This is a genomic window from Rhizobium changzhiense (assembly GCF_013087625.1).
In the GTDB taxonomy this organism is placed as follows: Bacteria; Pseudomonadota; Alphaproteobacteria; order Rhizobiales; family Rhizobiaceae; genus Rhizobium; species Rhizobium sophorae.
The window spans coordinates 57,305-172,647 of sequence record NZ_JABFCQ010000008.1 but is presented as its reverse complement, the minus strand read 5'-3'; the positions used below and the strand labels follow the sequence as shown (position 1 = coordinate 172,647).

Sequence of the window (115,343 nt, the reverse complement as noted above, 5' to 3'; positions counted from 1 at the left end):
CCCTTGAAATTCAACTTCTTCGCTCAAGTTTTGCTGGAAGCGACCGCCGCCGCTTTCTTGAGCAACTGCCCGTATTTTTATCGGCAATTTTCGTGATTTTCGTCTTGAGCCCGGCGGTGGAAGTTGTAATGTTTACCAATCGGTCAAATTATCCGCCAGATGCAAAACAAAGGCAACTGGCGATTTTCCGGCGCTCGACAAAACCAATAAGGGGGCGCAGGAAAGGACTACGGGAACAGGCGAGCATGCCTCTTTGCATGACTGCCGCAAACAGGTGAGGGCATACAAAATGGTGGCAGCACCAGGCGAGAACATGCGCGTCAATGGCGACCGTCTTTGGGACAGTCTCATGGAGATGGCGAAGATCGGCCCCGGCATAGCAGGCGGCAACAACCGCCAGACGCTGACGGACGCCGATGCGCAGGGCCGCAGCCTTTTCAAAAAATGGTGCGACGATGCCGGTTTGACCATGGGCGTCGATCGCATGGGCACGATGTTCGCCGCCCGCCCCGGCACCGATCCCGATGCTCTGCCCGTCTATGTCGGCTCGCATCTCGACACTCAGCCGACCGGCGGCAAATATGACGGCGTGCTCGGCGTGCTTGCGGCTCTCGAAGTCGTGCGCACGATGAACGATCTCGGCATCAAGACCAAACATCCGATCGTCGTCACCAACTGGACGAATGAGGAAGGCGCCCGTTTTGCGCCCGCCATGCTGGCGTCAGGCGTCTTCGCCGGCGTGCACAGCCTGGACTTCGCCTATAATCGCAGGGACCCTGAGGGCAATCTGTTCGGCGACGAACTGAAACGCATCGGCTGGGTCGGCGACGAAGAGGTCGGCGCCCGCAAGATGCACGCCTATTTCGAATATCACATCGAGCAGGGACCGATTCTCGAAGCCGAGGAAAAGCAGATCGGCATCGTCACCCATTGCCAAGGCCTCTGGTGGCTGGAATTCACGCTGACCGGTAAGGAAGCCCATACCGGTTCGACGCCGATGAACCTGCGCGTCAATGCCGGTCTCGCCATGGCCCGCATCCTGGAAATGGTCCAGGACGTGGCGATGGGCGAGCAGCCAGGCGCCGTCGGCGGTGTCGGCCAGGTGTTCTTCTCGCCGAATTCGCGCAACGTCCTGCCGGGCAAGGTCGTCTTCACCGTCGACATCCGCTCGCCCAACAAAGAGAAGCTCGACCGCATGCGGGCAAAGATCGAGGCGAAAGCGCCTGAGATCACCGATGCACTCGGCGTCGGCTGTTCCATCGAGGCGATCGGCCACTTCGAGCCGATCACCTTCGATCCGAAACTGGTCACGTCGGTGCGCGACGCTGCCGAGCGGCTCGGCTACAGCCACATGAACATCATCTCCGGCGCCGGCCACGACGCCTGCTGGGCCGCCAAGGTCGCACCTGCAACGATGGTCATGTGCCCCTGCGTCGGCGGCCTCTCGCACAATGAGGCGGAAGAGATCTCCAAGGAATGGGCGATGGCGGGAGCCGATGTGCTGTTCCATGCGGTGGTCGAGACGGCGGAGATTGTGGTGTGATGGCGCCAGACTTGCCAACGACTTATCTCGATTATGCTGATATCTTTAAGTTCGAAACTCAACGAACTGGCGACGACCTCGCGTGGGCCACCGCCAATGTGACGCCAGTGAGTGAAGGACCGTGGGGCGACGTCCCTGGTGTGCAGATATTCTACATTGGCATCAATACGGCAGACGAGCGGATCAGGCTTCCGCAAATATCGAGCTTTTGGCGATATAAACCTTCTGGTGTTCAGCTGGCCAAGTCAGATGACCGCGACCCAGATGCGCTCCACCAAACCCACTATATCTATGGGCCTGGGCCCGGTGTCGTTCGGATCGAACTCGGCCCTTCCATGTCCGGAATCTTGATCGAACGTCCCAAAGGCTGCCAACCCATACAAGCAACCGGACTGATCGATGGGAAGGATTTCTACTTTCGCGAAAGCGATGGTTTTTGGTCCTTGTCAGTCGGCGGCACCCATGTCGTCGAGCGGCCCGACTGGCATTATGAAGACGAGCATGACACGCCCGATGAGTTGAGTGAGGCGGACGTCTACAGCCTTATCGCCAAGGGTGCGGCGCTCTTTAGAAACGGCACGCCCACGGTGGCAGTAGAGCCGTGAGAGTAATAGGATCGCAGGGAAAGGGAACAGCAGCCATGACCACAGTCATCAAGAACGGCACCATCGTCACGGCCGACCTCACCTATAAGGCTGACGTCAAGATCGACGGCGGCAAGATCGTCGAGATTGGTCCGAACCTCTCGGGCGACGAGACGCTCGATGCCTCCGGCTGCTACATCATGCCGGGTGGTATCGACCCGCACACCCATCTCGAAATGCCCTTCATGGGCACCTATTCTTCCGACGATTTCGAGAGCGGCACGCGCGCCGCCCTTTCCGGCGGCACGACGATGGTCGTCGATTTCGCCCTTCCCGCCCCCGGCCAGTCGTTGCTCGAAGCACTGACCATGTGGGACAACAAATCGACCCGCGCCAATTGCGACTATTCCTTCCACATGGCGGTCACTTGGTGGAGCGAGCAGGTCTTCAAGGAAATGGAGACGATCGTCCGCGACAAGGGCATCAACACCTTCAAGCACTTCATGGCCTATAAGGGCGCGCTGATGGTGGACGATGACGAGATGTTCGCCTCCTTCCAGCGCTGCGCCGAACTCGGCGCTCTGCCGCTGGTACATGCCGAAAACGGCGACGTCGTCGCCTCGATGTCGGCAAAGCTGCTCGCCGAGGGCAATAACGGCCCCGAGGCGCATGCCTATTCCCGGCCCGCCGAAGTGGAAGGTGAAGCCACCAACCGCGCCATCATGATCGCCGACATGGCCGGCTGCCCGGTCTATATCGTTCACACCTCCTGCGAACAGGCACACGAGGCGATCCGCCGTGCTCGCGCCAAAGGCATGCGGGTCTATGGCGAACCGCTGATCCAGCACCTGACGCTCGACGAGAGCGAATATTCCAATCCCGACTGGGATCATGCGGCGCGCCGGGTGATGTCGCCGCCCTTCCGCAACAAGCAACATCAGGATTCACTCTGGGCAGGGCTTGCCTCCGGTTCGCTGCAGGTGGTCGCCACCGACCATTGCGCCTTCACCACGGCGCAGAAGCGTTTTGGCGTCGGCGACTTCACCAAGATCCCGAACGGCACCGGCGGCCTCGAAGACCGCATGCCGATGCTCTGGACCCATGGCGTCAACACTGGCCGACTGACGATGAACGAATTCGTCGCCGTCACCTCGACCAACATCGCCAAGATCCTCAACATCTATCCGAAGAAGGGCGCGATCCTTGTCGGCGCCGATGCCGATATCGTCGTCTGGGACCCGCAACGTTCCAAGACCATCTCGTCCAAGGCCCAGCAGTCGGCGATCGACTACAACGTCTTCGAAGGCAAGGAAGTGACCGGCCTGCCGCGCTATACGCTGACGCGCGGCGTTGTCGCGATCGAGGAAAACACCATCAAGACCCGCGAGGGCCACGGCGAGTTCGTCAGGCGCGAACCGGTCACGGCCGTCAGCAAGGCGCTTTCCCAGTGGAAGGACATCACCGCGCCCCGCAAGGTGACGCGCAGCGGCATTCCGGCAAGCGGCGTCTGACGATGGTGCCTGACGATACGGCCATCAACCGGGGACCGACGACTTCATGCCAATGACCTCACGCCGGTACCAAAGCGTCCAACTCCGGCAGAAGCACGACGCTTTCCTGCTCGTTCGGATCCGTGCGGGCGATGATCGCCGTACACGGCGTGCTGCTGAGGTTTGCCGGCAGGTGCGGCACGCCGGCCGGGATATAGAAAAGTTCGCCGGCATGGACGATGACGTGATGCTCGAGCCGGTCTCCGTACCAGGTATGGGCTTCGCCGGAGAGCATGTAGATCGCCGTCTCGTGCGCCTCGTGCAGATGCGCCTTGGCGCGGACGCCCGGCGGGATTGTCAGGAGGTGCATGCAGATGCCCTTGGCGCCGACCGTCTCGGCCGCGACCCCTTGGAAATAGCTGAGCCCCTGCTTGCCGTCATAGGCATGATTGGGGCGAACGATGTGGCAGGTGGGCTTTGATGTCACGTCCATCCTCATCCTCCATGGAGTGTGTCGTCGATAAAACCGGCGGTAATGATAGCACGCAAACCGCGTTCCCGCGGCGAAAACAAGACTGGTCGCATTGATGCAAACACCCTCCGTCGTATCCGCCAAGGATCTCTGTCTCACCTACCAGGCCAATGACGGCCCGGTGCGTGCACTGAGCAATGTCAATCTCGATGTCCGCAAGGGCGATTTCGTCTCTTTCATCGGCCCGTCGGGCTGCGGCAAGACCACTTTCCTGCGTGTCATCGCCGATCTCGAAAAGAGCACCTCGGGCGAGATCTCGATCAACGGCATGACACCGGAAGAGGCTCGCAAGGCCCGCGCCTACGGCTATGTCTTCCAGGCGCCGGCGCTCTATCCCTGGCGCACCATCGAAAACAATATCGCCCTGCCGCTGGAGATCATGGGCTATTCCGGCGCCGACCGGACGCGGCGCATCGCCGAAGCGCTCGATCTCGTCAGTCTTTCGGGCTTCGAGAAGAAATTCCCCTGGCAGCTTTCCGGCGGCATGCAGCAGCGCGCCTCGATCGCCCGCGCTCTCGCCTTCGACGCCGACCTGCTGCTGATGGACGAGCCCTTCGGCGCCTTGGACGAGATCGTCCGCGACCATCTGAACGAAGAGCTGCTGAAACTCTGGACCCGCACCAACAAGACGATCTGCTTCGTCACCCATTCCATCCCCGAGGCGGTCTACCTCTCGACCAAGATCGTGGTGATGTCTCCGCGCCCGGGCCGCGTAACCGATGTGATCGACTCGACCCTGCCGGCCGAACGCCCGCTCGACATTCGTGAAACCCCCGAGTTCCTGGCAATCGCCCATCGCGTCCGCGAAGGGCTGAGGACGGGGCATAGCCATGAGGTTTAGGCGGTTGAGTTCTAGGGTTACCCGTAGCGGCACGCTCAACGCCAATATCTGGGGGCGGTCGCTGTGAAACCCGACACCTTCAGGGACAAGATCGTCCCCGTCACCACAATCCTGCTTGCCCTCGTCGTCATCTGGTATGTCGCCGCCATCCTGATGAACGCGCCGTTCCAGCGCGACATGGACGGCCGCGCCGGCGCCACCCCTACGACCCTCGAATTCATCGGCAAGACGCTCGCCCAGCCGAAGCCGATCCTGCCGGCGCCGCATCAGGTGGCGCAGAACGTCTACGAGAATACCTTTCTGCGCAGCCTTTCGAGCAATCGCAGCCTCGTCTATCACAGCTGGGTAACCCTCTCCTCCACCCTGCTCGGCTTCGGCTTCGGCATGCTGCTCGGCATCCTTCTCGCAGTGCTGATCGTCCATAACCGCGCCATGGATCGCTCGCTGATGCCCTGGCTGGTGGCGAGCCAGACCATACCGATCCTCGCCATCGCGCCGATGATCGTCATCATCTCCTACAATGTACTGACCGGCGACAATGCAATTGCGCATCTGCTGAACCTCGATTCCGACGCTTCCCGCCTCGTTTCCAAGGCGCTGATCTCCACCTACCTCTCTTTCTTTCCGGTCGCCGTCGGCATGGTGAAGGGGCTGCGTTCGCCTGAAATCATGCATCTCGATCTGATGCGCACCTATTATGCCAGCCCGATGCAGACCTTCTGGAAGCTGCGCGTTCCAGCCTCGATCCCCTTCCTCTTCACGTCGATGAAGGTGGCGATCGCCGCCAGCCTGGTCGGCGCCATCGTCGGCGAGCTGCCGACGGGTGCCGTCGCCGGCATCGGTTCGAAGCTGCTCGCCGGGTCCTATTACAGCCAGACCATCGATATCTGGGCCGCCCTCGTCGCCGGATCGCTGCTGGCGGGCATCCTGGTTGCGGTTGTCGGCGTTGCGGCGAAGATCGTCGACCGCGCCATGGGCGGGAGGCCGGCATGAGACATCTGACCTTCTCCTGGCAAGGCGTGGTCGCCCTCCTCCTCTGTGTCGGGGCGCTGACGGCTCTGCCGCTCCTGGCCGAGGGCGCGGCGCGCGCCCTCACCGACGGCACGGCAAGCCTCATTTTCACCATCGTCATCGCGGCTGCCCTGCTGTCAATCGCACCGCAGCCGCCGGCATATCGAGCCACCGTGCTGTTTATCGGCGCGCATGGCGCCGCCTGGATGCTGCTTTCGGCTCTCTCCGGCAACGAGGGCACGGCGATGCGGGCTTTCTTCCTGCTGCTCTTCGCCTGCTGGCTGCTTGCCTGGCGATGCGTCACCGAACTGTCGAAACTGCAGCCCGTCACCACTTTCGGCAAGTCGGCGCTCCAGCTCCTGATCCCGGCGATCTTCGGCGCCTGGATCCTCATTCTCTGGGAGGCGGTCACGCGTGGCGCCGGCGTTCCCTTCATCCTGCTGCCGCCGCCGAGCGCCATCGGCGCGCGGTTCATGGCGTCGCTGCCCATCCTCGGCGCGGACGTCAGGCAGACGATCTTCAAGGCGGTGCTGATCGGCTATATCGCCGGCTGCCTCAGTGGCTTCGTCGTCGCGGTCCTCGCCGACCGCATCGCCTTCCTGCGCCGCGGCCTTCTGCCGATCGGCAACATGGTCTCGGCCCTGCCGATCATCGGCGTCGCCCCTGTCATGGTCATGTGGTTCGGTTTCGACTGGCCGTCGAAGGCCGCCGTCGTTATCATCATGACCTTCTTTCCGATGCTGGTGAATACCGTCGCCGGCCTTGCCGCCTCCGGCAGCATGGAGCGCGACCTGATGCGCACCTATGCCTCCGGCTATTGGCAGACGCTGCTGAAACTCAGGCTTCCGGCGGCAATGCCCTTCATTTTCAATGCACTGAAGATCAACTCGACGCTGGCGCTGATTGGTGCCATCGTTGCGGAATTCTTCGGGACGCCGATCGTCGGCATGGGCTTCCGTATCTCCACCGAGATCGGCCGCATGAATGTCGACATGGTCTGGGCGGAAATCGCCGTCGCGGCGCTGGCCGGCTCGATCTTCTATGGCATCATCGCCCTGACCGAACGGGCGGTGACGTTCTGGCATCCGTCTATCCGTGGTGGCTAGGCGCGCGCGGGCTCCTGAAACGGGTCCGGGCATAACTTCAGAGGGTAAGGATAAGAAAATGAGAAAGTTGTTGGTTGCAATGATGGCGAGCGCGATGTCGCTTGCAGCGGCCCATGCGATGGCCGCCGACAAGGTGGTGCTGCAGCTGAAATGGGTCACGCAGAGCCAGTTCGGCGGCTATTACGTCGCCAAGGACAAGGGTTTTTACAAGGAAGAAGGCCTCGACGTCGAGATCAAGCCGGGCGGCCCCGATATTGCCCCCGAGCAGGTGATCGCCGGCGGCGGCGCCGATGTCATCGTCGACTGGATGGGCGGCGCCCTGGTTGCCCGCGAAAAGGGCGTTCCGCTCGTCAACATCGCCCAGCCCTACCAGAAGTCCGGCCTGGAAATGATCTGCCGCAAGGACGGCCCGGTCAAGACCGAAGCCGACTTCAAGGGCCACACGCTCGGCGTCTGGTTCTTCGGCAATGAGTATCCCTTCTTCGCCTGGATGAACAAGCTCGGCCTGTCGACCGAAGGCGGCCCGAACGGCGTCACAGTGCTGAAGCAGAGCTTCGACGTGCAGCCGCTCGTCCAGAAGCAGGCCGACTGCATCTCCGTCATGACCTATAACGAATACTGGCAGGCGATCGATGCCGGCTTCAAGCCGGAAGAACTGACGGTCTTCAACTACACCGAGATGGGCAACGACCTTCTCGAAGACGGCCTCTATGCGATGGAGGACAAGCTGAAGGACCCGGCCTTCAAGGAAAAAATGGTCAAGTTCGTCCGCGCCTCGATGAAGGGCTGGAAATATGCGACCGAAAACCCCGACGAAGCCGCCGAGATCGTCCTGGACAATGGCGGCCAGGACGAGAACCATCAGAAGCGCATGATGGGCGAAGTCGCCAAGCTGGTCGGCGACAGCTCCGGCAAGCTGGACGAGGCGCTTTATGCTCGCACGGCAAAGGCGCTGCTCGACCAGAAGATCATCAGCAAGGAGCCCTCGGGCGCCTGGACGCACGACATCACCGACGCCGCTTCGAAGTAGGCGCCGGAGACATTCTGAAAGCGAAACGCGCGGGGTTTTCCCGCGCGTTTTGTTTTTTCCGCCTAAACGCAAAAAAACGCCTTGCAACTGTCGCAAATATCAGGCGTCAAACGTCATACACTTTGAAGCGTGATCAATCTTCGTAATGTTGACATAACCTTGCGGTGATTGATTGACGTCGGAATGCTAATTATTATCGCCTAATGGGGAATTGTTTTCTGCCGGACTTGTAGATCGAGCAAATCGATACCACCTACAAGCCGAATTTGCCGGCGAGGGATGAAGACGGCAAAGGATCGGCGGATACCTCTGAGAATGCAGGAAGGGCAGTGGCCTGATCGCGCGCTGAGTGGCAGACGCTCGAGTTCGGCCAACCTTATCATAAGATTGGACGAAGACGCATGGCACGCAAGCCGATTGGAATTCTAGGCGCCTCCACCCTTTTTGCGGCGGCTCTCGCCGCATCCGCCGCATTTTCGCAGGAGACGCCGGTTGCAAAACCGCAGCAGAACCTGCCGGCGATCGTCGTCACCCAGGCGACGAACCGAACCCTCGTCGACCGCGTTATCGGCACGGGTACGGTCAAACCCGTCGAAGAAGTCTATATTCAACCGCAGGTCGAAGGCCTCTCGATCCGCACGCTGAAAGCCGATGTCGGCGACAAAGTGCAGGCGGAAAGCACGCTTGCCACGCTGAACGATGACGCGCTGATCCTGGAAAAGAGCCAGATGCTGGCGACGAAAGCCAAGGGCGAGGCAAGCCTCGCCCAGTTGCGCGCCCAGCTCGTCGAGGCCCAGGCTAATGCCGAACAGGCAAGGCAGCAGCAGGCCCGCGCCCAGGAAATGGTCAAGAAGGGCACGGTTTCCACCGCCCAGGTCGAGCAGGCCGATGCGACGGCCGCCGCCGCCAATGCCCGCGTATCTTCCGCCGAGCAGGCGATCGAAGTTTCCGAAGCCGATCTCAAGGTCTTCGACAGCCAGATCGCCGATGCCGATCTGAAACTGGCGCGCACCGCTGTGAAGACGCCGGTCGCCGGCACGGTCTCGGCCAAGAACGCCAAGGTCGGCGCCATCGCCGCCGGCAACGGCGACCCGCTCTTCACCATCATCCGTAACGGCGATATCGAGCTCGTCGCCGAAGTCGCCGAAAGTGATATCGTGAGAGTCATGGCCGGTCAGAAGGCTGCGATTTCGCTCTCCGGCAGCCGCGAGAAACTGTCCGGCGCCGTGCGCCTGGTCTCGCCGACCGTCGATCCCGTCACCCGCCTCGGTCTCGTCCATATCTCCATCGACGACGACAGCAAGGCGCGCTCGGGCATGTATGGCAGCGCCGAGATCATCGTGCGCGAGACTGAGGGCGTATCGCTTCCCCTCGCCGCCGTGCTCACCGGCAGCGAAGGCTCCTCAGCCCGCAGGGTCGAGGATGGCGTGGTGAAATACGCCAAGGTCGAGACCGGCATCCAGGACGGTGCCTATGTCGAGATCGTCAATGGATTGAAGACCGGCGACGAGGTCGTGGCCAAGGCAGGCGCTTACGTCCGTGACGGCGACCACATCACCCCGGTGCGTGAACAGCCCCCGGCTTCCAACTAAAGAGACCATCCGATGAATTTTTCAGCCTGGTCCATTCGAAACCCCATCGCACCACTCCTGGCCTTCTGCCTGCTGGTGTTCATCGGCATACAGTCCTTCAACTCGCTGCCGATCACCCGTTTTCCCAACATCGACGTGCCGCTGGTTTCGATCAGCGTGACGCAGAGCGGCGCTTCGCCGGCCGAACTCGAAATGCAGGTGACGAAGGAGATCGAAGACGCGGTCGCCTCAATCACTGGCATCGACGAGATCCAGTCGACGGTGACCGACGGCAGCTCGCAGACCAACGTCATGTTCCGCATGGAAGTGCCGACCGAACAGGCCGTGCAGGACACCAAGGACGCGATCGACCGCATCCGCAGCGATCTGCCGGCAAACGTCGAAGAACCGATCGTCTCCAAGGTCGATGTCGAAGGCCAGGCGATCCAGACCTTCGCCGTTTCCTCGCCCGCCATGTCGCTGGAGGAACTTTCCTGGTTCGTTGACGACACGATCAAGCGTTCGCTGCAGGGCCAGGCCGGTATCGGCCGCGTCGACCGCTACGGCGGCGCCGAGCGCGAGGTGCGCATCGAACTCACCCCCGACAAACTCAACGCCTACGGCATCACCGCCGCCAGCGTGAACGAGCAGCTGCGCGGCACCAACATCGATCTCGGCTCCGGCCGCGGCCAGGTGGCCGGCAGCGAACAGGCGATCCGCGTCCTGGGCGACGCCCGCAACGTCGCCGAACTCGCCGACACGACGATTGCGCTGCCGAACGGCCGCTTCGTCAAGCTGTCCGATCTCGGCGTCATCAAGGACACCTATGAGGAGCCGAAATCCTTCTCGCGCTTCAACGCTACGCCGGTCGTCACGTTCGGCGTTTTCCGTTCCAAGGGCGCCAGCGAGGTCAGCGTCGCCGAAACCGTGGGTCAAAGCCTCGACAAGGTGCGGGCCGAAAACCCGAACGTGAAGATCGAACTGATCGACGATTCGGTTTATTTCACCTATGGCAACTACGAAGCCGCCATCCATACGCTGCTCGAAGGCGCGCTGCTCGCCGTCATCGTCGTCTTCCTGTTCCTCCGGAACTGGCGCGCAACGCTGATTTCGGCAATCGCCCTTCCCCTGTCCGCGATCCCGACCTTCTGGATCATGGACATGATGGGCTTCTCGCTGAACCTCGTCAGCTTCCTCGCCTTGACACTTGCGACCGGTATTCTCGTCGACGATGCGATCGTCGAAATCGAAAACATCGCCCGCCACATCAAGATGGGCAAGACGCCCTACCGAGCGGCGATCGAGGCGGCCGATGAAATCGGCCTCGCCGTCATCGCCACCACCTTCACGATCATCGCCGTCTTCGTGCCGGTTTCCTTCATGCCGGGCATTCCGGGCCAGTACTTTATCCAGTTCGGCCTGACCGTCGCCTTCTCCGTCTTCTTCTCGCTGATGGTGGCGCGCCTCATCACCCCGATGATGGCCGCCTATCTGATGCGCGCCGAAGACGCGATGGAAGACCATCACGACAATGACAGCCTGCTGATGAAGGGCTATACGCGCCTCGTCACCGGCACCACCCGCAAGTGGTATTGGCGTTATACGACGCTGATTGCGGCGCTCGTCTTCCTCGTCGGTTCCGTCGGCCTGCTGATGCAGGTTCCGGGCAGCTTCCTGCCGCCGGAAGATGCCTCGCGTATCGTTCTCTCCGTCGAGCTGCCGCCGAATGCACGGCTTGACGACACCGAGAAGACGACGGATGCGATCTACGACAGGGTCAAGGACATCAACGGCGTCGATAGCGTCTTCGTTCTCGGCGGCGCATCGCCGAAGGGTGATCTCGAACTGCGCCGCGCGACCGTCACGCTGGCACTCGACAAGCTCGACCAATCGCTGGTCAAGAAGATGGTCAACGACGTGCTCGGCCATATCCCGGTCATCGGCCCGATGCTGCCGAAGGTGGAAGTCCACGGCCGCGAACGTCCGCAATGGAATATCGAAAAGGAAGTCTTCGCCAAGCTGCGCGACATTCCCGACGTCCATATCCTCAAGCTCAACGACCGCGGCGAACGCGACCTCTCCTTCAACTTCCTCTCCAAGAACGACAAGGACCTGAACGACGCCGTCGGCATTCTGGAATCCAAGCTCCGCGCCGATCCGCTGCTGGCCAATGTCAGCGCCGACGGCGCCCTGCCCCGTCCGGAACTGCAGGTTCATCCGCGCAAGGATGAGGCAGCCCGCCTCGGCATCACGCCGCAGCAGATCTCCGAGACGATCCGCGTCGCCACCATCGGCGATGTCGATGCAGCCCTTGCCAAGATCTCGCTCGACGATCGCCAGATCCCGATCCGTGTCCAGACTTCGCTCGACATGCGCCGCGATCTCTCGGCCATCCGGGCGCTCAAGATCCAGACCGCCAGCGGCGGCACCGTTCCGCTCGCAAGCGTCGCCAATATCGACTATTCGGAAGGCGTAAGCTCGATCAAACGCAACAACCGTTACCGCGTCGTCTCGATCGGGTCCGACCTGCCGCAGGGGGTGGCGCTCGACACGGCTTCGGCCCGCTTCCGCGAGATCGTCAATGGGGCCAACATCCCGGCCACGGTGCACCTTGCCGAAAGCGGCGACACCAAGGTGCAGACCGAGATGCAGCAGAGCTTCGTCAACGCCATGCTGATGGGCCTCCTGTTGGTACTGACAGTGCTGATCCTGCTTTTCAAGGACGTGATCCAGCCCTTCACCATCCTGTTCTCGCTGCCGCTCGCCATTGGCGGCGTCGCAGTCGCACTGATCATCACCAGCAACCCGCTGTCTATGCCCGTCATGATCGGCATCCTGATGCTGATGGGTGTCGTCACCAAGAACGCGATCCTGCTCGTCGATTTCGCGATCGAGATGCGCCACCGAGGCATGGCTCGCGTCGAGGCCATGGTCGAAGCCGGCCGCAAGCGTGCCCGACCGATCATCATGACCTCGATCGCCATGTCGGCGGGCATGCTGCCTTCGGCACTCGGTGTCGGCGAAGGCGGCTCGTTCCGCGCGCCAATGGCGACCGCGGTGATCGGCGGCATCATCGTCTCGACCGTGCTCTCGCTCGTCGTCGTGCCTTCCTTCTTCCTGATCATGGACGACCTCTCTCGCCTGCTCGGCTGGGCTTTCGGTCGCCTGGTCGGCAAGAAGGACGACGAAGAGCTGCCGCTATCGCGCGAGGATCTCACCCGCGTCACCCGCGAGAACCGCGACGACATCGACTCGCTGGAGGAACGCCTGACCGCGATCGAAAAGCCGGAAAGCAAACGCAAGACCGCCAACGGCAACGACACCAACGTACTCCGCCTGCCGCCCTTCGCGGCGGAATAAGCAAAAACCAGGAAATGAACGGGCCGGGAGCGTTCTCCCGGCCCGTTTCGTTTTTGTAGTTCATTTCTTGGCGTTGACCAAAATCAATTCCGCCTTCGGCTCCTTCCCGTATTTTGCCCGGCAGCCTTAAGGAATTGAAAGACCGGCCATATCAGGAGACCGGGAGATGAACAGAAAGCTGACATTCAACGGCCATGAGGCCGCTGTACTTGCCAAGGTCGCCTTCATGACCGGGCTCGACCACAAGGAGGCTGAAGCCCTACGCACCTGCGCAACAGTTCGCCTCTGCGACCCGCACGACGTTCTCTTCGAGGAGGGCGACAAGGCGGCCTATTTCTATTGCGTGCTCAGCGGTTACGTCAGGCTCTATCGCCACAACGGCGACGGCAGGCAGGCCGATATTCGCATCTGCGAGCCCGGCGACGGCTTCGCCGAATGCCTGATCCACGCCGACGAAACCTATCGCTACTGCGCGCAGGCGATGGATAATGCCGTACTGGCGCGCTTCCACATCACTAATGTCCGGGTGTTGCTCGAGGAACGGCCGCGGATCGGCAAGGCGATCATGCGCAGCCTGTCGCTGCATCTGATCTCGACGATGGAATGCCTGGCAAGCGACCGCATGCAGACCGCGCCGCAGCGCGTGGCACATTATCTGCTGACCCATTGCGTCGAGAACGGTGCGACCGCTTCGCTGCGGCTGCCGTTTCCGAAAAACCTGCTTGCCCGCAAACTCGGCCTCGCACCGGAGGCCCTCTCGCGCGCCTTCTCGACGCTGAAGACGAAAGGGGTAACGGTGCGTGGCCGAACGATCGCCATTACCGACGTCAACCTGCTGCGGCAGGTCTGACCGCCAAATTATCCCGTCTTAGAGCCCGCCCTGCTCCCTGAGGAAGTTGACGATCGAGCTGACGCCGTCGCCACGCTTCATGTCGGAGAAGACGAAGGGGCGGTTCGCACGCATGCGCGTCGCATCCCGGTCCATCACCTCGAGATCGGCGCCGACATAGGGCGCCAGATCCTTCTTGTTGATGACGAGCAGGTCCGACCGGGTGATGCCGGGCCCGCCCTTGCGCGGGATTTCCTCGCCCTGGCAGACAGAGATGACATAGATGGTGATATCGGCAAGATCAGGCGAAAAGGTCGCCGCCAGATTGTCGCCACCGGATTCGATGAAGACGACGTCGAGATCGGGGATCCGCTGGTTGAGGCCGGCGATCGCCTGCAAATTGATCGTCGCATCCTCGCGAATGGCGGTATGCGGGCAGCCGCCCGTCTCGACGCCGACGATGCGGTCCGAAGTCAATGCCTGCATCCGCACCAGCGCCTCGGCATCCTCCGTCGTGTAGATATCGTTGGTGACGACGGCGACGGAATAATCGTCGCGCATCGCCTTGCAGAGCTTTTCGGTCAGCGCCGTCTTGCCCGAGCCGACCGGCCCGCCAATGCCAACACGCAAAGGTCCGTTTCTTGATTTCATGTGTCTTACTCCAATCGAACCCCGATGATAACGAAGCCGCCCGCCCGCGCCACCGTCAAATGACGCAGCCGCCGCGATAATTTCGGACAATCACGAACGGAACAGCCGCGTCGCCTGCGTCTCGTGCCGCAGGCTGGCAATATCGGCCTGCACCGTCGCCGAACCCAGATCGTCGAGCGTCGAGGCAGACGCCCTCCGGGCAACCTCCGCGATACGATCTTCGAGACCGGCAAGTACGGCAACGCCATCCCTCTGCCCGGCGACGCCGAGGCGGATGCCGGATGAAACCGCTTGTGAGGCATAGGCGTGCAGGAAGGCGGCGAGCGCCTTCTCGGGCCTTATGTCATGGGCGCCCGTTACCGCCCCGACCGCAATGGGATAAGCGACCTTGTCGGGCAGCCGCTCGAACACATCGTCCGGCCAGGCCCGCGCCGCTGCGAGGAAAGCCTCGCCGAGCAGCATCGTTTCCTGATGGCGCTCGCGTGATCCGGCAAGCGCCTCGGCGAGCGCGGCGATCTCGGCAAGACGCGCGGCTTCCGCTTGGTGCCTGTGGCTTTCAGCCAGAAGCACCGCATCGTTCCAGACCGAACCATTGCCGATCAGCGTGCCGATCCAGGTCGCAAGCGAGCTCGAATCCGTAACCAGCCCGTCGGCCACTGCCCGCTCCAGCCCACCCGAATAGGCAAAGCTGCCGATCGGAAAGGCCGGCGAGAGCCATGCCGTCAGGCGCAGCAATGCCTGCAGCTCGCGATCACTAGTCATTAAGGCTCAGTCGTGCTTATGGTCGTGATGTCCGTGGTCATGACCATGGTCATGATCATGGCCGCGATCGTGGCGGTGCTCATGCTCATGCTCGTAGCCATGTTCGTGATCGTGGTCATGGCCGTGACTATGAGTAAGATCGTGATCATGCCCATGAGAATGCCCGCCTTGGGAATGATAGGCGCCGCGCGCCGGCTGGAACGGCTCATTGATATCGAGGACGACGGCGCCGAGGCCCTGCAGCATGGTGCGGATGACATGATCGCGCAGGATGACGATGCGGTCTTCCTCGATCTGGGCGGCAAGATGCCGATTGCCGAGATGCCAGGCGAGCTCGACCAGATGCGTGCGGTCGCGTCCGCGAACCTCGAAGAGCTTCTCGTCAGCGGCGAGGATCTCGATCAGTTCGCCGTCGTCTCGGACCAAAAGGTCGCCATTGGCGAAAAGCACCGGATCCTTGAGATCGAGCATGACCATCTCACCATTTTCCAGATGCAGCAACTTGCGGCGCAGATGGCGCAGATCATGCGGCAGCTTGACCTGAGCGATCGGATGGGAGGAAGGGGTTCCGGCGGGAAGATAGGAGGTGACGCGCTGCATGACATGTCCGTTTTTCTGAGAGGACGAGCATGCAAAATAGCTCTTCCCGATGCAAGCACCAATGGCCTTTCGTCCGGCTTCGCCTTTTATATTCCGTAAGCCTGCATCACATTGTCGCTCTCCGGTCCTCTATTCTTGCCATCGACGCCATTATCGACGAGCCCGTGCCAGGCGTGATGCAGACCTTCCCGTTCGTGTACGACGCGATTGCGCCCGAGCGCCTTGGCGAGATAGAGCGCCCGGTCGGCGGAGGCATAGACCGCCTGCTTGTTGCGCCCGGCGACGAGATCGGCAACGCCGCCGGAAACGGTGATGCGGATATCATGCCCCTCGGCCCTGATGGCGCCGCCGGCGATCCGGGCTCGGACGCTTTCGATGCGTTCCATCCGCGCCTCCAGCGGCTCGCCGGAGACGATGACGCCGAACTCCTCCCCACCAAGCCTTGCGACGACGGACATCTCATCGAAGGCGGATGTGAGCATGGACGAAACGGCGATGATGACGGCATCGCCGCAGCCATGCCCGAAGCGGTCATTGATCGCCTTGAAACGGTCGACGTCAAAAATGACCAGCGACGCATTGCCATCGGTATTCTCAAGCGCCTCGGTAAAGGCGCGCCGGTTGAGCAGCCCGGAAAGCGTATCCGTGCGGCTGAGCTTTTCAAACTCCGCCCGCGAGAGCGCGAGGTCGCGCATGGCAAAGCCGGCAAACAGCGACAGCATGCCGGAAACGGTACCGCCGATCAGCCAGGAAAAGATGACGCTGAAGCCGATTGCATGGGCGAGCGTCACCGGCAGAAGCCCGAGAAGATCGAGCGACGGCATCGTCAATGCGATAATGACTCCTGAGAGAATGACGGCAAGAAAAGCCATCTTCAAGGCGAAGACATAGACGTTCCTGCGGTATTGAAGATCGCCGAAATCGGCCTGCAGCGACATCCAGTTCCTCATGAGAATCAACCTTCCTGCTCGGCGTTTCCAGGCATTGATAAGAGCCCAATTGCTGTGGGTGTCTTAATTGACTCGTTAAAATTTGACAGGTTCTGGATGATTCGGTGGGCAGATTTTTTCTAGCAGGGGCTGCAAGCGTCCAATCCCTGAATCGTACAGGACATGCGAGCACCTATATCATTGACATAAAATGCCTTTTTCGGGATTTATGGTTGAACTGTTCCAGAATGGTTTACCTGGAGAAAACACAGGGTTTCACAGGGATTTTTACAACCGTACGGAGAGTCCTGTTCACAATTTCGTTTACGAACAGACCGCTCGGCGAATGCTTCAATTGTAGACAGAGAGAGATAACCGCAATGCTTGTGGAAGGGGGTTCCATATGCCGGTTCGAAGCCCAGCCGAGCGCAGGGCAGCGGCAGTCCAGGTGTTGCAGCCTAAGAGGGCGTTGAAGTATCCCCTGGCCTCGAAGAACCGGTCGATCTCGCCGTAACCCGCACCCGCAATCGGCACCACCGCGCCCGCGTCGCGCACGAAGCTCTCGGAGATAAAGTCGCGCAGCTGCGCCAATTGATCCTCACTGACATTGAATGCCGTAACGCTGGGCTGCGGCTCGGTGATATGACCGGCAAGGTCCACATGCAGCACAGAACGGTCGATCGTCAGCGCGCGCAACACTGGCAGCGGCTTCAGCTCCGCCCATGTAGGAGTTTCCAAATAGAAGGCCCGACCGCCCCAGCCGATAATGAGCCACTCCGCGCTCGGATGACCGAGCGGAAAATCGGTTTCGTCGAGGAAGGAAAAGGCAGCCCGCGTTTCCGCGTCGAGCGGAATGGCAATATCGGTATGGATCGGGCCTGACAGCAGGAGAATCCGATGCGTCACCGCCGCAGACGACGCCTTGACCGGCGCAATCAGCGGCCGGGGAATGAAGGTCCCGCAGGCCGCCAAAAGCACTATCACGAATACGATCCGCGACAACCAGCGGATACCTGTGCTCATCGCGGCCGTCCGCTGCACATGGGACGTGGGCCTAGAACAAGAAATAGCGCTGCGCCATCGGCAGCACCGTCGCCGGCTCGCATGTCAGCAGCTCACCGTTTGCCCTGACCTCGTAGGTCTCTGGATCGACCTCGATCTCGGGTGTCAGGTCGTTGTGGATCATCGATGCCTTGGAGATGCCGCCGCGCGTATTCTTCACCGCGACCAGTTCCTTGGCGACGCCGAGCCGGCCCTTCAGGCCGGCATCGAGCGACGCCTGGCTGACGAAGGTGACGGAGGAATTGGTGAGGCTCTTGCCGTAGGAGGCAAACATCGGCCGGTAGTGAACCGGCTGCGGCGTCGGGATCGAAGCGTTCGGATCGCCCATCGGCGCGGCTGCGATCGAGCCCCCGAGCAGCACCATATCGGGCTTCACCCCGAAGAAGGCCGGATTCCACAATACGAGGTCGGCACGTTTGCCGACTTCGACCGAGCCTATCTCACGGCTGAGGCCATGGGCGATCGCCGGGTTGATCGTGTATTTGGCGATATAGCGGCGGACGCGGAAATTGTCGTTGTCGCCCTTTTCCTCCTTCAGCCGGCCGCGCTGACGCTTCATCTTGTCGGCCGTCTGCCAGGTGCGGATCGCCACCTCGCCGACACGGCCCATGGCCTGGCTATCGGAAGAGATGATCGAGAAAGCGCCGATATCGTGCAGGATGTCTTCCGCCGCGATCGTCTCCTTGCGGATGCGGCTTTCGGCAAAGGCGATATCTTCGGGGATCGACGGCGACAGATGGTGGCAGACCATCAGCATGTCGAGATGCTCGGCGATGGTATTGACCGTATAGGGACGCGTCGGATTGGTCGACGAGGGGATGACGTTCGGCTGGCCGCAGATCTTGATGATGTCGGGCGCATGCCCGCCGCCCGCCCCTTCCGTGTGGAAAGCATGGATGGTGCGGCCCTTGATGGCGCCGATCGTATCCTCGACGAAGCCGCTTTCGTTCAGCGTATCGGTGTGGATCATCACCTGCACGTCGTATTCGTCGGCCACCGACAGGCAGCAGTCGATGGCGCCGGGCGTCGTGCCCCAATCCTCGTGCAGCTTCAGCGAGGTGGCGCCGGCCAGCACCATTTCGGTCAGCGCCCCCGGCAGCGAAGCATTGCCCTTGCCGGCAAAGGCGAGGTTCATCGGAAAGGCGTCGGCCGCTTCGATCATGCGCGCGAGATGCCAGGGACCGGGCGTGCAGGTGGTGGCGAGCGTGCCGTGTGCAGGACCAGTGCCACCGCCGAGCATACAGGTAATGCCTGACATCAGCGCCTCCTCGATCTGCTGCGGCGCAATGAAATGGATATGGCTGTCCATGCCGCCAGCTGTGACGATCTTGCCTTCGGCAGCGATCGCCTCCGTGCCCGGGCCGACGATGATGTTGACACCCGGCTGCATGTCGGGATTACCGGCCTTGCCGATCGCGACGATGCGCCCATCCTTGAGCCCGATATCGGCCTTGTAGATGCCCGAATGATCGACGATCACCGCATTGGTGATGACCGTATCCACTGCGCCATCCGCCCGTGTCACCTGGCTCTGGCCCATGCCGTCGCGGATCACCTTGCCGCCGCCGAACTTCACCTCCTCGCCATAGGTGGTGAAATCCTTCTCGATCTCGATGAAGAGCTCCGTATCGGCAAGGCGCACCTTGTCCCCAGTGGTCGGTCCGAACATGCCGGCATAGGCGGCGCGCGAGATCTTGTAGGGCATCTATCAGGCTCCTTGGGAGGAAGAGACAAGTGTTTTTCCGCCGAGCCGCTTGAGGCGGCCAGCGGCAATATAGCTATCGACCAGTTGTCGTTCGGCCGAAAACGGGTGCCATTCCCAGCCGGCGTGGCCGAAGCCGGCAAGCGTCACCTCGGCCTCGGCATATGTGTTCAGCACCTCGGCAATGACGATCATACCGCTGCTCGGCACGACATAGGGCGAAGGAGCAAAGGCTGAAAGCGAGGCATCGACGGCCTCGTGAACCGCCTTGCCGATGACGACGTGCCTCTTGCCGGTGTTTGCGCAGAAGGCAGTGAACTCATTCGTATAGTCGTCGCAGAAATCGTCGAGTTCCGGATGCGAGACGGCAAGCGGCGCCCGCATCGCGGCAAATTTTTCCGGGTCGCGCACGCTCCAGATTTCGCCAGCCGACACCACGCCCGGATGGGCGTGCCACTCACGCGAACCAAGCATCGCCTTTGCCGGTCTGCCAGTGTTGCAGACCGCAACGGCATCCGTGCGGCTGCCGCCGGCTCCATAGGAGCGGCAATCGTTGAAGCGGACGACGAAATCGGCGGCATCGATGATGCCTACCTCTGCGTCTGCGACCTCACCATTGCCGACGATCATAATCTTCCTGATCACCTCAGTTGCTCATCGTGTCTTCGAGCTCTTTCAGCTCTTTCGTGCGTTTGTCCGTGATATTGGCGAGACATCCGGCGACCAGCATCGGCTCCATCGTGCCGCCGCGGGCCTGAAAGCCGAAGGCGTCGCATTCGGCGTCGCGATAATCGATCCAGGCGCGCTGGGCCTTGACCAGCGCCTGCTCTGCGCCCTTCATGTCGCCGTCTAGGTCCTGGTCCTTGTCGATCGCCGCCAAGACGGCGCGAGTCTTCTTGTATTGCGCATTCAGCGCCTTGTCGGCGGCTTCATGGCGCGCCGCCTCGCAGGCAGTCATGTCCGATTGCGTCTTGGGACTGTTGCAATCGATATCCTCGGCGGAGGCGCTACCAACCGCCAGCAGCATCGCAGCCCCGACGAGGCAGACATTCAAACGCATTCATTCCTCCCGTCTATTGTTTTTAAAGCTTGCCCATCACCAGTTGGCGGAAGCCGTAAACCTCGCGCTTGCCGGAAAGCGGGATCAGCGTTACCGAGCGAGTCTGCCCCGGTTCGAAGCGCACCGCCGTCCCCGCCGGGATATCGAGCCGCTTGCCATGCGCCGCCGCGCGATCGAAGGAAAGCCCCGCATTGGTCTCGGCGAAATGATAGTGGCTGCCGACCTGCACCGGCCGATCGCCCGTATTGGAAACCTCCAGCGTCACCGTCTGCGCCCCGGCATTCAGTTCGATGTCGCCGCTTGCGGCAATGATTTCACCTGGAATCATCTCGTCCTCCTTAAGCCGCCTTGGGCGCACAGCCCTCAGCCTTCAGCACACGCTTCATCGACGCCGGATTTTTGGCAAGCATGGCCGCCGGCCGAATAGGCCTCGCGACGAGATTGCCGCCGCAGTTCGGGCAGACACCCTTTAGCACGCCGCCCACGCAATCGGCGCAGAAGGTGCATTCATAGGTGCAGATCCGTGCCTCGGGGCTATCCGGCGGCAGATCCTTGTCGCAGCATTCGCAATTGGGCCTGAGCTCCAGCACGCTATCTCCTCACCGGATCGGTTCGTGCACGGTGACGAGCTTGGTCCCATCGGGGAACGTCGCCTCCACCTGCACGTCGTGGATCATCTCGGCAACGCCCTCCATCACCTGGTCGCGGCCGATCACATGGGCGCCGGCCTCCATCAGTTCGGCGACCGGGCGGCCGTCGCGAGCACCTTCCACAACGAAATCGCTGATCAGTGCGATCGCTTCGGGATAGTTCAGCTTGACGCCGCGCTCCAGCCGCCGCCGCGCCACCATCGCCGCCATTGATATCAACAGCTTGTCTTTTTCTCTCGGAGTGAGGTTCATCGCTTGTCCATCTGCTGCATGCCTAGGTTCATAGATTCCAGACTTTCGGCACAGGCGCACCGTTGCGCAAGGTGGAAATGACCGGGATCAGGATTTTTCTGAGCAAGAAGCCGTCGGCTGCGGCAAGGCGGACGACGAGTTTGCCATTCCAAGCGCTCGCACCGCCCATCGATCCTTCGACCAACGGCCGGACCTTGCCGAGATAGGCTTCCGAAAGCGACCCGGCATAAAGCAACGTCGCAAAGGCCACCTGCCCGCCGAGCACGGCCTGGCGCGCGGCAAGGGCTGCTACACCTTCGGAAAGTCTGAGTTCCTCGGCGTGGATCAGTTGGTTCGAACGGCGGATGCGCCAGCGGTCGCGGAAGAGCCCGGTCTCCACCGTCTCACCCATCGCCTTGCGGCCGAGCAGCACGGCCTCGACGGCCAGAAATTCGGCACTCTCGTCAAGATCGACGTCCAGCCGGCGGAAAAGTGCGGCCCGGTCGAAGAGGATCGTTTCCTGCGGCAGCCAGTCGACACGGGCTTGGGCTCCAACCTTGATGCTGGTCGCCACCTCGGCGACGCCGGCCGATGCCTTGTAGATCTTCTCGCAAGCTTGAGTGGTGACGTCGATGCGCGTACCGGCGCCGGCATCCACGCTCCAATCCATCCGATCGCCGCCCGTCAGCCCGCCGGCGGTATTGATGATGACGGCTTCCATCGAGGCATCGAAGGTATCGGGCAGGCGGATCTTCGCTGCCCCCTCCTGATAGAGTTCACGGATGCGCGTGCGGCCATCGAACAGCTTTGCCGCCAGATGCCCGCGCCCTTCCGCTCTTTGCGGTCTCGTGCCTGCCGCCGCAGTCGTCATATCGTCCCTTTCGGTCGCGCCTTTTTTCATTCAAGCGCGCGGATGGCGGAAAGCAAGCAATTCCTATGCCGTCCCGCGCAGACCTTTGGCGGCGGCGGAAGGTTCTCCGGCGCCGCGCCCTCTGCTGCAAAATGCGGCATCTGCCAGCTAGACAGTCAGGTGGCGGCGGGCCTCCGGTGTATCCAGCGTCTCGGCAAGCCCTTCATGCACGATTTCGCCGCGATCCATGATGTAGACGTAGTCGGCCAGCTCCCGGCAGAAGTCGAGATATTGCTCGACGAGCAGGATCGCCATGCCTGTAGAGTCGCGCAGGTAGCGGATCGCCCGACCGATATCCTTGATGATCGATGGCTGAATGCCCTCGGTCGGCTCGTCGAGCACGAGAATCCTCGGCCGCGTCACCATGGCGCGCCCGATCGCCAGCTGCTGTTGCTGCCCGCCGGAAAGATCGCCGCCGCGACGCGACAACATCGACTTCAGCACCGGGAAGAGACTGAAGATGTCATCGGGGATGTTGCGGTCGCGGCGGCCAAGCGGAGCAAAGCCGGTTTCGAGATTTTCCTTGACGGTGAGCAGTGGGAAGATTTCGCGGCCCTGCGGCACATAGCCGATGCCCTGCTTGGCGCGGGCAAAGGGCGGCAAGCCGTTCAGCTTGGTATCGTTGAAGGTGACGGTGCCGGCCGACAGCGGATGCTGGCCGGTAACGGCGCGCAGAAGAGAACTCTTCCCCACGCCGTTACGCCCCAGCACGCAGGTGATCTTGCCCATCTCCGCTTTGATCGAGATGCCGCGCAGCGCCTGAGCGGCGCCATAATGCAGGTTTGCGTTTTCGACTGTCAGCATCGGTTTCCCTTTACATTCAAACTGCTATCGGAGCAGGCCGCTGCCCCTCATCCGGCTGCCGCCACCTTCTCCCCGCTTGCGGGGAGAAGGGAATATGCCGCGACCTGTCCGTCCCTCGTCCACCTCTCGCATGGCACGTCCCCTCGCCCCGTTTACGGGGAAGAGGGTTAAGGTGAGGGGCATCCGGCAAACACGACGCTCACCGCCCCAAATAGTTCTCGATGACCTTCGGATCCGAACTCACAAAATCGATCGACCCTTCGGCCAGCACCGATCCCTCCGCAAGGCAGGTCACCTTGACGCCGAGGTCGCGGATGAAGCCCATGTCGTGTTCGACGACGACGACCGACCGGGTTTTGGCGATATCCTTGAGCAGGTTCGCGGTTTCCGCCGTCTCCGCATCGGTCATGCCGGCCACCGGCTCGTCAACCAGCAGGAGCTTCGGTTCCTGCGCCAGCAGCATGCCGATCTCCAGCCATTGCTTCTGCCCGTGCGAGAGATTGGCGGCGAATTCGTCGCGGCGGTGCGTCAGCCGCACCGTTTCGAGGATTTCCTCGATGCGCGCCTTGTCCTCGCCCGAAAGCCGGTAGAACAGTGTCGAGAACACGCCGCGACGGCGGTTCAGCGCCAGCTCCAGATTGTCCCACACCGTATGGCTTTCGAAGACCGTCGGCTTCTGGAACTTGCGGCCGATGCCGAGCTGGGCGATATCGGCCTCGTCCCTCTTGGTGAGGTCGATCGTGCCGTTGAAGAACACCTCGCCCTCGTCGGGCCTGGTCTTGCCGGTGATGATATCCATCATCGTCGTCTTGCCGGCGCCGTTCGGGCCGATGATGGCGCGAAGCTCGCCGGGTTCGATGACGATCGACAGCGAATTCAGCGCCTTGAAGCCATCGAAGGAAACCGAAACGCCGTTGAGATAAAGCACGCTGTTGGGTTTGACGTCAGGGATCATGGCGCTCACTCCGCTGCCTGGATTTTCGGCTCGATACCGTCTTCCTCAGCCGCCGGTGGTGCCGCCTTGGAGACGACCTTCCGCTTGCCGAGATATTGCGCAATCGTGCCGACGACGCCCTTCGGCAGGAACAGCGTGACGGCGACGAAGAGACCGCCGAGTGCAAACAGCCAGAACTCCGGGAAGAGGCCGGTGAAGATCGTCTTGCCGCCGTTGACGAGGATCGCGCCGATGATCGGGCCGATCAGCGTCGCCCGCCCGCCCACCGCCGTCCAGATGACGACTTCGATCGAATTGGCAGGGGCGAATTCGCCGGGATTGATAATGCCGACCTGCGGCACGTAGAGCGCACCGGCAATACCCGCCATCATCGCCGAGACGACGAAGGTGAAGAGCTTGAAGTGCTCGACGCGGTAACCGAGGAAGCGCGTGCGGCTTTCCGCATCACGCACGCCGACCAGTACCTTGCCGAACTTCGAGCGCACGATCGCCGAGGCGAGCAGCAGCGACAGCGCCAGGAAGATCGCAGTTGCCGCAAAGAGGACTGCACGCGTGCCGCCAGCCTGAACGTTGAAACCGATAATGTCCTTGAAATCGGTAAGGCCGTTATTGCCGCCGAAGCCCATGTCGTTGCGGAAGAAGGCCAGCAGCAGCGCGTAGGTCATCGCCTGGGTGATGATCGAGAGATAGACGCCGTTGACGCGTGAGCGGAAGGCAAACCAGCCGAAGACGAAGGCGAGCAGGCCGGGCACGACGAGCACCATCAGCGCCGCAAACCAGAAATGGTTGAAGCCGTACCAGAACCAGGGCAGATCCTTCCAGTTCAGGAACACCATGAAGTCGGGCAGAACAGGGTCTCCATAGCTACCGCGCGTACCGATCTGGCGCATCAGATACATGCCCATCGCATAGCCGCCGAGCGCAAAGAAGGCACCGTGGCCGAGGGAGAGGATGCCGCAGAAGCCCCAGACGAGATCAAGCGCCAGCGCCAGCAGCGCATAGGTCAGATACTTGCCGAACAGCGACATGATATAAGTCGGCACGTGCAGCGGATTGGTCGGCCCCGTCATCAGGTTCAGGACCGGCACAAGGACGGCGACCAGAAGCAGGAGGGCAATGGCAATGACGATCTTGCGATCGAGTGATCGGAGAAGGAAGGCCGTTATCATGCTTCCACCGCCCTTCCTTTAAGTGCGAAGAGCCCGCGGGGACGCTTCTGGATGAAGAGAATGATGAGGACGAGCACCAGGATCTTGCCGAGCACGGCGCCGGCGAAGGGCTCGAGGAATTTGTTGACGACGCCGAGCGAGAGTGCACCGACCAGCGTACCCCAGAGATTGCCGACACCGCCGAAGACGACGACCATGAAGCTGTCGATGATGTAGGATTGACCGAGGTTCGGCGAGACATTGTCGATCTGGCTGAGCGCTACGCCGGCGATGCCGGCAATGCCCGAGCCGAGCGCGAAGGTGAAGGCATCGACCCAACCGGTGCGGATGCCCATCGACGACGCCATGCGCCGGTTCTGCGTAACGGCACGCATCTGCAGGCCGAAGGCGGACCGCTTGAGCAGCAGGAGCAGCGTCACAAAGACCACCATCGAAAAGACGATGATCCAGAGTCGGTTCCAGGTGATGGAGAGCCCGCCGAGATCGAAGACGCCGGACATCCAGGTCGGATTGCGGACCTCGCGATTGGTCGGGCCGAAGATGCTGCGCACTGCCTGTTGCAGGATGAGCGACACGCCCCAGGTGGCGAGCAACGTTTCGAGCGGCCGGCCGTAGAGATAGCGGATGACGGCGCGCTCGATCACCAGACCGACGAAGCCGGTAAAGACGAAGGCCGCAGGCACGGCAAAGGCCAGCGAATAATCGGCAAGTTCAGGAAAGGCGGAGGTAATGTATTCCTGCACCACATAGGTGGTGTAGGCGCCGATCATCACCATTTCGCCATGCGCCATGTTGATGACGCCCATGACGCCGAAGGTGATGGCAAGGCCGATCGCGGCAAGCAGCAGTACCGAGCCGAGAGACAATCCGTACCAGATGTTCTGGACGATATCCCACAGCGCCAGGCTGCGATTGATGGAGCTGATATCCGCCTGAATCGCCGGCTTCAGGTCGTCAGGCGCGGTTTCGAGTGTGGTCGTGAGGATGGTCAGCGCATCGCGATTGCCGCGCGCCGCGATCGTATCGATCGCAGCCTTCTTGTCTTCGACGCTCGCATCCGTCTTGAGCAGCAGAACTGCGCGCGCCGCTTCCATCGTATTCTTGATCTCAGCGTCCTTTTCGGCCGCAAGCGCCGAATTCAGCAGGTCGAGATTGGCGGGATCGGCATCTTTCAGCAAGCCCTGCGCCGCGGCAAGCCGCGCGGAACGGTCCGGGCTCATCAGCGTCAGCTGACTGGTGGCGGCGCTGATGACGCCGCGAAGCGCGTTGTTGATCTTGACCTTCGTCATCAGATCCGGATCGACATCGGCAGCGGCTTCGCCGGTGATCGGATCGGAATAGGTCGGCTCGTCATCGGTCCCGCCCTGGAGGAGAACCGGGCCGCCATCGGAATTGACGTAGAGAAGGCCGTCGCTCAACTGCTGTAGGATCTGGCTGACATGCGGATGCTTGGAAGCGACCAGCGCCTTGATTGCCACTTCGCGTTCCGGGAAATCGCCGACGCCGAGCGCGTCGATAAGCACGTGGATATCGTCCTGGGCCTGGACTTCGCTCGAGATCATCACGCCCGAAAATGTCAGGCCCGAAAATGCCAGGCAAACCGTGATGAGGAAAATCTTTATGGCGCGATACATCGGCTTTCTCGCCCTTGATAGTGTTGGCCTCGCGGCGCAATCGCTGGGACGGAGCTTCCGCCCGGGATCAAACCCGGACGGAAGCCTTCAGGCAATCATCGGTTCGAGGTCGTACTCAGGAGCCCTTGCCACCGCACTTGCCCGTAGCAACGTTGAAGTTGCCGCAGGACATCGGCTTGCGCCAATCGGAGATCAGGTCCTTGGAATCAGGCAGGAAGTCTGACCATTCGTCGCCGACGACGGCAGGTGTCTGCTGGACGATTTCGAACTGGCCGTCGGCCTGGATTTCACCGATCAGCACTGGCTTGGTGATATGGTGGTTCGGCATGACGGTCGCATAACCGCCGGAGAGGTTCGGAACGCTGACGCCGATGATGGTGTCGAGAACCTTGTCGGTATCGGTCGTGCCGGCAGCCTGGACGGCCTTAACCCATGCGTTGAAGCCGATGTAAGCAGCTTCCATCGGGTCGTTCGTCACGCGCTTGTCGTTTTTGGTAAACGCATGCCAGTCCTTGATGAACTTCTTGTTGGCCGAGCTTTCGACCGATTCGAAGTAGTTCCAGGCAGCGAGATGGCCGACAAGCGGCTTGGTGTCGAGGCCGGCAAGCTCTTCTTCGCCGACCGAGAAGGCGACGACGGGGATGTCGGTTGCCTTGATGCCCTTGTTGCCCAGTTCCTTGTAGAACGGAACGTTGGCATCGCCGTTGATCGTAGAGACGACGGCGGTCTTCTTGCCGGCCGAACCGAATTCCTTGATCTTGGAAACTTCGGTCTGCCAGTCGGAGAAGCCGAACGGCGTGTAGTTGGTCATGATGTCTTCTTTCGGAATACCCTTCGAAATCAGGTATGCCTCGAGAATCTTGTTGGTCGTGCGCGGATAGACGTAGTCCGTACCTTCGAGAACGAAGCGCTTGACGCCTTCTTTTTCCATCAGGTAGTCGACAGCAGGAATGGCCTGCTGGTTCGGAGCAGCACCGGTGTAGAAGATGTTGCGCGAGGACTCTTCGCCTTCATACTGGACCGGGTAGAAGAGGATCGAGTTGGTCTCTTCGAAAACCGGCAGAACGGACTTGCGCGACGAGGACGTCCAGCAACCGAAGACGGCGGCAACCTTGTCCTTCTGGATCAGCTCACGTGCCTTTTCGGCAAACAGCGGCCAGTCGGAAGCCGGGTCGACGACGACGGCCTCGAGCTTCTTGCCGAGAAGGCCGCCCTTCTTGTTCTGCTCGTCGATGAGCATCAGCATGGCGTCCTTGAGCGTGGTCTCGGAGATGGCCATGGTGCCGGAGAGCGAGTGCAGAATGCCGACCTTGATCGTGTCATCGGCGGCAACTGCACCGCTAAAGGCGGCCGACGCCGCCATGATCGCGCCGAGCGCTGCGCCCGTAATAGTGGATTTGAGATTCATCTGGTTGAACTCCCCTCTTCTTGTTCCGCAACAGACCGGAAACGGAGATTAACTGTTGCTTAAAGAACTATCGGGTGCTGCAGCGCGAAAACACATACGTCGATTGACGTAGGCGCGGGGGTCAAACAGGCAGGCCAGAGAAGGAAGGGCATCCCTGCAGCAGGATGCCCCGTCTCGATGGCGGAAATTATCCGTCGATCGTCAAAGTGACTGATGTCGGGCCGTAGGAGAGGCTTGCCTTGTGGCCGGAGACCGTGACCTTGCCGAAGGTGCCGGTCACGGCACTCGCCTTCAGGATTTCGATCTTGGTTCCGGGCGTCGGGACGTAACCATCGACCAGCGTCACCTCGAGGTCGCCGGCCAGCGCCGCCTTGCCCTCGATGACCAGCGTGCCCGCGCCGTTTTCGCCCAGCGCCGGCTTCGTCGTGGCATTGGCGAACTGTTGATAATCACCACTCACGGTCAACGGCTTGTCGGCCGCCAGAACGAGCGAACCGCCATTGACCTTCAGCCCGCCGGTACCGAAGGCCGACGGCGAGCCGGCCACCAGCGCGCCCTCTTCCAGCACGGTGCCACCGGTATAGCTGTTGGCGCCTGACAGCCCGAGGATGCCGTTGCCGCGCTTCACCAGCCTACCCTTGCCGGTGATGTCGTTCCGCCAGGTATCGATCGCATTGAAACCGCCCTTTACCGCGTCCATCGTCACAGTCACGTCCTGTTCGAACGCACCGTAACCGTCGGCGGCGGCAAAGAGATTGAGACGGCCGTAACCTTCCGCATCGTCAAGGAGCGGGTAGCCGGAGGCGATCTCCGTCGTCTTCAACACGGCGCGGCGCTGTTCGCCATCGAGATAGGGCAGACGCGTTTCGAGGAGCGCTTCGGCGCCCTGCGGCACGCGCGCCGGCTGGTCGGTCGCATGGATCGTCGGCAGGCCGTAGCTCAGCCGCTGCAGCACGTAAGCGCGATTGGCGTCATGATCAGCGAAGCGATCTGTAGCCAGCGGTGCCGCATGGGCGGCAACCTCGAGCGCACCCGCATCCGCAACGCCTGATTTGGCGATGAGCCATGCCTGCGCTTGGGCGTAGGCATCGCTCTTCAATGCTGAATTGTCGGCCTTGTTCAGATTGTAGACGACCGTGGCGATGCCGAGCATCCGGCCGCCCATCACGTCGAGAGGAGAATGCATGCCGGCGAGGATGCGGTCTTCGCCCAGTTCGCTGGCGCGCGTGATCATTTCCTGAAAGCGCTGCGGTACGAGATAGGCCATGGCGAGCGCATCCCGCCAGGCTTCCGCCGTATGCCCGCTCGGGAAACCGCCGTCTTCGACCGGCTTGCCGCTTTTGGCAGGTTCCAGCGTCGGGACGACCGACACATCCTGGCTCCAGCGATAGGGACGGCCATATTTGAAATAGCGCTTGGCAGGCTCCGTCGAGCCGTCGCCGCTTGCGGCGTTGATGAAGTCGATTGCAAGGCCCATGTCGGGATTGGCATCGGTCTTGTTTTCCGTGTCCGGCTTGCTGCCGGCGCCGCGATTGTTGCCCTTGTCGTCATATTTGACCGTCACCGCGTCGGCCGCCACCTCGGTGATCGTGGTGGTCTGCTTCGAGCCGGCCTTCCAGGCATCCGTCAGCGGACCAAGGCCATCGACGATACTGGCATTCTTGCCGCGCCGATCGTCGAGATAGGCGGCCACCGCCTGATCGGCCGTCCGCGCCCGCGTCGCATTGACGACATAGGCAATATTGGCGTCGTGGACCGCCTGGTTGACGATGTGGCCGTCGGTCTTGCTGGCGGGAATACCATCCCAATCCGTCTTGGCGACTGCCGGGCAATTGTCCTTGGCCGGGGCTTCGACACCCGCATCGACGAAAGGCGTGCGCGGGGTCCAGATTTCGAGGAAGCCGGAGAGGAGGTGAACGGCGGCGTTGGTGTCCACCGTCGAGAAGCAGGCGTCACCACGCTTGTTGGTGTTTCCGGCCTGCGCATAAGGCGCTTTCGCCGCCGTGGCCTGCTCGGCGCTGGCAAGCGATGGCACGATCGAAAGAAGGCAGACGAGGGCTGTGCTCAGACGGCAAAGGCTTAAAACAGACATGGTGATACCCGAAATGGTTGAACGAACGCCGGGAGAGTTAGAGCTCTCATGTGACAGATCAATTGCAAAAATATTGCCATTCTGTGAACCAGTCGGTGCCTGCCTCTTGCCTTTCCCAACCATCCCGCCAAAACTGCCGGAGAGACGATGAGCCCAACCGGAATGTCGGAAAGGAAGACATGGCAGCGCGCCAACGCATCATTCCGGTGAGACGCGAATATAATCGCTGGGTCGCCAACCAGACGCTGGAAGATTACGCGCTGCGCTTCACTGCCAAGAGCGCCCGCCATTTCTCCTCGCAGCGCATCTCGCAGACCGCGATCGGCGCGATCTCCTTCCTGGCGCTGGAGGCGATCGGCGGCGCGATCACCCTCTCCTACGGCACCACCAACGCCTTTTACGCCATTGTCGTCGCCTCGATCGCCATGCTGGCGATCGGCCTGCCGATCAGCCGCTACGCCATCCGCCACGGCGTCGACATCGATCTTCTGACGCGTGGCGCGGGCTTCGGCTATATCGGCTCGACCATCACTTCGCTGATCTATGCGAGCTTCACCTTCATGCTGTTTGCGATCGAGGCATCGATCATGTCCGGGGCGCTGGAGCTCACCCTCGGCATCCCGCTCTGGATCGGCTACATCATCAGCGCCGTCATGGTCATCCCCCTGGTGACGCACGGCGTGCGGCTGATCAGCAAGTTCCAGCTAATGACCCAGCCCTTCTGGATCGTGCTGAATATCCTTCCCTTCATCTTCATCGCCTTGCTGGATTGGGAAAAATTCGATCTTTGGCGTGCCTTTGCCGGCATCCGCCATGCCTCCGGCCCGCCCGGCACAGTCGCCGAATTCGATCTGGTGGAGTTCGGCGCTGCTTCTGCCGTCATCCTGGCGCTGATGTCGCAGATCGGTGAACAGGCCGACTTCCTGCGCTTCCTGCCGCCGGACCCGCAGCGCAAGTGGCGCCATCGCCTGGCGATCTTTCTCGCCGGGCCCGGCTGGGTCATCATCGGCGCGCCGAAGCTGCTTGCCGGCTCCTTCCTGGTCGTGCTGACCTTCACCTCAGGCGTCCCCCTCGATCGCGCCGCCGACCCGGCGCAAATGTACCTGACCGCCTTCGGCTACATGGTCCCCTGGCATAATGCCGCACTGCTGTTGATGGCCGCCTTCGTCGTCGTCTCGCAGCTGAAGATCAATGTGATGAACGCCTATGCCGGCTCGCTCGCCTGGTCGAACTTCTTCTCGCGGCTGACCCACAGCCATCCCGGCCGCGTCATCTGGCTGGTCTTCAACGTTGCAATCGCCCTGCTTTTGATGGAACTCGGCATCTACCGGCTGCTGGAGGAGACGCTCGGCATCTTCTCGATCATCGCCATGGCCTGGCTCTGCACGATCTCCGCCGATCTCTTCATCAACAAGCCGTTGGGGCTGGCTCCTCCCGGCATCGAGTTCAAGCGCGCCCACCTCTACGACATCAACCCGGTCGGCCTTGGCGCCATGACGCTGTCGGCGACGGTGTCACTGATTGCCCATTTCGGCGCCTTCGGCGAGATCGCCGCCTCGCTCGCGCCCTATATTACCCTCGTCATCGCAGTGGTCGCCTCGCCTGTCATCGCCTGGGCGACGAAGGGCAAGTTCTATCTCGCCCGCAAGCCGCGCCAGAGCTGGAAGAACCTGACGAACATCACCTGCTCGGTCTGCGAACATCCCTTCGAGCCGGAGGACATGGCCTGGTGCCCGGCCTATGCCGCACCGATCTGCTCGCTCTGCTGCTCGCTCGACAGCCGCTGCCACGACATGTGCAAGCCGGCTGCCCGTTTCAACGCGCAGGTCGGCACCGTCGCCAAGGCGCTGCTGCCGGACGCCATTCTGGGGAAGCTGACGACGCGCCTTGGCCGCTACGGCATCGCCGTCGTGCTGGCATTGACCGCCATCGGCGCAATTCTGGCGATGATCGCCCATCAGGTCGCCTCCGCCTCGCCCGAGACGGGTGAGGTCGTCAACCGCACCATCCTCATCGTCTTCTTCGTCTTCTCGGTGATCTCAGGCGTCGTCTGCTGGTTCTATGTGCTCGCCCATGACAGCCGCGTGGTTGCCGAGGAGGAATCCTCACGCCAGAACACGCTGCTGCTGAAGGAAATCGCCGCCCACAAGAAGACCGACGCCGCCTTGCAGAACGCCAAGGAAACCGCCGAGGCCGCCAACCGCGCCAAGAGCCGCTATGTCGTTGGGCTCAGCCATGAATTGCGCACGCCGCTGAACGCCGTGCTCGGTTACGCCCAGATCCTCGAACGCGACGAGACCATCCCAGCACCGCGCCAATCCTCGATCAAGGTCATCCGCCGCAGCGCCGAACACCTCTCCGGGCTGATCGACGGCCTGCTCGATATCTCCAAGATCGAAGCCGGCCGCCTGCAGGTCTATTCCAACGAGATCAACATCCAGGATTTCCTCGACCAGATCGTCGATATGTTCCGCCCGCAGGCGCAGGCAAAGGGGCTTGCCTTCATCCATGAGCGCGCGCCGGCCTTGCCGCAATTCGTCCGCACCGACGAAAAGCGCCTGCGCCAGATCCTCGTCAACCTGCTCTCCAATGCCATCAAGTTCACTGACGAGGGCAGCGTCACCTTCGATGTCGGCTATCGTAGCCAGGTCGCGACCTTCACCGTTGCCGATACCGGTCGAGGCATCACGGAGAAAGACCTGCCCCGTATCTACGAACCCTTCCAGCGCGGTGAGGCCGAAAGCGTGCGGCCGATGCCGGGGCTCGGCCTCGGCCTCACCATCACTCGGCTTTTGGCCAATACGCTTGGAGGCGAGATTTCGGTTTCGAGCATAAAGGACGAAGGCTCAACCTTCCGCGTCCGGCTGATGCTGTCCGCCGTCATGCGTGCCGTGGCCGCCGCGCCGCAGGAGAAGCGCGTTGTCGGTTATGACGGCCCGCGCCGCACGGTCGTCGTCGTCGACGATAACGAGGACCACCGCGAGATGATGCGCGAGATCCTGGCGCCGCTCGATTTCATTGTGCTGACGGCGGCAGGCGGCGGCGAATGCCTGACGCTGATCGAGGGCATCATGCCGGACCTTTTCCTCGTCGATATTCTGATGCCCGGCATGAACGGCTGGCAGCTCGTCTCGCGTCTGCGCGAGGCCGGCCAGACGGCGCCAGTGCTGATGCTCTCGGCCAATATCGGTGACGCGGCCGTTCTCAGCGACAGCGACGACAGCCACAATGATGCGATCGGCAAACCGGTCGACATCCGCCAGCTGCGCGACAAGCTCGCCCTGCATCTTGGCCTGACATGGATCTATGCCGATGCCGCGCCAGCCGTTCCTGTCAAGATCGAAGCGCCGATGCTGAGCCCAGGTGCTGCCCATGTGCAGGAATTGCTGCGGCTCGGCGAGATCGGCTATATCAGAGGCATCGAGGCCAAGCTTTCGGACCTTGCCAAGGTGGAGGCAAATCAGCCATTCACGGAGGAACTTCGCGCCTATGTCGCCGCCTTCGACCTCGCCGGCTTCATGGCCTTCCTGCACGACTTCGACGAAAAGGTGGAATCCATTGGCTGAGCCGGCCCTCCCCCGCGACATCGTTCTGCTCGTCGACGACTCGGCCGAAGCACTCGGCTTCATGACAGACGCGCTCGAACAATCCGGCTTCTCCGTGCTGATCGCCACATCGGGCACGGCGGCACTTGGTATCGTCGAGCGCATCACGCCCGATCTCATCCTGCTCGACGCGGTGATGCCGGGTATGGATGGCTTCGAGACCTGCCGCCGGCTGAAGGCGAATGCCGCGGTGGCGCAGGTGCCTGTCGTCTTTATGACCGGCCTGACCGAGACCGAGCATGTCGTGCACGCGCTGGAATCCGGCGGCGTCGATTATCTCAGCAAGCCGATCAACATCGATGAACTGCGCGCCCGCATCCGCGTCCATCTGCGCAACGCTCGCTCGGCCCAAAGCGCCCGCATCGCCCTGGACGCAGCCGGCCGCCATCTGCTGGCAGTCAAGGGCGACGGCGCCATCCACTGGTCAACGCCGCAAGCGACACGGCTGGTCAATGCCGCCATGGGCAGCGACGACGGCATGGAAATCGTCGTCCGCCATATCGCCGGCTGGATGCGCGACCGCGTCGCCGCAGTGCGCGACGGCATCATCTCGATCGCCCATGCCGGCCAGGCAGCGTTGCAGCTCGCCTTCCTCGGCGCAATCGGCCCTGACGAATATCTGTTCCGCCTCACCGCCGCCAGTCAGCGCAGCGACGACGAGGTGCTGCGCCAGCGCTTCTCGCTCACCCAGCGCGAATCCGAAGTGCTGCTCTGGATCGCCAAGGGCAAGGCCAACCGCGACATCGGCGAAATATTGGGACTGTCGGCGCGGACGGTGAACAAACACCTCGAACAGATTTACGTGAAGCTCGGCGTCGAGAACCGCGCCTCGGCCGCTGTGAAAGCCACGCACGTGCTGTACGAGATGTAAGAGGGTGATGGAGGCTAGAGCAATTCCAGGAAAAGTGCGAAGCGGTTTTCCGTCCGGAATTGCGTAAAAACAAAAGTTAGAGTGGTTCTGCGTTTCCATGAAAAGCTGAACCGCTCTAGTTCCGTGGCGCTGCCGAGATGCCGTGGGACCATGACGGTCTCCATCCGCCGAAGCGCCTCCGGCACATCAGGTTCTGCCTCGTAAACGCCAAGCCCACCCCCGGATCGTACCGTTTTTCGCCGTCGGCAACCCCTCCAGCGAAGCGAGCTGCCGGGCGCCATAACGCCGTCTTCGTGGGATCGATCGATGAGCGATTGCGGCACTGTAGCCAGGCCGGAATTGAAACAGCCGCAAAAAGAAAGAAGCCCGGTCGGAACCGGGCTTCGATAATCATGTCCCATAAAGGGAAGCGAGGCTTACATGCCCTGCGGGAAGTAGCTGTACTTGCCGTCCGGACCCTTCTTCCATTCGTACATGATGTAGCCAGGAATCTTCGGGTCGCCCTTTTCGTCGAACGAAATGTCGCCGAGAACGGTCGGGAACGGGCCCTTTTCCTTCATGGCCTTGGCAACGGCCTCAGGATCCAGCGAACCGGCAGCCTTGGCGGCACCGGCGATCGTCTGCATCGCAGCGTAGGAATAGAGCGTGTAGGCTTCAGGATTGAAACCAGCGGCCTTGAACTTTTCGACGAGTTCCTTGTTTGCAGGGTTCGCCGTCGGATCGGGGCCGAAGGTGTTCAGCGTGCCGGCGACGGCGTCGCCAGCGATCGAGGCCAGTTCGTTCGAAACGATACCGTCGCCCGAAACCAGCGTCGCCTTCAGGCCCTGGTCGGCCGCCTGGCGGATGATGAGACCGGCTTCGGTGTGCAGACCACCCCAATAGATGATCGAGACGCCGGCTTCCTTCATCTTAGCGATGAGGGCCGAGAAGTCCTTGTCGCCGACGTTGATGCCTTCGTATATGACTTCCGTGACGCCAGCGGCATTCATAGCCTTCTTGGTTTCGTCGGCAAGGCCCTGACCGTAGGGGGTCTTGTCGTGAACGACAGCGATCTTGGCGTCCTTGAAGTGATCGGCAAGATATTTGCCGGCGATGGCACCCTGCTGATCGTCACGGCCGCAGGTGCGGAACGTGTTCCAGAGGCCCCGTTCCGTGAAGGTCGGGTTCGTCGCGGCCGGGGTGATTTCGAGGATGCCGTTTTCGGCATAGACTTCCGAAGCCGGGATCGAAACGCCCGAGTTGAAGTGGCCGATGACGAACTTGACGCCGTCAGCAGCGAACTTGTTGGCGACCGAAATGCCCTGCTTCGGGTCGGAGACGTCGTCGCCGAGCTCGATCTTGATCTGCTCGCCGTTGATGCCGCCAGCCGCGTTGATGTCGGCGGCTGCCTGTTCGGCACCCTTCTGGAGCTGAGCGCCGAACGCGGCGTTCGGACCAGTCAGCGGACCAGCGACGGCGATAAGAACGTCGGCCCACGCGTTGCCGCTGAAGGCGACCATCGCCGTCAGAGCCACCGCCGACAGAAGAGACTTCTTCATATTATTACTCCCAATTTTTGGGCGGGTTCCGGTCCAAGGCCCAGCGCACTACCCACCATTGACTGCGCCAGGAAAGCTGTTCCACTCGGAAGGCAATTCATGCCTAGTTTCAACGGACTGTCAATGTTTGTCCTTCCACGAAAACGCGGAAGTCTTTTCGTACAGCCAGTAATAGTTGTTAACCATCTGGTTGGTGCGGCGGTAGCGGAAGCCGGCCGTCGAGAACACCAGCAGCGTCACGAAGTCGAGGACGTAGTAGAAGGCGTTGAGCATCGGCCCATTGAACAGCGCATGATGCAGGAACTGCATCGCCCAGGCGAGCAGAAATGTATAGACGATGACCAGCGGATAGTCGCTCCAGCCTTCGGCAACCGCTTTGCCGGCGCGCCAAGCCGTCCAGAAGCCTAAGAGCAAGACGATGACACGGATCGCCACAAGGGGGCCGGCATCCGATTCGAAGAAAAGTCCCTGCATGTCAAACTCTCCTTTCGACCTAGTGTCTTCCGCCTTCGAGATAGGCGGCGCGGACCTCGGGATTGGCAAGAAGCTCCTTGCCGGAGCCGCTCATCGTCACCTTGCCGTTCACCATCACGTAGGCGCGGTGAGAAAGCCTGAGGGCGGCGAACGCGTTCTGCTCGACGAGGAAAACGGTCAGCCCCTCCGCCTCGTTGAGCTTCTTGATCGCCTCGAAGATGCCCTTGACGATCAGCGGCGCAAGACCGAGCGAAGGTTCGTCGAGAAGCAACAGCTTCGGGCGCGCCATCAGCGCGCGGCCGATCGACAGCATCTGCTGCTCGCCACCCGAAAGTGTTCCGCCACGCTGGGCGTGACGTTCCTTGAGACGCGGGAAAAGCGTGAAGATCTTCTCGACGTCTTCGGCGAAGTGTTTCAGATTGTCGAGGCCGGCGCCCATCTGGAGATTTTCCTGAACCGTCATGCGCGGGAAGATGCGGCGGCCTTCCGGCGACTGCGCGATGCGCAGGCGGGCGATCTCATGCGTCGGCATGCGGGTGATGTCGCGGCCCTCGAAGACCACCGAACCGGTGCGGGCCTGCGGGCTGCCGCAGATCGTCATCATCAGTGTCGACTTGCCGGCGCCGTTGGCGCCGATCAGGCTGACGATCTCACCCTTGTTGACGTGGACATCGATGCCGGCCAGCGCGCGGATATTGCCGTAATAGGTTTCGACGCCATTCACCTGAAGGAGCGGTTGACCCGTCATTACTTCATCGCCCATCAGTTTGCGCCTCCTTCGAGCTGCTCGACGGCTGCGATCACCTCTTCCACTTCTTCATCCTCGACACCGAGATAGGCTGCGATGACCCGCGGATCGTTCTTCACGTGATCCGGTGTGCCATCGGAAATCTTCTGACCATATTCGAGGACGACGACGTGGTCGGAGATTTCCATGACCACTGACATGTCGTGCTCGATCAGCAGGATCGACGTTCCGGTTTCGGCGCGAATGCTCTTCAGCAGCGCGTTGAGCGTTGCCGATTCCCGTGGGTTGAGGCCGGCGGCCGGTTCATCCAGGCAAAGCAGTTCCGGGCCGGTGCACATGGCACGGGCGATTTCGAGACGCCGCTGGGCGCCGTAGGGCAGATCGCCGGCGGGGTCGTCGGCGCGGTCGATCAGGTCGGCCTTCTCAAGCCAGAAACGGGCAAGCTCGATCGCCCCGGCCGCTTCCCGCTTATAGGGGCCGACACCGATAAGGCCGAGGATCGTATAACCCGATGCCTTCATCAGCTTGTTGTGCTGGGCGACCAGCAGGTTTTCAAGAACGGTCAGGCCGGAGAACAGCCGGATGTTCTGGAAGGTACGCGCCACCTTGGCTTCCCTGGTGATGCGAAAGTCCGGCAGGCGCTCCAGCAGATATTGCTTGCCGCTCTTCTGGTTGAACGTGATCATCCCCATCGTCGGCTTGTAGAAGCCGGTGATGCAGTTGAAAACGGTGGTCTTGCCGGCTCCGTTCGGCCCAATCAGCGCGGTGATATCGCCGCGCTTGGCTTCGAAGGAGAAGTCGTTGATGGCCATCAGCCCGCCGAACTTCATCGACAGGTGTTCGACCTTGAGAAGAGTGTCATCAGACATCGTATTCGTTACGGGGCTCATCAACCGTGGCCCTCCTTGATGAAGCTTCCGGATATCGCCCTGCGCTCCTTGAGGAAGGCTGTCGGCTCACGCGAGCCGACGAAGCCGCGCGGCTTAAACAGCATGACGACGACCATGGCGAGGCCGAAGATCAACATGCGGTAGAGTTCCGGCGTAAAATCTGGTCCGAAGATGAGTTTTAGGAAGCTCATCTCGCGCAGCAATTCGGTGCCACCGACCATGACGATGGCGGCGATCGCGATGCCAGTCAACGACCCCATGCCGCCAAGAACGACGATGGCGAGAATGACGGCCGATTCCAGGAAGACGAAGGATTCCGGCGAGACGAAGCCCTGGCGGGCGGCGAAGAACGAGCCGGCGAAACCGGCAAACATCGCGCCCGTCGCAAAGGCAGTGAGCTTGGTCGTCACCGTGTTAATGCCGAGCGAACGGCAGGCGATTTCATCTTCGCGCAAAGCTTCCCATGCGCGTCCAATCGGCATGCGGCGCAGCCGGATGGTGACATAGGCCGTCAGCATGCAGAGCGCCAGGATCAAATAAAACAGGAAGATCTTGTAATAGGCAGAGGATATCGGCAGGTGAAAGAGCTTGGCAAAACCGCCGGCCGTCGCATCGAAGGGAATGCCGAACAGTGTTGCCTTCGGGATGCTCGATATACCGAAGGTGCCCTTCGTCACTTCAGTCCAGTTGATGAGGACGAGACGAATGATTTCACCGAAGGCGAGCGTCACGATGGCAAGGTAATCGCCGCGCAGGCGCAGCACCGGGAAGCCGAGAATGACGCCCCAGAGTGCCGCGAGGATGCCCGAAAGCGGCAGCAGCACCCAGAAGGACAAGCCGAAATAGCTCGAAAGCAGTGCGTAGGAGTAGGCGCCGACGGCATAGAAGGCGACATAGCCGAGGTCGAGCAGGCCGGCGAGGCCGACGACGATGTTCAGCCCCCAGGCGAGCATCACATAGATCAGGATCTGGATGCCGAAATTGTCGACATATGTCAGCGAGCCCTGAGGGCCTTTGATCGCCACCACTACCATGGGATACAGCAGCAGCGCGATCAGCGCGATCTTCAGGAAATGCCGGTGGAAGAAGCTCTTCTCTGTCGAGATGTCGAGTTCGCCCCCGCGCGCCTTGCTGAGCTTGCGGCGGTCGATATTCGGCCTGATGAAAACGACCATGGCGAAGCGGCCGATGGCAGCGACCGCGACGAAGATCGCAAGCAGGCCCCAGCGCTGGACGATGATCAACTCGTTGCTGATGTTCTGGTCGGTCTTGAGGCCGACATAGAGGACGAACATGCCGAACGAAAGGACGGCGGCGAAAAGAGCTTCGGTAAGGCCTTTGCGGACAAGTCCGGCATCGGGCTTGCCTGCAGAATTTTCGATGTTTGCCATGACGTTATACCTTCTCGACTTCCGGCCGCCCGAGGATGCCGGTCGGCTTGAAGATCAACACGAAAGCCAGGATCGCAAAGGTCGCGACGTCCTTGTAGGCGATGGTGAAGTATGCCGACCACAGCGACTCGATAAGGCCGATAAGGAGGCCGCCGAAGACAGCGCCGGGCAACGAACCGATACCGCCGAGAACGGCTGCCGTGAAGGCTTTCACACCGGGCGTGAAGCCGTCGTTAAACGAGGCGACGCCATAATACATCAGGTACATCGTACCGGCCACGGCCGCGAGCGCCGCACCCATAACGAAAGTGATCGAGATCGTCTGGTCGACGTTGACGCCGAGCAGCGCTGCCATCTTGCGATCCTGCTCGGTGGCGCGCTGGGCACGGCCGAGTGCCGTACGATTGACGATGTACCAGAAGACCGAGAGCAGCACGACCGTGATCAAGATGATGATGATCTGCTTCAGCGACACCGAGATGTTGCCGAACTGGTAGACCGAGCTCACCATCGGCGGGATCGGCTTGTTGCGTGGACCCTGCGTCACCTGGATGAAATTGGACAGCGTGATCGACATGCCGATCGCGGTAATCAGCGGCGCCAGGCGGAAGGAACCGCGCAGGGGTCGGTATGCGACGCGCTCGATCGTCCAATTCCACAAACTCGTCATCAACATCGCAACGACAAGCATCACCAGCAGCAGAACGGCCACCGGGAGACCTGCGAAGATGGATGTGAGGACGAGGAAGACGATAAGAGCGGCGAAACCACCGAGCATGAAAATGTCGCCATGGGCGAAATTGATCATGCCGATAATGCCGTAAACCATCGTATAACCAATAGCCACGAGGCCATAGATGGATCCGAGCGTCAGCCCGTTTAAGAGCTGCTGGACGAAATACTCCATATGTCGTTTTCCCCTGGATGCGAGCGAAACATGCTGCATCTCTTTTTGGTTCTTTGGTTCCCCGTTTCAGGGAACCTCATAGGCCGAATGCATAGCGGTTTCGTCGAAAATGTGAAGACAAAAAGGATTTACTCCGACAGATTCTTGCGGAAACAGGGTTAACTGGCGCATTTTGAACCAAAATCCACAGAAAAACAGCAGAGCAGGAGCTATTTTTAGCCAGAAACGGATACTGGGTTAACCACCCGGAGATATCGCCGTCGATTTCCTGCGCCGCTTGCTGCGTAAGCTATTCCACAGAATTGGAAGATGGAGCAAATTCCGACCCCAAGGCAGCCGCTTTGACGAATGCCATTTCACCAGCAATGCCGCATCTTCGTCTGACAAGGCTAAAAACTTATGGTAGCATCATCGGGCTGCGTATTGAGGGATGCGGAGCACGACGGGGAACACCATATAAGCTTGCTTATCTGATTGTGACAGGGATGGTTTGCGGACGAGCGACAGCGGGGTGCTCGGCCCGCGTGGCGAACGGCAAAAGGACAATGCTGAGGACATTTGAAAAGGCGGCGCTCGAAGCCGGCAAGGCCATCATCACGGTCTTGCGCGAAGGCTTTCCCGTCGCCATGAAGGCGGATGCAAGTCCGGTCACGGTCGCCGACGAGGAGGCCGAACGCATCATCCTCGCTCATCTCGCCAGAGATTATCCCGAAATACCAGTGGTGGCGGAAGAATCGGTCGCCGCCGGCAAGGTGCCCGACATCGCCGGCCGAGGCTTCTTCCTCGTCGACCCTCTCGACGGCACCCGTGAATTCGTCGACGGACGACAGGAATTCACCGTCAACATCGCCTATATCGAGAACGGCGCCCCGGTGGCCGGCATCGTCTATGCGCCGGCGCTGGGACTTGCCTTCTCGGGAGAACGCGGCCACGCCGAAAGGCTCGTCGTCATGGACGATTTCACGGTTGGCGAACGCAGCCCAATCACGGTGCGCGAACAGCCGGACGACAGGCTGGCGCTTGCAAGCCTTCGCCACAACAGCCCGGAGACCGGAAGCTTCCTCGCCGACCACGCGATCTTCAAATGCACCAATATTGGCTCCTCGCTGAAATTCTGCCTGCTGGCCGAAGGCAAGGCCGACGTCTATCCGCGCTTCACCCGAACGATGGAATGGGACACTGCGGCCGGCGATGCCGTGCTGCGTGCCGCCGGCGGTTCGACGGTGACGCTGGACGGAACGCCGCTGACCTACGGCAAGACGGGAACGGCGGCCGATTTCGACTTCGCCAACCCGAACTTCATCTCCTGGGGCGGCAGGAAACGCGTCCTCGAACCAGCGTGATCACCCGCGGGAATCGCTGAAGATCGGCAGGCGGCGCAATCCTTTGCATCGTCGCCACGCGTCCAGGCGCGCCGCGACGATCCTCGATCGACCTCCGGGCGCCCCTTACGCGCCAAATTCCTCCCCCGCGAAAGCACGTCCACGATCCCATTTCCAGCTGTTTCCAGCTGTGGAGTGATTCGCGCGATCGGACGTCATCAAGTGATTCTGGCCATGAACTCGTCGCCCTGTATCTTTTCCAGACGCTATACCGCCACCAATTCTGCCTTGATTTTGTCACATTCTGACACGGCTTCGACAATCATCGATATCTTCATCAGAAAAATTTCGCCTCGTCTTCCGTTAAGAAATCCGCTCGATAGCCATGGGCCACGTGTCGAAACGGCACGTCGCCAGCCCCCGGCGAACCCCTCCAAAGGCCTAGAAACTTTGACGAAATTTCAATTATTAACGAAATATCATGAGCTTGCCTCAACTTAACGCAAATGCGAAAGATTTGCTGCAATGCGATATTTCTCTGGACACCATTACACAATTGTCGCATTTTTCCGTTTTAGTAGGGTTACCAAGACCTAAGTGCAGCCCTGGTGACAGGGTAAACCATTGATCGCCTATTGCCGCCGCGCCCCCTCGAAGACAACAGAGTACGATCCTTGAGCATCACGGAATTAAACAACAGCATTTCGACAGAGTCCTTCCGGCCGAGCCGCCGCCAGCAGCCGAGCCTGAAGATCCAGACCCCTGTTATCCACAGCGATGCGCCGCAGGCGCCGCTGGTGGATCTGATCCTGAAGCGGGCGTTCGACATTGTTTCGTCGTTGAGCGCCCTCCTCGTCCTCGCCCCTTTCCTTCTGTTCGTCGCCCTGCTGATCAAGATCGACAGCCCGGGGCCGGTGCTCTTCAAGCAGACCCGCTGGGGCAAGAACTGCAAGGCCATCAAGGTCTACAAGTTCCGTTCCATGCGCACCGACCTCTGCGACGTCTCAGGCGTTGCCCAGACGGTGATGAACGATCCGCGCGTCACTCGCGTCGGTGCCATTCTACGCCGCACGAATGTCGATGAGTTGCCGCAGCTGCTGAACGTGCTGCTAGGCCACATGTCGGTCGTAGGTCCGCGCTGCCATGCGATCGGCATGCGCGCCGGCGGCGTGCTCTACGAAGAGCTCGTGCCGGAATACCATCAGCGCCATGCGATGCGCCCCGGCATGACGGGTCTTGCCCAGATGCGCGGCCTGCGTGGTCCGACCGATCGTCCGGCCAAGGCCCGTGCTCGCATCGCCAGCGATCTCTACTACGTCGAGAATTTCTCGATCGGGATGGATATGCGCATCATTGCCGGAACCGTCGTGTCGGAGCTGACCCGCGGAAAAGGCTTCTAAAGCGCGTCGCGATCTTTCAGATTTGCTCCTCGCGCTTTGGAGCAACCGGTACCGGAATGCTCTGCCGAGCGCCTGCATGCAGCTGACCCGCATGCGACGGGAGACCGAGAATGATCGCGATCTCGTCGCTGCTCTTGGCGGCCGCCGACTACAGCACCGCGCGTCTTTTTAGACGCGCAAAGAACGCTGTAGCATTTTGAATTGCGGCCTGATTCCTTAAATCGAATCCGATTTAAGGAATCAGGTCGCGTCGCAGGCATTTGATTTCGCGCCGGGTGAGCGTCTCCAACGGACCATCCTCCACGCTGCCGCTACGCGAAACCTTGTCCAGAAACTCCCATGCAGCCGTAAAGCAGCGCGATCGCCTGCTCTCGCATAGGCATAGGACAGCCGCCTGAGAAGCAAAGATGTATTGTTTCAGGTCAGCGTCGTGCAGCGTGAAGGCGAAGGTATTCTTCAGTCCATGCATCTGAAAGAGCACGCTAAGTTTACGGTTTTCCTGAATGGCGGCGCTACCCGCAAACGACCCTCCTCGCAGACGATCGGCACGATCGTCCGCTTCATTGCGGTCACCAGTCTGCTGCAATAGAAGAGATCGGCAGCCTCGTAAAAGCCGACAAGGTTTTGCGGCCAATTGCTGATCAGCCGGTTTTCGGTGAAAGCCGTGCGGGCGCCCCGCGGGAAAGCCGAGAGCAGATAGAAATCGAAGCCCGCAAGCTTCGCCATCTCGCCGAGCCGTTCCTTGCCGTCGTCGTCCGAAACCCTCGCGCCGTCGGCCTGCGAAGGCGAAAATACAGTACCTTCAGCGCAGTCGCCGACTGCGCGCTCACGTCTTTTCATCCTCGTATCCTCGTATGGCCAGCTTCGGCTCGGCCTCGCTGCCGGCAGCGAAAAGTTCGCGCCAGGGCATCAGCAAAGACGGCTTCTGCCCGAGGATACGAAGCATCAAAAACGCGAACTGGCTGATACAGCGGGAAGAACGGAGACGAAGTCTTGCGCCCATTCTTATGTTGCCGCCCTTGTAAGATCGTCCCCGGAAATCAGCTAATATTTATTCCGCATGGCTTCCATGCAGGCGTTACAAATTGACGTAGCGGCAGGCAGCCGCCCCACGTCACCGGCCATGGGCGGGCGTCTAAATTTGTTATCAAAGTCTTACGATGGGTTTAGGCAATTTTTAAATGTGGCAGGCTAGAGTGGGGCTCGTGGTCTTGCGTTGTGTAGAGAGTCCAATGACCGAAATGATACGTCCCCGAGTAAAATATGTCATCGGCCCCGATGGCAGCCCCCTGACGATCGCGGATCTTCCGCCGCCCAATACGCGGCGCTGGGTGATTCGCCGGAAGGCAGAGGTTGTCGCGGCGGTCCGCGGTGGCTTGTTGAGCTTGGAAGAGGCCTGCGAGCGTTACACGCTCACGGTCGAAGAATTCCTATCCTGGCAGTCGTCGATCAACAGCCACGGTCTTGCCGGCCTGCGCACCACGCGCATTCAGCAATATCGTCACTGATCACATCCCAGCATCGACGACATTTATTTCGGGCCGGACGCATCTCCCATGAGGGAATGAAGAAGGCCCGAAATCATTGACGAGGCCGCGTAGCACCAGAGGCCGGGCTGCGTGAAGGCATCCGCTAGCCCCGTCGTCTTCGCCGCCGCAATGACGATCGCGACGAGCAGCACATCCATCATCGACCACTTGGACAGATGCGGTACGACGCGACGATAGAACAGGCTGCCGGCCCCACCCCCGGCGGCCGTCGCTTCTGCGGTGATCCCCATCGCCTCCACGGCGATGCCGATCATCTTCAGAAACGGGAGCAGGATCGAAACCAGGGCGACGATTGCCGCCAGCAACCCGTCCCCGCCTTGCCAAAGCGAGACGATGATTTCGATGAGCGACGGCGTTGTGTCGAAGAAATAAAGCGTCTCGAAATGGACCAGCGGCAAGACGAGGCCGAGCGCCAGGAAGAACGGCGCGGCCACGAGAAGCACGGGGCGAGCCATCGAAAGCGCACTCATTGCTCTGAACCTCTTATCGATCCGGCATTTTGCATGAACACTCTGTCTCCTGCCTGTAGTGCCTCCACGGCTTGGCACGACCGCGCCGCCATGTCACGGTCTGCTACGACAATATCGGTTATGAGGAAAGACAATGGACATTCGAAGTGAGCAAGGCGTCTCCGGCGGCCGCTACGCGGCTAAGGTCGAAGGGCACGAGGCGGAGATGACCTATTCACGCACATCGCCTAAGCTGGTCATCATCGATCACACGGCCGTTCCCGATGCGCTGCGCGGCAAAGGTGTCGGCCAGGCACTGGCGCTCCACGCCGTGGAGGCAGCCCGCACCGGCGGCTGGAAGATCATCCCGCTCTGCCCATTCTTCAAGGCGCAGGCGCAACGCCATCCGGAATGGAAGGATGTCGTGAATTAATGCATGTCGCCCAAAAGCGCACAGCGGGTTTTGGGACAAGAACATGCATAAGACAAATCGTCCCCGCGGGTGACGAATCTCGTTTCCGATGGGAGCGACGCCGTAAGGCAAACACCAAAAGCCATGTATAACGGACAGCGCGCCCATCATACATGGCTTCTCAGTGGCGATCCCAGGGCGCCGAAGCCGGCGCCCGCCGTTTCTCTTACGCCCTTGCTCGGGCGCCGCCGTCACGCTCTTCCAGCGCTGTGGCCCTTGCATATTCCGCCTGCATCTCCTCGAGCGCCATTTCCAGCGTCTCTTCCTGCATCTTCAGTTCCTTGATCGAAACCTGCAGGTTGTCGGCCCGCTGACGCGCGGCCTTGGCGAAGGTCGGATAAGCAAAGTGATTCGGGTCGGAAATACCGGACTTCTTTTCCTCGACGACGATCTGGCTCTCCAGATCCTTCGTCATCCGTTCGAATTCGGACATCATCATCTGCAACTGCTGCAACTGACGTCGTTTTTCGTTCACCTGAAATTCCTTCAGGCGAACGAGACTTTCTCGCGACTTCATACGCATTACTCCCGTGATGCGAGACCCCGGCTCAACTTGAAACCGCCCTGCGCGCCGCTTTGACACGGTTTGCTAAAAAATTTCCTGCGATATTAACAAATACCTACCGCTGGTAACCTTTCGTTTACGGGCATCGTTAATGATAGGCCCGATGATTTAAGGGTCGGTAAATGCCGAGGCATGAAGTTCGAACCTTTTCATTGGCGAGTCGGATGAATCACTTAGCGCTGTTTCCTAATGTTAAAGTTGAGGAGCACCTTTTTGAGATTCCTATTGGAAAACAGAGAAATGGAAAAATTATTTAATAAATTCGATACTCCTTGCCAGAGTGAATTAGAATTTGTTAACCATTTCGTGGCAGCTTCCAAATCACGTAGCGTGTTCGGTATCGTGTAGGGGGCCAGACCACCTTTCGGCGGCGGTAAAGGGGATAATTATGCGGGTACTTCTAATCGAGGATGACAGCGCGACGGCGCAGAGCATCGAGTTGATGCTGAAATCAGAGAGTTTTAATGTTTATACCACCGATCTCGGTGAAGAAGGCGTCGATCTGGGCAAGCTGTATGATTATGACATCATCCTTCTCGATCTGAACCTGCCCGACATGTCCGGATATGAAGTGCTTCGCACTCTCCGGCTGTCCAAGGTCAAGACGCCGATCCTCATTCTGTCGGGCATGGCCGGCATCGAAGACAAGGTTCGCGGCCTCGGTTTCGGCGCCGACGACTACATGACCAAGCCGTTCCACAAGGACGAGCTCGTCGCCCGCATCCACGCCATCGTCCGCCGCTCCAAGGGCCACGCCCAGTCGGTCATCATGACCGGCGAGCTGATCGTCAACCTCGATGCCAAGACGGTCGAAGTCGGCGGCCAGCGCGTCCACCTGACGGGCAAGGAATATCAGATGCTGGAGCTGCTTTCGCTCCGCAAGGGCACCACCCTCACCAAGGAAATGTTCCTGAACCACCTCTACGGCGGCATGGACGAACCGGAACTGAAGATCATCGACGTCTTCATCTGCAAGCTCCGCAAAAAGCTCGCCAACGCTGCCGGCGGCGCCAACTACATCGAGACCGTCTGGGGCCGTGGTTACGTTCTTCGCGAGCCGGATGGTGCCGAATACGCCGAAACCGCCTGATATTTTTTCCGATCCCCTTATCGGATAAACGAAGATCCCGCCGTTTCGGCGGGATTTTTCGTTTCTGCCTGCGGTAATAAGAATCCGCCCTCGCAGCACAGGATCTCAGGCTGGATCGGCCTGAAATCCTCTGGTCGCCGAAACCGCTTGCACGCGGCATCATGCTCCGGTGGTGCGGATATCGGCGGAAGAGATCTGCCCGTCAGGCGGCGATCGCGCGGTTTCCGAAAACGGCGGTCAGGATCTTGCGATCGAACGGCTTCAGCAGGAAGTCGGTAGCACCGGCCCGTTTGCCCGCCATCAGTTTCTTCAGATCCGCCTCGACGACGCAGTAGTAGATCTTGACCTCTTTGCCGCCTTCCATGGCACGGACGGCAGCGATGAGGTCGAGGGCGCCTTCCATGCCGGAATCGACGATCAGATATTCCGGCAGCTCCGCCTGGCAGCGCTGCAGCGCCTCGCCGGCATTGGAGGCCTCGCTGACGAGAAAGTCGAGTTCGGAGAGAATGCGCTTGCCAACTTTACGGACGATGTCCGAATTATCGGTGATCATGAACCTTTGCATGGCCGCTCCTTTACCCCTGCATCTGTCCTTGCAAGGGCCTCTAAACAACAGCCAAGCATAGGTCGATCAGGCTAAGGAATCGTTACCGCGCGAACACCGATACTCGTTTTACGCGCAGGAATCAGGCGGCCGCAGCCACTGCGGTGAACACCAGTTCGTCGGCGCTGGCGCTGTGATCAAGCGTCATTCCGCATTCCTGCGCCAGAAGCACGGTGTAATAGGGCTGGATCGAATGGGCATCGATCGCCTCCTCGATAGTGCCCGTCGATATCTCGACGAACTTCGGCGGCAAGCGCATCAGTTTGCCTTTGGCCGTCAGCTTGAACCTCGCATCGAACTCGGGATTTTCGAGCGTTACCTCGAGCACGCCGCCGCGCGGAATGGCGGAATAGGCAACGAGGAAGAGATTGAGCAGCAGCTTGACACGATTCTTGGCGACGATGGCGCGCGGTCCGTTCCAGATCACCTCGGTCTTCTTCTCGGCCACGGCGAAATCCTTGGCTGCACGCTCGGCCTCGCCGGTGTCGATCGATGCGCCGACGGAACCCGACGCGCCGAAGGCGAGACGTGCGAATTTCAGGCGGACGGAAGCGTTGAGCGCGCTGGTACGGATCAGGTCCATCGCATCGGAATCGGCGCCGCCTTCATCCAGGAGTTCCAGCCCGTTATTGATCGCGCCGACCGGCGAGATGACATCGTGGCAAACGCGGCTGCAAAGAAGCGCGGCCAGATCCGGGCCGGACAGGGTGAGATTGGGGTTCTTGGACATCATTGTCTCCTGATGGGCGGCAATTTCATTGCGCCCGGAATATGCTTCATCAAAATTGCGCGAAGTTTGCGATCGTACTCGGTGCCATAATGACACCATATTTGGTAAACCGATTGTTAAGATCATCGGCGCAAAATGCACCAATCGCCGCGAGCGGTTGCCCGCTCTCAGCCAAACGACGAACGGATGACACCATGCGCCCTCGATTTCCGCACCGATTCATCGGCTTCTGCAGGTTCCTTTCGGCCCTCATCTTCTCCTCGCTGATGGTTGCCGGGCCGGCCGCCGCCCAGGACAACGGCCAGTACACGATGCAGGAAATCGTCGACGCCGGCCACTCCTTCTTCGGCTCCGCCAGCGGCGGACTTGCCAAGGTCGTCGAGAGTGCCTTCCAGAAATACGGTCTGCCGAACGGCTATATCCTCGGACAGGAAGGCGGCGGCGCCTTCATCGCCGGCCTTACCTATGGCGAAGGCCAGCTGAACACCAAGAACGCCGGCGAACATAATCTCTACTGGCAGGGCCCCTCGCTCGGCCTCGATTACGGCGGTCAGGGCTCGCGTGTGATGATGCTGGTCTATGACCTGCCCTCCGTCAACGGCATCTATGCCCGCTTCGGCGGCGTCAGCGGCTCGGCCTATGTGATCGCCGGCTTCGGCATGACGTTGCTCAAGAACAACGACGTGCTGGTCGTGCCGATCCGCACCGGCGTCGGTGCTCGCCTCGGCGTCAATGTCGGCTATCTCAAGATCACCCAGGCGCCGACCTGGAACCCCTTCTGAGGCCGCAAAGCCGCTGGAATCTGCCGCCATCCCCACCGGCGGCCTTGCCATGCGCGTCACGCGTGCTTAATCATCGCGGCTGACCTCGTATCAACCTTCTTACCGATGGCCGCGCTGTGATCGAATATGCTCTCTTGTTCGGATTGGGCTTCCTGACCGCGGCCTTCCTCGTCTTTCTGGTCTCGCCCGCCGTTCACCGCCGCATCGTCTGGTATACCGAGAACCGGCTGAAAGCGACGATGCCGCTGAGCCCGCAGGAGGTTCGCGCCCAGAAAGACATGGTGCGCGCGCTCTATGCCGCCGAAAACGCCCGCACCACCCAGGACCTTTTGCGTGAGCGCGAGAAATCCCTGTCGTTCCAGCTTCGCCACGACGCCCTCGCCGTCGATGCCGGCAGGCTTGCCGCCGAGATCGGCGAATTGCAGGCCCAGATCGGCGAGATGCATGTCGAGGCGGCCGACCAGCGCTCGCATCTGCGCAAGGACGAGAACTATATCAGCCAGTTGAAGACCAATCTGCATATTGCCGAGCAGTCCGCTGCCAACAAGGAGAGCGAACTGGCGACGATGCGGACGCGGCTGAGCAAGCTCGGTGAACAGGCCGATGGGCTGAGAATAGACCTGGCCGCGCGCGAGACGGAGGCGGAGAGCCTGAAATTCCGCGTCAACGCACTGCGCGACGAACGCGACACACTGCGCCAGGACGTCAGCCTGCTGCAGAAGCGCGCCAAGGATGCCGAACAGAAACTGACGCAGCAGCAGCATATGGTGATCCGCCTGGAGGATAAGGCCGCCCGCGAGAGCGCTACCGCCACAGAAAAGGAAAACCTGGTCGCTCGCCGCCAGCAGGAGATCGCCAAGTTGAAGGAGCAGTTGAAGGCGGCCAACGCCGAGATCCGCAAGGTCAACCGGGTGCTGCGCGACGCCGGCCTTGCCGGGATGGTCGCGGAGCTGCCGGCGGAAATGACGGCCGAAGACGCGACCGCGTCCGCGCTCGACACCGCCGTCGTCACGGCTGAGATCGGCGAAGATGTTCGCAAACGCAGCGCCGCGCTGGCCGAGCGCCTGCAAAAGGCCAAAGCCGTCGCCGGACGCGATGGTGCGATCCGCGAGGAGATCGCCTCGATCGCCGCCAATATGGTGGCGCTGACCGCCCTGAACGAGGGTCCCTCGTCGCCGATCCGCACGCTGCTCGTCGAAGCTGCGGAAAAGAACCCGAACGATCGTGTCAGCCTTGCCGACAGGGTAACCGCGATCCTCGCCGATCCCCCGAGCGTCCGATAGGACGCGCGGCGCGCCATTATGTTTGAATTGACACAGAACCTAGAAAATCGATTCCGATTTGAGAGGGATATGCGTTAGACCCGGCCCATCGCCGAAGCCATGGAAAACAGCGCGATCCCCGTCGCCGTCGCGGCATTAAGGCTATCGAGTTCCTCCGACTGTGGAATGCGCGCGCTCTGGAACTGCGCAAGCAGCGCCTCCGGCAATCCTTCGCCTTCGGTACCGACGACGAGCGCCATGCGCGTCGAGGCCGGAATGGCGCGGATATCGGTCTTGCCGTGCGGTGAAAGCGTCCAGATGGCAAAGCCCCGTTCGGCAAGCGCCACGAGGACATCGAGCGCCTTGCCGCCACGCCGGTGCGGAACGCTCAGCACCGAACCGACCGAGACACGCAGCGCCTTGCGGTAGAGCGGATCACAGGAGGTTTCGTCGAGCAGCACAGCATCCACCCGGAAGGCGGCCGCATTGCGGAACATCGAGCCGGCATTGTCGTGATTGGAAATGCCGCAGCCAACGAGCACCAGCGCCCGTTCCGGCAGCCCGTCGAGAAGTGCCGCCTCCCCGCGATCCTGTCGCCGGCCGAGCGCGAGAACACCGCGATGCAGATGAAAACCGACGACGCCATCGAGCACATCGGCCCCGGCGACATAGACCGGCACATTGGCCGGAAACCGCTCCAGGATGGGCAGCACGCCCGCGACGCGGTTGCGCAGCAGCAGGATCTTCTCGGCGAAAAAGCCGCGGCCTGCCGCATGCGCCTCGGCGAGCATGCGCAGCACGACCGTGCCTTCGGCGATGAAGCGGTTCTCTCGGCCTGTCAGGTCGCGCTCGCGGATTTCGCGGAATTCAGCGACGCGCGGATCGTCGGCGCTGTCGATCTCGATCGGGACGGCGGCCATGCTGGCCTCAATTGCCGGTAACAGAGACGTCGGCGACGGTGCGGCCGGTCCTGAGGTCGTAGACCAGCGCCTTGTTCTTGCCCTCGACCGTTTCGCCGTAGAACAGGATTTGCCCGGCCGAAAGGGATGTGGACTGCACCTTGAAGCCGAGCGGCAGCGAAACGGTTGCCGCAAGCGGCGCATCCGAGGGCACGCCGGAGGCGGTAACAGCGGACGTCGTCTCCTTCGGCTCGCTGTGCATCACCTTGTAGACAACCGCGCCGAAGACCGCCATAAGGCTGACGAACATGATGGCGCCGGAAACGATCTGCAGGCGGACCATCTTGCGCCGGACACTTTCCATCGCCGGATCAAGGGGCTTCTCTTCCTGGTCGTCTGGCTCGATTGCTGTCATCTGTGCGTCCCGTTCTAAAAAAATACGTCGGAGAAGAAGCGTCTTGAGCGACCCCTTTAAACAAGCAGCCGGCAATAGAAAAGTCCTGACCGCCGATGAAACTGCCGAAGGCCGGTTGGACGCCTGGCTGACGGCGCAGGTCGGCGAGGAATTTTCGCGCAGCCGCATCAAGGCGCTGATCAAGGACGGCCAGGTTTTTCTGCGCGGCGAACCCATCACCGACCCGCAGCGCAAGGTGCGCACGGGCGACAGTTTCGAGATCACGCTGCCCGAGCCGGAAGACCCGACGCCGCAGGGCGAGGACATCCCGCTCGTTATCCTCCATGAGGACGACGACGTCATCGTCATCTCCAAACCTTCCGGTCTCGTCGTCCATCCCGGGTCCGGCAACTGGACCGGGACACTGGTCAACGCGTTGATCCACCATTGCAGCGATACGCTTTCCGGCATCGGCGGTGTGCGCCGCCCCGGCATCGTCCACCGTCTCGACAAGGACACGACAGGCGTCATGGTCGTCGCCAAGAACGACATTGCCCATCGCCACCTGTCGCTGCAATTTGCCGACCATGGCCGCACCATGCCGCTGGAGCGGGCCTATCAGGCAGTCGTCTGGGGCCGGCCGCGCACGCTGTCGGGCACGGTCGACGCGCCGCTCGGCCGCGCCACCGGCGACCGCACGCGCCGCGCCGTCAAACGCCCCGACAGTCAGGACGCCGACGAGGCGATCACGCATTACCAGGTGATCGAGCGCTTCCATGAGAAGCCGGACGCAACCGCGCTCGCCTCGCTGGTCGAGTGCCGCCTTGAGACCGGCCGCACCCATCAGATCCGTGTCCACATGGCCCATATCGGCCATCCGCTGCTCGGCGATACGGTTTACGGCGCCGGCTTCAAGACCAAGGCCAATATCCTGCCTGAAGAGATCCGCAAGGTCGTCAACGGTTTCGGCCGCCAGGCGCTGCATGCCTTCATGCTGCAGTTCGAGCATCCCCGCACCGGCGAAATCATGCATTTCGAGGTGCCGCTGCCGGATGATATGGTCGAATTGGTCGAAGCGCTACGGCGATAAAGCCGGGCTCCGAATGCTGCCTGCCCAACTCACACCTGCGTGAGCGGCACCTTGAACCGCCGTTTCGCCACACTTATCTGTATATTGACTTAGTGCGGGCTCGCAGTAGAGCCGCACGTCCCGGTTTGCCTTTTTTAACGCGAGGATGCGTTGCCATCGGGAACCGGAATTCACTTTAGGAGGGTGCACTATGGCCCGAAATACCTTGCCGTCCATTACCGCCGGTGAAGCCGGTCTCAATCGTTACCTCGACGAAATCCGCAAATTCCCGATGCTGGAGCCGCAGCAGGAATACATGCTCGCCAAGCGTTATGCCGAGCATGGTGACCGTGATGCCGCCCACAAGCTCGTTACCAGCCATCTTCGCCTCGTCGCGAAGATCGCGATGGGTTATCGCGGCTACGGCCTGCCGATCGGCGAAGTCGTCTCCGAAGGCAATGTCGGCCTGATGCAGGCCGTCAAGAAGTTCGATGCCGAGCGCGGCTTCCGCCTCGCCACCTATGCCATGTGGTGGATCAAGGCTTCGATCCAGGAATACATCCTGCGTTCGTGGTCGCTGGTGAAGATGGGCACGACCGCCAACCAGAAGCGCCTGTTCTTCAACCTGCGCCGGCTGAAAGGCCGCATCCAGGCAATCGATGACGGCGACCTGAAGCCGGAGCACGTCTCGGAGATCGCCACCAAGCTGAACGTCTCGGAGGAGGAGGTCATTTCGATGAACCGCCGCCTCTCCGGCGACGCCTCGCTGAACGCGCCGATCAAGGCAGCCGAAGGTGACGGCGGCCAATGGCAGGATTGGCTGGTGGATGACCATGACAGCCAGGAAGACGTGCTGATCGAACAGGATGAGCTCGACACTCGCCGGCGTATGCTGGCGAAAGCGATGAGCGTGCTGAACGAGCGCGAACGCCGCATCTTCGAGGCTCGCCGCCTCGCCGAGGATCCAGTGACCCTGGAAGACCTTTCGACGGAATTCGACATCAGTCGCGAACGCGTTCGCCAGATCGAGGTCCGCGCCTTCGAAAAGGTGCAGGACGCCGTCCGCAAGGAAGCCTTGGAACGCGCCAAGGCCGTCCGGGTCGTCGAAGCCACGGCCTGATCACCGTGAACTGATAATTGTATACGCCACCTCCCCGACGCGGGAGGTGGTGTTTTTGTTTGATCAATTGGAGGGCGTGCCGTGTGGCCCCATCTGATCTTCTGCAGACGTTTTTTAGGGACCGAGGCGCTGCCGCATATCCCTTCTCCCCAGCGGGGAGAAGATGCCGGCAGGCAGATGAGGGGGCGAGCGACGCAGAAGCGAGGCGCTGAGCGCAAGCGAAGGGCAATGAAGGGCGTGTCGTGTGGCCCCCTCATCCGACCCTGCGGGCCACCTTCTCCCCGCTGGGGAGAAGAGGGAGCAAGATGCCGCCGCTCTCATACAAAAGCAATGAAGCCTACGCCTCACCCGCTCATAACCGCCTCACTGGCTCGTCGACACATCCCCGAGCGCAGTCCATTCCTTGATCGCGGTATTAAAGGCGTCCGTTCCCGGACCGCCCTTTTCCATCGTCAGTAGCGCGCGGCGGCCGTTGCGATAGGTGATCGGAATATCGATCCAGTTGCGAGTCGACATCAGGTCGAGATTGGCCTTGCGCGCATCAGGATAATCGTTGAGCGCGATCATGTGGAAATCGTCGGTAATCTTGGCCGGAACCGCGATCAGCGCGTCACCGCGGTCCTGCTCCGTGCGCTTCATCGAGATGCGCTGGACACTGTCGATGCTGCCGCCTTCGAAATTCGGCGGCACTGAGAAGACGATCTCGACGAGGTGGCTTGCCGGCAGCGACGGATCGGAATTGCGCTTGAAGGTGACGAGAGCCGAGAGATTGCGCTCGGGAACAGTGACATTGCCCTGTACCGTCGCCTCCTGCCGGCCATCCTGGCCGGCCTCGTGCTGGACGCTCCAGACGACCGATCCTTCGATCGCCGTCGGCGAACTCTGGCCGATGCGCTCCTCATAGAGGAACATCTTTTGCGACGAACCGACGGGCGCAGTCTGCGGCGGCGATGCCACCGGGCCGTTCGACGTCCGCGTGTCGGCGGGTGCCGCATCGCCTTGCGCGCTGGCAGGCGGCGTATCGGCTGCCGCCACATTCTGTTCGGCGACCGATTTTCCTTCCGCGGTCGGCGTTCCCGGCACTGTCGCCGGTCCGCTGTCGACCTCTGTTCCATCGGTCAGCAGCCGCTGGGTGAATTTCGAATTGGCCGTAGCGCCGTCATTGTTCACTGACGCTACCTGCGGGTTCGGGTTCGGGTTCGGCTGCGCCGGCGCCGTTGGCGTATTCTGCGCTCCTGGTGTGGTCGGCTGGGCTGGTGTCACCGCCGGCTGGGCAGGCGTCGCCGCGCCATCCGGCGGCGTTGCCGCCTCGTTCCTGGTCGCCTGCGACGGTGCCGAGCTGACGAGCCCGTCGACCATCGCCACCAGCGCCTCTCTGTTCGTCCAGCCGGCGTAGGCGCCGCCACCGATCAGGATGAGTGCGAAGATGAGCGTGATCACGGTGCCGAGGCCGAAGCGGCGGCGCTTCGGCTCCATACGGAAGCTCTTGCCCTGCAGCTTCGATGCAACAATCTGATCGATATCCATCGACGGATTGGTGTCATCGTCATCAGCGGCGACAGAGCCGCGGCGGTCGTAGCCGCGCAGCGCCTTCGCCTCTCGCCAGTCCTCGCTCGGCGCACCGCTAGCAGGCGCCGGCTTGCCGTTGTGCACTTCCGCGAAGATATCGACATCGTCGAAATGCGAAGCAACCGGCGTCTTCTTGTTGTTGCCGGCCTCGATGGGCGGCAGATCGTCGAAGGCGGCGGTCTCCCAGGAAAAACTTTCCTTGGCGGTCGGCATGACGGCCGCGGGTGCCACTTTTTCGAGGCTCGATATCACCTCCTCGAAGGCGCGCGCCGAGGCATCGGCGGTAATCGGCGCCGGCGCCGTCTCCGAATATTGCCGGAGTTCCTCTTCCGCCCATTCGGTCTCGGCATCCTTGGGAGCCGGAGCCGGCGTTTCGGCAACGGGCTCGGTCCAGACGGGGTCGAAATGCGCGGCAGCTTCGGCCTGCAACGGCTCCTCGCGGCTGTGCTCGACGAACTCCTGCGGACGATCGAAATCGGCGACTGGCTCCACCAGGCGATTGGATGCGTGGTCTATGCCGCGGGTGATCGGTTGCAACGGCTCGACGGGCTCGGAAGCCTCCTCGGCCTCCGGCTCCTCGCTTTCCACGGCCGCAGGTTCGTCCGCGTTCTCGTCGGCTTCCAGGGGATGCTGCTCGTCGGCACGGTCTTCGTCGGCTTGCTCATCGCGATGCTCGGAGGCTGGCGCTTCCCAGCCGTCATGTTCGGCCGGCACCTCTTCGGCAGCGACGTCGCGCGCCTCGCGGGTATGCCATTCCTCGGCCGGCGCTTCCTCCTCATGCGAGGGATGCCAGTATGTCTCGGCCGGACCGGATGTTTCCGGCGAAACCGGTGCCTCAGCGGAAACAGGGGTTTCCGCCGAAACGGATGCTTCAGGGGAAAGAGGCTCCTCGGCAGTGACCTCTTCCTCAGCCTCCTCTGGTGCGGCGGCCTCCACATGATCGGGCTCGTCTACTGCCTCGGCCGCCTGCGGTTCCGCATAGGCTTCGTAGACCGGTTCCTCGACAGCCGTCTCCGGCGCCGGCGCCGGTTCGCTTTCGTCGGGAACCGCTTGTTCTGCGAAAGATTCCGGCGCGGTGACAGCCGCAACCGGCTCATCGAGCGGCATCGCCTCGGAGTGTTCGCCTTCCACTTCGCGGATGGCAGCCTCGAGCTTTTCGAGCTGGCGTTGCAGCATGGCTTCCGGCGGACGCGGCTTCATATTCTCGAGCTGCCGCTGCACTGCGCCGCGGGCACGTTCGTAGACCTTCACCCGCATCTCGGGGGTATTTTCAGCCAGGCCGTCGACGGCCCGCCGAATGACTGCAATAAAATCCGCCATCAGTACTTTCTCAAGAAGCCCGGTACCCTACCGAACCATCCTCCACAGTGACCCGTGAGCTTAATCCTCAAATGGATCGGTCACAAGTATCGTGTCATCCCGCTCCGGGCTGGTGGAAAGGAGCGCGACAGGCGCCCCGATCAGCTCTTCGACCTGGCGAACATATTTGATCGCCTGTGCAGGCAGGTCCGCCCAACTGCGGGCGCCGACGGTCGATTCCTTCCACCCTTCCAGCGTGATGTAGATCGGTTCGACCCTAGCTTGCGCTCCCTGGCTTGCGGGAAGATGATCAATCTGTTCGCCGTCGAGCATATAGCCGACGCAGATCTTCAATTCCTCGAGACCGTCGAGCACGTCAAGCTTGGTGAGCGCGATGCCCGTGATGCCGTTGGTGGCGACCGACTGGCGTACGAGTGCGGCGTCGAACCAGCCGCAGCGGCGCTTACGCCCGGTCACAGTACCGAACTCATGCCCCTTTTCGCCCAAGAACTGGCCAATTTCGTCGGTGAGCTCGGTCGGGAACGGGCCCTCGCCGACGCGCGTCGTATAGGCCTTGGTGATGCCGAGGATATAACCGAGCGAGCCGGGTCCCATGCCGGAACCGGCTGCCGCCTGGCCGGCCACCGTGTTCGAGGAGGTCACGAAGGGATAGGTGCCGTGATCGATATCGAGCAGGCTGCCTTGCGCGCCTTCAAAGAGGATGCGAGCACCCTTGCGGCGCTCCTTGTCAAGGAAGAGCCAGACCGTATCACGGAAAGGCAGTACCCGATCGGCGATCGAGGTCAGTTCGTCCATGATCGCCTGGTGGCTGATTTCGGCAACGCCAAGGCCGCGGCGAAGCGCATTGTGATGCGTCAGGATACGGTCGACCTTGCCGGAAAGACTCTCGAGATCGGCAAGATCCATGACGCGGATGGCGCGGCGGCCGACCTTGTCTTCATAGGCCGGACCGATGCCGCGGCGCGTCGTGCCGATCTTGGTGCCGCTGTTCGACGCCGCATCCTCGCGCATCGCGTCGAGCTCGCGGTGCAGCGACAGGATGAGCGTCGCATTGTCTGCAATGCGCAGATTGTCAGGCGTGACCATCACGCCCTGCGCCTCCAGCCGGCCGATCTCGGCGATCAGCGCATGCGGATCGACGACGACACCGTTGCCGATGACGGCCATCTTGCCCGGGCGCACGACGCCGGACGGCAGCAGTGAGAGCTTATAGCTCGTGCCGTCGATAACGAGGGTATGGCCGGCATTGTGTCCGCCCTGATAGCGCACAACGATATCCGCACGCTCCGAAAGCCAGTCGACAATCTTGCCCTTGCCTTCGTCACCCCATTGCGAACCGACCACGACTACGTTCGTCATCCAACTCTTCCTGTTACCGGCGCGGAACCGCGCACCTGCTCAAACCCGCGCATCTATAGAGCTTTGTTTTTTGGAAAGCGACCCTGTTGTCACAGTAGATTGGGCTTTTTACGTGACAAATCAGCAGCCGACAGGCTATTTCCCGTCACAAAACGCCGCTCGGCGATCGCGGAAAGACGGGAAGAACGCTCTTGCAAGCCACGGCCTATATCTGCCTCGTTGTCGCCACCCTCTGCTGGGGCGGCAATTCCGTCGCCGGCAAACTCGCGCTCGGGCATATCAGCCCGATGATGCTGACCTTCCTGCGCTGGTTCCTCGCCGTCGCGATGATCGCCGCAATTTCGGTACCGCAGCTGCGGAAGGACTGGCCGGTGGTGAGGAAGAACCTGCCGCTGCTCCTCTTCTACGGCGTCATCGGCTACACCCTTTTCAACGCCATGCTTTATTCGGCCGTGCAATATACGACCGCGATCAACGTCGCCATCGAGCAGGCCGGCATCCCGATGCTGATCTTCCTGCTGAATTTCATGTTCTTTCGTACCGGCATCTCGCTGGCGCAATGTCTCGGCTTCGGCATGACGCTGATCGGCGTCGCTCTGACCGCCGCGCATGGCGACCTCGCAACGCTGCTGCAACTCAGCCTCAACCGCGGCGACGGGCTGATGCTGATCGCCATTGCCGCCTATTCGGTCTACACGATCTTCCTGCGCTGGAAGCCGCCACTCGACTGGCGCACGCTGATGGCGGTCCCGGCGCTCGCCGCCATGCTGACCTCGCTGCCGCTGCTCCTCTGGGAGGCCGGGCGGGGTGCCGCGCAGTGGCCGGACCAGGCCGGCTGGGTCATCACTCTCTACACGGCGATCTTCCCCTCGCTGGTGGCGCAAATCCTCTATATCAAGGGCGTCGTGGCCATCGGCGCCAACCGGGCCGGCCTCTTCATCAATCTCGTGCCGGTGTTCGGAACGCTGCTCTCCGTCGCCCTGATCGGCGAGCAGCTGCAGTCTTTCCATGTGATCGCACTGGTGTTGACCTTGGGCGGCATCGCGATCGCCGAAAAGGGCCGTCCGAAAGCTTCATCGCCGACCGTGCCCGCCTCACCCATGGATTAAAGCCTTCCTGGTCGGGAAAGGCTTTAACCAAGCTCCAGCGTCGTCACGCCGAAGACGTGCTTCAGTGGGATGGCCGGTGCCGGTCCGCGATACATGCGTGTCGTCTCGAATACCGGTTGAAGACCGATGCCTTCGACAAGCGCGACCGCCTCGCGGTTCCCTGCGGGAATGTCGATGAAGACCGCGGCCCCCTTCGCCTCGGGGATCAATTCGGCAAGCAGCGCCGCGGCGCTGTCGGCATCGTTGGCAAAGAGCGGGCCGATCTTGTAGCCCTCGTAGCAGCGGCGGATCGTGCCGTAACCGCGGATCTTGTGGCTCTTGCGCACCACCGCCGAACGACGGCCCTTGCGGGCGGTGCACCAGGCGGCGAGAAAGGCATCCCGCGGCTGCGGAAAGATCGCCGAATCATATCGCTGCAGGCCTTCGAGGCGTGAATCCAGCACCGGCTGCGCGGCAAGCGTGGAGACAGGCAAGGAAGTAGCGACACCACCGTAACGAATGGTGGAATAGGCGGGTTCGAAGCCGGCCTTGCGGTAGTTGTCCTGCTGTGCGGCAACGCCGTCGAGACCGATCGTGCGGTCTCCCGCGCTGGCGATGCCCGTCGCCCAGATCGCCTTGCCGTAACCCTTGCCGCGAAAATCGGGATGGACGATGTAGAGGCCAAGGAAGGCAAAAGTGTCGCCATATTTGACGACCGAGATCGAACCGACGGGAACTTCACCGATGGAGCCGACGAAAAATCCCGACGGATCGGCCTCGTTGAATGCAAGCGAATCGTCGAGGCCAGGGTTCCAGCCTTCCTGACGCGCCCATTCGAGCACGAGTTCCAGTTCGCCGGGCCGCATCGAACGAACGGCAAATTCCGAATTCATGCAACTTTCCCAGATTGAATGTCCCGCAAGTCCATCCCGGCAACGGCAAAGCAATTGTCAGGCCCCAGCTCCCGATTGCACCTGCGAACGATGGAGAGCCGCGCTCATGGACTTGACGACGCGTATAATCATTTTTCGATGCAATACAGAAAGCTTCGTTTCCGCATTACCATGAAACAATGCCGTTGCAAGCTCAAGAAAATTACTTGCGCCTCAATTATCTTCCAGCCGATGCGAATAAAAAGCCGCACCGAAGGTCGCCCGTGGACAGATCATCTGCCATTCAGCTGCCCATTGCGGTCTTCTGCTTTTCGATCCCGCTCGTCGTCGATGAGAAAAGACGGTCTGTCTCGGCCGCCGGTGCGGGATAACCGAACGCATAACCCTGCAGACCGTCGCAGCCGAGCTGCGCCAGCACGACGGCATGCGCCTCGGTCTCGATGCCCTCGGCGATCACCTCGACATCGAGCGCCTTGGCGATTTCCACGATCGAACCCACCACGCGCCGCTGCTCGGCCGAGCTGACGACCTCGGTGACGAGCTGCCGGTCGATCTTTAGCCGCTTCGGCCGCAGCTTGACGAGACCGATGAGCGAAGCATGGCCGGATCCGAAGTCGTCGATCTCGATGTCGATGCCCATCTGTTTGATATCGCCGATATGATCGAGCAGTTTTTCGTCGCTGTCGTCGAGGAAGATCGTCTCGACCAGCTCGAAGACGATCACGCCGGGCGGGATATCGAGTTTCCTCAGCTTGTCCAGCAACGCCGGATCGGCAAGGCGCGACGCCGAGATATTGACGGCGATGCGTGGAACCGCAATGCCGCGCAACAGCCAGAACAGCCGGTCTTCGAGAACGCTCTTGAGGATCGCCGCGTCGATCTCCGCCGCAAGTCCGTGCTCGTCGGCGATCTTCAGGAATATGCCGGGGGCGAGCACGCCCTTCTCGGGATGTTTCCAGCGCGCCAGCGCCTCGAAGCCGATGACCTCCCGGGTTCGGGCGTCGAGCTGCACCTGATAATAGGGAAGGATCTCGCCGCGCTCCAGCCCGAGCTTCAGCTCTTCGGCGAGGCGACGCTTGGAGCGCAAATCCTCCTGCAATTGCCGTGTGAAGAATTCGACGCGGTTGCGCCCGAGCTTCTTGGCCTGGTAGAGCGCCAGGTCGGATTCGGCAAGCAGGTTGCGCGCCCGCCGATCGCCGCTCCAGGAAACGCCGATCGAGGCGCCGGATTGCAGCATCTCCTGGCCGAAGCGGATCTTCTTCCGCAGCCGGCGCTGGAGCTCTTCGGTGATCAGCTTCAGCTCAGTGAGATCGGTGAAATTGACCAGCACGATGACGAATTCATCGCCGCCGACACGGGCGACCATGCCATTCGCAGGAATGGCAGCGGTGATGCGAAGGGCCGCGGCCCTGAGCACGGCGTCGCCTGCCGCATGACCGTGGCTGTCGTTGATCTGCTTGAACTGGTCGAGGTCGAGATGCAAGACGCCAAGCGTGGTGATGCTCTTGTCGGCCGGCAGCTCCGCCAGCCGCTTGTCGAGAAGGCGCCGGTTCGGCAGGCCGGTGAGATAGTCGTGATCGGCGACATGCTCGATGCGCGCATTGCTTTCTTCCAGCGCCAGCGCCCTCGCCTCGGCCACCACCTTCTGCCGCGCCAGCTCCGCATTGAGCAGGACGTCGGCGGTCACATCCCATTCGGCGCCGATGAAGGAGGGCAGACCTTCCGCATCGACATAGAAATGCGCGCGCGAACGCAGATGGCGAATTTCGCCGCTCGGCAATACGATCCGGAATTGTGAGTTATAGGCGCCGCGCGTCGCGATCGCCTGCTCGAAGTCGCGTTCGGCCCGCTCGCGATCATCGGGATGGATGGCGTTCGACCAAAGCGAGGCCGGCACCAGCCGGCAAGTCTCGCCGGTTTCGTAGAGACGATGCATCTGCGCATCCCACAAGATCCCGTCCTGCTCGATGCTGTGCTCCCAGACACCGATCCGGGATGCATCGAGCGCGAGTTCGAGCCGACGCAGAAGATCCTGAAACTCGTGTTCGGATCGTGTGGCTTTTTTCTCTGGCAACGCGGTCCCAGCCTTAGAAGCTTGCATAACGGCAATATGGTCTCAAGCCGGCATTAATGAAGCCTTGTCCAGATGACCGAACTAGTGACTAGGTGAACTGTTCGTTACGAACTTTCCCCTTTTGGATCAAAGGACTTGCAGTCTGCAGCGCCTTCAAGATCAGTGGTTGTGCCGCGGCGGGTTTTTTGCGATCTGGCGGAATTCCGTCGCTCCCTCCAGCACCGCACCGTCCGACAATTGCGTAACCGAGCGGCGATAGATCTGCTGCCATGGCGTCGCATCCGCCGGCACTGGTGGGATGCCGTCGCCCTTGCGTTGTTCGATCTCGGCGTCCTCGACCAACATGTCGCAGCGCCCGTGGTTGAAGTCGATGCGGATGATATCGCCGGTACGAAGCCAGGCAAGGCCGCCGCCGGCAGCACTTTCCGGAGAGGCGTTGAGGATCGATGGACTGTCCGCCGTGCCCGATTGGCGGCCGTCGCCGATCGTCGGCAGGCTGCGGATGCCGCGCTTCAGCAGATGATCCGGCGGCTGCATGTTGACGACCTCAGCCGAACCCGGCCAGCCGATCGGCCCGGCGCCGCGGATGACGAGGATGGTATTTTCGTCGATGCCGAGTTCGGGATCGTTGATGCGCTTGTGATAGTCCTCGGAACCGTCGAAGACCACCGCCCTACCCTCGAAGACGCCTTCGCGCCCGGGTTCCTCAAGATAGCGCCGGCGAAAATCCTCCGAGACCACGCTCATCTTCATGATTGCGAAATCGAAGAGATTGCCCTTGAGAACGAAGAAACCCGCCCGCTCCTTCAGCGGTTCAGCGAACGGCGTGATGACCTCACGGTCACGCGCTTCCTTGCCCTCTAGGTTCTCGGCCATCGTCCTGCCCGTCACCGTGCGACAGTTGCCATCGAGCTTTCCAGCCTGCAGCAGTTCCCACATGATCGCCGGCGTGCCGCCGGCACGATGAAAGCGTTCGCCGAGATAGGCGCCCGCCGGCTGGACATTGGCCAGCAGCGGGATATCGAAACCATGCACCTGCCAGTCATCGGGATGAAGTTCGACGCCGGCGTGCTTCGCCATCGCGGCCAGATGCGGCTGCGCGTTGGTCGAGCCGCCGATCGCCGAATTGGTGCGGATCGCATTGAGGAAAGCCTCGCGCGTCAGGATATCCGACGGCTTCAGATCCTCGAATACGATTTCGACGGCGCGCCGCCCGGTGCGGTAGGCCATCTGGCCGCGTTCGCGGTAAGCGGCCGGAATGGCGCCGCAGCCGGTCAGCGAAAGGCCGAGCGCCTCGGCCAGCGCATTCATCGTCGAAGCGGTGCCCATCGTATTGCAGTGGCCGACGGAAGGCGCAGAATCGAGCGCAGCCTGAAGAAACTCTTCCCGATCGATCTCGCCTGCCGCATATTTCCGCCGCATCCGCCAGATCACCGTGCCGGAGCCCGCCAGTTCCCCTTCGTGCCAGCCGTCGAGCATCGGGCCGCCGGAGAGCACGATCGCCGGAATATCGACCGTCGAAGCTGCCATGATCGCCGAAGGTGTGGTCTTGTCGCAGCCGGTGGTCAGCACGACACCGTCGAGCGGATAGCCGTAGAGGATTTCGACGAGGCCGAGATAGGCGAGATTGCGGTCGAGAGCGGCTGTCGGGCGCTTGCAATTCTCGAAGATCGGATGGGTCGGAAACTCGATCGGAATGCCGCCGGCATCGCGAATGCCGTCGCGCACACGCTTGGCAAGCTCGACATGCACCCTGTTGCAGGGTGTTAGATCACTGCCGCTCTGGGCAATTCCGATGATCGGCTTGCCGGAGCGCAGCTCTTCCGGCGTGATGCCGTAATTCATGAAGCGCTCGAGATAGAGCGCCGCCATGTCGATATGATCGGGATTGTCGAACCAGTCCTGCGAACGTAGGCGACGCTTCGGCGAATGGCTGTCCGTCACTTCTTTCCTCCCGGCCGGGCATTCTTCTCTTCGAGATGGAGGAGCAGGCCGCTGTGATCCTTTTCGCCATTGCCATTGGCGACGAATTCGCTGAATTCGGCGTGCACCGTCGCAGTCAGCGGCAGCGACAGCGACAGAGCATTCGCCGTCTCCATGGCGGCGTTCAGATCCTTCAGCTGGTTGCTGGACGAACCGCCTGGGGTAAACTGCCGCTCGACCATGCGCTTGCCGTGCAGTTCGAGGATACGGCTCTCGGCAAAGCCGCCGCGAATGGCGTCCCGGAAGGCCGCCTGCGAGCCGCCGCCCGCTTCGATCAGCATCATCGCTTCGGCGACGGCGCCGATCGTCACCGCGACGATCTGCTGGTTGGCAAGCTTGGCAAGCTGGCCCGCCCCGCTTGGGCCGACGCGGGTCACGCGCCCCATCGGCGCAAAGACATCGGCAAGCCCGTCGACCACGTCCTTGTCGCCGCCCGCCATGATTGCAAGCGTACCCGCTTCCGCCCCGACGACTCCGCCTGATACCGGCGCATCGACGTGATGGATGCCGCGGTCGGCAAGCCTCGCCGAATGGTCGCGGGCGAAATGCGGGGCGATCGAACTCATGTCGATGACGGTTGTGCCAGGCGTCATCGCATCGGCCGCTCCGCGGTCGAACAGCACGTCCTTCACCGCTTCGGCGTTGGTCAGCATGGTGATGACGACGTCGGCACCCGAAACGGCATCATCAGGTGTTTTAGCACAAATCGCGCCGTCTCCCGCAAGCGGCTCAGCCTTGCCGGGATCGCGATTCCAGACGGTCACGGCAAAGCCCGCGCCAAGCAGCCGGCGAGCCATCGGCGCCCCCATCAGGCCGGTGCCGAGAAAGGCGATCCGCCTGCCGTCATGACCTTCTCTCGAACTCGTCATTCAGTCCTCCCAACTGTTGTCCGTCTTTGATAGTCCCCTCGCCCATCGTTGCAAACCGTTTCGACGGACGTAACGCATTTTTGTCAGATGCCAGGGCCTTGTCCGAAGGCCGCGCACATTTCGGCCTCACGCCCTGAAAACATACGGGCGAGAACCGAAGTTCCCGCCCGATTTACTCGACAAAGGAAGGTTGAATTCCGTTTATTCCGCCGCGAGCCGGATGACCTCCGCCTCTTCTTCCTTGTGTTCGTCCGGCTTGTGCTGGATGAGCGGACGGTTGCCCGTCAGCCGCCGCAGCAGCACGTAGAACACCGGCGTCATGAAGATGCCGAAGAAGGTCACGCCGATCATGCCCGAGAAGACCGCGACACCCATGGCCGCGCGCATTTCCGCGCCGGCGCCGGTGGAGACGACGAGCGGCACGACACCCATGATGAAGGCGAGCGAGGTCATGAGGATCGGGCGAAGGCGAAGGCGGCTGGCTTCGATCGCGGCCTCCCGTGGCGTCCTGCCCTCGAACTCCAATTCACGGGCGAATTCCACGATGAGGATCGCGTTCTTGGCGGATAGGCCGACAAGCACCACGAGACCGATCTGGGTGAAGATGTTGTTGTCTCCACCGGTGAGCCAGACGCCCGTCAACGCGGCCAGTACGCCCATCGGCACGATCATGATGATCGCAAGCGGCAGCGTCAGGCTTTCATACTGGGCGGCCAGCACCAGGAAGACGAGCAACAGTGCCAGGGGGAAAACGACGATGCTCGAATTGCCGGCCAGGATCTGCTGATAGGTCAGATCCGTCCATTCGAAGTCGATGCCCGCAGGCAGGGTCTCGTGAAGGATCTTCTCGATTGCCGCCTGCGCCTGACCCGAAGAGAAGCCCGGTGCCGGACCGCCGTTGATATCGGCGGCAAGGAAGCCGTTATAGCGGTTCGCGCGTTCCGGACCGGTGCTCGGTTCCACCTTCAAAAGGGCCGAAAGCGGGATCATCTCACCCGATGCCGACCGGACCTTCAACTGGCCGATATCTTCCGGCTGGGCGCGGAATTTCGCATCGGCCTGCACACGGACGCTGTAGGTGCGGCCGAAGGCGTTGAAGTCGTTCACATAGAGCGAACCGAGATAGATCTGCAGCGTCTGGAAGACATCGGTGACGGAAACCCCGAGCTGCTCGGCCTTGGCACGGTCGAGATCGGCATAGAGCTGCGGCACGTTGATCTGGAAGCTGGAGAACAGCCCGGCGAGCTCAGGCGCCTGGTAGGCTTTTGCAAGGACGGCCTTGGTCGCCTCGTCGAGCGCCTGGTTGCCTAGGCCGGCACGATCCTCGATCTGCAGCTTGAATCCGCCCGTCGTGCCGAGGCCATTGACCGGCGGCGGCGGGAACATGGCGATGAAGGCATCCTGGATGACGCCAAACTTCTGGTTCAGCGCCATGGCGATTGCGCCGCCTGAGAGATCAGGCGTCTTGCGCTCTTCGAAGTCCTTCAGCGTCACGAAGACGATGCCGGCATTCGAGGAGTTGGTGAAGCCGTTGATCGACAGGCCCGGGAAGGCGATCGCATTGGCAACGCCCGGCTGCGCCAGCGCGATGTCGGTCATGCGCTTGATGACGTCTTCCGTGCGGTCCAGGCTTGCGGCATCCGGCAACTGGGCGAAGCCGATCAGATACTGCTTGTCCTGCGACGGCACGAAGCCGCCGGGGACCGTGCTGAACAGGCTGTAGGTCGCACCGACCAGTGCCAGATAGATCACCATGACGATGCTCTTGCGCGACAACAGCCCGCCAACGCCCTTGCCGTAGGCATTCGAGCCCGCGCCGAAGACACGGTTGAAGCCGCGGAAGAACCAGCCGAAGATAGCGTCCATGAACCGCGTCAGCCAATCCTTCGGCTGATCATGGCTCTTCAGGAGAAGGGCTGCCAGCGCCGGAGACAGCGTGAGCGAGTTGAAAGCCGAGATGACGGTCGAAATCGCAATCGTCAGCGCAAACTGGCGATAGAACTGACCCGAAAGACCGGAGATGAAGGCAAGCGGCACGAAGACCGCGACGAGCACCAGCGCGATCGCGACGATCGGACCGGAGACTTCCCTCATCGCCTTGTAAGTGGCAGCCCGCGGCGACAGGCCTTCCTCGATATTGCGCTCGACGTTTTCGACCACCACGATCGCGTCGTCGACGACGATACCGATCGCAAGCACCAGTCCGAACAGACTGAGCGCGTTGATCGAGAAGCCGAAGACATACATGACCGCGAAAGTGCCGATGATCGATACAGGAACGGCGATCAGCGGGATGATCGAGGCGCGCCACGTCTGCAGGAACAGGATGACGACCAGGACGACGAGCGCGATGGCTTCGAGCAGCGTGTCGATGACCTTCTCGATCGAGGCCCGCACGAATTTCGTCGTATCGTAGACGATCTCGTATTTGACGCCCTCAGGCATGGCGAGCTGCAGCTGATCCATGGTCGCGTTCACATTGTCCGCGATCTCGATCGCGTTCGAACCCGGCGCCTGAAGGACGGCGACGGCGACGGCCGGCTTGCCGTCGAGCAGCGAACGCAGCGTGTAATCCGCAGCACCGAGCTCGATGCGGGCGACATCGCGAAGGCGGGTGATCTCGCCATTGGCGCCCGTCTTGACGATGATGTTGCCGAATTCCTCGGGCGTGCGCAGGCGGCCCTGGGCATTGACGTTGAGCTGCAGGTCCACACCGGGCTGGCTCGGCGATGCGCCGATGATACCGGCGGCAGCCTGGATGTTCTGGGAACTGATCGCGCTGCTGATGTCGCTGGCGGCAAGATTGTGCTCGGCGGCCTTCTGCGGGTCGATCCAGACACGCATGGAATAGTCGCCGGCGCCGAAAACCTGCACCTGACCGACGCCTGCGATGCGGGCGAGCCGATCCTTGACGTTGAGGGTCGCGTAATTGCGAAGATAGGTGATGTCGTGATTGTTCCCGTCGGAGACGAGGTTGACGACCATGATGAAGTTGGGTGAGCTCTTGACTGTCGTGATGCCGAGCGAACGGACTTCCGCCGGCAGGCGCGGTTCGGCCTGCGAAACGCGGTTCTGTACGAGCTGCTGCGCCTTGTCGGGGTCGGTGCCGAGCTTGAAGGTGACGGTGACGTTGAGCACGCCGTCCGATGTCGCTTGGCTGGCCATATAGAGCATGCCTTCGACGCCGTTGATCTGCTCTTCGAGCGGCGTCGCCACCGTTTCGGCGATGACGCTTGGGTTGGCGCCGGGATAGGTAGCGCGCACGACGATCGACGGCGGCACGACCTCCGGATATTCGGAAATCGGCAGCGCGCGCAGGCCGATCAGGCCGGCAACCAGGATGAGGACCGAAAGAACGCCGGCAAAGACCGGGCGGTCGACAAAGAATCTGGAGATGTTCATATCAAAGCCCTCTCCGGGGTGAACATGGATGCAAAGTCCCTCTCCGGCGGTTTGGGAGCCGCCGGCGAGTCGTATCATTTCGAGTATGGGCCCTCCCCCTCAGGGGAAGGCGAAAGTCTTTACTGCGCGGTCGCGACCTTCTCTTCCATCTGAGGCGCGACGACTGCGCCTGGACGGATGCGCTGCAGACCGTTGACGACGATCTTCTCGCCGACGTTCAGGCCGCCTTCGACCACCCGCTGACCGTCAGCCACTGTGCCGAGCTGGACCTGCCGATAGGCGACCTTGTTCTCGCCATCGACGACGAAGACGAACTTCTTGTCCTGGTCCGTGCCGACGGCGCGGTCACTGATGACGATCTTGTTCTCGGCCTTCGGCTGGCCCATGCGCACCCGCACGAACTGGCCGGGGATGAGACGCCCGCCCGGATTATCGAAGACGGCGCGAACGCCGATCGTGCCGCTTGATGCATCGACCTCGTTGTCGATCAGTTGCAGCTTGCCCTTGATCGGCGTGCCGCTGTCGGTCAGCGTGCCGACTTCGACCGGGATCTGCTCGACGGGAGGCAGGGCGCTGTCCGTCTGCGGAAGCTGGGCGAGCGCCCGCGTCACCATCTCTTCGCTGGCATTGAAGCTCGCATAGATCGGATCGACCGAAACGAGCGTCGTCAGCGCCGGCGAGGTCGAACCGGCCGCGACGAGGTTACCGGCAGTCACCTCGATCTTGCCGATGCGGCCGGAAACCGGAGCCCGCACTTGAGTGTAATCGAGATCGAGCTGCGCAGACTGCAGGGCAGCCTGCGCCGAACGCAGCCCCGCCTGAGCCTCAGCCAGCGAACTCTGGCGCTGATCGAGATCGCTCTGGGAGATGGTGCGGTTGTCGGAAAGCCTGCGGCCGCGATCGAGTTCGGTCTGCGCCAGGCTGACCTTGGCCTCGGCCGAAGCGACCTGGCCTTGCGCCTGCGCCACGCTCGCCTGGTAGGGAGCCGGGTCGATGGTGAAGAGCAGGTCGCCCTGCTTGACCAGCGCCCCTTCGCGGAACGCCACCGAAAGGATGGCGCCGGCGACACGGGAACGCACCTGCACCCGGTCGACCGCTTCGAGACGGCCGGAGAAACTTTCCCAGGCCGTCACGTCGCGCGCCGCGACGACGGCAACCGTCACCGGCACAGCGGGAGCCTGCGCGGGGGCGGAAGCGGCCGTGGCGGTCGTGCTCATCGGCAATTCGAAAAACAATGCAGCGCCGGAAATGGACGCAACAAGCCCTATGCCGGCGCCCATCAGGGCCCAGCGCTTACTTCTGGACGTCATTAGTACTCTCCTTGCGGCTCTAGGCCGCCGAAATATCAGGTCTTCTTCAATGCAATTGCGGTTGGACGCTTACCTCCCGAAGGAAGCTTCCGAAATGACGGCTGACGTTTTCCTGCCAGTCGGGCGCTCCGTCGGATTTCCCACCATAAATCGAGGGCCAGCCCGTCCCGGCGGGAAGGACATGCTGGCGCACACCGACGCCGGCCTGTTTCAGGCGGACACCGTAACCAATCGTTTCGTCGTGCAGAGGATCATCCTCCGCGGTGAATATCAGCGCCGGCGCGACGCCTGAAATACGCGAACAGAGGCAAGGCGCCGCATAAGGATGGCAACCGCCGCCGCTCAGATAGTGGCTCCAACCTTCCGTCCAGCGCTGGCGCATGCCGATGGCTTCAGCCTTGCGGATCGAGGAAGTGCCCATGAAGGGATCGAGCAGCGGCGAAATCAGAACCTGGCCGTCGAGCGCGTCCGGCATCTGGTCGCGCGCCTTCAGCGCCACGCCGGCGGCAACATTGCCGCCCGCCTCCTCGCCGGCGACGAAGAGCAGCGACTTGCGGTCGCCGAGACCGGCGCGCTTGTTGGCGAGATAGGTGAAAACGGAGAAGGAGACTTCCAGCGCCTTTGGAAACAGATTGCCGGAAAGGCTGCTGTAATCGGCGGCAACGACGATGGCGCCGGCCTTGGCGAGGCTCATCGCCACCGGCCGGTCTACGTGTTTGTCGCTATCCAGAAACGCGCCGCCATGCAGGTAAAGCACGATCGGCGGACCCTTGCCGTAATCGGCGCCCTGGTAGATGCGTGCGGAAACGGGGCCGATGGCCACCTTATCCAGCATCATATCTTTCCATTCCACCGTCATGCTTCCGGTCTCTTTTGTCGGCCACAAGCAGACAACGTCCGCCGCTTGCATTTTCTACAAAAAAGATATTGTTATTCCAACCAGGGAATAAGAAGCTATAACGCGATAACACTGTTCCAGATCTCGAACAATGGTGCAACGCAAACTGCGGATTTGAAACCGATGGATCAGCTCTCGGCAATGCGCGTCTTCATTCGTGTCGTGGAGACGGGCAATTTCACCCGCGCCGCCGACATGCTCGCCATGCCCAAGGCGACGGTGACCAATCTCATCCAGGGCCTGGAAGCGCATCTGCGCACCAAGCTTTTGAATCGGACCACGCGCCGGGTCATGGTGACCACGGACGGTGCGCTTTATTACGAACGCGCCGCCCAGATCATTTCGGAACTGGAGGAGCTCGATGGCAGCCTTTCCAATTCGCAGAGCTTGCCGAGCGGACGGCTGCGTGTCGAGATGGCCGGCGCTTTCGCCGATTGGATCGTCGTTCCGGCACTTTGCGATTTCTATCAGCGTTATCCCGATATCCGTATCGACCTTGGTGTCGGCGACCGCACGGTCGATTATCTTGCAGAAAATGTCGATTGCGCGCTGCGGGCCGGCACGCCGGCCGACCAGTCGCTGATTGCGCGGCGCGTATCCGAAGTCGAGATGATCACCTGCGCTTCGCCGGACTACATCCAGAAATTCGGTATGCCCGAGCGGCCGGAGGATCTGGAGGCGGATCATTACACCGTCAACTATTTCCGCGCCCAGAACAACCGGACGCTGCCCTTCGAATTCCGCCGGCACAACGAGGTGATCGAGACCAGTCCGCGTTACATCGCCTCGGTCAACGATAGCCGCACCTATCTGACGGCTGCGCTGACGGGCCTCGGCATCGCGCAGGTACCGATCTTCATGGCGCGCGAGCCGATGGCAAAGGGCGAACTTGTCCGCGTGCTGCCGGACTGGCGTCGCGATCCGCTGCCGCTCTATGTCGTCTATCCGCCGAACCGCCACCTCAGCAACAAGGTCCGCGTCTTCGTCGACTGGCTGGTGAAACTTCTGGTCGAGGCAAGACTGAACGACGGTTGAGCGCCGAGACAAATACGGCCCGGAAGGCAAGGGAAACCTTCGACGGGCCGCAATCTGCAACTTTGAACATCAAGCCTGTCGCACTGTAGCAAGGGCGCGGCAGGCTCTGGAGGTTCGCAAAGAGAGCGGCAGGGAATTCCACTCTCTCGCGATAAGGCAGATATACGCACTCCCCGCAGGATTATAAGGGAAAATTCCGCAATCGCGTTCACATATTTGCGATGACGGCTTGGCTCCTATGTTCCCGCGCGGTCGTCCCCGCGCGCGGTGACGGACGGGGTTTCAATTCCCGACGGCCGGCTTCAGCAAGTCCTCGAGGCCGATGCGGCGGAACAGTTCCGCCCGGACACGGTCGGCGACGCCGTTGACGATCTCCGCGCCGTCCTCGGACGGATCGATATGGACGCGGAATGGCCGGGTGCCGAACGGCTTTCCGACGACATCGACGACGGCCGCGGCAACCGCGCCGGCATCGGCGTCGGCAGGTTCGAGCGCTGCCAGACCCCGCAGTGCCTGTTCCGGCACGCCCTTGTAGGGTCCTTCATTGTATTCGGCAGCGCAGGCCGTATCATCGGGCGAGCCGGAATGGGCGAAATGGTTGGTGCCCTTGGTGAAGGCGCCGGGCACGATGATCGAGGTCTCGATGCCCCAGCGGGTAAGCTCGCCGGCATAGGAAACGGCAAGTGAATCCATCGCCGCCTTGGCGGCGAAATAGGGCGAGAGGTAGGGAGGCGTGCCGCCGCGGCTGCTCGACGACGATACCCAGACCACCAGGCCCTTGCCCTGCTTGCGCAGATAGGGGAGTGCCGCGCGGTTGACGCGCTGGATGGAGAGCACGTTGATGTCGAAGAGTTCGGCGAACTGCTCCGGCGTGAAGGCTTCGGCCGGGCCGAAGGACATATGGCCGGCATTGTGGATGATGACGTCGAGGCGACCCGCATCGGCGATGATCCTGGCGATGCCTGATACAACCGACGCGTCGGAGGCGACATCGAGTTCGACCCAGCGCAGATCGACGCTGTTATCCTTGGCGAATTCAGCCGCAGCGGCGACGGCGGGAGCGTTGCGGCCTTCCGTGGCGCGCATGCCGGCATAGACGGTGTGGCCGGCCTTGGCGAGCGCACGGGCGGTGAGAGCGCCGAAACCGCTGGAAGCGCCGGTTATGACGATGACTTGCTTGCTCATGATCCTATTCCTTCTGGATTCGATTGGTTGATTGAGGAACGAAATTCGGATGAGCGGCGGCCGGAAGCCGCCGGCTTCGTCAGATCACGCCGCCATTGGCGCGCAACGTCTGGCCGTTGATCCAGCCGCCGTCCGGGCCGGCAAGGAAGGCAACCGCAGAAGCGATGTCTTCCGGTGTGCCGAGGCGTTCCAGCGGGTTCATTTTCGCCGTGCGGGCGATGAGTTCGTCCGACTTGCCGTTAAGGAAAAGCTCCGTAGCGACCGGACCGGGCGCGACGGCGTTGACGGTGATGTTGCGGCCGCGCATCTCCTTGGCCATGATTGCCGTCAGCGTTTCCACCGCAGCCTTGGTAGCGGCATAGACACCGTAGGTTTCAAGCTTCAGGCCGACGACGGATGTCGAGAAGTTGACGACCCGGCCGCCGTCGCGCAGACGCTTGGCTGCCTCGCGCAACGTATTGAAGGTGCCCTTCAGATTGACGCCGATCTGGCGATCGAAATTGGCGTCATCGGCCTCGGCAAGCGAAGAGAGCATCATGATGCCGGCATTGTTGACGAGCACATCGACGCCGCCGAAGGCGGCTTCAGCGGCATCGAACATGCGACGGACGGCTTCGGCATCGCTGACATCGGCTTTCGCCGTCAGCGCCTTGCCGCCGGCCTGCTCGATCTTCTTTGCCAGTTCCTCGGCCGGAGCGGCATTGCCCGAGTAATTGATGACGACGGTGAAACCATCCTTGGCGAGGCGCTCGGCGACCGCTGCGCCGATGCCGCGGGACGAGCCGGTCACCAATGCGACCTTGTTTTTGTTGGAAGCGATTGTCCTTCTCCTTCATCTGCGCCGCAGCGCGTTTTCGATGAGGAGAAGATGCGCCTTTTCCTTTTGCGGATAATCGGGCATTCTTCGGCATCACTATCCGGGAATTACGAACAAACAGATGGACAGATTTGACGCCATGCGCGTGTTTTGCCGTGTCGTTGAACGCCGCAGCTTCACGCTTGCCGCCGAGGACACCGGCCTGCCGCGCTCGACCGTGACCGATGCGGTCAAGGGGCTGGAAGCCCGCCTCGGCGTGCGCCTGCTCCAGCGCACGACGCGCCATGTCAGTCCGACGCTTGATGGCGACGCCTATTACCAACGCTGCCTGTCGATCCTTGCCGATATCGAGGGGGCCGAAGGGGCTTTCGCCGGCGCGAAGCCGAAGGGCATGCTGCGTGTCGACGTGCACGGCACGCTCGCTCGCCATTTCGTGCTGCCAAGCCTGCCGTCCTTCCTGGAGACCTATCCGGAGATCGAATTCTACATGAGCGAGGGCGATCGGCTGGTCGATCTCGTGCGTGAGGGAATCGATTGCGTGCTGCGCGTCGGCACGCCGCAAGACAGCGACATGGTCGCCCGGCGTGTCGCCATGCTCGATGAAGTGACGCTCGCCTCTCCCGCCTATATCGCCCGCTACGGCCTGCCGCAGCATCCCGACCGGCTTGCCGGCCATCGCATGGTCGGCTTCCACTCCAGCGGCACCGGCAGCCTGCTGCCGCTCGAATTCACCGTCCGCGGCACGGTGCGTAACATCACCATTCCCGCCACCGTCGCGGTCAACGCCGCCGAAAGCTATATCTCAGCGGCGAGGATGGGCCTCGGCATGATCCAGATCCCGCGCTATCACGCCGAAGAAGATCTTGCCGCGGGAACGCTGGTCCAGATACTGCAGGATTTTCCGCTGACCCCGACACCGGTTTCCTTGCTTTACCCCCGCAACCGCCAGCTTTCGCCACGCGTGCGCGTGTTCATCGACTGGCTGGTGAAGGTCTTTGCTCGACAAAATTCCGAAAACGCGCTTCACTAAATTGCGCCTTGCTAATATGAGCGCCCTCGGAGAACGGCCATGGCACTCAACGATATCACCGTCTACCAGACGGAAGACGGCTTCGTCGTCGAATTCGGCGGCGAAGGCGAAGACAGCATTGCCGTGACGCTGCGGAGCACACCTGAGCTGAGATCGGAAAATGCTATCCTGCGGGCCAAGGCGCTGCTTGCCGCAGCGATCGAACCGGCCCACAGCGACGGCGCACGCAGCAAGGATCCCGCTTTGCTCGAAGAAGAACTGGAGGAAGGTCTGGAAGATTCCTTCCCGGCGAGCGACCCGGTCTCGGTCACATCATCCTCGATCCCGATGCGCGATCCGAATGCCGGCCGCTGATGTCTCTGGCCGAAAAACATGACGCGGTTTCGGGATGACGGCGAGCGCGCCGAATGTTATCTGCGTCGACCATGACCGATGGTGGAATTATATCAGGTGCGATCGGCGCCGGCCCGCTCTCCGGCGAAAGCCTCAGGAAGTTTTTCGAGCGCGATGCGATCGCCGTCTCTCGCGACCTGCTCGGCTGCCATCTGACCGTGGACGGCGTCGGCGGACGCATCACCGAGACCGAAGCCTATTTCCCCGATGACGAGGCTTCGCACAGCTTCCGCGGCCCGACTAAACGCAACGGCGCCATGTACGGCAAGCCGGGCAACGTCTATATCTACCGCATCTACGGCATGTACTGGTGCCTGAATTTCGTCTGCCATCCGGGCTCGGCTGCTCTCATCCGCGCCCTGGAGCCGGAAACGGGAATTCCTCAGATGAAGGAGCGGCGCGGCACCGATATGCTGACGGCACTCTGCAGCGGTCCTGGCAAGCTCTGCCAGGCGCTTGGCATCGATATCGCGATCAATGACAGGCTGCTCGATTGCTCGCCCTATGCGATCGCGCCGTCAGCACCCGTGCCGATCGTCTCGGGAAAACGCATCGGCATCACGAAAAATGCCGAAGCACCATGGCGCTTCGGCATTCAGGGATCGCGTTTTCTCAGCAAGCCGATTCGCTAAAGCAATTCCAGGAAAAGTGCGAAGCGGTTTTTCGTCCGGAATTGCGCGAATCTGGAGTTCATTCCATCACCGCGCTGTGGTCGACGGCGGGTACTGCCTTCGGCTTGCGCAGCAGCAGCACCAGCGGAATGACCGCAAGCGACATCAGCATCAGCAGCTTGAAATCGTCCATATAGGCGATGATCGTCGCTTGCAGCGTGATGATCTCGTTGAGCGAGGCGCGGCCGGCCGCCGTTACCGGGCTGAGCCCCTGCGCAGCCACCGCATTGAAGGCGTGGTTGAACGGCGTCACATAGGCCGCGATCGATTCATGATTGCTCTGCGTGTTCTCTACGATCAGGGCCGAGACGATCGAGATGCCGACCGCCGAGCCGATGTTTCGCGACAGGTTGTAGAGACCGGTGCCGTCGCCGCGCATATGGGCGGGCAGCGTGGAAAAAGCGATCGTCGTCAGCGGCACGAACAGAAAGCCGAGGCCGGCGCCCTGGATGAAGCCGACCGAGACGATCGTCCATTGCGAGACGTCGGGTGTCCAGCCGGTCATGTCGTACATCGCCCATGCGGTGAGCCCCAAGCCGAGCGCCAGCAACGCGCGCGTATCGACCTTCCCGACCATCCGCCCGACGATGAACATGCAGAGCATGGTGCCAAGCCCCCGCGGCCCCATGACGATGCCCGCGGTGATGACGGGATAGCCCATCAGCGTCTGCAGATAGGGCGTCATCAGCGCCAGTGAGGCGAGATAGGTAATGCCGACCACGAAGATGAAGATCATGCTGATCGAGAAGTTCTGGTCGAGGAACAGCTTCGGGTTCACGAAGGATTTCTCCGCCGTCAGCGTATGCACGATCAGCAGATAGAAGGCTGAGGCGCAGATCAACGCCTCGAGCATGATCTCACCGGAAGAGAACCAGTCGAGCTGCTCGCCGCGGTCGAGGAAGAGCTGCAGCGAGGCGATGCCGAGGCTCATCATCCCGAAACCGAACCAGTCCAGTTTGGCCAGCAGATCCCTCTTGGTCTCGGTGACGAAGACGACGATGCCCATGAAGGCGAGCGCCCCGATCGGCACGTTGATATAAAATACCCAGCGCCAGCTGATATTGTCGGTCAGCCAGCCGCCGATGACAGGCCCAAGCACCGGCCCGACCATGACCGAGACGCCGAAAAGGGCCATAGCCGAGCCGCGCTCCTCGACCGTATAGATGTCGAGGAGGATGCCCTGGGAAAGCGGCACCAACGACGCGCCGAACAGGCCTTGCAGCAGGCGGAAAGCGACGATCTGGTTCAGCGATTGCGCCAGGCCGCAGAGAACGGAGGCCGCCACGAAGCCGGCAATGGCGACGAGCAGCACGCGTTTGCGGCCGAACTTGGCGGCGAGGAAGCCCGACGGCGGCGTCATGATTGCCGCCGCGACAATATAGGAGGTCAGCACCCAGTTGATCTGGTCGGCAGAGGCCGACACGCTGCCCTGGATATAGGGCAGTGCCACGTTGGCGATCGTCGTGTCCAGCGCCTGCATGATGACGGCGAGAATGACGCAGGCCGTGATCGCACCGCGATTGGCAATCGGCGTCGCCGGAGAAACGGGAGCGTTACTCATGATCCTTGCCCTGAGGCCGGCCCAGAAGCGTGTTGACAAAATCAGGCAGGCCGCGGGCATGACCAGTCTCGACATCGACCACCGTGCTCATGCCGACGCGCAGCGGCGGCTTGCCGTCGGCGTCCTCGATGCTGACGCGCATCGGAATGCGTTGCACGACCTTCACCCAGTTGCCGGTGGTGTTCTGCGCCGGCAGCAGCGAGAAGCTGGAGCCGGAGGCCGGACTGATGCTCTCGACCTTGCCCTTCCATGTCACGCCGGGATAGGTGTCGACATAGATCTCGGCCGTCTGGCCGGGCTTGACGTAGGTAAGCTCGGTTTCCTTCGGGCTGGCGGCGATCCACAGATGGTCGGTGGCAACAAGCGAGAAGGCCTGCTGCGAAGCCTGCAGGAAGGAGCCCACCTGCAGCGCGTTGACATTGGTGACGATACCGTCGAACGGCGCCTTGACGACACTGTGGTCGAGTTCGCGCTGGGCACTGTCGACATTCGATTTGGCCTGCAGATAGAGCGGGTTCTCTTCGACCGGCTGGTCGGCAGAGCCGCCGAGCTGGGCGAGCGTCGTTGCGGCTTCCGCCTTGGCAACGGCAACCTTCTGCCGAGCGGCATCCAGATTGTGCTTGGCCTCGTCATAGGCCGACTGCGTCGCGCTGCCATTGTTGACCAGGTTCTGCTGCCGGTCGAACTGATCCTGGTAATAGGGAATGTCGGCTTGCGCCTGCGTGATCTCGGCGAGCGACTGCTGGTAGCTCGCCTTGAGATTCATGATCTGGTTGCGCTGCGCGCCGAGCTGCGCCTTGGCGCCATCGAGCGCAATCTTGAAGGAATCCGACCGCAGGCTGAAGAGCACCTGCCCCGCTTTGACCGCCTCGTTCTCATGCACGTTGATCTGGTCGACGATACCCGAGACATCGGTGGTAAGCCCGACCATGTCGGCCTGGATATAGGCGTTGTCGGTCGACATCACCTGGCCGCCATTGACGTAATAATAACCGCCGACGACGAGCGCCACCGGCAGCAAGGCAAACAGGATCGGCCGCGTGAGACTGCGCCGGCGGCGGACCTTGTTGCCGCCAGGCGCAGCCACGGCGGCAGCCGGCGCTGAATTGGATGAAGGCGCTTCGGCTACCGTTTCCTGCTGTTTCGCTTGCGTTTCTTCGACAGGAGTCTCGGTCTTGGCATTGGCGTCGGCAACGACGCGGAGGGGGGATTGATCAGCCATCGTTCGTCTCATTCTCGTCAACCGGGCTCCGGCATGCCTGAACCAGGTTCGTCTTCATTACGGATAGGATGTGGAAAAGCTGCTCGCGCTGCTCGGCCGAAACACCTTGCAGCGCTTCCGCGCGGGTGGTGTCACCGAGCTCGCGCATTTCGGCAAGCAGCGGGTGCGCCTCATCGCACATATAAAGCAACCAGATACGCCGGTCGGTCGGGTGCTGGCGGCGCTCGATCAGCCCGCGCTCGGCGAGCTTGTCGAGAATGCGCACCAGCGTGATCGGCTCGACTTCGAGGATTTCGGCAAGGCCGCCCTGATGGATGCCTTCGTTATTCGAGAGATAGGCAAGCGTCTGCCATTGCGACCGGGTCAGCCCAAGGCACTTCGCGCGCTGCTCGAACCGCTTGCGCAGCAGCCGTGCGACGTCGTGGAGAAGGAAACCGAGGGTCGGAGTGGCGTTCATGAAAACCTGTGACCGTTATTTATAAGCATCCTTATAATATCGGTAGATATATTGAGCATGTGCACTGCACAAGGGCATGGACGGTAGATTCAGCAATGGCGGCTAAAATGCCGCGGACCGGTCAATCATACCCTGCAGTTTCCCCTTTCGCCGTTTACAAGCGCCAGATGGTAGCCGCGGCCCGGCTCCGCCCTAATTCTGCGGCAGGAACAGCCTCCGCCGGAGGCGCGCATTGGGGAGCTCGATGGCGTTCTTCGAAAGCATGCTGACGCTGCTGCTGGTAGCGATCGTCTTTCTGCAATTTTCCAGGAAATTCCGGATCCCCTATCCGACAATGCTGGCGATCGCCGGCGTCATCGTCGCGGCCGTGCCCTGGGCGCCCGAGGTCTCGATCGATCCTGAGCTTGCGCTGGCGCTGCTGATCGCGCCCGTACTTTTCGACGCCGCCTATGATCTGCCGCCGAGGACATTGAGACGCAACTGGCTGCCACTGTTCTCGCTCGCCGCCATCGCCGTGATCGTGACGGCCGCAGCCGTCGCTACCGTCAGCGTGACGATGGCCGGCCTCCCGCTTGCCGCAGCCGTCGCACTCGGCGCCATCGTCGCGCCGCCGGATGCAGCGGCCGCGACCGCCATGCTCGACCGCTTCACCCTGCCGCGCCAGACCTATGTGATCCTGAAGGGTGAAAGCCTCCTGAACGACGCCGTCGCGCTGTTGATCTTCAGCGCCGCGGTGGCAGCCGCCGCAAGCCCCACCTTCTTCGCCGGTGCCCTGGCGGAGCTGGCGCTCGCCGTTCCTGGCGGCCTCATCCTCGGTTATCTCCTGGGCCGTCTCTACATGGTTGTCGGCCTGAGGCTCGCCGGCACGCTCGGCGGCACCTTGCTCGAATTCGTCGCCACTTTCGGCACGTGGATCATCGCCGAGCGGCTGCATCTTTCAGCAATTCTGGCGATCGTCGTCTATGCGATGGTGATCGCCCGCTACATGCCCGAGCGGCAGACGGCACGCCACCGCATTCACTCCTATTCGGTCTGGGAAGCCGCGGTCTTTCTGCTCAACGTGCTCGCTTTCCTGCTGATGGGCCTGCAGGCCCGCCAGATCGTCCTCGACCTCGATCCCGGCCGCCTGAATTTCGCGATCACCTTCGCCGCCATGGTCTTCGTCACCGTCATCGTCGTCCGCCTGGCCTGGGTGCTCTTCTATAATCGCGTCATCAACTTTCTCGCCGCGCGCGGACGCACGACACAAGCCGTTCCGACCTTCGCCACCAGCCTGCTTGCCGGCTGGTGCGGCATGCGCGGCCTCGTCACGCTGGCAACTGCGCTCGCTTTGCCGATCGACTTTCCCGATCGCGATATCATCCTGCTTAGCGCGCTCGCCGTCGTTCTCGGCACGCTCATCGCCGCAGATTGGCAGCGATGCGCCGCGCCGACGAGATCGACGATGATGTCTTTCACATGCTGGAACAGGAGCTCGACTGGGCCGAACTCGCCGCCCTGCCGCCCGGCAGAGACGAGATCGTCGAGAGCTGATGCCCTCCGTGACATTTTGATGGATTCCGGAATCGTTACCAATTGGCATTTGCAATTTTTCGCCGCTGCCGTTTATAGTCCAATTCCATAGGGTTACGATTTTTCCGATGTGCATTGTGTGCCGGCCTTCCTTTTCCAAGGGATTGAACGCCGGGGAATCACGGGGGCAGAGACCCTCGGTCAAAGCAACAGCATCACTTCATCTTGAGGTTGGCGGCAGTGAATCGGCCGTCGAGATTGGAGGACCGGTATGACTTACGCGCTTCGACAGATGGTGGTGCTTGGCTGTATTGCCGCATTCATGCCTCTCCCCGCGCTGGCCCAGAGCGCCCCGCCGCCCCCGCCCGTCACTGTCGCCAAGCCGGTCGTTCGCGATGTCGTCGACAGCGACGAGTTCATCGGCCGGTTCGAGCCGGTCGACGAAGTCTCCGTTCGCTCGCGCGTCGGTGGTTACCTGCAGGAAATCCATTTCCAGGACGGCGCATTGGTCAAGCAGGGCGACCTGCTCTTCGTCATCGATCAGCGGCCATTCGTAACCGCGCTCAATCAGGCAAAGGCCACACTCGAATCGGCGCAATCCACCCTGATCTTTGCCGATGCGCAATATAAGCGCACGCAATCGCTTGCTTCGAGCGGTAGCCAGTCGGCCCAGACGCTGGATGATCGCCGCCGCGAATTCGATTCGGCCGAGGCCAATGTCCGCGGCGCACAGGCCGCAGCCGACCGCGCCTCTCTCGACATGGAATATACCGAAATCAAGGCGCCGCTCAGCGGCCGCATCGACCGCCGGCTGATTTCGGCCGGCAACCTCGTGCAGACCGACCAGACTGTGCTGACGACGATCGTTTCGCTCGACCCGATCGATTTCTATTTCGACGTCGATGAGCGCCGCCTGCTGAATTTCGCCGACACGGCGCGCAAACTGGGCAAGGACCTCCAGCAGGGCGGTGGCGGACTGGATGTCTCCGTCACGATCTCTGATCCCACTGCCAAACCATTCAAGGGAAAGCTCGATTTCGCCGAGAACCGGGTCGACAATGAGAGTGGCACCATTCGTCTGCGTGCCCGCTTCCCCAACCCCGATCTCGTCCTTCAGCCCGGCCTCTTCGGTCGCATACAGGTCGAAGCTTCCAACACCTACCAGGCTATTCTCGTCCCCGACGAGGCCATCGGTTCGGACCAGAATGAGCGCGTCGTCTATGTCGTCGCCGAAGACGGCACGGTATCGACCAAGCCCGTGAGACCCGGACCGCGTCTCTATGGCTACCGCGTGATACGCGAGGGCCTTGACGGCACCGAGACAATCATCGTCAACGGCCTGATGCGCGCCCGGCCGGGAGCAAAGATCACGCCTCAGATGACCGAACTGCCCAAGGAGCGGCAGGACACTGCGCCCGAAACCGTCGGCGCGGAGAATGGACAATGAGATTTGCTCATTTTTTCGTAGACCGGCCGATCTTTGCGGCCGTCATCTCGATCCTTTTTCTCGTGGTCGGCAGCATCGCCTACACGCAATTGCCGGTATCTCAGTATCCGGAGATAGCGCCGCCGACCATCGTCGTGCGCACCTCTTATCCGGGTGCCGATCCACAGACGATCGCCGATACCGTTTCGACGCCGCTCGAGCAACAGATCAACGGCGTCGAAGACATGCTTTACATGTCATCCTACTCCAGCGCCGACGGCGCCATGGCGCTGACGATCACCTTCAAGCTCGGCACCGATCTCGACAAGGTCCAGGTGCTTGTCCAGAACCGCGTTTCCATCGCCCTTCCTCGTCTTCCCGAGGAAGTCCAGCGGCTTGGCGTCACCACCGACAAAAGCTCACCGGATCTGATGATGGTGGTGCACCTGCTGTCGCCATCGCACCGCTATGACCAGCTTTACGTCTCGAATTACGCCCGCAACCGCATCCGCGACGTTCTCGTGCGCCTTGACGGCGTCGGCGACGTGCAGATCTTTGGCGAGCGCCAATATTCGATGCGAATCTGGCTGGATCCGGAAAAGCTCTCCGCTTACGGGATGACATCCGATGACGTCGTCTCCGCGCTGAGAGATCAGAACGTCCAGGTGTCGGGCGGCAAGATCGGGGCTCCGCCCGTGACCGGCAAGAATGCGTTCGAATATACGGTGCGAACGGACGGACGCTTCTCCGACGTGCGCGAGTTCCGCTATGTCATCGTGAAATCGACGACATCGGGCCGGCTCGTCCAGTTGCAGGATGTCGCCCGGATAGAACTCGGCGCACAGGATTACGTCACCAACAGCTATCTCAACAACGATCCCGCAGTTGCTCTCGGCATCTTCGCCCGGCCGGGAACCAACGCCCTGGACACCGCCCATCAAGTCCAGACGCTCATGAAGGACATATCCCAGAATTTCCCGCCGGGCCTGGAATATCGTATCGTCTACGACACGACCGAATTCATCTCGGATTCGATCACCGAGGTCTATAGAACCATCGCCGAAGCGGCCATCCTGGTGGCGATCGTCGTTCTTGTCTTTCTGCAATCCTGGCGAACCGCAATCATTCCGATCATTGCCATCCCGGTATCGCTGATCGGCACCTTCGCCGTCCTGCTCGCCTTCGGCTTCTCGCTCAACATGCTCACCCTGTTCGGTCTCGTCCTCGCGATCGGTATCGTCGTCGATGACGCGATCGTGGTAGTGGAAAACGTCGAGCGTAATCTGGCACGCGGCATGACGCCGAAGCAGGCGTCCCATGTCACGATGGACGAAGTCGGGACCGCCGTCGTCGCCATCTCGCTAGTGCTGATCGCCGTGTTCGTGCCGACAGCCTTCATTCCAGGCATCTCCGGCCAGTTCTACCGGCAGTTCGCGGTCACGATCTCCGTCACCACTGCAATTTCCGCATTGAATTCGCTCACACTGTCGCCCGCGCTCGCAGGCATATTGCTGAAAACCCATGACCATGAAACCAAGCGCATGAATGTCGCATCCCGTCTGGGAAGAGGGCTTGCAAACGGCTTCAATCATGGATTCGATCGGCTGAGTTCCGGCTATTCATGGACCGTTCGGCATCTGGTCAGCAGTTGGATTGGGTTGACAGCCGCGATGGTCACCTTCGTCTGCCTGCTCGGAGCGACCTGGTACATGGGCACGAAAGTCCCCGCGGGCTTTATCCCGACCATGGACCAGGGTTATGCCATCATCGTCATACAGCTACCGGACGGAGCCTCGCTCGCGCGTACCGATGCCGTCGTCAAACAAGTGGGCGATATCGCTCGCACCGTCCCCGGCGTCGGCAATGCCGTGCAATTTGCCGGCTTCAGCGGGGCCACGTTCACCAATGCCTCGAATGCCGGCGTCGTTTTCGTCCCGTTCAAATCCTTTGCCGAACGGGAAGAAGGCGGGGAAAACGCCAACAAGATCATCGGCGAGCTTTTTGGCAAGCTGCAAAGCATCCAGGAAGCCTTCATCATTGCCATCCCGCCGCCATCCGTGCGTGGCGTCGGCAATTCCGGCGGCTTCAAGATGGAGATTTCCGATCTCGAAAACGCCGATATGACCCGCGTCCTCGGCCTCGCCCGGCAAATGATGGGGGCGGCGGCAACGACCGAGGGGCTGACCGGCGTCTTTACGACATTTTCGGATGCCAGCCCGCAATACTTCCTGGCGATCGACCGCGACAAGGCGCGCTTCCTGAATGTGCCGATCCCCAATATCTTCAACGCCCTTTCCATCAATCTCGGCGTCGCCTACGTCAACGATTTCAATGCGTTCGGCCGCGTCTACCAGGTTCGCGCCCAGGCCGACCGGCAATACCGCATGGACCGGGAGGACATCCTTGCCCTGAAGGTCCGCTCGGCGACCGGCGCGCTGGTTCCGCTAGGAACCTTGATGGACATCCAGGATGCCAGCGGCCCGGCGCTTGTCCAGCGCTACAACATGTACGTCTCGGTGCCGCTTCAGGGCAATCCGACGCCAGGCACGTCGACAGGCGATGCCATCGCCAAGATGGAGGCCTTAGCAGCCAAGATCCTGCCGCAGGGGACGACCTTCGAATGGACCGAACTCGCCTATCAGGAGACCCACACCGGCAACACCGCCATCTACATCTTCGCCCTGTCTGTCGTCTTCGTCTTCCTGGCGCTGGCGGCACAATATGAAAGCTGGGTTCTGCCGCTCGCGATCATTCTGATCGTCCCGCTTGCGGTGCTCGCGGCGCTGATCGGGGTCTCGCTGAGGGGAATGGACAACAATGTCCTGACGCAGATCGGCCTGATCGTCCTGATCGGCCTTGCGGCCAAGAACGCCATTCTGATCGTCGAGTTCGCCAGGCAGGCGGAAGACGAGGGCAAGTCACCGGTGGAGGCGGCCATCGAGGCCAGCCATCTTCGCCTGCGCCCGATCCTGATGACGGCATTCGCCTTCATCTTCGGTGTTCTGCCGCTTGCCATCGCCACCGGCCCCGGCGCCGAAATGCGCCAGTCGCTCGGCACCGCCGTCTTCTCGGGCATGCTCGGTGTGACGATCTTCGGCCTGTTCCTGACGCCGGTCTTCTACGTCGTGCTACGCGGCTGGCGCCGTAAACGGCCGGCCACTTTAGAACCAGCGAAGACAGAGCCGGTCGAGGAAGGGGTCGTCTGAGACGATCCCATCGGCTGAGGAAACGGAAGTCAGGTCGAAAACAGATGCACTCGGCCTTGCCACAAGCGAGCGACGGTGAGTTTGCCGCTGCGATAGGCGCGCGTATCGATATTGAGCCGCTTCGGCCGTATGTCGGGTTCATCGTTCGGCGTATGACCGTGAACGACGAGTTTCGGCAACGGCACCCGGCTTTCGAGAAACCGCTGGCGGATGATGACCAGATCCTCGTCCGTCTGCTCACTGAGCCGCAGCTTCGGATTGATGCCGGCATGCACGAAAATCACGCTCGGGGTCTCCAGCAGGACAGGCATCGCCCGCATGAAATCGATATGCGTCCGCGGCAGCGACTGGCGGATGAAGGCATCGAGCTTCGCGCCGGAGGGAAAGACCAGCGGTAGATGCTCCGGATCGAGGCCGTAGGATTTGAGCGACTCCGCCGACCCCATCTGCATCCAATCGTCATAGGAGATCCAACCATCGATATAGTCGAGCATGGCGACTTCGTGATTGCCGGCAAGGCAGATGCGGTCGAATCCATCAGGCGGAGGCTCCATGAGGTGGGTGATGACCTGTGCCGATTCAGGGCCGCGGTCGATATAGTCGCCGAGCGTGACAATCAGCTTACGCTCGGGCAGCCGCGCGCCATCGCGCAGGATCGCCTCCTCGGCTTTGAGAAGCAGATCGTACCGACCGTGAATGTCGCCGATCGCATAAGTTGGGATAGCGGCAATATCCAGCGTCAGACGCGGTCTCGGCTGGCGCGCCATTTTCGAAACCTCGCTGTTGCGAGCACGAGAGTCGCTCATCATATTTCTCGATCAAGGAAGCCCCACTTCACCGTAAGTAGAGTAAAGGACAAGGCAATCAAGCTGGTAAGAAAATTCAAAGCACCCGGGTTTTGTAGAAAAACCGGCCTTATCATTCGAGGGCTAATCCCTCACTCCTGTATCCGTCGAGGAAAGAGTGACCGATGGGAACGGTATCGCAGTTTCATGAGAGCCTGAGGTCTCCCGCGCATCGTATCGAAAGCGAAGAGGAGGCGATATCCACGGCCCGCGACCTCGCCGCCGCATTCCGGCATCAAGCGAGCGAACGCGATATCAACCGCATCCTGCCCTTTGCCGAGCTTGATGCGCTATCTGTATCGGGGCTGACGGCAATCACTGTTCCGCCAGACTATGAAGGGCTCGACGTGTCGAACGCCCTGCTCGCCGAAATCGTTGCAATCATCGCTGAGGGCGATGCATCGATCGGCGAGGCGCTGGAAAGTCATTTTTCTGCGCTGGAAACGCTCCGCACTCAGGCTGCCGAAGATTTGAAGGTATCGCTGTTTGCCCGCGTGCTGCTCGGCGACCGCTTCGCGGGTGCCGCCTTCACCGACGGGACCGAACTGACAGCCGAAGGCCCGGGCTACCGCCTGATCGGGCGCACGCGCCAAGTGCCCGGTATTCTCTTCGCCGACTGGATCGCCGCTGCCGCCACCGCTCCTCCCAGCCGCCCGGTGACGCTCTACCTCGCACGCGGTGAAGAAGGCGTGCAGGTGGTTGATGATTGGGACGGCTTCGGCCAGCGCACCAATGGATCGGCGACGGCGATCGTCGGAACGCTTCATGTCAATGCCGATGCGATTGCCCCTGCTCCCTCGTCCGGACATTCGACCGGCATCTCGCTCGGCCTGCTGCTCAAGGCGGGCGTCAGCCTGGGCATCGCCCGGGCCGCATGGAGCGACCTGATGACAGCAATTGGCGATCGCAGCACCAGCGTCCTTCCCCAGATCGGCGAACGCGCCATCCGCATCGAAGCAACGGCGGCAGCCTTGGAACGGGCTGGCCGCAAACTCGACATTGCCCAAGTCAATCCCGTTGAGGCCGCGATGGCGGACGCGCATTTCTCCTGCTCGGCGGCTGCAATCCTTGCCGGGGAAACGGCGCTCGACACCGCAAACGCGCTGTTCGAACTTGCAGGGGAAACATCGGCCAGCATCGGGCTCAATCTCGACCGCCATTGGCGCAACACCCGCATTCACGCGCTATCGTTGCCGCGGGATAGACTGGTGCATACCGCAGGTGAATATAGGTCGAAGCCCGGCAGCGCCTAATTCAGCTGGCGGCGGAGATCGGGAATTGTTCCTTGGCGCCGTCAATGCGGCCGCCGTCGGCGACGAACTGCTCGAGGGTCATATTGTCGAGAATGGCGGCGATCGCGTCCCGAACATCGGTCATCGAGCGCCGCACCTGACAGGTTTCCGGATCGGCACAGTCATCGCAGGCCTCATAAGCCGTACGGCTGGCGCAGCGGATCGGCGCTAAGGGCCCGTCGAGCGTGCGGATGACATGGCCGATGCGGATTTCGGTTGCCGGCCGCGACAGGGAATAGCCGCCGCCCGGTCCCTTTTTCGAGCGCAGGATGCCGACATTGCGCAGTTCGAGCAGGATCGTGTCGAGAAACTTCTTCGGGATATTGTTGCGGGCCGCGATGTCGTTGATGAAGGCGGTCTCACCCGGCGCCAGCCGTGCCAGGTCGACCAGCGCCTTCAGCCCGTATTTTCCCTTTTTCGTCAGCATCGTCGTCGCCTTGTAGAAATCGCAGTATTTATCCTGCTAATAGCAGGCAAATAGCGTCAAAAGCGTGAACATACAACAAAATAGCTATTATTTATAGCTTGTATGGGCAACGTCCACAGAAACGCCCGGCAGCCTCGAGAAAGACCGGCCGCCGCGCGCCCTGCCGGGAGTCTCGGTCAGATCGTCTTCAGCATGCCGCCATCGACGAAATAGGTCGAGCCGATGCAATAGCTCGCACGCTCCGAACTCAGGAAGACGAAGACGTTGGCCAGTTCCTCGGGCGTGCCGAAGCGTTTGGAGGCGGCGTGCTCGTTGGCGACGCTCTGCAGATAGCCTTCCCAGTTGCCGCCGGTTTCCGCCGTCAATTGCTTGGCGGTCTTGATCCAGTCGGGCGTCAGGATCAGGCCGGCATTGACGCAGTTGACGCGGATATTGTCCTTGATGAGCTCGGTCGAAAGCGTCTTCGAAAACATCATCAGCGCCGACTTGCTGACGTTGTAGATCGGCTCGTACCAAAGCGGCTGGACGGCACAGATCGAGGCATTGTGCAGGATCACCCCGCCACCGCGTTGCTTCATCTGGGGCGCGATGCCGCGCGCCAGCCGCACGGCGGCCATCACATGCAGGTCCCAATAGTCTTGCCACTTCTCATCGGGCGCCTCCATCACCGTCTCGTTCGATCCTGTGCCGGCATTGTTGATGAGGATATCGGCGCCGCCTCTTTCGGCCGCCGCCGCAATGATCGCCTCGGCTCCCGCAACCGTCGCCACATCGGCCGCGACAGCGGTGGCGCTGACGCCGTACTTCTCGGCGATACGGGCGGCTTCCGCCTCGAGCCGTTCGCCGCCACGGGCTGCCAGCACGAGGTCGGCGCCCTCAGCCGCCAGCCCCTCGGCGATCGCCAGCCCGATGCCGACCGACGCACCTGTTATGACGGCAGTCTTACCCTTCAATCCGAGATCCATGTCTTCCTCCGCAAACGGCCGGAGATCCCGGCCTGATGTGCCAAGTGTTTCGCCAATGAACCCGGGCGTCAAGCGTCCAGGCCCTCTTGCGGCAGGCGCCGATCTGTCGCATGCCTGCGGCAACAGATGGGAGGAGTTTTCATGCGACGTTATTCAGCCTGCATAGAATGGCTGTTTGCCGAAGAGGGCGACAGCTTTCCCGATCGTATCCGCCGCGCCCATGCGGCCGGCCTGACGGCGATCGAATTCTGGCGCTGGACCGGCAAGGATCTGGATGCGATCGAGGCGGCGCTGAAGGAAACCGACCTTGCCGTCTCCAGCCTCGTCGCCGAGCCGATGATCGCGCTGACCGACGCCGCCAACCGGCAGGCCTGGCTGAAAGGCCTTGCCGAATCCGTCAGTGTCGCGAAGCGTCTCGGCGCGCCGGTGCTGATTGCCCAGGCGGGCGACAATCTCCCAGGCTTGACCCGCGAAGAACAGCGCCGGGCGCTGACCGAAACGCTGAGAGCCGGCGCCGATATCCTCAAAGGCAGCGGTGTCCGCCTCGGCGTCGAGCCGCTCAACATCCGCATCGACCATGTCGGCTATTTCCTCGATTCGACCCGCGAAGGTCTGGACATCATCGATGACGTCGCTCGTCCCGAGATCGGGATCGTCTACGACATCTACCATTCCGCCGTGATGGACGAGCGCACCGAGGAGGTGCTGAACGGCCGTCTCGACCGTATCATCCACGTCCATGTCGCCGATCACCCCGGCCGCAACGAACCGGGCTCCGGCGGCATCGAGCTTGCTCGCCGCCTCGGCTGGATCTTCGCCAACGGTTACGACGGCGCCGTCGGTCTGGAATACCGGCCGACCAGGCCCGGCGCGGATGCGGTCAAGGCCGCGATTGCTTCGCTAGGCGGTTAAACCTCGGCGGCATCCCTCGCCGCCGCCTTGCAGGGTCCGGCCGAGCGGCGCTCGATAATGCGGGAGGCAATCATGATGCGCCGCGCCGGCATGCCGGGCAGGCGTGGATTCTCGATGCGCTCGAGCAAGAGCCGCAGCCCGACCGCCCCGCATTCCTGCCCCTCCATCCTCACCGTCGTCAGCGCCGGCGAGATCTGCGTTGCCGGCGAATAGTCGCCGAAACCGACGACCGAAATATCGTCGGGAATGCGGTATCCCTGACCGAGCAACTCGGAAACCACGGTCAGGGCCAGCCCGTCATGGGCGCAGAAAAAAGCCGTCGGCCGGATGCCCTTTTCCACGAGCGCTCGGAAGGCCGCGCTGAAGCCATTCTCTTCGTCGAACTGCATAACATGAAGCGCAACGTCAGGATAACGTTCGGCGATTTCGCGGGCACCGTAGTGCCGTTCCTGGCGTCCCCGCAGGCCCGGCATGCCATAGACGTAAACAATGGACCGATGGCCAAGCCCGACCAGATACTCCACCACCGCCTGCCCCGCCTCATGGTCGGTGCCGCCGACATGGTCGATCTGTTCGAGCGCATCGACCCAGCCGAAACGCACGATCGGAACGCCGGTGGCACTCACCGCCGCCACGGCCTCACGGGCATGCGGACCGACAAGCATCAATCCGTCGCAAGTGCGCGCCAGCTCCTCCAACTGGCCGGAATCATGGGTCCAGCGTACGCGCAGCGTCATGCCAAGCCGATGCGCCTCGCGCTGCACCCCGTTCTGCACCTGCATATAGAGCTCACTGTTGACCGCATCGAGATCGTGAAAGACAACCGCGACCTCGCCTGCAGCACCCTGCCCGGCGGGCTTGGTATAGCCAAGGCGCTGCGCCGTCTCGCGGATCAGTGCGCGCGTCTCTTCGCTGACGCCGCTCTTGCCGGCAAGCGATCGCGATACCGCATATTTCGACAGGCCGACCTCCCGCGCGATGGTCTGCAATGTAACCCGACCTCTGCTTCCCACGTGGCACCTCAGCATTCGATTGATGCGACGCTGGCTATATCAACCGCGCCACCAAAGCAAATTTATACACTAACGGAAACATAACGCTTTACCTAACAATATCCAAATGTAATCTTCCCCTCATCCCAGCCCGCAGCGAAAATAATGATAAGGGCGCGGATTTTTGGAGGAGATCCCTATGATCAAGCTGAAACGACGTGCGTTTCTGGCCGGGACGTCGGCCGCCCTGATATTGCCGGCCCTGCCGGTTTTCGCCGCTGACTTCAAGGAAGCGGATATCCTGAAAACGAAGGTGTCAAGCGGCACCCTGCCGGCCCTGAAGGACCGGCTTCCTGAAAATCCGCTCGTCGTCAAACCGGTCGAAAGCGTCGGCACGTACGGCGGCGACTGGAACATGGCGCTCGTCGGCGGCGGTTCGCTGTCGATGCTGTTCCGCTATCAAGCCTACGAGCCGCTGCTGCGCTATACGCCCGACTGGTCTGGCGTAACGCTGAATGTCGCCGAGTCCTTTGAGGGCGACGCCGAGTCCAAGGTCTATACGATCCGCCTGCGCAAGGGCATGAAATGGTCGGACGGCCATCCCTATACCACCGCCGACATCAAGTTCTGGTACGACACCGTTTTCACCGACAAACGCGTCGCCTTCGTCGGTCAGGATCATTGGAAGTCCGGCGGCAAGCCCGCCAAGCTGGAGATCGTCGACGAGCAGACTTTCAAGGTCACCTTCGACAAGCCGAACGGCCTGTTCCCGCTGCAGGTCGCCTGGGCAAACAACGACCAGACGACACGCACACCGAAACATTATCTCGAGCAGTTCCACATCGACTTCAATCCGAAGGCCGATGAACTCGCCAAGCAACGCGGCTTTGAAAGCTGGATCGCCTCCTTCCAGGCGGCCGCCGGTTTCCAGGATGACAACGCCTTCTTCCTGAACTCCTCGAAGAAGCCCTGCGTGCATGCCTGGATGTTCACGATAGCGCCCGGCGAAAACACCGAGCGCGCCGTTGCCGAGCGCAATCCCTACTACTGGAAGGTCGATACCGAGGGCAACCAGCTACCCTATATGGACCGTATCGTCTACCAGATGGTCGCCGACCCGCAGGTTCTGCTGCTGAAGGCCATGCAGGGCGAAGTCGACCTGATGGACCAGTATATTGCCACGCCGAACAACAAGTCGGTTCTCTACGATGCGCGTGAGCAGGGCGGCTATGATTTCTACACACTGACCTCGACCGAAGCTAATGTGATGAATTTCATCTTCAACCTGAACCACAATGACGAGACCAAGCGGAAGCTCTTCCGGAACAAGGATTTCCGTGCGGCGCTCTCGACCGCGCTCGACCGGCAGTCGCTGATCGATGCGGTGCTCGTCGGTCAGGGGGCGCCTGCCCAGCCGTCGATCAAGAAGGAAGACCCGCTTTACAACGAGCAGCTCGCCACGCAGTTCACGGCCTATGACGTCGACAAGGCGAATGCCATGCTCGACCAGATCGTGCCGAAGCGCGACGACCAGAACTTCCGCCTCGACGAAAAGGGCCGCCGCCTGACGATCATCTTTGAGATCGACCAGGCGCGCGCCGTCTTCCTCGATCTCTTCCAGCTGGTGATCCCGATGTTCCAGGCGGTCGGCATCGATGCACAGATGCGCTCGATGGACCGTTCGCTCTGGGAGACGCGCGTCCGCCAGGGCCGTGATTTCGATGCGACCGCCCACCAGTTCGGCGCAAACGGCGGTGTCGCCGCCATGCTCGACCCGCGCTACTACGTGCCGACCGATGCCAACGCCATGTATGCCCCGGCCTGGCAACTCTGGTATCGCGACCGCGCCAATGCCAATGCCGAAGAACCGCCGGAAAGCACGAAGAACCAGCTTGCGCTCTACGACAAGCTGAAGGCGACCTCCGACGCATCAGGCCAGCGCGAGGTCATGAAGCAGATCCTGCAAGGCGCCGCCGATAATTTCTATGTCTTCGGCATCTCGCTGCCGCCCGATGGATACGGCATCGTCAAGAACAGCATGAAGAACATCACGAAGATCATGCCGAACTCCTTCGGCTGGCCGACGCCTGCTCCGACCATGCCGGAGCAGTTCTACAAGGTCTGAAGACTTTTATTCCAGGAGCCTAGTTAGGCGCCGGCCCCGCCGGTTGGCGCCGAGGACCTTCTTTTGCCAATGATTGGATGAAGACGATGCTCGATGCCAGAAAACAGAACACCCACACCCTGAGGACGCCGGACTGGTTCAAGACCGCGACCCGCTGGACCCAGCTGACCTTCGTGGAAGACGACCCGGAGAAATACGACCCGGCCTTCTGGATTGATGTCTTCAAACGCACAAAATCGAACGCGGTCTGCCTCAGTGCCGGCGGCTACATTGCCTATTATCCGAGCGAAGTGCCCTACCACTATGTGAGCAAATATCTCGGCGACAAGGATATCTTCGGTGCGCTCGTCGATGCCGCCCGCAAACTCGACATGCATGTCATGGCCCGCGTCGACCCGCATGCGATCCATGACGATGCTGCCAAAGCCCATCCCGAATGGGTGATGATCAATGCCGACGACACGCCGCGCCGCCACTGGGCCTATCCCGATGTCTGGGTGACGAATGCCTATGGCGACTACAACACCGTCTTCATGCCTGAGGTGGTCAAGGAGATCGTCCGCAAGTACGATATCGATGCGGTTTTCGCCAATCGCTGGCAGGGCCACGGCGTCGATTATAGCGAAGAAAGCGCCCGCCGCTTCAAGGACATGTCCGGCCACGCCCTGCCTGTAAAACCCGACGCCGAGGATCCCGCCTGGCAGGCCTGGGTGCAATGGCGCCGCCGCGTGCTGACCGACATGATCGCGCAGTGGGACGACGCCGTCAAAGCGATCCGCCCGCATGCGAGCTTCATCCCGAACATGGGCGGCGCGTCGCTGATGGAATTCGACCTCTCGGTCATCGCCAGGCATTGCCCCTTCCTCGTCGTCGACCATCAGGGCCGCAAGGGCCTCGAGCTCGGCTGGTCGGCCGGACGCAACGGCAAGCGCATCCGCGCCACCTTCCCCGACCGCCCGGTCGTGCTGATCACCTCGATCGGCCCGGAGGAGGAATATCGCTGGAAGGACGCCGTCACCTCGGGCGAGGAAATGCAGCTCTGGATCAATGACGGCACCGCCCACGGCCTCTACGCTTGGTTCACTAAGTTCAACGGTGTCGTGCCCGACAAACGCTGGGTCGAGCCGGTGGCCGACGCCTTCGGCCTGCAGGCAGCCGTCGAGCCAGTGCTGGAAAGTATGAAGCCGACCGCCGAAATCGCCGTCATCGATCCCTCGACGACGCTGCGCCACTGGGCGCCGGAAGAACGGCATTCCGCAGAGAAGCACGATCTCGGTCTCTACCACGCCCTCGTTGAAGCCCGCCTGCCCTTCGAGCTGCTTTCGGACCAAGTGCTGACCGAAGAGAGCCTCGATCGGTTTAAGCTCATCATCCTCGCCAACGCCTCCTGCCTTTCGGATGCGCAGAACGCGGCGATCCGCGCCTATGTCGATCGCGGCGGCAGTGTGATTGCCTCTTACGAGACATCGCTGCGCGATGAATTCGGCAAGACGCGTGACGAATTCGGTCTGGCCGACGTGCTCGGCGCCAGATACGTCTCCGGCCCGCGCGGCATCGTCAAGAACACCTATGTGGCCCTTTCCGGCGATCACCCGATCAATCGGGGTTTCGACGGCGCCGAACGCATCATGGGCGGCACCCGCCTGATCCACGCCGAGCCGTCGGCCGATGCAAAGACTCCCTTCCTCTACGTACCCGACTTTCCCGATCTGCCGATGGAAGAAGTCTATCCGCGTGAAGACCCGAAAGGTGCTGCCGTCATCGCCCGCGAGACTGGCAAGGGTGGCCGCACGGTCTATATTCCCTGGAACATCGGCGAGATCTTCTGGGAGGTCTTTGCGGTCGACCACGCCCGTCTCATCGCCAACGCCGTCCATTGGGCACTCGGCAAGACGCCGCGCGTCACCGTCAAGGGCAAGGGCGTCGTCGATCTGGCGTTGCGCGAAAACGATGAGGGCCTGGCGCTCAGCCTTTTCAACCTCACCAATCCGATGATGATGAAAGGCCCGATTCGCGACAATTACCCTCTGGCAGCGCAGACCGTTTCGGTGGAGATTCCGGAGGGCCGATCGGTGGCGAAGGCTTGGCTCGTTGTTGCCGATCGCGCCGCAAGCTTCAGCTTCGGGAATGGCCGCGCGCAGGTGGAGGTGCCAGCTATCGATCGGCTGGAGGTCCTGCATCTCACCTGGAAATGAGATGACACGCGACGGAGGAGCGCTTTCGGCCTGGAGGGCCGAAGGCGGGTGAAGATCCGGGGGAAGCGCGTCACGGCGTTCCCGACGGGAGGAGAAACGTTTCAATGCTTGGCTATATCTTCAAGCGCGTGCTCTACATGATCCCGACCTTGTTTGGCATGTCGCTGATCTCGTTCCTGATCATCCAGCTGCCGCCGGGTGACTATCTGACGTCGATGATCGCCACCATGAGCGACAGCGGCCAGACCGTCGATCCCGCGCAGATCGAGCGGCTGAAGGAAATCTACGGCTTCGACGACCCCTTCTATATCCAATATCTGAAATGGATCTGGGGCATCGTCAGCCGCGGCGACTTCGGCTACTCCTTCGAATGGGGCCAGCCCGTCTCCGGGCTGATCTGGGGCCGCATGGGCTCGACGCTGGTGATCTCGCTCTTGAGCCTGCTCTTCGTCTGGATCGTGGCTTTGCCGATCGGCATCTATTCCGCTGTCCGCCGCCACTCCGTCGGCGATCATGTCTTCACATTTCTCGGCTTCATCGGCCTTGCGGTGCCGAACTTCATCCTGGCGCTGACGCTGATGTACATCGCCTATAAATATCTCGGCCAGAGCGTCGGCGGACTGATCTCGCCGGAATATGCCGAGGCGCCCTGGAGCCTCGCCAAGGTCGGCGATTTCCTCGCCCATCTCTGGATCCCGATCATCATCATCGGCGCATCCGGAACGGCAGCGATGATCCGCATCTTGCGCGCCAACCTGACCGACGAACTGCACAAGCCCTATGTCGTCACCGCCCGCGCCAAGGGACTGCCGGAATACAAGGTGATCCTCAAATATCCGGTCAGAATCGCGCTCAATCCCTTCGTCTCGGCGATCGGCTGGGTGCTGCCGCATCTCGTCTCCGGCGTGACGATCACCGCCATCGTGCTGAACCTTCCGACGGCCGGCCCGCTGCTTTTCCGCGCGCTGATCTCGCAGGACATGTATCTCGCCGGCAGTTTCATCCTGCTTTTGAGCGCGCTGACCCTCGTCGGCATGCTGCTGTCGGATCTGCTGCTGGCGCTGCTCGATCCGCGCATCCGGTTCAATTGAGGGGAATGCGATGAGCACGCACGAAACCTTCGGAAACCACACCGGCCCCCTCCACGTCGTCGCCGACGGCCCCTCGATCAGCCCGCTGAAACAGGGCAAGACCGTCTCGACCGCCGCGATCGGCCCCTGGCGGCTGGTCGCCGGCAAACTGATCCGCCAGAAGGTGGCGATGGTGGCCGGCGCCATCATCCTATTCCTCTATCTGGTCGGCCTCTTCGCCGAATTCCTGGCGCCTGCTTTGCCGATGACCTCGCGGCCGCAATATACCTATGCCCCGCCACAGGGCTTCAGCTTTTTCGTCGAAAAACCGGACGGCAGCTCTGAATTCAATTTCCATGTGAAGGGCTACAAGGTTGAGATCGACAAGGAGGCGCTGCGCCGCACCTTCGTCGTCGACGACACCAAGGTCGTCCCGATCGGCTTCTTCGTCAAAGGTGCAGCCTATGACCTCTGGGGCCTGATCCCGATGAACCGCCACCTGATCGGCCCCCTCAACCAGAACGACCCGATGTATCTGCTCGGTGCCGACCGGCTCGGCCGCGACGTCTTCTCGCGCCTCGTCTACGGCACGCGCGTATCCATGTCGATCGGCCTCGTCGGCGTCGCCATGTCGCTGATCCTGGGTGTCGTGCTCGGCTCGATCTCCGGCTTCTACGGCGGCTGGGTCGATACGCTCATCCAGCGCGTCATCGAGGTCGTCAGCGCCATGCCGACCATCCCGCTATGGCTCGGCCTGGCAGCGGCGATCCCGCTGACATGGTCGCCGGTCAATGTCTATTTCGTCATCACGATCATCGTCTCGCTGCTCGGCTGGACCAGCCTGGCGCGAGAGGTGCGCGGCCGGTTCCTGGCGCTGCGCAGCGAGGATTTCGTCGTTGCCGCGCGGCTCGACGGATCGAGCGAGACGCGGCTGATCTTCCGCCATATCCTGCCCTCGCTGACGAGCCATATCCTTGCGGTCGTTACACTGGCCGTGCCGACCATGATCGTCGCCGAGACCTCGCTGTCCTTCCTCGGCATCGGCCTCAAGCCGCCGGTCGTCAGTTGGGGGGTACTGCTGCAAGACGCCCAGAACATCCGCACCGTCGCCACTGCGCCGTGGCTGCTGATCTGGCCGTCACTCGCAGTCGTCGTCGCCGTCCTGTCCTTCAATTTCTTCGGCGACGGCCTGCGCGATGCCGCCGACCCCTATGACAATTGAGGAGGAAACCATGACCGATCTTTCAGACGACGTCGTTCTCTCCGTCGAAAACCTCTCGATCGATTTCAGGCTGCGCACCCACATCCTGCACGCCGTCGAAAATGTCAGCTTCGAGCTGAAGCGCGGTGAGACGCTCTGCCTCGTCGGCGAAAGCGGCTCCGGCAAAAGCGTCACCGCCCGCTCGCTGCTGCAGATCGTCGACAGCCCCGGCAGCATCGTTTCCGGCCGCATCCTGCTCAACAATGGCGACGGGATCACCGATATCGCCGCCTTGAAACCGTCGGATCGGGCAATGCGCGCCATCCGCGGCCGCCGCATCGGCCTGATCTTCCAGGAGCCGATGAGTTCGCTGTCGCCGGTCCACACCATCGGCTCGCAGATCATCGAGGCGGTGCGCCTGCACAGCAATCTCGATCATCGCGCCGCCCGCGAAAGGACCGTCGAACTGCTACGCCAGGTCGAAATTCCGAACCCGGACAAGATGGCCGACCGCTATACGTTCGAATTCTCCGGCGGCATGCGCCAACGCGCCATGATCGCCATGGCGCTTGCCGGCAATCCCGATATTCTCATCGCCGACGAACCGACGACGGCGCTCGACGTCACCACCCAGGCCGAGATCCTCGACCTGATCAAACGCCTGCAGGTCGAGCGCGGCATGGCCATGCTGCTCATCACCCATGACATGGGGATCGTCGCCGAAGTGGCCGATGATGTCGCCGTCATGCGCTTCGGCCGCATCGTCGAGCGCGGCCCGGTGGATGCGATCTACCATGCCGCCGAGCATCCTTATACCCGCCAACTGCTCGCCTCGACGGTCAAGCTGACCCACCATGTCGAAGGCAGGCTGCCCGCCGCGGCGCTGTCGCCGGAGGCGCCGCAACCAATCCTGTCCGTCCGCAATCTCGGCAAGATCTACGGCTGGCACGGCAAGGCCAATACGCTGCGCGCCGTCGACGACGCCAGCTTCGATCTCTATCCCGGCGAAAACCTCGGCATCGTCGGCGAAAGCGGCTCCGGCAAGACGACGCTCGGCCGCCTGATCCTGCGCACCGTCGAGCCGACATCGGGCAGCATCACCTATCGCGGCAGGGACGGCGGCGAGATCGACGTCACGAAACTCACCAAGCGCGAACTCCGCACTTTCCACCGTGAAGTCCGCCTGGTTTTCCAGGATCCGTTCGCCTCGCTCAATCCGCGCATGACCGTCAAGGAGGTGATCGGCGATCCGCTGATCGTCAACGGGCTCGCCAAGGGCAAGGCACTGGAGGACCGCGTCGCCGAACTGATGCGCCTCGTCGGCCTCGATCCGATGGGCATGGAGCGCTACCCGCATGCCTTCTCCGGCGGCCAGCGCCAGCGCATCGGCATCGCCCGCGCGCTTGCGCTCGATCCGCGCATCATCATCGCCGACGAGGCAACGTCGGCACTCGACGTCTCGATCCGCAGCCAGATCCTCGACCTGCTGCTCGATATCCGCCAGCGGCTGAACCTGAGCTTCATCTTCATCTCGCACGACATTTCGGTCGTCCGTTATTTCTGCGATCGCGTCGCCGTCATGCATCGCGGCAAAATCGTCGAACTGGGTGAGGCAGAACAGATCTGCACCGCTCCCGAAGAGGCCTATACCAAGAGCCTCATCTCCGCTGTTCCCAATCCCGACCCTCGCGACAAGCGCATGCTGCACCGGCATCGTTTCGTTGCGCCTGCCACTATCTAAGGACGATCCCGTGCCGAAATTTTCCGCCAACCTTTCCTTCCTCTACCAGGACCTGCCCTTTCTCGACCGCTTCACGGCAGCCGCAAAGGACGGCTTCGGCGCCCTCGAATATCTCGGCCCCTATGCCGAACCGAAGGAGAAGGTCGCCGAGGCGCTGAAGGCGAGCGGCCTGAAACAGGCGCTCTTCAACGTGCCGTCCGGCGACTGGGCCGGCGGCGAGCGCGGCATTGCCTGCCTGCCGGACCGCGTAGAGGAGTTCCGCAACGGGGTCGCGCAGGCGCTCGATTATGCCAAGGCGCTCCATTGTCGGCAGGTGAATGTCATTTCCGGCCTCGTGCCTGGAGGTGCCAACCTGGAGACGCTGGAAAATGTGCTGGTCGACAATCTGAAATATGCAGCAAAGCGCTGCGCCGACGCCGGCGTCAGGCTTTTGATCGAGCCGATCAATCTGCGCGATATTCCAGGTTTCTTCCTGTCGACGACCGCTCATGCCGAGCGCATTCTCGACCGGGTCGGCTCCGACAATCTCTATATCCAGTATGATTTCTACCACATGCAGATCATGCAGGGCGACCTGATCCCGACCTTCACAAGGCTGAAGGAGAAGATCGCCCATGTGCAGATCGCCGACAATCCCGGCCGGGGCGAACCTGGCACCGGCGAGATCAACTACGGCTTCATCCTCTCCGAACTCGACCGTCTCGGCTACGACGGCTGGGTCGGCTGCGAATACAAGCCGACATCCGGCACCAGCGAGGGCCTTGGCTGGATGAAACCCTATCTGAAGTCAGCGAGAGCAGCATGAACATTGGATTTATCGGACTGGGCGTCATGGGCCGCCCGATGGCGGAACACCTGATCGACGCCGGCCACACGCTGCATCTGAACCGCGTCAAGGAAGCCTCGCAGCATCTTGTCGACAAGGGCGGCAAAGCTGCCGCCAGCGCCAGGACGGTGGCGCAAGCCTCCGACATCGTCATCCTGATGCTACCGGATACACCAGACGTCGAGGCGGTTCTCTTCGGTGAAGACGGCGTCGCCTCCGGCCTTTCCCAGGGCAAGCTCGTCATCGACATGAGCTCGATCTCGCCGGTGGCGACGAAGACCTTCGCCAAGCGCATCGAGGCGCTCGGTTGCGATTATCTCGATGCTCCCGTTTCCGGTGGTGAGGTCGGCGCCAAGGCAGCCTCGCTGACGATCATGGTCGGCGGCAAGGAGCAGATTTTCGAACGCGCCAGGTCGCTTTTCGAAAAGATGGGCAAGAACATCACCCATGTCGGCGGTAGCGGCGACGGCCAGACGGCGAAAGTCGCCAACCAGATTATCGTCGGTCTGACGATCGAGGCGGTTGCCGAAGCGCTGCTCTTTGCCAGGAAGGCCGGTGCTGATCCGGCCAAGGTGCGCTCTGCGCTGATGGGCGGCTTTGCCGCTTCGCGCATCCTCGAAGTGCATGGCGAGCGGATGGTCAAGGAGACCTTCGAGCCCGGCTTCCGCATCCGCCTGCACCGCAAAGACATGACGCTTGCCGTCGATGCCGCCCGCGCGCTCGATCTGTCGTTGCCGAACACGGCCGCCACGCAACAACTGATGAATGCCGCGATCGCCAATGGCGACGGCGAACGCGACCATTCCGCCATCATCCGCACCCTGGAACTCCTCGCCGGAGGACCCCGCTAGATCAACGCTTTTTAGAATAGCCGGACGACATCTTCGATTGCCGACTGCCGGATCCTTCTTTCCGGACGGCGAAGCCATGTCCGGACATCGATAGAGAAGGACAGGACAATGCTCAACAAAGATATCCAACTGCCCTACGGCGCCGTCTATTTCCGCAAGTCGAATCCGCCCCGCGAGGATTGGGAGCGCGACTACGTGACCGCTGGGCAAGACGGCCTCAACATCTTCCGCCACTGGTTCATGTGGAGCGCGATCGAAACCGCCCCCGGCGTCTACGACTGGGAGGAATATGACCGTCAGATGGACCTTGCCGCCGCAAACGGCATCAAGACCGTTATCGCCGAGTTGATCCATGCCGTGCCCGACTGGGCGGTGCGCAAATACGCTCATGCATTGCAGGTCAATGCCGACGGCACCAAACTCGGCTCCTATATGGGCGTGTCGTCGGCAACCGGCGGCTTTTCCAACAATGGTGGCGGCGCCGGCGCCCTGACGCTGAACTGCCCCGAAGTGAAGGAAGCAGCGGGGAAGTTCCTGATCGCGCTCGCCACCCGCTACAAGGATCATCCGGCGATCTATGGCTACGACGTCTGGAACGAGTGCAACTATTCCGCCGATGTCGATTACAGCCCTTATGCCAAGGCCGCCTTTCGCAAATGGCTGGAAGAGAAATACGGCAGCCTGAAGGTCCTGGCCAAGGCCTGGTACCGCTACAGCTATGCCGAATGGGAGGATATCGAGCCGCCGGTGCATATGGCACCCTATCCCGAATGCATCGACTGGCTGCAGTTCAAACGCGACAATTTCTATGACCAGATGCAATGGCGCATCGACACGATCCGCGCCGTCGACCAGAAGAACACCATCGTTGCCCACGGCATATCCGGCGCAATTCCCAACATGGCGGCCAACGGCTGCGACGACTGGCTCGCCGCCTCCAAGGTCGAGGTTTACGGCTTCACCTGGATCCAGGCCCGCAAGGGGTCGGAAGCCTGGAAGAACTGGTACGGCGTCGACATCAACCGCGCCGCCGCCCGCGGCAAGCCCTTCTGGCATGCCGAACGCCAGGGCGGCCCGCTCTGGCTGCAGCCGCAGGTGATCGGCCGCGACAAGGAAGATGGCCGCGTCGCCGAGCCCGAGGATATCCGTCTCTGGAGCATGACCTCACTTGCCGGCGGCGCCCGCGGCGTGATCAATCTGCGCTGGCGCCCGCTGCTCGATGGTCCACTCTTCGGCGCCTTCGGCTCCTACGGCATGGACGGCTCGCGCACGCCGCGCTCCGACATGGCAAGCGCCATGGCGAAATGGGCCAACGACACGGCACAGTCTCCCCTCTGGGAGGCAAAGCCGGTGCGCGGCGAAGTCGGCATCCTCGTCGTTCGCGAAACTCAGGAATTCGATTACCTCCTGAACCACGACCGCAAGGAGAAACCCTATCCCGAAGCCATGTGGGGGGCCTATCGGGCCTTCCTCGAAAATGGCGTGCAGCCTGACTGGGTGCATATCGACGATATCGCAGCCTATGATTTCCTTTATTTCCCCTATCCGATCATGTTCACATCAGAGCAGGCGAAATACCTGAAAGCCTGGGTCGAAAACGGCGGCACGCTGATTGCCGAGGCATGCCCCGGCTATTTCGGCGACCGTGGCCATGTCGGCACCGTGCAGCCGAACATGGGCCTCGACGAGGTCTTCGGCGCGCGCGAGGAGGAAGTCGAATTCATGCCCGATATCGGCGACCGCATCCATTTCGCTCTCGACGGCGCGGCGGTCGACGGTGGCGGCTTCCTCCAGTCTTATCGGCTGACCGGCGGAACGGGACGCGGCCACTTCACCGACGGTCGTCTTGCCGTGGTCGAAAACGCCTATGGCAAGGGCCGCACGCTGCTGATCGGCACCAACCCCTCCGTTGCCTATTACCGCGCACAGGGGAAGGCGAACGGCGCTTTCTTCGCTGAGCTATTGAGATGGAGCGGGAAGAAGCGTCACGTAACGTTGTCGAATGCCGCCCTCTTCGCCCGTATCCACAAGGGAGAAAATGGCAGCTTCCTCTGGCTCGTCAATCCGACGAGAACGGCGCAGAAGACCGAGGTGACGCTATCCGAAGGAGCGCTTGCGCAAAGCCAGGCAGTCTGGCCGATCGACCATATCGGCAATAGTGGCATCGAGGTGCCGCCGCGCGATGTGCTGATCCTGCCGCTCGATAGCTGAAATTTCAGGATGCGGATGAACTGGCACCTTCGGCAAAGGCTTCAAGCTCGGGGTCGAAGTCGACCTCGACGACATTGTTGAAGACGGCGGTGGCCAGCATGATGCCGGCAAAGGCGACGAGATCGACGAGCACCTTGGTCTCGTAGCGATCTTTCAGCATTGCCCAGAGTTCGACGGGAACAGCGTTGGAATCGGCGGCGATCGCCCTGCCGAAGGCCTCGAGCAGCGCTTCCGTCTCGGAAAGCTCCAGCGCATCGGGATCGAAGCCCTTGTTGATCAGCGCCCGGCGAAAGAAGGTGATGGCGATCTTCGATTTCGCTGCCTTCGAGATGGCATGCGAGAAAATCCAGATCTCCCGGTCGCTGATGACGGGATCGAGCTCTGCCCGCAGCGTGAACCACTCGGCATAGATGCGATGGGAGACAGGCGAATGTAAGAGCGTGCGCTTCATGTTGGTCATGCGCCCACGCAGCCTGATTTCCTCGTCATGCGCCGCACGGATCTCTTCGGAAGCACTGTCGTAGTCGATCTGCGGGAGGTGGCTCATCGGGCGCTCTTTCAGATGCATGAAGGGAAATCCGCTTGGCCGCCATGCGGCTCCCGCCTAGACTGACCAAATCGAAGGCGGAGGCAAGACATGAGCGACGACCGCGAGCATCATCACGTCGATTGGCGCGAACTTGGCGTCAAGGTCATTCCCGGCAATTCGCTCGATCCGAACACTGCGCAGACACCAGGCATGAACCGCGCAACCGCGATTAACAACGCGCGCGCCGGCGCCGAGAAGATCTGGGCCGGCACGGTGACGATCCATCCCAACGCCAAGACCGGCGCCCATCACCATGGCGATCTCGAAAGCATCATCTACGTGGTCAAGGGCAAAGCCCGCATGCGCTGGGGCGAGCATCTGGAATACACCGCCGAAGCTGGCCCCGGCGACTTCATCTACGTTCCGCCCTATGTGCCGCATCAGGAGATCAACGCCAGCCGCGACGAAACGCTGGAATGCGTTCTCGTCCGCTCAGGCCAGGAGCCTGTCGTCGTCAATCTCGATATCGAGCCTGTGGAAAAGCCGGAAGACGTTCCCTGGATCGATCCGATCCATCGCTGACCCCTCACGCCCGTCAGGCGTGAACGGCGCCGGCGCCGGTCATGGCCGGCTTCTCTATGATCCGGCCGGTATCGGCGGCATAGAGGTGGATCTGGTCGTAATCGATCGCGATGCCGATCGGATCGCCCGACTTCACCTTCACGGCCTCAGTCAGCGCCACGGCAAAGGGCAGCCCATCGAAATCGGCGTGGACGACGCGGCTTGCGCCAAGCTCTTCGATGAAATCGGCCGTTGCGAAAAGGGCGCCCGGCGCATCCGGGGCCACCAATCTGGCGGCTTCGGCGCGCATGCCGAGCACGACGCGTTTGCCTTTCAGCGGCGCGGCGCGCTCCCGCGGCAGCGCGACCCTGCGGCTTTGATCGTAGACGAAGACACCCTCGTCATTGATCGTGCCTTCGAGCAGGTTCATCGCCGGCGTGCCGACGAAGCCCGCGACGAAGCGCGAGACCGGATGATGATAGACCTCTTCCGGCGTGCCGACCTGCTCCACCCTGCCGCCGTTCATCACCACCAGCCGGTCGGCCAGCGTCATCGCCTCGGTCTGGTCATGCGTGACGAAGATCGAAGTGGTGCCGAGACGGCGGTGCAGGCGGCGGATTTCGGCGCGCATGGCGATACGCAGCTTGGCGTCGAGGTTCGATAGCGGCTCGTCGAAGAGGAACACCTTCGGCTCGCGGATCATCGCGCGGCCCATGGCGACGCGCTGGCGCTGACCGCCGGAAAGAGCGGCGGGCCGGCGCTCGAGGAACGGTTCGAGGCTGAGCGCCCTGGCGACCTCCCCGATGCGCCGGCTCCGCTCTGCCTTCGAAACACCGGCCACCTTCAAGGCGTAGCCGATATTCTCGGCAACGCTCATATGCGGATAAAGCGCATAGTTCTGGAACACCATGGCACAGCCGCGCTCGCGCGGCTCCAGCTGGTTGACGACGCGGCCGTCGATGGAGATTTCACCGCCGCTGATCTCCTCGAGACCGGCGATCATGCGAAGCAGCGTGGACTTGCCGCAGCCGGACGGCCCGAGGATGACGATGAACTCGCCCGACAGGATGTCGAGATCGACGCCGTGAACGACGGGGGTCTTGCCGTAGTTTTTCTTCACGCCACGAATGGAGATCGGTGCCAAGGGGAGTACTCCTTCACTTCTCGGTGGAGATAAGGCCGCGTACGAACCAGCGCTGCATCAGAATGACGAGGATCAATGGCGGCGACATGATGATCAGGGTTCCGGCCATGGCGACGTTCCAGTCGGGCAGGCCGAATTCGGACGGGATGAGGGTCTTGAGCTGCGTCACGGCGATGCCGAAATTCGGATCGGTAGTGATCAGCAGCGGCCAGAGATACTGGTTCCAGGCCCAGACGAACATGATCGTGAAGAGTGCGATCATGTTCGGCCGCGAAAGCGGCAGCAGAATGTCCCAGAAGAACCGGACCGGACCCGATCCGTCCATCTTCGAGGCCTCGGCCAGCTCGTCGGGAACCGTCAGGTAGAACTGCCGGTAAAGGAAGGTGCCGGTCGCGGTCGCGACCAGCGGCAGAACGAGGCCGGGATAGGAATTCAGCAGGCCCCATTCGAGCTTGATCTGGATGCCGGTGATCTGTGCGACGAGCCAGCTTATGCCGGTGACATCGAGGATCGTCTGGAACGGCTGCAACGCGTTCGCCGCAATCGAATAGGTCGGTACGATACGGACTTCCAGCGGCAGCATCAGCGTGATGAAGATGATCCAGAAAATCACATAGCGGCCGCGGAAGCGGAAGTAGACGATCGAGAAGGCTGCCATGGAAGACAGCATGACCTTGCCGGCGCCGACGGTTGCGGCAAAGATGATGCTGTGGAACAGCTTGTTGCCGAGATCGGCGCGAACCCAGGCGGTCTCAGCGTTTTCCCAGAAATGCGAGCCCGGCATCAGCGGCAGCGGCACGCGATTGACCGTCTCCAGATCGAGGGTCGACGCGATGATGACGATGGCGAAAGGCAGAAGCGCGATCACCATGCCAAGCGCGAGAAGGCTATAGCAGATGAAGTTGAATATCGGCGTGCGTTCGATCATGTCCGCGACCTCACTTGTAGTGCACGCGCCGCTCGATGAAGCGGAACTGGAAGATTGTGAGAAGGACAACGAGCACCATCAGGATGATGGACTGCGCTGCAGCGCCCGAATAATCGAGACCCCTGAAGCCGTCGAAATAGATCTTATAGACCATGAGCTCGGTGGCGCGCGCCGGGCCGCCCTGCGTCATGACGTCGACGATACCGAAGGAATCCTGGAAGCTCTCGGTGATGTTGATGACGAGCAGGAAGAACAGCGTCGGCGTCAGCAGCGGCAGCTGGATATCCCAGATCCGGCGCATCGGCCCCGAGCCATCCATGGCGGCGGCCTCGATCAGCGAGCGCGGAATGCCTTGCAGCGCCGAGAGGAAGAAGATGAAGTTATAGCCGATATATTTCCAGGAAAAGGCGACAACGACCGCGATCATCGCATCTTTGCCGTCGAGCGCGGGGTTCCAAAGGCCGGGCCAGACGTGGTTGATGACCGACAGAAGGCCGGCCTCCGGTGCCAGGATGAAGCGGAAGGCGAGGCCGAGAGCGGGAGCGGCAATCGCGTAAGGCCAGATGAAGACCGACCGATAGACCTTGTGACCACGCAGTTCACGATCCGTCAAAAGCGCCAGGATCAGCGCCAGCCCCATGGCAATGGCGGTCGAGCTGAAGCCGAAGATCATGCTGCGGGTGATCGAGTCCCAATAGATCGGATCGGTGAGCAACTGTCTGAAATTGTCGAAACCAACCCAGGCATTGCCGCCGCCCCATGGCTGCTCGAGCGTGAACGCCCAATAGAGCGCCTGCGCGCTCGGCCAATAGAAGAAGACGAAGATCAGCAACAGCATCGGAAATGCGAAGAGCAGCCCGATTGTCGTTGAGGAGAAAGTGACGCGCTTTTCCATGGGTGGTCGTTTTCGGCCTGATGTGGTTAGGCGCGGGCGGCGAGTTCGCAGCCGCGACAAATGAGAGACTTACAAAGACGCACCCGGCGCGCAAAACGCGGGCCGGGTGCGTCTCATATCAACCGATCAGGGGAGCTGAACGTTCTTGTAGGTTTGCTGGAAGCGACGCAGCAGCGTATTGCCGCGTTCGGCAGCGCTGTCGAGCGAAGCCTGGACATCGGCATTGTTGACGAAGATTGCCTGCAGACCATTGGCGATTTCGGTGCGGACCTGCAGCAGGCCACCGAGACGGATGCCCTGCGGAGCAGCATCGCCAGCAGGCGATGCGGTCAGGCTCTGAATGGCGAGTTCGCGGCCGGCGTAAGGCGCCTTGTCGTAAAAGCCCTGCTTCTTCAGATATTCGAAGCCGGAGTTACGAACCGGAATGTAGCCGGTAACGGTCGACCAGGTCAGCGCTTCTTCCGGCTTGGCAATGAAGTTGAAGAAGGCAGCGGCAGCCTTGTATTCAGCGTCGGAATGACCCTTCAGAACCCAGAGCGAAGCGCCGCCGACATAAGAACTGTGCCGGGTCGCATCGCCGTAGGTCGGGAGCATGGCAACGTCCCAGTTCATGCCTTGTTTGGCGGTGCGGCCAACGTTGCCGTGGTCGCCGACCGAGGTCAGGATGACCTGGCAATCGCCAGCGGCAAAGGCTTCGACGAAGGTCTGACCGACAGCCTTGTTCTTGATGACGGCCAGCTTGCTGTCGTACCAGGACTTGAGGTCCTTGACGTAGCTGACGAGAAGCGGGTTCTTGTTGAACACCAGCTCGGCGTCGAGACCTTCAAAGCCGTTCTTCTTCGTGGCGATCGCTTCGCCGTTCACGGCTTCGAACTGCTCGATGTACTGCCAGACTTCGTTGTTGGAGATGTCAAAGCCGAGCGGGCAAGCATAGCCTGCATCCTTCAGAGCCTTGAGGTCCTCGCCTGCTTCTTTCCAGGTCGCCGGAGCATGATCCTTGCCAATCTTGGCGAAGGCGTCCTTGTTCCAGTAGAGAAGAGCGGTCGAGGAGTTGAAGGGGAAGGAGTACATCTCGCCCTTCGATGTCGCGTAGTAGCCGGAGATACCGGAGAAGTAGTCCTTCCAGTCGACATTGTAGCCCATGTCGGTCATCAGCTTGTTGGCCGGGTAGTAGGCGCCGGAGAGCATGATGTCGAGGGTGCCGGCGTCGGAGACCTGGGCGATGGTCGGCTGCTTGCCGGCGCGGAAGGCAGCAATGGTGTTCTGCAGGGACGCGTCGTAGCTGCCCTGGCTGGTACAGACGACTTCGTAGTCGGCCTGCGACTGGTTGAAGCGATCGCACTGCTCCTGGACACGCTTGGCGATGTCACCGGAATTGCCGAACCAGAAGTCAATCTTGGTCTTATCGGCGGCGGCAGCGGGACCAGCAAGAAACGCTGTAGCGAGAAGGGCGCCAACGGCGCCGAGAAGCTTGGCTTGCATGAGAACCTCGAACGTAAAAGGGACGCGCACTTTCAGCGCACGCCCTATTAGCTGGTTCAAATTGCCACGGCCAATGAATATTACATGACATGAAACAACCAAAATACAGATGTCATAAAACCTTCACGTAGCCGTTATTCGCAAATCCCGGAGAAATATTTAGAGAATTTTCTAAATTTGCTTCAGCATATTGTCAATAAATTACAGCTATATTCGAAACAATGGAATTTTAGAGCATATTTAATATTTATCTATATTATGACAGAGCGCCTTTATTCGGCTGCTCCGGCCCAACGAAACTTGTAAAAACACCCGCGTTTTTGCCATTGCACTGCTGTGCAACCCCAGGGTTCAGGCCTCAGGATTGAAGGGAATCCTTCAGGATCGCCGCAAAACGCGGATCGAATGCACGGCTGATCGGTCCCGCGGCAGCCCCGAGCGCCACAGACCAGGGATCGGCCATGCCGGGCTGCAGGCGCGGCAGCGTCCGGCCACGACGTTCAGCGATCGAAGGCAGCAACGGGCCGATTGCCGCAATCAACCTGTGCACCAGCGCTTCCGGCGCGCTGCCGCAGAGGATCACCGTCTGCGGATCGAACAGCGTCTCGATGAGATGGATGCTCCAGCGCAGGTCCACTGCCGCTGCTTCGACCCAGGCGTCGATGCTTTGATCGCCCCTCAAGGCAAGGTCATTGATCCGTGCATAAAGGCCGGGCTCGGCGGGATCGACCGACAGATGCTGATAGAGCGAGGCGAGCGAGGCGCGATGTTCGAGCGGCGTCGATTTGCCGTCGGCAAACAGCAGCGCCATGCCGATCTCGCCGGCATTGCCGTTGGTGCCGCGGTAGAGCTCACCGTTCAGAATGAGGCCGGCGCCGATGCCATAGCCGACGAAGAGGCAGACGGCGTGGTCGAGGCCGTGGGCAGCTCCCACCATGCGCTCGGCGGTCGCCGCCGCCGCCGCATCGTTCTGCAGGCCGACATCGAGCCCGGTGCCGGCGGTCAGCGTTTCCAACAACGGAAATTTCTGCCAGGCCTCCATCATCCAAGGATCGTCGCCGCTGCCAGCGACCCCGAAGGGCCCTGGCATGGCGGCGCCGAGGCCGACCAGCCGCTTTTCCGATTGCTCAACGATCCCGGCAAGCTTTGAGCGTATGCCGGCGACGAGATCGAGGATGACCTTCGTCCCGTCCGACGGACCTCCGGGCGGCAGACCGGCCTCATCACGCACGAGAACTCTGCCGACGAGATTAACGGCGACCGCCCGCGTCACATGCCGGTCGATCTGCAGGCCGATCGCAAAGGCGCCTTCGGGCACTAGGCCGTAGGGCGTCGAGGGCTGGCCCCTGCCCCTCCTCACCGCCTCTTGCGAACTGACGAGACCGTCGCGCTCGAGTTCCTCGATGATATTGGACACCGTCTGCTTGGTCAGCCGCGTCGCCCGTGCCAGATCGGCGCGTGAAAGCGCACCGTTGATCCTCAGGGCGTCGATCATCACGCGCCGGTTATGCGCGCTGGTGCCTTCGTGATTGGTGCCGCTCTTGGCCCGGATCGGGCGGCTGTCATTCATGTGCAATTCCCTCTTGACTCCAATAGAATGTTGAAGAAGTAATAAGTCAAGACACTTGACTTAATGAGGAACCGGAGAGTTCCAGGGAACGCAGGAGGCGGGCACCGGCTCCGACGACGCTCCGAGACGACGAACCGGCACGCTTTCCACGCGTGCCTTCTCGAACACCGATGGCGGAGGGCCGCCCTCGGCAATGCGTAAATGTCAAAAAACTGGAGGCTGCAATGCTGAAATCCTTTAACAAGACGCTTCTGGGTGCGGCCTTGATCGGCGTGTCCCTTGCGCCGCACGCTTTCGCCGAAACGACGCTGAACGCGCTTTTCATGGCGCAGGCCGCCTATAGCGAGGCCGATGTGCGCGCCATGACCGACGCCTTCGCCAAGGCGAACCCCGATATCAAGGTCAATCTCGAATTCGTTCCCTATGAAGGCCTGCACGACAAGACGGTGCTGGCGCAGGGTTCCGGCGGTGGTTACGACGTCGTCCTCTTCGACGTCATCTGGCCGGCCGAATACGCCACCAACAAGGTGCTGGTCGACGTCTCCTCGCGCGTCACCGACGAGATGAAGAAGGGCGTGCTGCCGGGTGCCTGGACCACCGTGCAATATAACGGCAAATATTACGGCATGCCGTGGATCCTCGACACCAAATATCTGTTCTATAACAAGGAAATCCTCGAAAAGGCCGGCATCAAGGCGCCGCCCAAGACCTGGGACGAACTGACCGAGCAGGCAAAGACGATCAAGGACAAGGGCCTTCTCGCCACGCCGATCGCCTGGAGCTGGTCGCAGGCCGAAGCCGCGATCTGCGACTACACCACGCTCGTCAGCGCCTATGGCGGCGATTTCCTGAAGGACGGCAAGCCGGCCTTCCAGACCGGCGGCGGCCTCGATGCGCTGAAATACATGGTCTCCAGCTATTCCTCGGGCCTCACCAATCCGAATTCCAAGGAATTCCTGGAAGAGGATGTCCGCAAGGTCTTTGAAAACGGCGATGCCGCCTTCGCGCTGAACTGGACCTACATGTACAACATGGCCAACAATCCGAAGGACAGCAAGGTCGCGGGCAAGGTCGGCGTCGTGCCGGCGCCGGGTATTGCCGGCAAGAGCGAGGCTTCGGCCGTCAATGGCTCGATGGGTCTCGGCATCACCTCGGCCAGCCAGCATCCCGAGGAGGCCTGGAAATACATTACCTTCATGACCTCGCAGGCGACGCAGAATGCCTATGCCAAGCTCAGCCTGCCGATCTGGGCCTCCTCCTATGAGGACCCTGATGTCACCAAGGGCCAGGAAGAGCTGATCTCGGCCGCCAAGATCGGCCTGGCTGCGATGTATCCGCGTCCGACGACGCCGAAATATCAGGAGCTCTCGACCGCGCTGCAGCAGGCGATCCAGGAATCGCTGCTCGGCCAGTCCTCTCCCGAGGACGCGCTGAAGTCCGCCGCCGACAATAGCGGCCTCTGATCAAGCACGAAGACCCGGGCGGCGTCTGCCGTCGCCCGGTCTCGAACACCTATAACGAAGAAGGGTCGCCTTGATGTCGGGCACTTGGCTGACAACCCGCGCGTGGCTTTTGATGCTGCCGCTTCTCGTGGTCATGATTTCAGTCATCGGCTGGCCTCTGATCGATACCGTCGGCCTCTCCTTCACCGATGCCAAGCTCGTCGGTGCTGAAGGAAACTTCGTCGGCATCGACAATTACACCAAGATGATCTCCGGCTCGAATTTCCAGCGCACGCTTATCACCACCGCATGGTTCGCGATCATCTCGGTCGCCGCCGAAATGGTAATCGGCGTTTTGGCAGCCCTGCTGCTGAACCAGCAGTTTCGCGGCCGCACCGCGCTTCGTGCCCTGATGATCCTGCCCTGGGCGCTGCCGACCGTCGTCAACGCCACGCTCTGGCGGCTGATCTACAATCCGGAATACGGCGCACTGAACGCCGCGCTGACCCAACTCGGCCTGCTGGAGGCCTACCGCTCCTGGCTCGGCGAACCAGGCACGGCGCTGGCGGCCCTCATCGTCGCCGATTGCTGGAAGAATTTCCCGCTTGTTGCGCTGATCGCGCTCGCCGCACTCCAGGCCGTGCCGCGCGACATCACCGCCGCCTCGCTGGTCGACGGCGCCGGCGCTTTCGCCCGCTTCCGCTTCGTCATCCTGCCCTATCTCGCCGGTCCATTGATGGTCGCCCTGGTGCTACGCACCATCGAGGCCTTCAAGGTGTTCGACATCATCTGGGTCATGACCCGCGGCGGCCCGGCCAACAGCACACGTACGCTGTCGATCCTGGTCTATCAGGAAGCCTTCTCCTTCCAGCGGGCAGGCTCCGGCGCCTCGCTGGCATTGATCGTCACGCTGCTGGTGACGCTGCTTGCTGCCGGCTACGCCGCTCTGGTGCGCAAGACGGCTGGGAGTGCGGCCTGATGGAACGCCAGAGCCCACTTTTTTCCGCCTTCATTCACCTCTGCGCGCTGCTGCTTGCCGCCGTCATCCTGGCGCCGATCCTGTGGCTGTTCATCATGAGCATCTCGCCGGCCGCCGACCTTGCGGCAAAGCCGCTGCGCTGGTGGCCGCAGACGGCAGATTTCTCGCGCTACGGCGTGCTGCTCTCGACGCTCGAAAACAGCGCCGGCGCCGCCTTCACCTCGTCGCTGCGCAACAGCATCGAAGTGGCGGGCATGACGACGATCGCCGCCATCGCGCTCGCCGTTCCGGCCGGCTGGGCTGTGTCGCGCACGCCTTCGGTCGGCTGGTCGCTGTCGATGGTGATCGCCACCTACATGCTTCCGCCGGTGGCGCTCGCGGTGCCCCTCTATATGGGGCTTTCCCATCTCGGCATGCTGAACAACGTCTTCGGCCTCGCGCTCGTCTATCTAACCATCCTTGCGCCCTTCACCACCTGGCTGATGAAGTCGGGTTTCGATTCCATCCCGCGCGAAATCGAATCCGCCGCAATGATCGACGGCGCCGGCCTGTTTCAGACGCTCAGGATCATCACGCTGCCGCTGGCCGCCCCCGTGGTGGCGACCTCCAGCCTCTTTGCCTTCCTGCTAGCCTGGGATGAATTCTTCTATGCGCTGCTCTTCACCTCGGACCAGCGCGCCAAGACGCTGACCGTCGCCATTGCCGATCTCGCCGGCGGCCGCGTTTCCGATTACGGACTGATCGCGACGGCAGGCGTGCTCGCCGCCCTGCCCCCGGTGCTGATCGGTCTCGTCATGCAACGCGCCCTGATTTCGGGGCTGACCAGCGGCGGCGTCAAGGGATGAACATGACAACAGAAAGACCCCGGCCGGCCGGACTTGCCGCGATCGATCGCGAAATGGCGCGCCAGCATGCCGATGCGATCGTCTCATACGAAGCTGCACAGCCGATGGCGGCGACGGCCGCCGCTTCGCTGAAAAAGACCGGCAGGCTGCTGCTCATCGGCATGGGCGGCTCGCATGCCGTCAACCGCGCCGTCGAGCCGCTCTACCGGGCCCTCGGCATCGATGCCGTCGCCTTACCGCTGTCCGAACAGCTCGGCCAGCCGCTGCCGATCGCCGGCAAGACGATCTTCGTCACCTCGCAATCGGGCGAAAGCGCCGAGGTCGTGCGTTGGTTCAACGAGACCGGCGGCACGGAGGAGACTTTTGGCCTGACACTCGAAGGCAATTCCTTCCTCGCAAAAACCGCTCCGTCGCTGGTGGGCAGCGGCGGCACCGAGCTCGCCTTCGCCGCGACCCGCAGCCTGACGGTTACTTTCGCCCTGCATCTGGCGATCCTTTCTGCCCTCGGCGAAGATCCTGACACCGCACTTGCCGCCCTCAAGGCACCGGAAGATCATGACATCGCCGCCGCGCTCTCGGCGCTCGAAAACGTCGCGACCATTGTCACGTCGGGCCGCCGGCTGCAGGGTATCGCCGAGGCGCTCGCGCTCGGATTGACCGAGCTGTCGCGCCGTCCCTGCTTCTCGCTCGAAGGCGGCCAGCTGCGCCACGGTCCGATGGAGATGCTGGGGCCGGAGATCGGCGTCGTGCTATTCCGCGGCTTGGACGAGACGGCTGGCCTGGTGACGGCAATGGCGACATCCGCGGTCGAGACCGGCGCCCCCGTCATCCTGTTCGACGCGTCCAGCGAAGCGCCGGTCGCCGGAGCGGTGACGATCCGCTCCGCCCCGGCCACCGGCCTTGCCGCGATCTTCGCCATGCTGCCGGTCGCCCAGCGGCTGATGATCGCCTTTGCCGATGCCCGCGTGGAGAATGCCGGAACGCCGGTTCGATCCACCAAAATCACCCGGAGCGAATGAATGCGGCCGCTTGCAGTCATCGGCAACGTCAATGTCGACCTGATCCTTGGCCCGGCCGCCCCCTGGCCGAAGGCCGGGACGGAAATCATCGTCGATCATGACGAGTTGCGCGTCGGCGGGGCCGCCGGCAACAGCGCGCTCGCCTGGCAAGCGCTCGGCGTCGAATTCGCAATCGCCGCCAATATCGGCAGTGATCAGTTCGGCCGCTGGCTGAGCGAAGCCTTCGGCCACCGTTCCGACAAGTGGCCGGTACGTCCTGAGAAAACGACACTCTCCGTCGGCATCACCCATCCGGACGGCGAGCGCACCTTCTTCACGACGAGGGGCCACCTGCCGCGTTTCAGCCTGGCAGACGTCTTCGCCGTCAT

At 61.6% G+C, this 115,343-nt stretch carries 101 protein-coding genes (1 of these 101 cut by a window edge); 45 read left to right on the top strand and 56 right to left on the bottom strand.

From position 1 onward, the window contains the following. Positions 1–289: 289 nt before the first annotated feature. From G9X68_RS29540 to hydA, 3 genes are read left to right on the top strand one after another with little or no spacing between them, the layout of a single operon-like run. Entirely contained in the window at positions 290–1,543 is a 1,254-nt protein-coding gene (locus G9X68_RS29540; RefSeq protein ID WP_171605407.1) for a Zn-dependent hydrolase, read from the top strand. Further along, positions 1,540–2,148, top strand: coding sequence for a hypothetical protein (locus G9X68_RS29535; protein ID WP_171605406.1), 609 nt, complete (start codon positions 1,540–1,542; stop codon positions 2,146–2,148). Before G9X68_RS29540 ends, G9X68_RS29535 begins: the two co-directional genes overlap by 4 nt. A 35-nt stretch (positions 2,149–2,183) precedes the next feature. Further along, positions 2,184–3,638, top strand: coding sequence for a dihydropyrimidinase (gene hydA / locus G9X68_RS29530; RefSeq protein WP_171605405.1), 1,455 nt, complete (start codon positions 2,184–2,186; stop codon positions 3,636–3,638). Positions 3,639–3,696: 58 nt separating this feature from the next. Here hydA and G9X68_RS29525 read toward each other — a convergent pair whose 3' ends face one another. Next, positions 3,697–4,110, bottom strand: a complete 414-nt coding sequence (locus tag G9X68_RS29525) for a cupin domain-containing protein (RefSeq protein WP_003542280.1) — start codon at positions 4,108–4,110, stop codon at positions 3,697–3,699. Between the two features lie 94 nt (positions 4,111–4,204). Between G9X68_RS29525 and G9X68_RS29520 the strand changes: the two genes are divergently transcribed. The 7 genes from G9X68_RS29520 to G9X68_RS29490 all read left to right on the top strand — a co-directional run bounded on the left by G9X68_RS29520 (position 4,205) and on the right by G9X68_RS29490 (position 13,918). Further along, the gene (locus G9X68_RS29520) at positions 4,205–4,990 is read left to right on the top strand and encodes an ABC transporter ATP-binding protein (RefSeq protein WP_168314298.1); all 786 of its coding nucleotides are present in this window, start codon (positions 4,205–4,207) and stop codon (positions 4,988–4,990) included. Positions 4,991–5,053: 63 nt separating this feature from the next. Then, the gene (locus G9X68_RS29515) at positions 5,054–5,983 is read left to right on the top strand and encodes an ABC transporter permease subunit (protein ID WP_171605404.1); all 930 of its coding nucleotides are present in this window, start codon (positions 5,054–5,056) and stop codon (positions 5,981–5,983) included. Then, positions 5,980–7,107, top strand: a complete 1,128-nt coding sequence (locus tag G9X68_RS29510) for an ABC transporter permease (RefSeq protein ID WP_171605403.1) — start codon at positions 5,980–5,982, stop codon at positions 7,105–7,107. The genes G9X68_RS29515 and G9X68_RS29510 overlap by 4 nt, the downstream gene beginning before the upstream one ends. 58 nt (positions 7,108–7,165) lie before the next feature. Next, positions 7,166–8,137 (top strand): ABC transporter substrate-binding protein, encoded by a 972-nt coding sequence (locus tag G9X68_RS29505; protein WP_171605402.1) that lies wholly within the window; start codon positions 7,166–7,168, stop codon positions 8,135–8,137. A 401-nt stretch (positions 8,138–8,538) separates the two neighbouring features. Next, a complete protein-coding gene (locus G9X68_RS29500) occupies positions 8,539–9,729 on the top strand; it encodes an efflux RND transporter periplasmic adaptor subunit (protein WP_171605401.1) in 1,191 nt (396 codons plus the stop codon). A 12-nt stretch (positions 9,730–9,741) separates the two neighbouring features. Next, the gene (locus G9X68_RS29495) at positions 9,742–13,068 is read left to right on the top strand and encodes an efflux RND transporter permease subunit (RefSeq protein WP_171605400.1); all 3,327 of its coding nucleotides are present in this window, start codon (positions 9,742–9,744) and stop codon (positions 13,066–13,068) included. Positions 13,069–13,234: 166 nt separating this feature from the next. Continuing rightward, the gene (locus G9X68_RS29490; protein ID WP_171605399.1) at positions 13,235–13,918 is read left to right on the top strand and encodes a Crp/Fnr family transcriptional regulator; all 684 of its coding nucleotides are present in this window, start codon (positions 13,235–13,237) and stop codon (positions 13,916–13,918) included. A gap of 18 nt (positions 13,919–13,936) precedes the next feature. On the opposite strand, the gene ureG is transcribed toward G9X68_RS29490, so the two are convergent. The 18 genes from ureG to G9X68_RS29400 form a co-directional block, all read right to left on the bottom strand. Then, positions 13,937–14,548 carry an urease accessory protein UreG gene (ureG, locus tag G9X68_RS29485; protein WP_171605398.1) on the bottom strand — a complete coding sequence of 204 codons (612 nt, stop codon included), beginning with the start codon at positions 14,546–14,548 and terminating at the stop codon, positions 13,937–13,939. A 90-nt stretch (positions 14,549–14,638) separates the two neighbouring features. Continuing rightward, a complete protein-coding gene (locus G9X68_RS29480; RefSeq protein ID WP_171605397.1) occupies positions 14,639–15,310 on the bottom strand; it encodes an urease accessory protein UreF in 672 nt (223 codons plus the stop codon). A 6-nt stretch (positions 15,311–15,316) separates the two neighbouring features. Continuing rightward, positions 15,317–15,910: an urease accessory protein UreE gene (locus G9X68_RS29475; RefSeq protein WP_171605396.1), complete on the bottom strand. Its 594-nt coding sequence runs from the start codon at positions 15,908–15,910 to the stop codon at positions 15,317–15,319. A gap of 86 nt (positions 15,911–15,996) precedes the next feature. Further along, entirely contained in the window at positions 15,997–16,860 is an 864-nt protein-coding gene (locus G9X68_RS29470; RefSeq protein ID WP_171605395.1) for a GGDEF domain-containing protein, read from the bottom strand. Between the two features lie 330 nt (positions 16,861–17,190). Next, on the bottom strand, positions 17,191–17,862 hold the full coding sequence (locus G9X68_RS29465; RefSeq protein ID WP_171605394.1) for a TIGR02117 family protein: 672 nt from the start codon (positions 17,860–17,862) through the stop codon (positions 17,191–17,193). Positions 17,863–17,893: 31 nt separating this feature from the next. Next, positions 17,894–19,606 (bottom strand): urease subunit alpha, encoded by a 1,713-nt coding sequence (gene ureC, locus G9X68_RS29460; protein WP_171605393.1) that lies wholly within the window; start codon positions 19,604–19,606, stop codon positions 17,894–17,896. A gap of 3 nt (positions 19,607–19,609) precedes the next feature. Then, positions 19,610–20,233 (bottom strand): Urease operon accessory protein, encoded by a 624-nt coding sequence (locus G9X68_RS29455; protein WP_171605438.1) that lies wholly within the window; start codon positions 20,231–20,233, stop codon positions 19,610–19,612. 16 nt (positions 20,234–20,249) lie between these two features. After that, positions 20,250–20,663 carry a lysozyme inhibitor LprI family protein gene (locus G9X68_RS29450; protein ID WP_171605392.1) on the bottom strand — a complete coding sequence of 138 codons (414 nt, stop codon included), beginning with the start codon at positions 20,661–20,663 and terminating at the stop codon, positions 20,250–20,252. Positions 20,664–20,685: 22 nt separating this feature from the next. Then, positions 20,686–20,991, bottom strand: coding sequence for an urease subunit beta (locus G9X68_RS29445; protein ID WP_018243288.1), 306 nt, complete (start codon positions 20,989–20,991; stop codon positions 20,686–20,688). 10 nt (positions 20,992–21,001) lie between these two features. Further along, positions 21,002–21,253: a DUF1272 domain-containing protein gene (locus G9X68_RS29440; protein ID WP_171605391.1), complete on the bottom strand. Its 252-nt coding sequence runs from the start codon at positions 21,251–21,253 to the stop codon at positions 21,002–21,004. Positions 21,254–21,262: 9 nt separating this feature from the next. After that, the gene (locus tag G9X68_RS29435) at positions 21,263–21,565 is read right to left on the bottom strand and encodes an urease subunit gamma (RefSeq protein ID WP_064695492.1); all 303 of its coding nucleotides are present in this window, start codon (positions 21,563–21,565) and stop codon (positions 21,263–21,265) included. Between the two features lie 28 nt (positions 21,566–21,593). Continuing rightward, on the bottom strand, positions 21,594–22,415 hold the full coding sequence (locus G9X68_RS29430; protein WP_171605390.1) for an urease accessory protein UreD: 822 nt from the start codon (positions 22,413–22,415) through the stop codon (positions 21,594–21,596). Positions 22,416–22,562: 147 nt separating this feature from the next. Beyond that, positions 22,563–23,258, bottom strand: a complete 696-nt coding sequence (urtE, locus tag G9X68_RS29425; protein ID WP_003542323.1) for an urea ABC transporter ATP-binding subunit UrtE — start codon at positions 23,256–23,258, stop codon at positions 22,563–22,565. A gap of 199 nt (positions 23,259–23,457) precedes the next feature. Beyond that, on the bottom strand, positions 23,458–24,213 hold the full coding sequence (gene urtD, locus G9X68_RS29420) for an urea ABC transporter ATP-binding protein UrtD (protein ID WP_171605389.1): 756 nt from the start codon (positions 24,211–24,213) through the stop codon (positions 23,458–23,460). Between the two features lie 5 nt (positions 24,214–24,218). Beyond that, positions 24,219–25,382, bottom strand: a complete 1,164-nt coding sequence (gene urtC / locus G9X68_RS29415; RefSeq protein WP_171605388.1) for an urea ABC transporter permease subunit UrtC — start codon at positions 25,380–25,382, stop codon at positions 24,219–24,221. After that, positions 25,379–27,016: an urea ABC transporter permease subunit UrtB gene (gene urtB / locus G9X68_RS29410; RefSeq protein ID WP_171605387.1), complete on the bottom strand. Its 1,638-nt coding sequence runs from the start codon at positions 27,014–27,016 to the stop codon at positions 25,379–25,381. The genes urtC and urtB overlap by 4 nt, the downstream gene beginning before the upstream one ends. 115 nt (positions 27,017–27,131) lie before the next feature. Further along, a complete protein-coding gene (gene urtA / locus G9X68_RS29405; protein WP_171605386.1) occupies positions 27,132–28,424 on the bottom strand; it encodes an urea ABC transporter substrate-binding protein in 1,293 nt (430 codons plus the stop codon). 187 nt (positions 28,425–28,611) lie between these two features. Beyond that, positions 28,612–30,516: an acid phosphatase gene (locus tag G9X68_RS29400; RefSeq protein WP_171605385.1), complete on the bottom strand. Its 1,905-nt coding sequence runs from the start codon at positions 30,514–30,516 to the stop codon at positions 28,612–28,614. Between the two features lie 179 nt (positions 30,517–30,695). Between G9X68_RS29400 and G9X68_RS29395 the strand changes: the two genes are divergently transcribed. Continuing rightward, positions 30,696–34,082, top strand: coding sequence for a hybrid sensor histidine kinase/response regulator (locus G9X68_RS29395; RefSeq protein WP_171605384.1), 3,387 nt, complete (start codon positions 30,696–30,698; stop codon positions 34,080–34,082). After that, positions 34,075–34,992 (top strand): response regulator transcription factor, encoded by a 918-nt coding sequence (locus tag G9X68_RS29390; RefSeq protein ID WP_017961753.1) that lies wholly within the window; start codon positions 34,075–34,077, stop codon positions 34,990–34,992. The genes G9X68_RS29395 and G9X68_RS29390 overlap by 8 nt, the downstream gene beginning before the upstream one ends. A 416-nt stretch (positions 34,993–35,408) precedes the next feature. Here the strand turns inward: G9X68_RS29390 and G9X68_RS29385 are convergent, their stop codons facing one another. From G9X68_RS29385 to G9X68_RS29360, 6 genes are all read right to left on the bottom strand, one after another. Then, positions 35,409–36,530, bottom strand: a complete 1,122-nt coding sequence (locus tag G9X68_RS29385; RefSeq protein ID WP_003542332.1) for a branched-chain amino acid ABC transporter substrate-binding protein — start codon at positions 36,528–36,530, stop codon at positions 35,409–35,411. A 120-nt stretch (positions 36,531–36,650) separates the two neighbouring features. Next, positions 36,651–37,004 (bottom strand): DUF6867 family protein, encoded by a 354-nt coding sequence (locus G9X68_RS29380; RefSeq protein ID WP_171605383.1) that lies wholly within the window; start codon positions 37,002–37,004, stop codon positions 36,651–36,653. Positions 37,005–37,023: 19 nt separating this feature from the next. Further along, a complete protein-coding gene (locus G9X68_RS29375) occupies positions 37,024–37,767 on the bottom strand; it encodes an ABC transporter ATP-binding protein (RefSeq protein ID WP_171605382.1) in 744 nt (247 codons plus the stop codon). After that, on the bottom strand, positions 37,767–38,642 hold the full coding sequence (locus G9X68_RS29370; protein ID WP_018446887.1) for an ABC transporter ATP-binding protein: 876 nt from the start codon (positions 38,640–38,642) through the stop codon (positions 37,767–37,769). The genes G9X68_RS29375 and G9X68_RS29370 overlap by 1 nt, the downstream gene beginning before the upstream one ends. Then, a complete protein-coding gene (gene livM / locus G9X68_RS29365) occupies positions 38,642–40,033 on the bottom strand; it encodes a high-affinity branched-chain amino acid ABC transporter permease LivM (RefSeq protein ID WP_171605381.1) in 1,392 nt (463 codons plus the stop codon). The genes G9X68_RS29370 and livM overlap by 1 nt, the downstream gene beginning before the upstream one ends. Before the next feature lie 4 nt (positions 40,034–40,037). Further along, entirely contained in the window at positions 40,038–40,940 is a 903-nt protein-coding gene (locus G9X68_RS29360) for a branched-chain amino acid ABC transporter permease (RefSeq protein ID WP_171605380.1), read from the bottom strand. A 545-nt stretch (positions 40,941–41,485) separates the two neighbouring features. Here G9X68_RS29360 and cysQ point away from each other — a divergent pair. After that, complete coding sequence (gene cysQ / locus G9X68_RS29355) at positions 41,486–42,283, top strand: 3'(2'),5'-bisphosphate nucleotidase CysQ (RefSeq protein ID WP_171605379.1); 798 nt, start codon at positions 41,486–41,488, stop codon at positions 42,281–42,283. Positions 42,284–42,936: 653 nt separating this feature from the next. Continuing rightward, positions 42,937–43,662, top strand: coding sequence for a sugar transferase (locus G9X68_RS29350; protein ID WP_171605378.1), 726 nt, complete (start codon positions 42,937–42,939; stop codon positions 43,660–43,662). Positions 43,663–44,118: 456 nt separating this feature from the next. On the opposite strand, the gene G9X68_RS32120 is transcribed toward G9X68_RS29350, so the two are convergent. Beyond that, positions 44,119–44,502: an autoinducer binding domain-containing protein gene (locus G9X68_RS32120; RefSeq protein ID WP_244956265.1), complete on the bottom strand. Its 384-nt coding sequence runs from the start codon at positions 44,500–44,502 to the stop codon at positions 44,119–44,121. 392 nt (positions 44,503–44,894) lie between these two features. On the opposite strand from G9X68_RS32120, the gene sciP reads away from it, so the two are divergent. Then, positions 44,895–45,170: a CtrA inhibitor SciP gene (gene sciP, locus G9X68_RS29340; RefSeq protein WP_007533628.1), complete on the top strand. Its 276-nt coding sequence runs from the start codon at positions 44,895–44,897 to the stop codon at positions 45,168–45,170. 23 nt (positions 45,171–45,193) lie between these two features. Here the strand turns inward: sciP and G9X68_RS29335 are convergent, their stop codons facing one another. Beyond that, positions 45,194–45,760, bottom strand: a complete 567-nt coding sequence (locus G9X68_RS29335; RefSeq protein ID WP_171605377.1) for a paraquat-inducible protein A — start codon at positions 45,758–45,760, stop codon at positions 45,194–45,196. Positions 45,761–45,815: 55 nt separating this feature from the next. Here G9X68_RS29335 and G9X68_RS29330 point away from each other — a divergent pair, with 55 nt between their 5' ends. Next, entirely contained in the window at positions 45,816–46,094 is a 279-nt protein-coding gene (locus G9X68_RS29330; RefSeq protein ID WP_171605376.1) for a GNAT family N-acetyltransferase, read from the top strand. 205 nt (positions 46,095–46,299) lie between these two features. Here the strand turns inward: G9X68_RS29330 and G9X68_RS29325 are convergent, their stop codons facing one another. Then, the gene (locus G9X68_RS29325; protein ID WP_003542353.1) at positions 46,300–46,650 is read right to left on the bottom strand and encodes a hypothetical protein; all 351 of its coding nucleotides are present in this window, start codon (positions 46,648–46,650) and stop codon (positions 46,300–46,302) included. A 436-nt stretch (positions 46,651–47,086) separates the two neighbouring features. On the opposite strand from G9X68_RS29325, the gene ctrA reads away from it, so the two are divergent. Next, a complete protein-coding gene (gene ctrA / locus G9X68_RS29320) occupies positions 47,087–47,788 on the top strand; it encodes a response regulator transcription factor CtrA (RefSeq protein WP_003542362.1) in 702 nt (233 codons plus the stop codon). A 202-nt stretch (positions 47,789–47,990) separates the two neighbouring features. Here the strand turns inward: ctrA and G9X68_RS29315 are convergent, their stop codons facing one another. Both G9X68_RS29315 and chpT read right to left on the bottom strand, forming a co-directional pair. Then, complete coding sequence (locus G9X68_RS29315; RefSeq protein WP_171605375.1) at positions 47,991–48,353, bottom strand: response regulator; 363 nt, start codon at positions 48,351–48,353, stop codon at positions 47,991–47,993. 121 nt (positions 48,354–48,474) lie between these two features. Next, positions 48,475–49,122 (bottom strand): histidine phosphotransferase ChpT, encoded by a 648-nt coding sequence (chpT, locus tag G9X68_RS29310; RefSeq protein WP_027683349.1) that lies wholly within the window; start codon positions 49,120–49,122, stop codon positions 48,475–48,477. A gap of 194 nt (positions 49,123–49,316) precedes the next feature. Between chpT and G9X68_RS29305 the strand changes: the two genes are divergently transcribed. Next, positions 49,317–49,904 carry a DUF1134 domain-containing protein gene (locus G9X68_RS29305; protein WP_171605374.1) on the top strand — a complete coding sequence of 196 codons (588 nt, stop codon included), beginning with the start codon at positions 49,317–49,319 and terminating at the stop codon, positions 49,902–49,904. 116 nt (positions 49,905–50,020) lie between these two features. Then, on the top strand, positions 50,021–51,187 hold the full coding sequence (locus G9X68_RS29300) for a coiled-coil domain-containing protein (protein ID WP_171605373.1): 1,167 nt from the start codon (positions 50,021–50,023) through the stop codon (positions 51,185–51,187). Positions 51,188–51,261: 74 nt separating this feature from the next. On the opposite strand, the gene G9X68_RS29295 is transcribed toward G9X68_RS29300, so the two are convergent. Next, positions 51,262–52,086: a TrmH family RNA methyltransferase gene (locus G9X68_RS29295; RefSeq protein ID WP_171605372.1), complete on the bottom strand. Its 825-nt coding sequence runs from the start codon at positions 52,084–52,086 to the stop codon at positions 51,262–51,264. Positions 52,087–52,093: 7 nt separating this feature from the next. After that, on the bottom strand, positions 52,094–52,480 hold the full coding sequence (locus G9X68_RS29290) for a hypothetical protein (RefSeq protein WP_171605371.1): 387 nt from the start codon (positions 52,478–52,480) through the stop codon (positions 52,094–52,096). 43 nt (positions 52,481–52,523) lie between these two features. Here G9X68_RS29290 and G9X68_RS29285 point away from each other — a divergent pair, with 43 nt between their 5' ends. Both G9X68_RS29285 and rpoH read left to right on the top strand, forming a co-directional pair. Continuing rightward, positions 52,524–53,549 carry an RluA family pseudouridine synthase gene (locus G9X68_RS29285; protein WP_171605370.1) on the top strand — a complete coding sequence of 342 codons (1,026 nt, stop codon included), beginning with the start codon at positions 52,524–52,526 and terminating at the stop codon, positions 53,547–53,549. 190 nt (positions 53,550–53,739) lie between these two features. Beyond that, positions 53,740–54,648 carry an RNA polymerase sigma factor RpoH gene (gene rpoH / locus G9X68_RS29280; RefSeq protein ID WP_003542378.1) on the top strand — a complete coding sequence of 303 codons (909 nt, stop codon included), beginning with the start codon at positions 53,740–53,742 and terminating at the stop codon, positions 54,646–54,648. A gap of 363 nt (positions 54,649–55,011) precedes the next feature. Here the strand turns inward: rpoH and G9X68_RS29275 are convergent, their stop codons facing one another. Next, a complete protein-coding gene (locus G9X68_RS29275; RefSeq protein ID WP_171605369.1) occupies positions 55,012–57,537 on the bottom strand; it encodes a hypothetical protein in 2,526 nt (841 codons plus the stop codon). 60 nt (positions 57,538–57,597) lie between these two features. Further along, positions 57,598–58,896, bottom strand: a complete 1,299-nt coding sequence (locus G9X68_RS29270) for an adenylosuccinate synthase (RefSeq protein WP_171605368.1) — start codon at positions 58,894–58,896, stop codon at positions 57,598–57,600. 191 nt (positions 58,897–59,087) lie between these two features. On the opposite strand from G9X68_RS29270, the gene G9X68_RS29265 reads away from it, so the two are divergent. Then, positions 59,088–60,005, top strand: a complete 918-nt coding sequence (locus G9X68_RS29265) for a DMT family transporter (protein ID WP_171605367.1) — start codon at positions 59,088–59,090, stop codon at positions 60,003–60,005. Between the two features lie 23 nt (positions 60,006–60,028). Here the strand turns inward: G9X68_RS29265 and G9X68_RS29260 are convergent, their stop codons facing one another. From G9X68_RS29260 to G9X68_RS29230, 7 genes are all read right to left on the bottom strand, one after another. After that, complete coding sequence (locus G9X68_RS29260; protein ID WP_171605366.1) at positions 60,029–60,877, bottom strand: GNAT family N-acetyltransferase; 849 nt, start codon at positions 60,875–60,877, stop codon at positions 60,029–60,031. 283 nt (positions 60,878–61,160) lie between these two features. Next, positions 61,161–62,978: a putative bifunctional diguanylate cyclase/phosphodiesterase gene (locus G9X68_RS29255; RefSeq protein WP_171605365.1), complete on the bottom strand. Its 1,818-nt coding sequence runs from the start codon at positions 62,976–62,978 to the stop codon at positions 61,161–61,163. 132 nt (positions 62,979–63,110) lie between these two features. After that, entirely contained in the window at positions 63,111–64,895 is a 1,785-nt protein-coding gene (locus G9X68_RS29250; RefSeq protein WP_171605364.1) for a dihydroxy-acid dehydratase, read from the bottom strand. Continuing rightward, positions 64,892–65,803, bottom strand: coding sequence for an NAD(P)-dependent oxidoreductase (locus tag G9X68_RS29245; RefSeq protein ID WP_171605363.1), 912 nt, complete (start codon positions 65,801–65,803; stop codon positions 64,892–64,894). The genes G9X68_RS29250 and G9X68_RS29245 overlap by 4 nt, the downstream gene beginning before the upstream one ends. 201 nt (positions 65,804–66,004) lie before the next feature. Beyond that, complete coding sequence (locus tag G9X68_RS29240) at positions 66,005–69,205, bottom strand: efflux RND transporter permease subunit (protein WP_027663841.1); 3,201 nt, start codon at positions 69,203–69,205, stop codon at positions 66,005–66,007. A 119-nt stretch (positions 69,206–69,324) separates the two neighbouring features. Next, positions 69,325–70,515, bottom strand: a complete 1,191-nt coding sequence (locus tag G9X68_RS29235) for an efflux RND transporter periplasmic adaptor subunit (protein WP_138386780.1) — start codon at positions 70,513–70,515, stop codon at positions 69,325–69,327. 46 nt (positions 70,516–70,561) lie between these two features. Next, on the bottom strand, positions 70,562–71,374 hold the full coding sequence (locus G9X68_RS29230) for an alpha/beta hydrolase fold domain-containing protein (RefSeq protein ID WP_029872452.1): 813 nt from the start codon (positions 71,372–71,374) through the stop codon (positions 70,562–70,564). A 162-nt stretch (positions 71,375–71,536) separates the two neighbouring features. Between G9X68_RS29230 and G9X68_RS29225 the strand changes: the two genes are divergently transcribed. Further along, the gene (locus G9X68_RS29225) at positions 71,537–72,448 is read left to right on the top strand and encodes a LysR family transcriptional regulator (protein WP_171605362.1); all 912 of its coding nucleotides are present in this window, start codon (positions 71,537–71,539) and stop codon (positions 72,446–72,448) included. Positions 72,449–72,730: 282 nt separating this feature from the next. Here G9X68_RS29225 and G9X68_RS29220 read toward each other — a convergent pair whose 3' ends face one another. Together G9X68_RS29220 and G9X68_RS29215 are read right to left on the bottom strand one after the other, a co-directional pair. Further along, positions 72,731–73,633 carry an SDR family oxidoreductase gene (locus tag G9X68_RS29220; protein WP_171605361.1) on the bottom strand — a complete coding sequence of 301 codons (903 nt, stop codon included), beginning with the start codon at positions 73,631–73,633 and terminating at the stop codon, positions 72,731–72,733. 79 nt (positions 73,634–73,712) lie between these two features. Then, a complete protein-coding gene (locus G9X68_RS29215) occupies positions 73,713–74,453 on the bottom strand; it encodes an SDR family oxidoreductase (RefSeq protein WP_171605437.1) in 741 nt (246 codons plus the stop codon). Between the two features lie 118 nt (positions 74,454–74,571). Between G9X68_RS29215 and G9X68_RS29210 the strand changes: the two genes are divergently transcribed. The 3 genes from G9X68_RS29210 to G9X68_RS29200 are packed head-to-tail and all read left to right on the top strand — an operon-like array spanning position 74,572 to position 76,505. Then, positions 74,572–75,480: a LysR family transcriptional regulator gene (locus G9X68_RS29210; protein ID WP_171605360.1), complete on the top strand. Its 909-nt coding sequence runs from the start codon at positions 74,572–74,574 to the stop codon at positions 75,478–75,480. Positions 75,481–75,519: 39 nt separating this feature from the next. Beyond that, a complete protein-coding gene (locus G9X68_RS29205) occupies positions 75,520–75,834 on the top strand; it encodes a hypothetical protein (RefSeq protein ID WP_171605359.1) in 315 nt (104 codons plus the stop codon). A 53-nt stretch (positions 75,835–75,887) separates the two neighbouring features. Next, positions 75,888–76,505: a DNA-3-methyladenine glycosylase gene (locus G9X68_RS29200; RefSeq protein WP_171605358.1), complete on the top strand. Its 618-nt coding sequence runs from the start codon at positions 75,888–75,890 to the stop codon at positions 76,503–76,505. A 58-nt stretch (positions 76,506–76,563) separates the two neighbouring features. On the opposite strand, the gene G9X68_RS29195 is transcribed toward G9X68_RS29200, so the two are convergent. From G9X68_RS29195 to G9X68_RS29185, 3 genes are read right to left on the bottom strand one after another with little or no spacing between them, the layout of a single operon-like run. After that, positions 76,564–78,105, bottom strand: coding sequence for a DHA2 family efflux MFS transporter permease subunit (locus G9X68_RS29195; RefSeq protein WP_171605357.1), 1,542 nt, complete (start codon positions 78,103–78,105; stop codon positions 76,564–76,566). Next, the gene (locus tag G9X68_RS29190; protein WP_171605356.1) at positions 78,098–79,327 is read right to left on the bottom strand and encodes an HlyD family secretion protein; all 1,230 of its coding nucleotides are present in this window, start codon (positions 79,325–79,327) and stop codon (positions 78,098–78,100) included. The genes G9X68_RS29195 and G9X68_RS29190 overlap by 8 nt, the downstream gene beginning before the upstream one ends. Beyond that, positions 79,320–79,784: a MarR family winged helix-turn-helix transcriptional regulator gene (locus G9X68_RS29185; RefSeq protein WP_171605355.1), complete on the bottom strand. Its 465-nt coding sequence runs from the start codon at positions 79,782–79,784 to the stop codon at positions 79,320–79,322. Before G9X68_RS29185 ends, G9X68_RS29190 begins: the two co-directional genes overlap by 8 nt. A gap of 244 nt (positions 79,785–80,028) precedes the next feature. On the opposite strand from G9X68_RS29185, the gene G9X68_RS29180 reads away from it, so the two are divergent. From G9X68_RS29180 to G9X68_RS29170, 3 genes are all read left to right on the top strand, one after another. Next, positions 80,029–81,408 (top strand): cation:proton antiporter, encoded by a 1,380-nt coding sequence (locus G9X68_RS29180; RefSeq protein WP_483407254.1) that lies wholly within the window; start codon positions 80,029–80,031, stop codon positions 81,406–81,408. A 159-nt stretch (positions 81,409–81,567) separates the two neighbouring features. After that, complete coding sequence (locus tag G9X68_RS29175; protein ID WP_171605354.1) at positions 81,568–82,743, top strand: efflux RND transporter periplasmic adaptor subunit; 1,176 nt, start codon at positions 81,568–81,570, stop codon at positions 82,741–82,743. Continuing rightward, a complete protein-coding gene (locus G9X68_RS29170) occupies positions 82,740–85,928 on the top strand; it encodes an efflux RND transporter permease subunit (RefSeq protein WP_171605353.1) in 3,189 nt (1,062 codons plus the stop codon). Before G9X68_RS29175 ends, G9X68_RS29170 begins: the two co-directional genes overlap by 4 nt. 29 nt (positions 85,929–85,957) lie before the next feature. Here G9X68_RS29170 and G9X68_RS29165 read toward each other — a convergent pair whose 3' ends face one another. Then, complete coding sequence (locus G9X68_RS29165; protein ID WP_171605352.1) at positions 85,958–86,734, bottom strand: metallophosphoesterase family protein; 777 nt, start codon at positions 86,732–86,734, stop codon at positions 85,958–85,960. Positions 86,735–86,898: 164 nt separating this feature from the next. Here G9X68_RS29165 and G9X68_RS29160 point away from each other — a divergent pair, with 164 nt between their 5' ends. Beyond that, on the top strand, positions 86,899–88,026 hold the full coding sequence (locus G9X68_RS29160) for a monooxygenase (RefSeq protein WP_171605351.1): 1,128 nt from the start codon (positions 86,899–86,901) through the stop codon (positions 88,024–88,026). Position 88,027: 1 nt separating this feature from the next. Here the strand turns inward: G9X68_RS29160 and G9X68_RS29155 are convergent, their stop codons facing one another. Together G9X68_RS29155 and G9X68_RS29150 are read right to left on the bottom strand one after the other, a co-directional pair. Further along, complete coding sequence (locus tag G9X68_RS29155; RefSeq protein WP_003542434.1) at positions 88,028–88,492, bottom strand: RrF2 family transcriptional regulator; 465 nt, start codon at positions 88,490–88,492, stop codon at positions 88,028–88,030. Positions 88,493–88,668: 176 nt separating this feature from the next. Beyond that, positions 88,669–89,457 (bottom strand): SDR family NAD(P)-dependent oxidoreductase, encoded by a 789-nt coding sequence (locus G9X68_RS29150; protein WP_171605350.1) that lies wholly within the window; start codon positions 89,455–89,457, stop codon positions 88,669–88,671. Between the two features lie 141 nt (positions 89,458–89,598). On the opposite strand from G9X68_RS29150, the gene G9X68_RS29145 reads away from it, so the two are divergent. Beyond that, entirely contained in the window at positions 89,599–90,369 is a 771-nt protein-coding gene (locus G9X68_RS29145; protein ID WP_171605349.1) for a TIM barrel protein, read from the top strand. On the opposite strand, the gene G9X68_RS29140 is transcribed toward G9X68_RS29145, so the two are convergent. Beyond that, positions 90,366–91,382 (bottom strand): substrate-binding domain-containing protein, encoded by a 1,017-nt coding sequence (locus tag G9X68_RS29140; protein WP_171605348.1) that lies wholly within the window; start codon positions 91,380–91,382, stop codon positions 90,366–90,368. The two genes, G9X68_RS29145 and G9X68_RS29140, sit on opposite strands and share 4 nt — an antisense overlap. A gap of 178 nt (positions 91,383–91,560) precedes the next feature. Between G9X68_RS29140 and G9X68_RS29135 the strand changes: the two genes are divergently transcribed. From G9X68_RS29135 to G9X68_RS29100, 8 genes are all read left to right on the top strand, one after another. Further along, positions 91,561–93,486 carry an ABC transporter substrate-binding protein gene (locus G9X68_RS29135; protein WP_171605347.1) on the top strand — a complete coding sequence of 642 codons (1,926 nt, stop codon included), beginning with the start codon at positions 91,561–91,563 and terminating at the stop codon, positions 93,484–93,486. An 86-nt stretch (positions 93,487–93,572) separates the two neighbouring features. Beyond that, a complete protein-coding gene (locus G9X68_RS29130) occupies positions 93,573–95,681 on the top strand; it encodes an alpha-amylase family protein (protein ID WP_171605346.1) in 2,109 nt (702 codons plus the stop codon). Between the two features lie 104 nt (positions 95,682–95,785). After that, positions 95,786–96,772 (top strand): ABC transporter permease, encoded by a 987-nt coding sequence (locus G9X68_RS29125; protein WP_168311711.1) that lies wholly within the window; start codon positions 95,786–95,788, stop codon positions 96,770–96,772. 10 nt (positions 96,773–96,782) lie between these two features. Next, positions 96,783–97,973: an ABC transporter permease gene (locus G9X68_RS29120; protein WP_171605345.1), complete on the top strand. Its 1,191-nt coding sequence runs from the start codon at positions 96,783–96,785 to the stop codon at positions 97,971–97,973. Between the two features lie 10 nt (positions 97,974–97,983). Then, a complete protein-coding gene (locus G9X68_RS29115) occupies positions 97,984–99,693 on the top strand; it encodes an ABC transporter ATP-binding protein (protein ID WP_171605344.1) in 1,710 nt (569 codons plus the stop codon). Between the two features lie 10 nt (positions 99,694–99,703). Beyond that, positions 99,704–100,498: a 2-oxo-tetronate isomerase gene (gene otnI, locus G9X68_RS29110; protein ID WP_171605343.1), complete on the top strand. Its 795-nt coding sequence runs from the start codon at positions 99,704–99,706 to the stop codon at positions 100,496–100,498. Beyond that, complete coding sequence (locus G9X68_RS29105) at positions 100,459–101,370, top strand: 2-hydroxy-3-oxopropionate reductase (protein WP_244956267.1); 912 nt, start codon at positions 100,459–100,461, stop codon at positions 101,368–101,370. The genes otnI and G9X68_RS29105 overlap by 40 nt, the downstream gene beginning before the upstream one ends. Positions 101,371–101,478: 108 nt before the next feature. After that, positions 101,479–103,581, top strand: a complete 2,103-nt coding sequence (locus G9X68_RS29100; RefSeq protein ID WP_171605341.1) for a beta-galactosidase — start codon at positions 101,479–101,481, stop codon at positions 103,579–103,581. A 4-nt stretch (positions 103,582–103,585) separates the two neighbouring features. On the opposite strand, the gene G9X68_RS29095 is transcribed toward G9X68_RS29100, so the two are convergent. Beyond that, a complete protein-coding gene (locus G9X68_RS29095; RefSeq protein WP_171605340.1) occupies positions 103,586–104,128 on the bottom strand; it encodes a carboxymuconolactone decarboxylase family protein in 543 nt (180 codons plus the stop codon). Positions 104,129–104,218: 90 nt separating this feature from the next. On the opposite strand from G9X68_RS29095, the gene G9X68_RS29090 reads away from it, so the two are divergent. Then, positions 104,219–104,692, top strand: coding sequence for a cupin domain-containing protein (locus G9X68_RS29090; protein ID WP_171605339.1), 474 nt, complete (start codon positions 104,219–104,221; stop codon positions 104,690–104,692). Positions 104,693–104,705: 13 nt separating this feature from the next. Here G9X68_RS29090 and G9X68_RS29085 read toward each other — a convergent pair whose 3' ends face one another. The 5 genes from G9X68_RS29085 to G9X68_RS29065 form a co-directional block, all read right to left on the bottom strand. Next, the gene (locus G9X68_RS29085; protein WP_171605338.1) at positions 104,706–105,815 is read right to left on the bottom strand and encodes a sn-glycerol-3-phosphate import ATP-binding protein UgpC; all 1,110 of its coding nucleotides are present in this window, start codon (positions 105,813–105,815) and stop codon (positions 104,706–104,708) included. A gap of 13 nt (positions 105,816–105,828) precedes the next feature. Further along, a complete protein-coding gene (locus tag G9X68_RS29080) occupies positions 105,829–106,743 on the bottom strand; it encodes an ABC transporter permease subunit (RefSeq protein WP_129421460.1) in 915 nt (304 codons plus the stop codon). 10 nt (positions 106,744–106,753) lie between these two features. Further along, on the bottom strand, positions 106,754–107,638 hold the full coding sequence (locus G9X68_RS29075; RefSeq protein ID WP_027663811.1) for a carbohydrate ABC transporter permease: 885 nt from the start codon (positions 107,636–107,638) through the stop codon (positions 106,754–106,756). Between the two features lie 126 nt (positions 107,639–107,764). Further along, a complete protein-coding gene (locus G9X68_RS29070; RefSeq protein WP_171605337.1) occupies positions 107,765–109,120 on the bottom strand; it encodes an extracellular solute-binding protein in 1,356 nt (451 codons plus the stop codon). Positions 109,121–109,478: 358 nt separating this feature from the next. Beyond that, positions 109,479–110,690 carry an ROK family transcriptional regulator gene (locus G9X68_RS29065; RefSeq protein ID WP_171605336.1) on the bottom strand — a complete coding sequence of 404 codons (1,212 nt, stop codon included), beginning with the start codon at positions 110,688–110,690 and terminating at the stop codon, positions 109,479–109,481. Between the two features lie 224 nt (positions 110,691–110,914). Here G9X68_RS29065 and G9X68_RS29060 point away from each other — a divergent pair, with 224 nt between their 5' ends. The 5 genes from G9X68_RS29060 to G9X68_RS29040 all read left to right on the top strand — a co-directional run. After that, positions 110,915–112,153, top strand: a complete 1,239-nt coding sequence (locus G9X68_RS29060; protein ID WP_171605335.1) for an extracellular solute-binding protein — start codon at positions 110,915–110,917, stop codon at positions 112,151–112,153. A 73-nt stretch (positions 112,154–112,226) separates the two neighbouring features. Then, a complete protein-coding gene (locus G9X68_RS29055) occupies positions 112,227–113,111 on the top strand; it encodes a carbohydrate ABC transporter permease (RefSeq protein WP_171605334.1) in 885 nt (294 codons plus the stop codon). Then, a complete protein-coding gene (locus G9X68_RS29050; RefSeq protein ID WP_171605333.1) occupies positions 113,111–113,956 on the top strand; it encodes a carbohydrate ABC transporter permease in 846 nt (281 codons plus the stop codon). Before G9X68_RS29055 ends, G9X68_RS29050 begins: the two co-directional genes overlap by 1 nt. Continuing rightward, positions 113,953–114,975: an SIS domain-containing protein gene (locus tag G9X68_RS29045; protein WP_171605332.1), complete on the top strand. Its 1,023-nt coding sequence runs from the start codon at positions 113,953–113,955 to the stop codon at positions 114,973–114,975. Before G9X68_RS29050 ends, G9X68_RS29045 begins: the two co-directional genes overlap by 4 nt. Further along, a protein-coding gene (locus tag G9X68_RS29040) for a PfkB family carbohydrate kinase (RefSeq protein ID WP_171605331.1) crosses the window boundary here: on the top strand, positions 114,976–115,343 show its start. Its footprint extends 562 nt past the window's final position; the window shows 368 of its 930 coding nt (coding positions 1–368); the start codon lies at positions 114,976–114,978; its stop codon lies beyond the right edge, outside the window.

Coding starts and splice junctions, on each gene's coding strand:
- cysQ (WP_171605379.1), top strand. CDS start 41,486: ATGCTGAGGACATTTGAAAAGGCGGCGCTCGAAGCCGGCAAGGCCATC.
- G9X68_RS29230 (WP_029872452.1), bottom strand. CDS start 71,374: ATGACGGTGGAATGGAAAGATATGATGCTGGATAAGGTGGCCATCGGC.
- G9X68_RS29380 (WP_171605383.1), bottom strand. CDS start 37,004: ATGCAGGGACTTTTCTTCGAATCGGATGCCGGCCCCCTTGTGGCGATC.
- G9X68_RS29455 (WP_171605438.1), bottom strand. CDS start 20,233: ATGATCGTCGGCAATGGTGAGGTCGCAGACGCAGAGGTAGGCATCATC.
- G9X68_RS29095 (WP_171605340.1), bottom strand. CDS start 104,128: ATGAGCCACCTCCCGCAGATCGACTACGACAGTGCTTCCGAAGAGATC.
- G9X68_RS29190 (WP_171605356.1), bottom strand. CDS start 79,327: ATGGCTGATCAATCCCCCCTCCGCGTCGTTGCCGACGCCAATGCCAAG.
- G9X68_RS29225 (WP_171605362.1), top strand. CDS start 71,537: ATGGATCAGCTCTCGGCAATGCGCGTCTTCATTCGTGTCGTGGAGACG.
- G9X68_RS29235 (WP_138386780.1), bottom strand. CDS start 70,515: ATGACGTCCAGAAGTAAGCGCTGGGCCCTGATGGGCGCCGGCATAGGG.
- G9X68_RS29195 (WP_171605357.1), bottom strand. CDS start 78,105: ATGAGTAACGCTCCCGTTTCTCCGGCGACGCCGATTGCCAATCGCGGT.
- G9X68_RS29370 (WP_018446887.1), bottom strand. CDS start 38,642: ATGAGCCCCGTAACGAATACGATGTCTGATGACACTCTTCTCAAGGTC.
- ureG (WP_171605398.1), bottom strand. CDS start 14,548: ATGAAATCAAGAAACGGACCTTTGCGTGTTGGCATTGGCGGGCCGGTC.
- G9X68_RS29430 (WP_171605390.1), bottom strand. CDS start 22,415: ATGACGACTGCGGCGGCAGGCACGAGACCGCAAAGAGCGGAAGGGCGC.
- G9X68_RS29200 (WP_171605358.1), top strand. CDS start 75,888: ATGTTATCTGCGTCGACCATGACCGATGGTGGAATTATATCAGGTGCG.
- G9X68_RS29290 (WP_171605371.1), bottom strand. CDS start 52,480: ATGACAGCAATCGAGCCAGACGACCAGGAAGAGAAGCCCCTTGATCCG.
- G9X68_RS29050 (WP_171605333.1), top strand. CDS start 113,111: ATGGAACGCCAGAGCCCACTTTTTTCCGCCTTCATTCACCTCTGCGCG.
- G9X68_RS29100 (WP_171605341.1), top strand. CDS start 101,479: ATGCTCAACAAAGATATCCAACTGCCCTACGGCGCCGTCTATTTCCGC.
- sciP (WP_007533628.1), top strand. CDS start 44,895: ATGACCGAAATGATACGTCCCCGAGTAAAATATGTCATCGGCCCCGAT.
- livM (WP_171605381.1), bottom strand. CDS start 40,033: ATGGCAAACATCGAAAATTCTGCAGGCAAGCCCGATGCCGGACTTGTC.
- G9X68_RS29475 (WP_171605396.1), bottom strand. CDS start 15,910: ATGCAGCGCGTCACCTCCTATCTTCCCGCCGGAACCCCTTCCTCCCAT.
- G9X68_RS29525 (WP_003542280.1), bottom strand. CDS start 4,110: ATGGACGTGACATCAAAGCCCACCTGCCACATCGTTCGCCCCAATCAT.
- ureC (WP_171605393.1), bottom strand. CDS start 19,606: ATGCCCTACAAGATCTCGCGCGCCGCCTATGCCGGCATGTTCGGACCG.
- G9X68_RS29325 (WP_003542353.1), bottom strand. CDS start 46,650: ATGAAGTCGCGAGAAAGTCTCGTTCGCCTGAAGGAATTTCAGGTGAAC.
- G9X68_RS29450 (WP_171605392.1), bottom strand. CDS start 20,663: ATGCGTTTGAATGTCTGCCTCGTCGGGGCTGCGATGCTGCTGGCGGTT.
- G9X68_RS29255 (WP_171605365.1), bottom strand. CDS start 62,978: ATGCAAGCTTCTAAGGCTGGGACCGCGTTGCCAGAGAAAAAAGCCACA.
- urtE (WP_003542323.1), bottom strand. CDS start 23,258: ATGCTGACAGTCGAAAACGCAAACCTGCATTATGGCGCCGCTCAGGCG.
- G9X68_RS29155 (WP_003542434.1), bottom strand. CDS start 88,492: ATGCTGACGAAAAAGGGAAAATACGGGCTGAAGGCGCTGGTCGACCTG.
- G9X68_RS29185 (WP_171605355.1), bottom strand. CDS start 79,784: ATGAACGCCACTCCGACCCTCGGTTTCCTTCTCCACGACGTCGCACGG.
- chpT (WP_027683349.1), bottom strand. CDS start 49,122: ATGTCCAAGAACCCCAATCTCACCCTGTCCGGCCCGGATCTGGCCGCG.
- G9X68_RS29120 (WP_171605345.1), top strand. CDS start 96,783: ATGAGCACGCACGAAACCTTCGGAAACCACACCGGCCCCCTCCACGTC.
- G9X68_RS29295 (WP_171605372.1), bottom strand. CDS start 52,086: ATGGCCGCCGTCCCGATCGAGATCGACAGCGCCGACGATCCGCGCGTC.
- G9X68_RS32120 (WP_244956265.1), bottom strand. CDS start 44,502: ATGAAAAGACGTGAGCGCGCAGTCGGCGACTGCGCTGAAGGTACTGTA.
- rpoH (WP_003542378.1), top strand. CDS start 53,740: ATGGCCCGAAATACCTTGCCGTCCATTACCGCCGGTGAAGCCGGTCTC.
- G9X68_RS29385 (WP_003542332.1), bottom strand. CDS start 36,530: ATGAAGAAGTCTCTTCTGTCGGCGGTGGCTCTGACGGCGATGGTCGCC.
- G9X68_RS29540 (WP_171605407.1), top strand. CDS start 290: ATGGTGGCAGCACCAGGCGAGAACATGCGCGTCAATGGCGACCGTCTT.
- G9X68_RS29505 (WP_171605402.1), top strand. CDS start 7,166: ATGAGAAAGTTGTTGGTTGCAATGATGGCGAGCGCGATGTCGCTTGCA.
- G9X68_RS29270 (WP_171605368.1), bottom strand. CDS start 58,896: ATGACGAACGTAGTCGTGGTCGGTTCGCAATGGGGTGACGAAGGCAAG.
- G9X68_RS29070 (WP_171605337.1), bottom strand. CDS start 109,120: ATGCAAGCCAAGCTTCTCGGCGCCGTTGGCGCCCTTCTCGCTACAGCG.
- G9X68_RS29495 (WP_171605400.1), top strand. CDS start 9,742: ATGAATTTTTCAGCCTGGTCCATTCGAAACCCCATCGCACCACTCCTG.
- G9X68_RS29145 (WP_171605349.1), top strand. CDS start 89,599: ATGCGACGTTATTCAGCCTGCATAGAATGGCTGTTTGCCGAAGAGGGC.
- G9X68_RS29065 (WP_171605336.1), bottom strand. CDS start 110,690: ATGAATGACAGCCGCCCGATCCGGGCCAAGAGCGGCACCAATCACGAA.
- hydA (WP_171605405.1), top strand. CDS start 2,184: ATGACCACAGTCATCAAGAACGGCACCATCGTCACGGCCGACCTCACC.
- G9X68_RS29240 (WP_027663841.1), bottom strand. CDS start 69,205: ATGAACATCTCCAGATTCTTTGTCGACCGCCCGGTCTTTGCCGGCGTT.
- G9X68_RS29205 (WP_171605359.1), top strand. CDS start 75,520: ATGGCACTCAACGATATCACCGTCTACCAGACGGAAGACGGCTTCGTC.
- G9X68_RS29330 (WP_171605376.1), top strand. CDS start 45,816: ATGGACATTCGAAGTGAGCAAGGCGTCTCCGGCGGCCGCTACGCGGCT.
- G9X68_RS29305 (WP_171605374.1), top strand. CDS start 49,317: ATGCGCCCTCGATTTCCGCACCGATTCATCGGCTTCTGCAGGTTCCTT.
- G9X68_RS29445 (WP_018243288.1), bottom strand. CDS start 20,991: ATGATTCCAGGTGAAATCATTGCCGCAAGCGGCGACATCGAACTGAAT.
- G9X68_RS29435 (WP_064695492.1), bottom strand. CDS start 21,565: ATGAACCTCACTCCGAGAGAAAAAGACAAGCTGTTGATATCAATGGCG.
- G9X68_RS29220 (WP_171605361.1), bottom strand. CDS start 73,633: ATGAGCAAGCAAGTCATCGTCATAACCGGCGCTTCCAGCGGTTTCGGC.
- urtB (WP_171605387.1), bottom strand. CDS start 27,016: ATGTATCGCGCCATAAAGATTTTCCTCATCACGGTTTGCCTGGCATTT.
- G9X68_RS29465 (WP_171605394.1), bottom strand. CDS start 17,862: ATGAGCACAGGTATCCGCTGGTTGTCGCGGATCGTATTCGTGATAGTG.
- G9X68_RS29130 (WP_171605346.1), top strand. CDS start 93,573: ATGCTCGATGCCAGAAAACAGAACACCCACACCCTGAGGACGCCGGAC.
- G9X68_RS29150 (WP_171605350.1), bottom strand. CDS start 89,457: ATGGATCTCGGATTGAAGGGTAAGACTGCCGTCATAACAGGTGCGTCG.
- G9X68_RS29045 (WP_171605332.1), top strand. CDS start 113,953: ATGAACATGACAACAGAAAGACCCCGGCCGGCCGGACTTGCCGCGATC.
- G9X68_RS29260 (WP_171605366.1), bottom strand. CDS start 60,877: ATGAATTCGGAATTTGCCGTTCGTTCGATGCGGCCCGGCGAACTGGAA.
- G9X68_RS29400 (WP_171605385.1), bottom strand. CDS start 30,516: ATGTCTGTTTTAAGCCTTTGCCGTCTGAGCACAGCCCTCGTCTGCCTT.
- G9X68_RS29210 (WP_171605360.1), top strand. CDS start 74,572: ATGGACAGATTTGACGCCATGCGCGTGTTTTGCCGTGTCGTTGAACGC.
- ctrA (WP_003542362.1), top strand. CDS start 47,087: ATGCGGGTACTTCTAATCGAGGATGACAGCGCGACGGCGCAGAGCATC.
- G9X68_RS29490 (WP_171605399.1), top strand. CDS start 13,235: ATGAACAGAAAGCTGACATTCAACGGCCATGAGGCCGCTGTACTTGCC.
- G9X68_RS29245 (WP_171605363.1), bottom strand. CDS start 65,803: ATGACGAGTTCGAGAGAAGGTCATGACGGCAGGCGGATCGCCTTTCTC.
- G9X68_RS29360 (WP_171605380.1), bottom strand. CDS start 40,940: ATGGAGTATTTCGTCCAGCAGCTCTTAAACGGGCTGACGCTCGGATCC.
- G9X68_RS29080 (WP_129421460.1), bottom strand. CDS start 106,743: ATGATCGAACGCACGCCGATATTCAACTTCATCTGCTATAGCCTTCTC.
- G9X68_RS29060 (WP_171605335.1), top strand. CDS start 110,915: ATGCTGAAATCCTTTAACAAGACGCTTCTGGGTGCGGCCTTGATCGGC.
- G9X68_RS29510 (WP_171605403.1), top strand. CDS start 5,980: ATGAGACATCTGACCTTCTCCTGGCAAGGCGTGGTCGCCCTCCTCCTC.
- G9X68_RS29090 (WP_171605339.1), top strand. CDS start 104,219: ATGAGCGACGACCGCGAGCATCATCACGTCGATTGGCGCGAACTTGGC.
- urtD (WP_171605389.1), bottom strand. CDS start 24,213: ATGATCCCTGACGTCAAACCCAACAGCGTGCTTTATCTCAACGGCGTT.
- G9X68_RS29180 (WP_483407254.1), top strand. CDS start 80,029: ATGGCGTTCTTCGAAAGCATGCTGACGCTGCTGCTGGTAGCGATCGTC.
- G9X68_RS29160 (WP_171605351.1), top strand. CDS start 86,899: ATGGGAACGGTATCGCAGTTTCATGAGAGCCTGAGGTCTCCCGCGCAT.
- G9X68_RS29075 (WP_027663811.1), bottom strand. CDS start 107,638: ATGGAAAAGCGCGTCACTTTCTCCTCAACGACAATCGGGCTGCTCTTC.
- G9X68_RS29055 (WP_171605334.1), top strand. CDS start 112,227: ATGTCGGGCACTTGGCTGACAACCCGCGCGTGGCTTTTGATGCTGCCG.
- G9X68_RS29375 (WP_171605382.1), bottom strand. CDS start 37,767: ATGGGCGATGAAGTAATGACGGGTCAACCGCTCCTTCAGGTGAATGGC.
- G9X68_RS29175 (WP_171605354.1), top strand. CDS start 81,568: ATGACTTACGCGCTTCGACAGATGGTGGTGCTTGGCTGTATTGCCGCA.
- G9X68_RS29315 (WP_171605375.1), bottom strand. CDS start 48,353: ATGCAAAGGTTCATGATCACCGATAATTCGGACATCGTCCGTAAAGTT.
- G9X68_RS29520 (WP_168314298.1), top strand. CDS start 4,205: ATGCAAACACCCTCCGTCGTATCCGCCAAGGATCTCTGTCTCACCTAC.
- G9X68_RS29135 (WP_171605347.1), top strand. CDS start 91,561: ATGATCAAGCTGAAACGACGTGCGTTTCTGGCCGGGACGTCGGCCGCC.
- urtC (WP_171605388.1), bottom strand. CDS start 25,382: ATGATAACGGCCTTCCTTCTCCGATCACTCGATCGCAAGATCGTCATT.
- urtA (WP_171605386.1), bottom strand. CDS start 28,424: ATGAATCTCAAATCCACTATTACGGGCGCAGCGCTCGGCGCGATCATG.
- G9X68_RS29395 (WP_171605384.1), top strand. CDS start 30,696: ATGGCAGCGCGCCAACGCATCATTCCGGTGAGACGCGAATATAATCGC.
- G9X68_RS29275 (WP_171605369.1), bottom strand. CDS start 57,537: ATGGCGGATTTTATTGCAGTCATTCGGCGGGCCGTCGACGGCCTGGCT.
- G9X68_RS29170 (WP_171605353.1), top strand. CDS start 82,740: ATGAGATTTGCTCATTTTTTCGTAGACCGGCCGATCTTTGCGGCCGTC.
- G9X68_RS29480 (WP_171605397.1), bottom strand. CDS start 15,310: ATGACTAGTGATCGCGAGCTGCAGGCATTGCTGCGCCTGACGGCATGG.
- G9X68_RS29125 (WP_168311711.1), top strand. CDS start 95,786: ATGCTTGGCTATATCTTCAAGCGCGTGCTCTACATGATCCCGACCTTG.
- G9X68_RS29165 (WP_171605352.1), bottom strand. CDS start 86,734: ATGAGCGACTCTCGTGCTCGCAACAGCGAGGTTTCGAAAATGGCGCGC.
- G9X68_RS29500 (WP_171605401.1), top strand. CDS start 8,539: ATGGCACGCAAGCCGATTGGAATTCTAGGCGCCTCCACCCTTTTTGCG.
- G9X68_RS29115 (WP_171605344.1), top strand. CDS start 97,984: ATGACCGATCTTTCAGACGACGTCGTTCTCTCCGTCGAAAACCTCTCG.
- G9X68_RS29470 (WP_171605395.1), bottom strand. CDS start 16,860: ATGAGGAACTGGATGTCGCTGCAGGCCGATTTCGGCGATCTTCAATAC.